Genomic DNA, 115,343 nt, shown 5'->3' with positions numbered 1-115,343 from the left:
TTCGGAAGAACCGACGGTCTATCACATCGAGGGGGGCAGCTTTGCGAACTGACTACATCCGGTGATGTTCCAGCAGGAAGTCCACGAACAACCGCACCCGCGCCGGCATTGCCGAACCCCCTACGAACACCGCATGAATGGGTTCTCGGTCGCCTGGGTTCCAGGCTTCCAGCAGCGGTATCAAGTCACCGCGTTGCAGATCCTCGCTCACGGTGAATTCGCCGATACGCGCAATGCCGGCACCGACGCGCGCGAGTTGTGCCAATGCCTCACCACTGCTGCATTCGATGTTGCCGCTGACCTTCAGGGAAAACTCCCTGGCGTCGCGGATGAACGGCCAGTTGGGTTCGGCACGCCGGAAGTTGAAGCGTAGGCAGTTGTGCCGTAGCAGGTCTTCCGGTTCCTGGGGGATGCCGTGGCGCTGCAGATACTCCGGCGATGCCACCACGACCTGGCGGATGTCACCGAGCCGGCGTGCCGTCAGCGGGCTGTCGGGCAGATGGCCAAAGCGTACCGCCACGTCGGCCTGGCCGCCGAGAATGTCGACCACTTCGTCGCCGAGGGTGAGGTCGACGACGATGTTCGGGTAGCGGGCGCTGAATGCTGCCACCAAGGGAACGATGGCCTGCCGCCCATGGCCGAGGGCGGCGCTGACCCGCAAGCGGCCCCTGGGCACGCCCTGGTCGGCGATGGCTTCTTCGACCTCGTCCATGTCGGCCAGGATACGCCGGGCGCCGCGCAGGAAAGCCTCGCCCTCGGCGGTAAAGGTGATCGCTCGGGTGGTGCGCAACAACAGGCGAGTGCCAAGACGTTGTTCGGTACGCGCGATGATCCGACTGACCGCCGAGGGTGTCAGCCCCAATGCACGCGCGGCGGCTGACAGGCTGCCTGCCTGCGCCACGGTGGCGAACACACTCATTTCACCCGACCTGCCGTTGAAATCCATTTGTGCCTCTTACGCAAAGGTGATTGCCAAAAATACTATCTACCGCCTGAAAAGACCGGATCGTAGCATTGGCGGCATAGATAAGGAGCCTTCCATGCGTATCAATCCACCACTTGTCGCACTCGCCATAGGTGCCTTTGGCATCGGCGTTACCGAGTTCGCCCCCATGGGCATGTTGCCGGGCATCGCTGCGGATCTCGGCGTTTCCATCCCCGCCGCCGGTTTGTTGGTCAGTGCCTACGCCCTGGGCGTACTGCTCGGCGCGCCGCTGATGACCCTGACCACCGGCAGGATTCCCCGGCGCTATCTGCTGATCGGACTCATGGCGATTTTCACCCTGGGTAATCTGATGTCAGCCTTGGCCACCGATTACTACAGCCTCATGGTCGCCAGGGTGGTGACCTCGCTGAACCACGGTGCATTCTTTGGCGTCGGCTCCATCGTCGCCGCCAGCGTGGTCGCCCCAGAGAAGCGGGCCGGGGCGGTTGCAGCCATGTTCATGGGCCTGACCCTGGCGACCATCGGCGGTGTGCCGCTGGCCACCTGGTTTGGCGAACTGTTCGGCTGGCGCACGGCATTCTGGGGTATTACCGGCCTCGGCGTGGCGACCATGATTGCGTTGTGGTTCGCCCTGCCCAACCTGCAGGCGCCGAAAGGCGTCGGCGTACTGGCTGAAATTAGGGTGCTGGGTCGTGGACCGGTGCTGGGGGCATTGGCCCTGACCGTAGTCGGCTCGGGTGCAATGTTTACCGTCTTCACCTACATTGCGCCGATCCTCAGCAGCGAGACCCATGCGTCCACCGCCTACATTACCGCCATGCTGGTGCTGTTCGGTGTGGGGTTGACGCTGGGCAACATGTGGGGTGGCAAGGCCGCCGACCGCTCGATAGATCGCACCCTGATCGTTTCGCTGAGCGTGCTGATTCTCGTCTTGCTGGCGTTCACCGTACTGATGCGTTGGCCGCTGCCGGCCGCCGTTGCCATCCTGATATGGGGTATTGCCAGCTTCGCCCTGGTGCCGCCGCTACAGATGCGCGTCATGGAAGCTGCCAAGGACGCACCCAATCTGGCCTCGGCAGTGAACATCGGTGCCTTCAACCTCGGCAATGCCATTGGTGCGGCGCTGGGCGGAGCGGTGATCAATGCCGGGCTGGGTTATCCGGCGATTTCCCTGGCCGGAGCGGCAATGGCGGGTCTGGGGCTGCTGATGGTGCTGGCTTTTGCCTGGCGCTCCAGAACGATTGCAACTGCGGTGGTGTGACGATGAAGTGAGGGGGCTGTGAGTGACCATTGATCAGTGACGGCTAGCGCCCATCGCAGCCATCCGCGAATGCTCAACATGCTCCCCCAATCCGCTAAACGGCCAGAAGCAGGGGGCTGGCGCACAGAAAACAGGCTTGTCCTCCTTTGACTGCGGGCCCCTTTAGCTGAAAGCAACTGGCGCTTGACTTAGAGCGCGCTCTAACCAATAGCCTCCTTGTTGCACCGCCAGAACGGCCAGGTCCGTTGCGCGGCTTAAACAAGGAGACAGGTCATGACATTAAAAAAACTGAGCGCTGTAACCGGGCTCGTGCTTTCAGCAATCGCAATTCCGGCGTCGGCAGTTGAACCGGACAGTCGACGCGTGAAAGGGGTCGAGACCCTGGAAAAGATCACCGGGGCCACCGGCAACAGCGTGGTCAACTCGCTTAGCGATATCTCGCCCGAGCTGGGTGAATGGATAGTCGATTTCGCCTATGGTGATGTGTTTTCCAGGCCGGGTGTTGCCCTGGGCACACGCGAGCTGGCAACCATCGCGGCCCTCACCGCGTTGGGGAACGCCCAACCTCAACTCAAAGTGCATATAGAGGGGGCGCTGAATGTGGGTTGCAAACCTGAGGAAATCGTTGAAATCATCATCCAGATGGCGGTGTATGCTGGTTTTCCAAGCGCGTTGAATGGCATCAGCGCAGCGCGGGAAGTGTTTGCCAAACGAGGCATCAAAATGGTTGCCGCGCCTCCTGAGTGAACGGCACCTCTGCATTACCGAACACCGATGGTTAAGGATTGCGCCTATGAACGCCTACCAGACGATTGACCAGGTCGCCAAGCGCACTGGTCTCACGACCTATACTCTGCGCTACTACGAACGCATCGGCCTGTTGGCACCGGTCGCCCGTGCGGCCGGCGGGCAACGGCTTTATGCGCCGACTGATATGGCGTGGCTGGAGTTTCTGCTGCGTTTACGCACCACCCACATGACCATCGGCAAAATGCAAACATTCGCCAAGCTGCGCAGCGCTGGGGATTCAACGGTTACCGAACGCCGCCAGATGCTGGAGAGCCATTTACAGGATGTACAGGCCGAAGTTGCTGCCATGCAAAAGGCCGTTGCTGCGCTGCAAGTCAAGATTGACCATTACCGTGCGCTTGAGGCAGAGAACAGTTGAGCCAACACTATGGTGTGAGCGCAACGGGCATGTTGAGACTATGCTGAGAGCCACTTCATTAGCATTTGCGCGAGACACTCGATTGGGCCGCTGGAGGAAGCCTGACTACGATCTCCAATCTGCACGCCGGCTTCTGCAATCAGATAGAACAGTCGATTCAGGCTGTCGGCGGGGCAGGTGGATGACTTTTGGTACATCCCAAGGACGTGGAGAGCAGTATGAACACGAAACGGATCCACAAAGTCTTATGGTGCCTCGCCGGCTGCATGACCGGGCTGGCGGTGGTGGCTGCCAATCCAGCCCAAGCTGCCGACGACGGCATCGCCGGCGGCCCTACCTCAAGCTATAGCATTGCCTTCAGTAACTCCTACGCGGGCAGCGATTTTCGCAAGGTGATGGTGCGCAACTGGCAGGAGGTTGCGGCCCAAGCGCAAAAGGATGGCTTGATCCGCGAGGCTTCGGTGGTCAGCGCCAATAACTCGGCGGCGGAACAGGCGGCCCATATCCAGGACATGATCGTCAAGGGTGTGAACGCCATCGTCATTCTGGCGGCCTCCGACACGGCCCTCAACGGGGTGATCCGCGATGCGTGCAACGCCGGCATCGTGGTGGTGGTCATGGCCAGCCTGGTCACCGAACGTTGCGTCTATACCGTGGATTACGACTGGTCCGCCATGGGTCGTGTGGAAATGGATTACATCGCCGAGCGCCTTAAGGGGAACGGCACGCTGCTGGAGATCCGCGGCATTGCTGGTGATGCCACCGACAAGAACATCAGCGACGGCATTCGCAAGGCCGCCAGCGACTATCCGGGTCTGAAGTTCGCCAAGACCGTGTATGGGAGCTGGACAGCGTCCGTCGCACGCAAGGAGGTGGCGCTCGCGCTGCCGTCGCTGCCCAGCATTGATGCCGTCGCGACGCAAGGGGGCGACGGTTATGGCGCGGCCATGGCGTTCAAGGCGGCAGGGCGCCCTTTGCCGATCATTGTGATGGGGAACCGCCAAGACGAACTCGCGCTATGGAAACAGGAGCGCGATGCCAACGGCTACGAGACCGTCTCGGTCTCGGCCTCCCCAAGCGTCTCCCAAGTGGGCTTCTGGGTGGCCCAGCAGATTCTGGCCGGCAAGCAGGTGCCGAAGTTCGTCGAGGTGCCGCTGGTACGCATCGACGCGAAAGACCTGGACGCCTGGCTCGCCACCATGCCGGTGGGCGGCGCCGCCAATCCTTTCTACAGCCAGGCTTCCGTTGCGGCGATGATCGACGCGGCGATCAACCATACGGCGGCGCCGGCGCCTTTGCCGGAGGTGACGAAGCAGTAGTGGCGAGTGGGAAACTAGGAGGCGAGGCGCGATGCTGACATTCAGGCCCGCCACGGACAGGCCCATTGCCGTCAGGATTGGCCTGGCGGTCGCCGCACTGGTGTTCCTGATGCTGGCGGTATCGCTCGTGAACCTCTACGGCCTGCGAGGCATGGTTCGTGCGGTGGATTCCGCCAGCCATTCCGCGGAAATTCTGGCCTCGGTCAACGGGGCCACCGGGCGGGTAGAAAACTTCATCGCGACCCGCGACCAGGAAAGCCTGTCCCAGGCCGAAGGCATGGTGGCGACGGCTATCGCTGGCCTCACCGCCATTCCGGTGGCAGAGACGCAATCGCTCAAAGGCAGTCTGGAGAGGCTCGCCGCGGCGATCGCCGCCTTGCGGGCGGCAACCCTGACCATGGATGGCGAAACGCAGAACATGACCGCTCACTACGGCCGGATGCGCGAGGCGACCCTCCTTGTCGAACAGGGCATCGCCGATGGCCTGAAGGGGCTTGATACCCGCGCCGCTGATCACGAGGTGCGGGTGAGCAACAGCGAAACCGCCCATCGCATTCTGGATATCCTGCGCAACGGCGAACGGATCGTCACCGCCAATGTGGCCAAGGTACTGCTGACCGGCGATGGGGCGGCCGCCACTGCGGCGCGCAACGCCAGCGCGGCACTCGCGCCCGTGGTCGAGCAATTGCGTGAGGTGATGGGGGCGCCGCAGGAGAGAGAGACCCTGGACCAGTTGGCGATGACGGTCGCTGCGGCCAGCGTGACGTTGGAACACCTGGGCGAGGCGCCCAGGCTGCGGGGAGGCGAAGCGTTGCGGCATCTCGCCGCCGTCGGGGATGAGGTCGAGCACCTCGAGGCAATGTTGAGTGAGGTGGATGGGCTCGTGGCCCATGAAGCAAACGACATTCAGGCAGCCACCGGTTTGCTGAACAATGCTGCCGCGTTGTCCAAGCGTTTCGCCGAGCGCGTTGCCACCCTGGAAGCCCAGACCTTGGCGTTTCGTCTGTCGCCGTCGGCCGAGGTCGCCAGCGCTGTCGGCGTCATCCTGGATGAGCTCTCCCGTCTCGCTCGGGTTCTGCCTTCGTCCGTGGGGCTGCAAGCCAAGGCTACGCCGCTGACGGTCAGTGATCAGATTACCGGCTACCGGGCGGCATTCGCCAGGTTCCATCAGGCGAGCAACGCCTTGAGCGACGCGCGTGACCAGGTTCGCAACGAGGCACGCAGTGCCGGCCAGTTGGTTGCGCGCTTCGCGGGTCAAGCGCGTTCCGACGCCTTGGTCCACAATGATCGCAGCATGCTTGCGACGATAGTTGCCGGTACCATCGCCATCCTGCTAGCCGGCGCCATCGCCTGGAGCACGTCGCGATTTGTTGCGCGGCCCATCGTGGCCCTGGCCTCGGTCATGCGCCGGCTGGCGGCCGGCGACCTGAACGCCGAGATCGCCAGCGCCGGACGCGGTGACGAGATTGGAATCATGACCCGCGCCGTACGGGTGTTCCAGGAGAATGCCCTGCGTATCCGGGTGCTGGAGGCCGAGGCCGAAGCCGAACGACAGCAAGTCCAGGCCTCTTTGGAGAGAATGGTCGCCGAACGGACCGACACGCTGCACCAGCAGACCGAGGTGCTGGAGGCGCAGGCCGTCGAGCTCATTCTGGCGCGCAACCAGGCCGAGACGGCTAACCAGGCAAAGAGCGATTTCGTCGCCACGGTCAGCCACGAATTGCGCACCCCCCTGACCCTCATTCTCGCCCCCCTGGAGCAGCTCTCGGCGGCGACCATCCCGCCGGCGGACTGGCATGTGCAAATCGACCGCGCCCAACGCAACGCGCTGCGCTTGATGAACCGGGTGAACGACATCCTCGATTTCTCCAAGGCCGAAGCGGGCAAGTTCGAGTTGTGTGCCTCGCCAGTTGATTTGAACAAGATGGTGGGGGTGCTGGCCGAGGATGCCGCCATGGTGGCCGAGGGCAAAGGCTGCACCTTGACCAGCAGCATCGATCCTGCGCTCGGCACAGTGTTCCTGGACCCCCGACACTTCGAGAAGATTCTTCTCAACCTGGTGAGCAATGCCATCAAGTTCACGCCCGCTGGCGGCACCGTGCACTTGGCAGTGACGCCGATTGAGGGCGAGCGTTTTGAACTTGCGGTGCAAGACTCGGGGATTGGCATTGCGCCTGACAAACTGCCGTTGCTGTTCCAGCGTTTTTCCCAGATCGACAATTCCGCCACGCGTCACTACAGCGGCACAGGCATTGGTCTGGCCCTGGTCAAGGATCTGGCCGAACTGATGGGGGGCGAAGTCGGCGTCAACAGCGAGCCTGGACGGGGGTCGTGCTTCTTTGTGCGACTTCCGCTGGGGACTGAGCTAAACACCGTAGAGACCGACGCCAGCAATATGCAGGAGCGCTCATCATCGAGCACAACAAGCACTATTGAGCAGCGTCATCTGCGTTTCGACGACGGCCACCAAGGCAGTCGCGACGACCAAGTCGCGACGCAAGGCGCGGGCGACGAGCAGCACCCGGAACACGCCTTGCGATCCAGAGTGCTGGTGGTCGACGACAGCCCGGAAATGCTCAGCTATCTCAGAGAACTTTTGCAAAGCGATTACATCGTTGCCACCGCCGTTGATGGAGAGCAGGCCTGGGCACTGCTGCAGCGTCGACCCATCGATGTGGTCGTTTCGGATGTCATGATGCCGGAGCTCGACGGCTTTGGCCTGACAGCCAGAATCAAAGCCAGCGCCGGTTTTGCTCATTTACCGGTGATCCTGGTGACCGCCCGTGGCGGTAGCGAGGCCTGCGTCTCCGGGCTGGAGAGCGGCGCCGACGACTATATCGCCAAACCCTTCTCGCCGCTGGAGCTCAAGGCCCGTGTACGCGCGGCACTGCGCATGAGCCAAGTGCAGACCGAACTGCATGCCAAATCCCGTCAGGCGGGCATGGCCGAAATCGCCACTGCTGTGCTGCACAACGTCGGCAATGTCCTCAACAGCGTGAACGTCTCGGCAGAACTGGTGAGTAGCCTGATGCGCACCTCCAAAGTCCAGGGGCTGGGTAAGGTGGCTCAGATGATGAACGAGCACGGCCATGACTTGAGCGATTTTCTCACCACAGACCACAAAGGAAAGATGCTGCCCGGCTACCTGCTCAAGCTGGCGGAGGTGGTGGCGACAGAGCAACAGGGCATCATCGAAGAGCTCGGGCAACTCACCAAGGGCATTGACCACATCAAGACCATCGTCGCTGCCCAGCAGTCTTATGCCGTTGCCGTCAGTATCGTCGAGACAGTACCGGTCCCGGAGTTAATCGATGATGCCTGGCGCATGAGTGCCGGATCACTGGCACGCCTGGGGGTGACGATGGTCAAGGACATTGCTGACTTGCCCCTGCTGGCGCTGGACCGGCATCGGGTGCTATTGATTCTGGTGAACCTGATCAACAACGCCAGGCAGGCGTTGGTCGGCGTGGTCGATCGCAGCCCGTGCATCACGTTCGGCGCCTCTCTCGTGCAAGGGCCAGCGTTGCGTATCACGGTGGCCGACAACGGCAACGGGATTGCGCCCGAGCACCTGGCCCGTATCTTTTCCCACGGTTTCACGACTCGCCAAGACGGTCACGGTTTCGGCCTGCACAGTTGCGCGCTGGCCGCGCAGGAAATGGGGGGCAGCTTGACCGTGCACAGCGACGGGGTTGGACGGGGCGCAACCTTCATCCTCGATGTTCCCCTTGATGGTCCGCAGATTCAGTGATGAACACCGAACCGGCTCTCATCAGGGGCCGAGCGGCCGAGGTTGGCCAACGGCTTGCGTAAGACCTGGGTGACTGATGGCTTGAAGTCGCATGTTGTTCCAAGCCGTTAATATGAATGTCATGGCATTAAGCAACTATTGAATACCTGAATCACTGCCAAGGAGCCTTTCCATGACTACCGTCACGCCTTCAAGCGGCGCAACGCCTTCATCACAGAACAGTTCCGCCTCTGCATTCGATGCTAAATTGGACATCGCCAAATCCAGTCGGATTCTGGCCGATTACATGAAAGAAAAAGGTAAGGGCGCGATCAGCGGGAATGAACTCTCGTCGCTGGCCAACGCTTCGTCCAAGGAGGTGTCTGCCGAAGTGTCGGCAGCCGCAGAGTACATGACGCGCCATTCGGACGTCTTCACCGCCATCGAAACTCACGATGTGGCCGGTGCCGACAATTACAGCGGCGCGTGGAACTTCGAATGGGCAGCAGAGGGGGGCCTCAAGGGCACTGCCACCGAAGCGCTCGCCAATATGAGCGATGTGTTCGATTCCGCCATTACCAAGTCTGCTCAAATCACTGAGTTGACCACCGTTGCCAAGACCGTGCTGGACTCGTCCAAACAGCGTCCTCAGAACTGATCCCTTCTCCCCATCAGCCTGCGGCCACCAGGCTGATCCCTCCGTATATCCGCCTGACTCTTGGACTGTGCATTCGGCCCTGATGAACGGGTGATTGGCGCATACGTTAGGTTGTAACACTCCGCGGCGATACTCATTTTTCACCCTGTTGGCGCATGTAGATTCGATCATCCGGTTAAGACCCTGCTGATGGCAGGTTTAGGCGTATTCACGCTGGCTGATCTGTCGCAAATGGTGCCTCCCGTACGGGCTCGCACCGGCGTTGCACTCATTTATGCTCTAGAAAAAGGAGTCATCAATGTCCGTTCAAGATGTCAGTTTTGTAGGCGTAACGTCCAAGCCACAAGACCCCAAGCTCGCCGAAGCCTGGGACCAGGCGATCAAGCAGGCCAAGGAGGCGGGCATTGAATGGGAGCGGCCAGAAGGCGACAACCGTTCGGCCCAGGACATCATTGACGACACGCCGGTACTCAAGAACCTGGGCAACCAGAGCGATGTGAAGGATAACCTCAAGGACCGTGTCGGCGATTTCGAGACTGACCCCGATGCGGCCTACCGCGCCAAGCAGGTGCTTGAGCACGTGGAAAAATATGATGAGGGTGGTGAACGGATCGCCAGCAAGGACATCGACAATGGCCGGGTCGATGGTTTCACAAAGGGCGGTGATGCCAGGCATGGCACCGAAGCGGGTCGCCTGCAGGACTTTGGCCGGCAAGGGTTCTCGCACCTTAAAGGCGAGCTCAAGGACCTGTCCAAGCCCGGCGATGATCCCCAGGCACGTGAACAGGCCGAGGCTCTGGGTATCAAGTGGGAGCGCCCTGAAGGGGATGATCGCTCCGCGCAGGACATTATCGATGACAATGCCTTGCTCAAGAATCTGGGCAACCAGAGCAGCGTCAGGGACATGCTCAAGGAGCGGGTCGGCGATTTCGAAAATGACCCGGACGCCGCCTATCGTGCGACCCAGGTGCTTGAGCACATCGAGACCCTCAATGGCGAGGGCGACAAGATTGCCGGCAAAGACGTCGGTAACGGCAGGGTCGATGGTTTCACCAAAAGCGGCGAAGCGAAAAATGGCACCGAAGCCGGTCGCCTGCAGGACTTCGGCAAGCAGGGTTTCTCTGCCCTCAAGGGTGAGATCCAGCACGCTTCGTCGGCGGGCGACAACAAGGAAGCCCGCGAGCAGGCCGAAAAGGTCGGCATCGTATGGAATCGCCCGGAAGAGGACAAGCGTTCGGCCCAAGACATCATCGAAGACAACCCGCTGCTCAAGCACCTGGGCAACCAGAGTGGCGTCAAGGACATGCTCAAGGACCAGGTCGGCGATTACGAGAGCGACGCTGACGCCGCCTACCGGGCCGCGCAGGTCATGGACCGCATCACGATGTTCGATGACAAGGGCAATGCCCAGTCCGGTGGGGATGTGTTCAACAGCAGTGTGGACGGTTTCACCAAGAGCGGCGAGGCCAAGCACGGCACTGAGGCCGGGCGCCTGCAGGACTTCGGCAAGGAGGGCTTTTCGGCCCTGCCCGAGCTCAAGAAAACCGATGATATCGCCAGCTACAAGGATTACCTCAAGACCAACCCGGATGCTGATCCAGCATCGCAGCAGATCGCCAAGTACGCAGCGATCCTCGATGAGAACTTCGAGGCGATCAAGGGCAAGACCGGGGCGGGCAAGTACCTGACGGCCGACGACATCAAGGAGTACAAGAATCAGAATTCACAGCTGAGCGAAGAGACCAAGCAGGCACTGGATTTCTGGTCTCAGCCAGGTGCTTTCAAGATTATCGACAACGCCAAGAACCCACTGGACAAGAATCCTGATGGCGAACTGAGCAGGGGCGATGTCCAGAGCTGGCTCAAGAGCACCAACGTACCCAAGGATGCGACCTCCGTTACCATGCTGCTCTCGGGGATTGCCGGCAACAATGCCTTGGCCAGGGTCGATACCGCAGGCTTGAACAAGGACGTGTTCGATAACCCGGACAAATATTCGCCAGAGGAAAAAGCCGCGGTCTTGCAGGATCTCCAGGCTGCCCAGCAACTGATCATCCAGGGCAGCGCCGCCGGTATGTGGAAGGACGACAAGTCGCAGGTCACGATTGCCAACAAGGTGCGCAGCCATCCCGATGCCCAGAAGCTGCTTGACGATGTCAACACACACATCGAGATCCTGCAGAGCGACCCCGAGGTCAGTAAGTACATGAGCGAGCACGGCTCCAGCGAGTTGACCAAGCTGGTGGAAGACAACAAGGGGCTCAAGGAGTCCCTGCAAAAAACCTACGACGACGAAATCAAGTCCGGCAAGTCACTCGATACACTGTGGGAAGCCAAGTCCAAGGATGGCAAGACTACCCACACGGAAATTCTTGCCGAGTTCTTTGGTACGGCGCAGATCCTCCAGGGCGCGCTGGGCATCAATAATGCCGGAGAGATCCAGGCCGCAGTCAAAGGCTCCAAGGCCAATGCCGAGTTGGAAAGCTATTACGAGAAGTCACTGGTTTCAGGTGATCGCTTGAATGAACTGCTCAAGGACCATACCCCTGACGAAGCCATGAGTTCCTTCAGCCTCGAAGTCGCGCTGTACAACTCGGCGCTGGACCCCGAGTTCACCGGCAAGCTCGACACAAAGCTCAACGATAACTTCACCAGCATCGCCAAGGACAACGTCTTCAAGGATGCGTCCTTCGACGATATGAAGGCGGCCTTCGGCGTCGATGGCGGCAATGAGCTGGATGAGGAGAAGGTCAAGAAAATCATCGAACAGATCAGCGAGGAAAACCCGCAGATGCTCGTCAATGCCGACGGCACCGTCGCGACACCAGACCAGATCCTGGCTAACTTCAGGGGCGACTGGGACCTGCTTCGCCAGGGCACCAAGACCCTGGATGCGCTGGATGTCTTCAGTAAGGATTCGTCGATCAAGGATGCTTCCAACAAAGGCGTCCTGCATGGTGTGAGCGGGCTGTTCATGGCTGGCGTGACCATCGCCAAAGGCGCCAACAACGCCGGTAAGCTGACTGAGCGGCAGATCGTCGACATCGCCACCGGTTCGGTGCAGGCCGCCACGCTTCTGGCTGAAGGGGGTCTGAAAAACTATCAGGACTACCTCAAGGATGTGAAAGGCAAGCTGACCGGTGACCGGCTTGGCGACCTGGGTAAAAAGATGGACGATCCGCTCAAAAGCGTGACCGCCAACCTCAAAGGTATGGAAAACGCGGCGAAGGGGATCGGAGGCATCGCGGCCATTACGGCTGGCGCCTACGGCATTTTCGATGGCGTCAAGGCGCTCAGGAAAGGGGATACGGTCGCCGGTGGCATGAACATCACGGCCGGTTCGCTGGGTATCATGGCGGGCTTGGCTTCGGTGGCTGAAGTGGGCGCCAGCGCGATGAGCGTCTCGGCGGTTGCCGCCTCGCGGATCGCGATGGTGGCGGGTGGCCTGGGCTTCGCGGCGGCGGGGGTGGCTGCGCTGGCATTGCTGGTCCCTGGCCTGATCGAGGAAGTCAAGCAGGAGAAGCGGGTGGGTAAGTTCGCGGATGCCCTGAGCGATTACCTGACCCAGTACGAGATCGACGGTGTACCGCATGGCGACATCTGGGATATCCCTTACGAGGAGTGGCCGGGTGAAGAGAGCACCATCGCTTCCTGAGTCTGACACGCGCAGATAGCGAGCTTGCAAAAACGGGCGTAACTGTTTCAGTTATGCCCGTTTATTGCAGGTGGAATCCAATAAGCCTAGGTAGAGTTGATTGTAACTGGCCATCAGTTTTTAGTTGATGAGAAATGGATGCTCTATCCAGAAAAGATCCACAGGGGTTTATAGGTTATTTGTTCTTTCTATTTGTCACTTGCCTGTGGGAAATAGTTGGTCCGACACACTGATTTCAGCTGCAAAGCATCTTGGTGGCCGGTGTTTAGGGGGCTGGTAGGATCAAGATAATAGTTGGCTTTGAGAATTAAAACACTTGTTAGATGTTGAACTGTAATGTTCGATCCCTATTCTTCGAATGGCAACATTAGTGGGCCGCTTGGCGGCGCAAGTATCTCTCATCGATTAGGAGAATCACCATGAGCACGACTCCCCCAGTAAGTTCCGGCAACGCTGATTCGGCTATCGCTAAAATGGAAGCCACTTTCAACATGGCGATCGAAAAGTCGGCCAAGATCACCGAGCTGTCCACCGCTAAGAAAGCTGAGCTTGACGCTACCAAACAACGGCCTCAGAACTGATGTCGTCATGCAGGCAGCCTCATGGCTGCCTGCATGTCTGTTCGTTGCCGCTGACAGCGTTATCTGCGCCTCATAGGTATTTGTCCGCAGGTCTTATTCCGGTAATACAACCATGACGGCCTTGACTTTCTTCGCCGCGGTCCCAGTCGTAGCCGCTACGGGCAAAGGGCTGCCGGTGCTTGGTATCACCCACGGTCTGCATCAGGGGGTTTGCCTGCCCTTGGACAAGCCCGTCTACATTCTTGGCTGTGCCGCAAGTGCTGATCTGTTGCTCAGCGACGCAGGCATTGCCGAACGTCATATGGCGCTGCGTTTCAGCGCTGGCCAGGTGGCCGTCGAAGCGATTGGTGGCGACGTGTTTGTGTGCGCCCCCCATGCCCGGGAAATGCTGATTCCTTCCGGCAAGGGGCATCGTGCGCCTTTGCCCGTGGATATTCGCATCGGCGAAGCCCGCCTGACCCTCAGTCGCGACACCGCATGCCTGGCGCCGATAGCGGCTCCAGCTGTAACACCTGCCTGGCAGCGCAAGCCGCAGTGGATCATTGCCTTGCTGCTGATGTTCTTGTGTGTGGGCGCCTTTGCCTTCCGGGGCGAGCCGGTCTCGCCGCAGGCATTGAACAGCGCTGACGAGGCCGCTGCGCTGGCCGTGCTCGATGAACCGACGCAGACCACCGCGCAGGCCAGGGCTTGGCTCGAACAGCAGCTTGCCAGGTCAGGCCTGCACCAGATCAAGGTCAGTGAAGTCGATGACCAGCTCAGTGCCCAGGGGACTTATGGCCCCACCCAGAAAAGCCAGTGGCTTGACGTGCAGCAAGCTTTTGATAGCCACTTCGGCCAACAGGTGATGTTGCTCCCCGGCGTGGTGGCCCGCAACGAAATCGCCAAGCCCCGTGTGCGTTTTCAGGCGGTTTGGTTTGGCGATAACCCGTATGTGATCAACAACGACGGCGAACGCCTGTTTCCAGGGGCTGCGCTGGCCGATAACTGGATACTCGAACGCATCGAGAACCATCAGGTGATTCTCGCCCGTGGTGAAGAACGGTTCACGCTCACCTTATGAGAATTGATTCGGGGGCGCCCTTACCGACAACCGCCGAAAGAACCCCGGCGGTAGACAGCGTCCAGCCGGCCAAGGCGCGCCAAGGTGGACGCTTCGAGGCGGTGCTGGGCCAGCGCGCGGTGTTGGCACGCCGTTCGTTGCGTGCCGAGATTGAGCAGTCGGGCATCGTTGAGGGCATGACGGCCGAGCTGTTCGGCAGTCGCCGCTCGATGGAGATTCTCGAATACGTCTTGGACAACGTGATTCCCACCCTGGATGCCGAGCCCGACATCAAGGTGTTGGCCCATGAACTGATCAGCGAAGAAATCGCCTTGCGCCGCTTGCTCGAAGAGCAACGCGCCGAGGTGATCGAGTCATGAATCGTCAAGAACAGGACTGCGTCGATCTGCTCAAGGGCATGGGCGAGTTGTATCGCCGTAGCGGCCAGTCGCAGCGTGCCTTGGTGCTGCTGTTGATCGCCGTGCAGATGGCGCCCGGCGACACTGCGTTGCTGCGCAATCTGGTCATGGCCTTTACCGACAGCGGCCAGGCCGAGCGCGCCCTGACGGCGCTAGACCGCCTGGTCGAACTGGACGGCGAGTCCTCTGGTCTCTGGCTGTTGCGCAGCCGTGCGTTGTGGAGCGGCGGGCGCAAGGATGAGGCGCGCCAGTGCTTCAAACGTTATCTGACCGCTCGCAGAGCTGCGCAATAATGTTCCTCGACCGCCTCAACGCATTGGCTCGCATCGCCGCCCAGCGCAGCGACGTGATCGTCGTCGCCTTCATGCTGATGGCTATCGTGATGATGATTATTCCGCTGCCAACCTGGCTGGTGGATACGTTAATCGGCCTGAACATCTCGCTGAGCATCCTGATCCTTATCGTCGCCTTCTACATCAAACACTCGGTGGAGTTCTCGGCACTGCCGCCGCTGATCCTGTTAAGCACGCTGTTTCGTCTGTCCCTGTCGATCACCACCACGCGTCTGATCCTGCTCGACGGCAACGCCGGGCACATCGTCAAGGCGTTTGGCGATTTTGTCATCGCAGGCCAGGTGGTGGTGGGGTTGGTGGTATTCCTGATCATCACCGTGGCCCAGTTCGTGGTGATCACCAAAGGTGCCGAGCGCGTGGCCGAAGTGGCGGCGCGCTTCACCTTGGATGCCATGCCAGGCAAGCAGATGAGCATCGACAACGACTTGCGCAACGGCGATATCGATCAGCATGAAGCGCGCCGTCGACGCTCGCGCCTGGAGCGTGAAAGCCAGATGTTCGGTGCGATGGATGGCGCCATGAAGTTCGTCAAGGGCGATGCAATTGCCAGCCTGGTGATCCTGGCGGTCAACCTGCTGGGCGGCATGATGATCGGCATGGTCGAACGGAATATGTCGTTCGCCGATGCGGCGCACACCTATTCGCTGCTGACCGTCGGCGACGGCCTGATCGCCCAGATCCCGGCGCTGTTGATCTCGGTCGCGGCCGGCATGGTGGTGACCCGGGTCAACAGTGGCACTGCCGAAGGCAACCTGGGCAGCGAGATCCTTCACCAGTTGGGTTACAGCGCCCAGGCCCTGGGCTTGACTGCTTTGATCCTGCTGGGCGTGGCGTTGCTGCCGGGTTTTCCCGCCCTGGTATTTATCGGCTTGTCGGCGTTGCTGGGGGCTGCTGCATTCACGATCTACCGCCGCGACAAAGCGCCCCAGCCCGAGATTGCCGAAGGGGCCAGCGACGTCGCAGTGTTTGCAGAAGAACCGATCGAGCCGTACGCGCCCCTGGCCAAGCCATTGGACTGTCGGGTGCTGCTGAGCATCGGCCTGGAAGTGGCGCAGGTGGCGCCCGAACTGCCGCTGCGCCAGCGTATCGAAGCCTTGTGTCATGAGCTTCGCGGCGACCTGGGTATCGAGGTGCCGGTGCCGGACCTCTACATCGATCGCAATCTGCGCGCCAATGGCTTCGTGGTCGAGCTCGAGGGCGTGCCGATCAGCGAGGGTGAGATACCGGTCGGCTGCTTGCTGCTCAAGGACGACCTGGTGCACGTACAACTGCTGGAAATCCAAGCGTTGGAGGCACCGTCGCCGTTGCACAGTCGCCCGGCGCAATGGATCGAGCGCGCTCATCAGGGGCTACTGGAGGAGGCCGGTATCGGTTTTCTCAGTGTCGCTGAAGTCCTGCGAGCCATCCTCGAGCGCAGCCTGCGCCGTAATGCCGCGAACTTCCTGGGCATTCAGGAAACCCGCAGGATTCTGGAGCGCATGGAAGCCAGCTATGACGAGTTGATCAAGGAAGTATTGCGCAATGTGCCCTTGCAGCGCCTGGCGGAAACCCTGCGTCTGTTGATCGCCGAGGGTGTGTCGATCCGCAACCAGCGCGCCTTGCTCGAAGCCATGGTCGAGTGGGGCGCCCGCGAGCCGGATGCCGCGCGCCTGGCCGATCACCTGCGCGCCAGTCTGGCGCGGCAGATCAGCCATCAGTACGCCGATCGTAACCGTGTCATCACCGCCTTTGTGCTGACCCCCGCGGTTGAAGAGCAGTTGCGTGCTTATCTGCGTCGAGCCGACAACCCGCGCGAGTTGCTCAACGAGCATGCCAGCCGTTCATTGCTGACCCAATTGCGCACCGTTTGCGGGCAACTGGCCGAGGGTGATCGCAGCGTCCTGTTGGTCCACCCCGATTTGCGTCGCAGCCTGCGTCGGCTGGTGGTACGTGGCGAGCTGGAGTTGGCGGTGCTGTCGTTCCGCGAGCTGGCCGGTGAATACAACCTGCAGGCCATCGGCTCCATCAGCTTGACTGAAATTACCGATCGCCGGACAGCCGGTGGTGCTTCCCTTACTTCAATGGCGACTGCTTAATGATGTGTTTTGCGCTGTTGCGTATGCCTGTGTATTTCGGTTTCTGGATCGCTGTCGCGTCAGTCGTACTGCTGCCGCAACTGGCGCGGGCGCAAGCCATCGCCTCGGGCAGCAGGGCCACCCTGGATCTGGCTCAGGGTGAAGGTCGCATCCTGCATTTCCAGGATCCGGTCGAGTCGGTGCTGGTTGCAGAACCTGGCATTGCTGATCTGCAGGTGGTTTCGCCTGGTGTGATCTATGTGTTTGGCAAGACGCCTGGGCAAACCAGCCTGATTGCCCTGGGCGCCGAGGGTGAAGAGCTGACCAGCCTCAGTCTGGCGGTCAACCGTGGCACCCAGGCAGTGACTCGGCCGTTGCGGGACCTGCACCCCGGGAGCAATGTCCAGGTGAGCGCCGTCGGCAATCGCATGGTGACCCGCGGCATGGTCAACAGCGTCGGCGAAGCAACCGACCTCAACAGCCTGCTCGACACTGAAGGCCAGGACGTTGGCTCAACCCTCAACACGACCTCCTACTCAGGCTCGGCCCAGGTCAACCTGCGGGTGCGCTTCGCCGAAGTCTCGCGCTCGGAATTGCTGCGCTACGGTGTGAATTGGAATGCCTTGTTCGACAACGGCACCTTTTCCTTTGGCCTGTTGACGGGCGGTGCCCTCGCGTCCGGCGCGGCTGCTGGGGCCTCCAATGTGGTCAGCGCCGGGTTGGCTTCGGGCAACGTCAATATCGATGCGATGCTCGAAGCGTTGCAAAGCAATGGCATCCTGGAAATCCTCGCCGAACCCAACATCACCGCCATGACCGGCCAGACCGCCAGCTTCCTGGCCGGAGGCGAGGTCGCGGTGCCGGTGCCGGTCAACCGCGACACGGTAGGGATCGAATACAAGCCCTACGGTGTTTCACTGATGTTCAACCCGACCCTGCTGCCCAACGGTCGCATCGCCCTGCAAGTGCGCCCGGAAGTCAGCAGCCTGATGGGCTCCAGCAGCGTGTCTGTCGGCGGCTATCAGGTCCCGTCGTTCCGGGTGCGGCGTGCCGATACCCGTGTCGAGGTTGGCAGCGGCCAGACCTTCGCGATTGCCGGATTGTTCCAGCGCGAGAGCACCCAGGACATCGAGAAAGTGCCGATGCTGGGCGAGATGCCGATCCTCGGCAATCTATTCCGCTCCAAGCGCTTTCAGCGCAACGAAACCGAATTGGTGATCCTGATCACTCCGTACTTGGTAGAGCCGGTCCGCACACGCGCCCTGGCCACGCCCCTTGATGGCCAGCTCACGGGCGCGAGCCACACGTCTGGCGGACCGCGCAGCAGCGACATGTTTGGTTTCTACATCAATTGAGCCAGGAGCGAGCATGAACCCTCAATCGTCTCACCTGTCCTTGGCCGCTCTGCTGTTCGGCGTGCTCTGGCTACTGACTGCCTGCAAAACCCAGCTTGATCCGGTGAGCTATTCGCCGGACTACCAGGCCTTCATCCGTGCCGATGGCCGCATTGAGCGGGTGCCGGTGGCGTGCCTCGAACCACCGGTCGAAGACAGTTTCTATACCGATGCTGGGACCTACTCGCGCCTGCTGCCGCCGGGTTGTGCGAATAACCTGATGCTGTTGCAGATGGTCGAGCAGCCTTCGGATCTGATCGAGGGCCGGGCGACTGGCCCCACCATGGCCGCGCCGGTTGGCCGGGCAGCCCAGGTCTACATCGAAGGCTACGATCGGGAGGAACTGCGTCGGCGGTTGGCCGAGCAACAGGCCAAAGCCGACAAGCAGGAGGGTCAATGAAGCATTCTGGCTCAGCGGCTGCCGACCAGTCCCAACTCACGGGCCTGGATCACCGGGTCTTGGATGGCTTTGAGGCGCCGGGCCTCGGTCAGCAACCGGGTGTATTGCTGGGGCGTGATGTCTTCCAGATCCTGGGTCTTGAGGTCCTTTTCGCGGCCGCTCAACACCATGACCAGCAGGGCGTTGCGTTGGTGGCTGGGCTGGGCGCGGGGCGACTCGTGTACCGCCTTGATGGTTTGCAGCGCCCGCTGCGGCTGGCCGCCCAAGGCGTAGGCGAGGGCCAGGTTGCATTGGGTATCCAGGTTGGCGGGGGCCAGGGCCAGGCTTTGGGCGAACGCCACCTGGGCCGCCGCTGGCTGGCCACGCAGCATCTGCGCCACGCCCTGGCGGTTGAGTGCTTCGGGGGAAGCGTTGCCCGCGCTGGCCTGGGTCAGGGAGGTGATTGCCCGCTCCAGTTTGCCTTGGTGCAGTTGGGCAGTGCCGATGCCGAGCAGTGCCGCGGCGCTCTCGGGGTCGCGTTCCAGCGCTTGCTGGTAGGCGCGCTCGGCGGCACGTGCATCGCCGTTGGCCAGGCGCGCCTCGCCCAGCTTCAACCAGGCCTCTATCTGGGCGTCCGGTTCCTGGCTGGCTTTTTCGTACAAGGCCGCGGCAGATCCTGCATCACCACGTTGTTGCAAGTCGCCGGCCAGTTGCATGTAGCGCTGGTAGCTACCATCGGAGTTCGGCTGGTTGGCGCAGGAAGCAAGAATGACGCTGGCAAGCAACAACGATGTGTAGGCAAAACGATTTGGCATGAACAGAGCTCTTTCGGCGGATTTTGCAGGGGCCAAAACCAAGGAGTGTTGACCTCTCAGAACCGACAGGTTGCCCGACGTTTAAGTCATCTTCTTGACATGATCCGTAAACATGCACGTTTTTCTGTTGGTTCGTGCCATCCGGCCGGTCGCGGGGAGCCATTGCATGGGTAACCTGAAACGGGCTGCTATCGGTCTGGCGCTGGTGCTGGCGGCGCTTAACTCGCTGGCCGCCAGTCCAACTGACGCGGATCCCGCCGGCCAGCAGCCAAGTTGGTTCACTCGGCCCTATGCGTATGTGCTGGTCGCGCAGGACGTGCGCGACGCGCTGGAAGAGTTCGGCCACAACATGGGCCTGACCGTGGTCATGTCGGACAAGGTGCGCGGCCAGTCGCGTAGCCGGATACGTGCTGAGACTGCCGGGGATTTTCTCACGGCGCTGTGCGACTTCAATGGCCTGGCCTGGTACTTCGACGGCAATGTGCTTTATCTCTCCTCCGACGCCGAAACCGATACGCGAATATTCAAGGTACAGGGTCGGCAACTGGAGCAATTACAGGATTACGTCGCCAGCCGGGATGTTTATGGCAAGCCTATGTCAGTGCGTGTCGGGCCCGATGGCGATGAGTTGTTCATCTCCGGACCGCCGGCCTGGCTGGCGATGATCGGGCAGTACCACGACCAGCAGCTGACCTCGACGCCGATGGCGGCGACCCGTGAGCGCGGCGTGCGTGTATTCAGGGGCGGTGCAGTGACACAAGAATGAAAGCACGCGCCTATAGGCTCAATTATCCGTTCGATGTTTCATCAGCCCAGTAAAGGAGAGTCACCATGTCAGTCACCCCCATCAGCGACAACAACGCTGTTACTGCCCCCTCCGAAGCGCGGTTCAATGCCGCTGTGGACAACGCCAAGAGCGAACTGAGCGATGCAGAACTCACCGAGGCCCTGATCACTCAGGCCGTCACTATCGGGGGTCAGTTCATCATCATGCCGCGTGCCCAGGAAATCCTCAACGAAGCCCAGTCGGACGACGACGAATAGGCCCACGCCATGACTGTAAGTCTCGCAGCAACAGCCACGGCGGCCCAGCCGCCGTCGGGGGGGCAGGTCGATCTGCAGGCCTCCCAGAATCTGTTCGAACACATGACTGACAGCGCCAAAGGCATGCCTGCCGGGGCCGGCCCACAGCAAATCGGCGAAGGCCTGATGGAGCGCCTGAACGGCTTCATTGACCGCTCGCAGAACTTCGCCAAGCGTGCCGATGCGCTGACGAATGGGCCGATGGCGGGCAGCGCCGTGACGCCTGCCGGCGGCCAACAACTGGCTTCGCTACCCACGGGTGCCGGCGCGGGCGAGCCGGCAAAAAAGGTCGGAGATCAACAGATCGACCACATCGTCCAGTCATTGGGCCGCATGTTCGATTACTCCATTGAAACTCAGATGGTCGTTCGTGGCGCGACGCAGATTTCCGGCGCAGCCAACACGCTCTTGAAAGGTCAATAAAGCCATGTTCCGCCGTTGCCATGCCGTGCGCCTGATGATTGTCCTGACCTTTGCCAGCTTGCTGCAGGGCTGCGATATCGACCTGTACACCAACCTCAGCGAACGCGAGGCCAACGCCATGGTTGCAGTGCTGCTGCGCGATGGTGTGCCGGCCTCACGCAAGGTCCAGGAAAATGGCCAGCTCACCGTGGTGGTGGACGAGAAGCGCTTTGCCGAAGCCATGAGCCTGCTCGAGGAAGCGGGCTTGCCGGGCCAGACCTTTTCTAACATGGGGGCGGTGTTCAAGAATAATGGCCTGGTATCTTCCCCGGTGCAGGAAAGGGCGCAGATGGTCTATGCGCTCAGTGAAGAACTCTCGCACAGCGTTTCGCTGATCGACGGTGTGGTCTCTGCCCGGGTGCATGTGGTGTTGCCCGACAATGACCTGCTCAAACGGGTGATTTCCCCGTCGTCGGCTTCAGTGCTGGTGCGCTACGACCCCAATACCGACATCAACCCGTTGATCCCGCAGATCAAAACCCTGGTGGCCAACGGCATTTCCGGTTTGAGTTACGAAGGTGTCTCGGTCACTGTGATCAAAGCCGCGTCCGTCAGCGGTCGCGCCGATGCACAGCCGCGCCTGGCCAGCTTCCTGGGTATATGGATCCTCGAAGACAACCTGACCCGCGCATGGATGCTGTTCGGGGTGCTGTTGCTGGCCGTGCTGTCGATGGCCGGCGTATTGGGCTGGCAATACTGGCAGCGTCGTTCCTCCCAAGCCTTGTATACGCTGGAGGAGGTTAAATGAGTGAGGCCGTGTTGCAGCAATGGCGGGAGCTGATTGAGCAACCACTGGATTTCGTCGGCACACACGCTCTTGGGGCGTGCTTTGCGGATACCCTCGGCAGCGCGCAACTGGATGCGTTGCGCACACAGCCGCGTTTCCAGGCGCGTTTGCTGCGTTTGCTGCTCAGCAGTCATGAACTGCAAGCCCCCGATCGCCTACCACTGCCCGATGCCGTCGATCTGCCGGTCCTGCTGCTGTCTCCCGAAGTCTTCAAGCGTTTGCCGCGCCTGTGTGGCGCGATCCTGCATGGCACTACCCTGAGCCGCGAAATCCGTGGCGATGCAGTCAACCAACTGCGCGATTTGCTGGGCAGCGATGTGTTTGCCTTGGCGTTGGCAAACCGCGCCCTGGGCAGCGGTGCCGACTTACTGCGCCAGCCGGCCGAACTGCTTGAAACCATCGACCGCGATGGCGCCCGATGTATAGCCGCCTGGCTGCAGGCGCAGCCCGCCAGTCTGCGACCTTGGCTGTGCCTGCGTTTTGCTGAGCTGCAAGCCGAGGGCGAGCCGGTGACTCGCGCACCTGCGGCGAATGCCCTGGCCATCGTGCGCAGCGCCGCTTCGAATCTCCAACAGCTTGAAGAGCAGGGCACCCGATGAGCGAACTCCCAACCCGTCCTGCCGTCCGTATCCTGCGCGCCGACCAGGCTGACCTGTGGATCGACGGTTACGCCTTTCTGCAGGCCGCCCGTGACCAGGCCGAGGCCATCCGGCAAGACAGCGAGCGTTGGTTGCAACAAGCCCATGCCGAAGGGTTTGAAAGCGGTCGCCAGGAGGGTGCCGAACAGGTCAGCGCGCTGCTGGGCGAAACCTCGCTGAAGATCGATGCCTGGCTGGCAGGGCTGGAAACGTCCCTGGCTGACCTGGCGCTGGGCATTGTGCGCGAAATACTCGATGACATGAACGATGCCGAACGTGTGGTGCGCTGTACCCGCAAGGCGTTGGGGGCGTTCCGCCAGGACCAGGCCTTGACCCTGTTTGTCTCGCGCCAGGACGCCGAAGCCGTACGCCAGCAGCTCAAGTTGCAAGAGCGTGACCTGTCGGCGATTGCCGTGGAGCCGGACGATCGCTTGCAAGCTGGCCAGGCACGCTTGAGCAGCCCGGTAGGTTCGGTAGAGCTGGGGCTCGAAGCCCAGTTGCTCAATCTGCGCCGCAACCTGCTGCCGTTTGCCGACGAGGCACAGCCGTGATCGTCATCCCCCATGATCTGCTGCCGCGCCTGGCCGAACGCTTGGTCAATGCCCGGCCGCGCCCCATGAAAGGCACCATCCGCAGTATCCGTGGAGTGCTGCTGCGCGCCAGCGTCGCCGGTGTGCACATTGGGGAGCTGTGCCAACTGCGTGAACCCGGCAGCGGCCGCAGCCTGGCTGCCGAAGTCATCGGTTTCGAGGATGACGAGGCGATCCTTTCGCCCATCGGTTCGATGGACGGGTTGTCGACCCGTACCGAAATCATCGCCACCGGCGAGACCCTTGGGGTGAGCGTCGGCGATGCGCAGTTGGGTCGGGTGATCAGCCCCATGGGTGAGTTTCTCGACGGCAGCCCGCCGCTGGGTGGGTTGTTACGTTATCCCTTGCATGCCGAGCCTCCCGCGCCGTTCAGCCGTCAACTGATCGCCCACCCGATGTCCCTGGGGGTGCGCAGCATCGACGGCATGCTGACCTTGGCCCAGGGCCAGCGCATGGGCATCTTCGGTGAGCCGGGGGTGGGCAAGTCGTCGCTGCTGGCCAGCATCGTGCGCAATACCAATGCCGACGTGATCATCATCGCCCTGATCGGTGAGCGAGGCCGTGAAGTGCGTGAATTGCTCGATGTGCAGATGGGCGCCGAGGCCCGGCGGCGTACCGTTGCCGTGGTCGCCACCTCCGACCGCCCGGCCGCCGAGCGGGTGCGTGCGGCCTTCGTTGCCACCGCGTTGGCCGAATATCACCGTGACCAGGGCCGCAACGTGCTGTTGCTGATGGATAGCCTGACCCGCTTTGCCCGGGCCCAGCGCGAAATCGGTCTGGCGGTAGGCGAGCCGCCGACCCGTCGCGGTTACCCGCCATCCTTCTTCTCGGCCTTACCGCGCTTGCTTGAGCGCGCCGGTCCCGGCGAGACCGGCAGCATCACCGGGTTGTATACCGTGCTTACCGAAGGCGACGCTTCGATGGACCCGGTGGCCGAGGAAACCCGCTCAATCCTCGACGGACACATCGTGCTCAGCGCCGACCTGGCGCAACGCAACTTTTTCCCAGCGGTGGATGTGCTGCAAAGCCGTAGCCGATTGATGGACCAGGTGTGTGGCGACGAGCAGCGCCACCTGGCCATGCGTATGCGCGAGTTGATGGCGCGGCGTAACGAGATCGAAATGCTGATCCGCGTCGGCGAATACGCGGCCGGGAGCGACCCGCTGGCCGACGAGGCGATTGCGCGGCATGCCGCTATCGAAGCGTTCTTGCGCCAAGGCGCCAACGAGCCAAGCAGCCCCGATGAAACCCTGAAGCACATGCGCAGGGTCATGGCATGACAACCCTGGAGGCCCGATGAAAACCAATGACATGCGCAACCTTCAAGCCTTGCGCCAGTTACGTGAACAACGTGCGTCCAGCCAACTGGCCGCTCAACAGCAGCGCTGTCGGGAAACCCACGTCGCCCTGGACGATGCCAAGGAAAAGCTGCGCCTGCATCGTGAGGCCCTGGCCCGCGAAGCCGAGCGCATCTACGGGTTGATCGGAGCGGGGGTGTCGATCAGCAACTGGCACGCGGCCCAGGAGCATTTAGAGGTGTTGTACGAGGGGGGGCAACGGCAGTTGGAAGTCAGCGTCAGCGAAATGGCCCGCACCCTGGCAGTCCACGAGCAAACGCGCGAAGTGTTCCGGGTTGCCCACGTGGCCCGACAGCGTCAGGCGCAAGCCTGCGACACCTTGCTCGACGACCGCGAGCGCTTGGAGCGCCGTGTCGACGAACACCGGCTGGAGGCCGACGAAATTCCTCGTGTGGCCACTGGAGGGCGTACGTGAACGGTCGCCATGACCCCGCCTGGGCGCCCTTTGTCGAGCAATCGAGATCGTTCGACCTCCGATGGGTAGACCTGCACAACCGCCTGCATCGCAACCGCGAAACCTGGAATGGTGAATATGCGGGCCAGGCCATTAGCGTGAACTGGGGTTGCATTGTCGAGCTTGACGCTACGGCGATTGAGCTGTTGCTGGGGCTTGGCGAGCAAGACGATGCGTCGGCCATCAGACTGCACTTGCCGACGCAAGCGCTGCACGTCCTGGGCCTGCCCGTTGCTCTGGACCTGCACACCTTGCCTGGCGCGATGCTGCTGGAGCTGGCCTTGCTGAGCCTGATCGAGCCCCTGGAACGCGTGACCGGGCAATCGATCCGCTGCATTGACCACGCCGACCCGACCCATGCCGGCCTGGCCGCACAAGCCTGCCCGCTGCACCTGACAACCCAGGTCCAGTTTGACGGTTCGCTCATGCCCGTGGCGCTGCACCTGAGCGCCAAGGCCGGCGAACAGATCGCGCAATGGCTCGACCAGCATGCATCGCCGGCTCCCCATGCACTGACAGACCTGCGTCTGTGGCTGGCGGTCGAGGCCGGCGAAGCCGAACTGAGCGTCGGCGAGCTGTACAGCCTCAACCCTGGTGACGTGGTGATGCTCGATCCTTGGCCCACGGCCCAGGTGCGGCTGGCGGTGAACCAGCGTCTGTACGCCCGGGCGGGTCAGGACGGCACCACGCTGAAACTGCTTGAAACACCGATGCGCGTCAACTTTCCCAAGGAATTCCCTGTGAGCGAAGCACCCACCATGAATGAAGCACCGGACGGGCAAAGCCTGGATACGCGCCTGGACGACCTGCCGTTGAAAATGGTCTGTCAGGCCGGCAGCATCGAGTTGACCCTGGCGCAACTGCGTGAACTGGGGGAGGGCAGCCTGCTGTCGTTCACCGAACAACGCCAGGACAGCGTGGACCTGATGGTCAACGGGCGGCGCGTCGGGCTGGGGCAACTGGTCAGGATCGGTCCGGGCCTGGGCGTGCGCGTGTTGAGTATCGCCACATCATGAATGGCTACCAGCCCAACCTGATTGAAATCATCGTTGTCGTCGCCACCATTGGCTTGATCCCGTTGGCGGTAGTGACCCTGACCGGTTTCATGAAAATCTCCGTGGTGCTGTTCCTGATCCGCAACGCTCTGGGCGTGCAACAGACACCGCCCAACATGGTGCTGTACGGCATCGCGTTGATCCTGTCGGTCTACGTCACCACGCCATTGATCGGTGACATGTACCGACAGGTGCAGGGGCGCGATCTCAACATCGAAAGTATCGAGCAGCTCACCGCCTTCGGTGATGCCCTGAGGCCGCCATTACAGGCGCACCTTTCGCGTTTCGCCAACGAAAATGAACGCGGTTTTTTCATCCAGGCCACTGAGACCATCTGGTCTCCCGAAGCCCGGGCCGACCTGCGCGACGATGACCTTGTGGTGCTGGTGCCGGCGTTCGTCAGCTCCGAGCTGACCCGTGCTTTCGAAATCGGTTTTCTGTTGTACGTCCCGTTTCTGGTGGTGGATCTGCTGGTGGCCAACGTGTTGATGGCCATGGGGATGTCCATGGTTTCACCGACGCTGATTTCGATACCGCTGAAGCTCTTTCTTTTCGTTGCCTTGAGCGGCTGGTCGCGCTTGATGCATGGCCTGATTCTGAGCTACGGGGTGACGTAATGGGCCAGGACGTATTTCTTTCGTTGATGAATCAGGCGCTGATGACGGTGTTGCTTTTATCCGCTCCGGCGCTGGTTGTCGCGATCATCGTTGGCCTGGGGGTGGGCTTGTTGCAGGCCCTGACCCAGATCCAGGACCAGACCCTGCCACAGGCGGTCAAGCTGGTGGCAGTGCTGCTGACGATCGTGTTCGTGGGGCCGCTACTGGCCAGCCAGGTGCTTGAACTGGGAAACCAGGTGCTGGACAACTTCCCGTTGTGGACGCGCTGAGTGGCATGAATATCGAGCTTGCCAACCAGTTCATCGAAGTCGCCTACCCGGTGATCAGCTCGGCGGCGCTGTCCGCCAGTCGCGCCATGGGCGTGGTGGTGATCACCCCGGCATTCAACCGCCTGGGCCTGACCGGCATGATTCGCAGCTGCGTGGCGGTGTCCATTGCCATCCCCATGTTTGTGCCGGTGTACGGCGCTTTCACGGCACTGCCAGAGCATGGCGGTTTTTTCCTGGCCGGCTTATTGATCAAGGAATTTTTGATCGGCATCCTCATCGGCCTGTTGTTCGGTATCCCGTTCTGGGCCGCGGAAGTGGCCGGCGAGTTGGTCGACCTGCAACGTGGCTCGACCATGGCTCAGTTGGTGGACCCTTTGTCATCGGGTGAATCCAGTGTCATGGCCACCTTGCTGACGGTGATGCTGATCGCTCTGTTCTTCATGTCCAGTGGCTTCATCATGTTGGTCGACGGCTATTACCACAGCTACCTGTTATGGCCCGCGACTGCCTTCACGCCTTTGTTCGCCAGCTCGGCGTTGCTGGCGGTGCTACAAATCCTCGACCAGGTGACTCGTATCGGCGTGATCATGGTCGGGCCGCTGATCATCTGCATGCTGGTCACCGACCTGATGCTTGCCTACCTGTCGCGCATGGCCCCCAACCTGCACATTTTCGACCTGTCGTTGCCGGTGAAAAATCTGTTTTTCACTATCTTGATGGTGGTCTACATCGGCTTCCTGGTCCCGGTGATGATCGAGCAGCTCGGCGAATTCCGTGGCGTCGTGGAGTTACTCAAGACCCTGACAGACTCGGCAGGAGCTCCCTTTACCATGGGAAGCACCGATGAGCGATAGCAGCGAAGAAAAATCACAACCGGCCACGGACAAAAAGCTTCGCGAAGCGCGCAAGAAAGGCCAGGTATCGAAGAGTCAGGACCTGGTCTCGGGCATGGTCATCCTGTTCTGCACACTGTGCATCTCGATCATGGTGCCCAAGGCCCAGGCACAGATCACCGCGTTGCTGGACCTGATCGCGCTGATCTACATCGAACCCTTTCACAGCGTCTGGCCACGCGTGCTGGACACCGCCGAGCAATTGCTGATCAACCTCACCCTGCCGGTGGTGGCCGTGACCGTGGGGACGGTGATCCTGACCAACATCATCACCATGCGTGGCGTGGTGTTCTCGGTCGAACCGATCAAGCCAGACATCAAGCGCATCAACCCGTCCGAAGGTTTCAAACGCATTTTTTCGATGCGCAGCTTCGTTGAGTTCCTGAAGGGCGTGGTCAAGGTCGTGCTCCTGGGCCTGGCCTTCTACGTGGTCGGGCGCATGGCGTTACAGGCGCTGATGGAGTCATCGCGCTGCGGTGCTGGCTGCATCGAATCGACCTTCTACCTGGTGCTTAAGCCGCTGGTATTCACGGTGCTGGCCGCCTTCTTGCTGGTCGGCGCGGCAGACGTGCTGATGCAACGCTGGTTGTTCGGTCGCGACATGAAAATGACCCTCAGCGAACAGAAGCGCGAACGCAAGGACAGCGACGGCGATCCGATGATCAAGCAGGAACGCCAGCGCCAACGCCGCGAAATGCAAGCCCTGGCCACCAAGCTGGGGGTGAGCCGTGCGTCGTTGATGGTCGGCTCCGCGAGTGGCTGGGTGGTGGGCATCCGTTACGTGCGCGGTGAAACCCCGGTGCCGGTAGTGGTATGCAAGGCCGAGTTCGAGGAGGCGGCGCAGATGCTCGCGCAGGCCTCGGGCCTGGGGATCGCCCATAGCCTTGATAGCGTCCTGGCCAATGAAATCGCCCGACGGGCTGTGCCGGGGGACCCGGTGCCGGACAATACCTTCCAGGCCGTGGCGGATATCCTGGTGGCCGCACGCTTGATTTGAGGGTGGCTGCGGGTGGGGCGGTACAAACGTGGCAAGTGTTACGAAATGGAGAGCAAGCGCTGCGTTAGAGCGGCTGCAGCGCCGGCTCCCTCCCTGCGTCCACCTCTGTGTCGTAGCCGCCCAGCCAAGTCATCCCCCTGTCATGTGCAACGGTAATAGTTGATTCCCCTAGCGCTATCGGCTCTATGATCAGGAGAACGTCCCCTTGCGAATCGACAGCAATGTCCGCCCCGTAGATAACCAGTTCCCTGATTCTGAAGTGGGTCAGCGCTTTGAGAAAATACTTGGCACGGCCCGCAAGCACGTCAGCGATAAAAAGTCTGACCTGGGCGGTGCGGTAGGCGTGGCGGTGCGAGAAACGCTTGGCACCTTGATCGAAGCGCTGAAGCAGCAACACGGACGTACGCTGCGCAACGACGAAACCGTACCGCTCCAGGATCTCGAGAACCTCACGGCATGGCTGGTAAATGACGAGGTGGTGGCCTACACAGCCCGGGACAAAGAGGGCAATGAAATCACTATCAGCAAGGAAGCGACGCCTGATTACTTCGACCAGGTTGATGCGTTGCAAAAGGGCAACGACGAAGGCTTTGCATTGCGCGGCGATGGCGCGCTTCTATCAGCAGAAGAACTGGCGAGCGCAGACATCCTGCCCCCGGATGAACACACTGGCTTTATCCGCCTGACTATCAATGGCGAAAAGATCAATGTCTCGAAGGATGTGACGCCCGACCTCTACAACCAGCTGGTTTGGAAACAGGAAGGCTACCAGAGCACGTTTTACGAGCAGAACAGCGAGATCATCGAAACGGTCCGTGATCGATGGGACGACTGGAATGGCTCCGACAGTATTGTCAGTGATAAGGATTTGAGGAAGTTCGCTGTCGATGAAAATCGAAGCGCGCAAGAGCGCGAGGCGGCCCAGTTTCTGCTCGATAACAAAGGATTTTTTGACCTGCTTGATACCAAGGCACACAACAACAAGGCCGACGGCAAAATCAGCAGCAACGATCTGAATGCGTGGCTACGCCCTGTTGCTGTCAAAGCCGACGACATCGGCGCCTATAACGACTTTCTGAACGCTTCCCCGAATGCTGACGCAACCTCCCTGGAGCTTGCGAAGCATTCGGCGCTGCTGCTGGAGAACTTTGACGAGATCAGCGATCGGACCGATAGCGGTAAACATCTGTCGCGCGAGGCCTTGCACAAATACCTGGATGAAAACCCGAACATCAGCGATGACTTGAAGCAAGCCCTGACTTTTTGGTCGCAGACGGGGGCGTTCGAAATGCTCGAAACCGCTGGGAAACCATTGGAGAGCAGACCTGATGGAAAGCTCGGCAAGAACGATATCCAAAACTGGCTGAAGAACACCAGCCCCAAGACCTCTGGGGACGCACTGCTATTCCTTAATCAGGTAGCGAATACCCACTCGGTCTCCGGCATCGATACCAGTGACCTGGGCAGGGACGTCTTCGAAAACCCAGGCAACTATTCCGTCGAACAGCGGGCCGCGGTGTTACAGGATCTGCTCAAGGCGCAACAGTTGATCATCGACGGTGCGGCTGCAGGTATGTGGAGTGACGACTACGGTAAGGTGTCCATCGCCAACGCTGTTCGCAGCCATCCAGATCCCAACAAGCTGCTTGCCGATGTCAACAGCCACATTGAGCAGCTACAAAGTGATCCCGAGGTGGTCAAGTTTCTTAATGAAACCACCTCGACGCAGATGGCCAATCTATTTGAGGCAGTTCCTGGGTTAAAGGACTCGGTGCAAAAAAACTACGATGACATCAAGTCCGGTGCAGCTCTTGATGCGCTGTGGGAAAAGCATACGAAAGACGGCAGCACCGACCAACAGGCGGTGCTGGCCGAATACTTCTCGACGGCAACGCTTTATCAGGAAGCGCTCGGCATCAATGATCGGGCAGAAATTCAGAAGGGGCTCGCTGCCTCTCAGCATGCCCAGGCGTTCCAGGATTATTACGAGCAGTCGCTTGCTTCCGGGACGCGACTGGAAGAACTGATGAAAACGGGCACCTTCGAAGAAGCGGTCGGCACCTTCTCCGCGGAGGTCGCGCTCTACAACGCGGCGCTGGATCCCAGCGTCACCGCAGGTTTAGACCCACAGTTGAACGACAATTTCAGCCGGATCGGGCGCGACAACGCCATGAAAGACGGCACCTTCGAGGATGTCAAGCAAGCCCTGGGTATCAATGGCGGTGACGAGCTTGACGAGGCAAAAGTCAGGACGATGGCCGAGACGCTTATCCAGTCCAATCCAGAACTGGTGACCAATCCGGATGGCACCGTCGCAACGGCCGATCAGATCGTCGCGGGTATCCGTTCGAATTGGGACATTCTGCGCCAAGGCACCAAGTCGCTGGCGGAATTGAAGTCGTCCTGGCTCAACCCCGACCTCAAGAACTTGTCTGACAAAGGGGTACTGCATGGCGTTAGCGGCATCTTCATGGCTGGCGTGACGATCGCCAAAGGCGCTCAGAATGGCTCAAACCTGACCGAACGAAACATCATAGACATCACCACCGGATCGGTCATGACGACGACCCTGCTCACCGAGGGTGGTGCCAAGAACCTGAAAAGCTACCTGAAAAACAAAGGAAACACTGATCTTGATCCGAAAATCAGAGCCTTTTTCGACGACCCCATAAAATCTCTCACTGGCACTGCCGACAAGTTTGAAAGCGGTGCCAAGGGTATCGGCGGTTTGGCCGGCATCGTTGCGGGTGCGTACGGAATCTTTGATGGGGTTCAGTCGATTCGCAAGGGCGACCTCGTCAGTGGTGGTATCAGCATCACGTCAGGCGCACTGGCGTCGTTGGCGGGCCTGGCATCAGCGATCGAGGGCGGCGCAGGCCTTTTAGGTCATCTGGCAGTCAGGGCGGCGATGGCCCCGCTGGCTGGAGTCCTAGGCACCGTGGCTGCGGGCGTCGGCGCGGTTGCGCTCTTGCTTCCGGGCCTTATTGCGGAGGGCAAGCGACAGACGCAGCAGGACCACTTCGGCGACCTGCTCGGCGACTATCTGACACAGTACGAAATCGATGGCGTGGAGGGCGGTGATATCTACGACGTTCCCGACGAGGATTGGCCGCAAACTGACTGAGGCCTGTCCCAAGCTTGCCAGATGTGCTCTTGCCCTCCACCGGAATCCGTACCCGGATGGAGGAGGTCGATCAATCCCTGCTCGTTCAGCTTAATGTGCAGCCCCTGCCGTCGATGGGCGCGAACTCTACCGAAATATCAGTGTTCAGGTGCGGTGGCGACGGTTTCATAATATCGTCGGTTTGTGACTTTATTACAGTTAAGTCACACGTTGTCATCCACCTCCGAGGTCAGTAAGCTGATTGCATGAACCAGCCAATCTCCCCCAGCGTCCGCGGCCCAGTCGACCATGACATCCGAGACCAAATTGTCGCGGCGGCCAACGAACATTTCAGTCAATACGGTTACGGCAAGACCACGGTGTCCGACCTGGCCAAGGCCATTGGGTTTTCCAAGGCGTACATCTACAAGTTTTTTGATTCCAAGCAGGCCATCGGCGAAGCCATCTGCAAAAATCGTCTGGCGCAAATCGTTGCCGCCGTGGAGGAGGCCATCAAGGTGGAAGGCCTCTCAGCCACGGAGCGCTTTAGACGCATGGTCAAAACACTGATGGTCACGGGCGCAGACCTGTTCTTCAACGACCGCAAGCTTTACGACATCGCCGCGTTCTCGGCCTCGGAGCGTTGGCCAAGCTCGCAGGTTTATAATGCCCAGATCAAAGACTTTGTTCTGCAGATCGTACGGGAGGGTCGAGAACTCGGTGAGTTCGAGCGCAGGACGCCACTGGACGAGACGGTAGACGCGATACATCTGGCGCTCCAGCCTTTCGTCAATCCCTTGCTGTTGCAGTACAACCTCGATCGCATCGAGGATGCCCCAACGCTCACCTCCAATCTCATCCTGCGTAGCCTCATGCCCTGAGCTTCGGCTGCGTGCCATGCCAATGTGGCGAAGCTTTGCCCCCTACGATTTCACTTCTTGAATGAAGGTATTCATTTATCTGGATTGTGACTATTTTTGCATATAGTCACTTGAATGACGATGGTGCATCAGTTCTCAACCACGTCACTTGGTTACGTCATCGAGTTGCCACAGGCTCGGCGTGGGAAGGCTGCCAGCCACCGCCCAGTGCCCTGAACGCCGCAACCGCTGCTCGTGCTGATTCGGTTCGTGCTTGCGCTCGAGCATCGCTAGCCTGCAGCAGTGTTTCGTCGGCTTGCAGGACGTCGATGAGGCTAGCGGTGCCTTTCTCATAGGCAATGAATGAAGATTGACGTGCCTGAGTCAGGGCCGTCTCTGCTGCGGTGAGGGTGGTCGCCTGGGCTTCGCGATTGACCAACGAGGAGAACGCGTTCTCGACATCCTCGCTGGCACGCAGCGCGGACTGGCGATAAGCGGCCAGGGCCTCGGCTTCCTGTCCCTTGGCTTGATCGATTTGCGCGTTGATACGGCCAAAGTCGAAGAGCCTCCAGCGCAGTCCCAATACCCCCGCCGACTGGCTGGCGCCACCGGTGAAAAGGTTGCCGGCGGATACGGCGGTGGCGCTACCGAGCAACGCGCTGAGGGAGAATTTTGGATAGTACTCAGCAACGGCCTCTGCGATGCGTGCATTGGAGGCCGCTAGACGGCGCTCGGCCACGATAAGATCGGGCCGGCGGCGCAGCAGATCGGCAGGGGTTCCCATCGCGGTTATCTGGGGTGCCAGAGGAATGCTCCGCGCCTTTGCCAGTTGTGTGCGATGCGTGCCGGGCGGCGTGCCGAGCATGATATCCAGTGCGTTCATCGCAGCATCCAGGCCAATTTGCAGAACCGGCACTGTCGCTTGGACCTGTGCCAAGGCGCCTTCGGTCTGGCGAACCTGATAACTGGCGGCGAGGCCCTTGCTGTAGAGCAGTTGGACCTTCTCCAGCAGTGCCTGCTGCGTTTTGACCTGTTGGTTGGCAATGCCCAAACGGGTCTGTAATCCGCGAACAGTGATGTAGATGTCGGCGGTCTGCGCAGCGACGGCCAGGCGGATGGCCGTGGCGCCCGCTGCGGATGCCTGGTATTCGGCCAGGGCGGCTTCGCGTGACCGTCGCAGGCTGCCAAACAAATCGACCTCCCAACTGGCCCCGAGGTTGAGTTCGTAAGCGCTTCCATACCGATCGTAGCCAGGCGTTGAATTCAGCACTTGGCCGAGCGGAGTTTCGACTGATTGATAGGCGCGCGCAGCCTGGCCACTGATATTGCCCGAGGGCAGCAGAGCGGCATTGGCCGCACCCAGGCCGGCTCGCGCCTGCGCGACGCGCGCCGAGGCCTGCGCCAGGTCCAGGTTCTGCTCAAGTGCCTTGGCGACGAATTCGGTCAGCGTTGGGTCATCAAAGCCTTCCCACCACGCTGCGAGGCTGGCCGGCATTGTCGCGGGCCGCTGTTCGACAGGCAGCTGACCGAGGAAACGGTCCGATAGCGCGGTGTCCGGACGGCGATAGTCCGGCCCCACCGCGCAGCCTGCCATCAAGCTGGCACTCAGTATCAGAGCAGCGGGGTGGAGTGGCGACATGGAAATTCCTGAAGTGGAGATTGATTTGTGACCATATTATATATTGGTCACTTTATGTCAATGCACGCCTCGTGGGTGGTGCTATCCGTGGGGATAATGTCTCAGTATGTGCTGGGAGAAGCTGCGATATAGACTCTGATCACAATGGTTGTGACCATTGACAGTATTGGTCACACGCCAGAGAATGTGACACCTGTTTCTATTTTTCAAGTAGGGAATCTATGCGCCGGCTTCGACCTGTCACCCTTGCCGCTTGCTTGTTGCCTCTCGTCCTGACGGCGTGTGGCGACTCTTCCACCGCCAAAGATCCGCGCACGCTCGCCCCTTTGGTGAGGGTCGCTGAGGTTCAGGATTCGTCCGGCCTCTGGCGTTCTTTCACCGGAGTCGTGGCGGCCCGCGTCCAGAGTGACCTGGGTTTCCGAGTGTCGGGCAAGGTACTTGAGCGTCTGGTCGACACCGGTCAGACCGTTAAGCGGGGTCAGCCGCTCATGCGTCTGGACCCCATCGACTTAGGCTTGCAAGCACGCGCCCAGCAAGAAGCGGTCACTGCCGCCAAAGCCCGAGCCAAACAGACCGCCGATGACGAGGCCCGTTATCGCGAACTGGTCGCCGCGGGTGCCATTTCCGCGTCCGGCTACGACCAGATCAAAGCCGCCGCCGATACCGCGAAGGCGCAACTCAGCGCCGCGCAAGCTCAGGCTGACGTGGCCCGGAATGCGTCGGGCTATGCTGTACTGCTGGCGGACGCCGATGGCGTTGTCATGGAGACACTCGTCGAACCCGGGCAGGTGGTCAGCCCTGGGCAGCCGGTGGTTCGGCTGGCACGGGCCGGTCAGCGCGAAGCCATTGTGCAATTGCCTGAGACATTGCGTCCGGCCATAGGGTCCACCGCGCAGGCGACGCTTTATGGCAACACCTCGGCTGTTGTCACTGCCAAGCTGAGGCTGCTGTCGGATTCGGCTGACCCTGTGACGCGCACCTTTGAAGCGCGGTATGTATTGGCGGGCGGGCTGGCCAATGCGCCGCTGGGTTCGACCGTCACCCTTCGGATCGCCGAAGACGCCGCGCAAGGGCCGGTCCTGCAAGTTCCGATCGCAGCCCTTTATGACCCGGGCAAGGGAACCGGTGTGTGGGTCATTGCTGGCGAACCGGCGAAAGTCAGCTGGCGACCTGTTCAGGTCCTGGGCTTGAGCGACGACGCTGCCCGAGTTGCAGGTGAGCTCAAGGTTGGCGAGCGCATTGTCGCCTTGGGCGCCCATCTACTGCGCGATGGGGAGGAAGTGCGGCTGAGCCAACAGGATGACGTGAAGGTTGCCGGGGGCCGTCAATGAGCCTCAATTTATCGGCACTCGCCGTTCGCGAGCGCTCCATTACCGTGTTCCTGATCTTCCTGATTGCCGTCGCGGGTACCTTGGCGTTCTTCCAGTTGGGGCGTGCCGAGGACCCGCCGTTTACGGTCAAGCAGTTGACCGTCATCACTGCCTGGCCAGGCGCAACCGCCCAGGAGATGCAGGACCAAGTCGCCGAGCCGCTGGAAAAGCGCCTGCAAGAACTGAAATGGTACGACCGCTCGGAAACCTACACCCGTCCAGGTCTGGCGTTCACCATGGTCTCACTGGTTGATCGCACGCCACCCTCGCAAGTGCAAGAGGAGTTCTATCAGGCACGCAAGAAACTAAACGATGAGGCCACCCGACTGCCGGCGGGTGTCATCGGGCCGTTGGTCAACGACGAGTATTCGGACGTTACCTTCGCGCTGTTCGCCCTGAAGGCCAAAGGCGAGCCGCAGCGCCTGCTGGTGCGAGATGCCGAAGTGTTGCGCCAGCGCCTGTTGCACGTCGCGGGCGTGAAGAAGGTCAACATCATCGGTGAGCAGCCCGAGCGAATCTTTGTGTCGTTCTCCCATGATCGACTCGCCACCTTGGGCGTCTCGCCCCAGGATATCTTCGCCGCGCTGAACAGCCAGAATCTGCTCACGCCTGCTGGCTCTATCGAAACCCAAGGGCCGCAAGTCGTCCTGCGGTTGGACGGCGCCTTCGATAAATTGGCGAACATTCGCGATACACCGCTTGCGATCCAGGGGCGCACGCTGAAGCTCTCGGACGTCGCGACAGTCGAGCGTGGATATGAAGATCCGGCCACTTTCCTGGTTCGCAATAACGGCGAAGAGGCGCTGCTGCTGGGGATCATCATGCGCGAGGGCTGGAACGGCCTCGACCTGGGCAAGGCGCTGGACGCCGAGACGACCAAGATCAATGAAGGCATGCCGTTGGGCATGACGCTGACCAAGGTCACCGATCAAGCCGTGAACATTGACTCGGCCGTCGGTGAGTTCATGGTCAAATTTTTTGTCGCGCTGCTGGTGGTCATGCTCGTTTGCTTTCTCAGCATGGGCTGGCGTGTAGGCGTTGTGGTCGCAGCCGCCGTACCGTTGACACTGGCGATCGTGTTTGTGGTGATGGCGGCCACCGGCAAGAACTTCGACCGGATCACCCTGGGTTCGCTGATCCTGGCGCTCGGGCTGTTGGTGGACGACGCGATCATCGCGATCGAAATGATGGTGGTGAAAATGGAGGAGGGCTACGACCGGATCAAAGCGTCCGCGTATGCCTGGAGCCACACCGCTGCGCCGATGCTGTCCGGTACGCTGGTGACGGCGATTGGCTTCATGCCCAACGGCTTTGCGCAATCGACCGCCGGCGAGTACACCAGCAACATGTTCTGGATCGTGGGCATCGCCCTGATCGCCTCCTGGGTCGTCGCGGTGGCTTTTACCCCTTACCTTGGGGTGAAGCTCTTGCCGGACATCAAGCCGGTCGAGGGCGGCCACGCGGCGATCTACAACACGCGTCATTACAATCGTTTTCGCCAGGTCCTGACTCGCGTCATCGTGCGCAAATGGTGGGTGGCCGGCACTGTGGTCGCGACATTTGTCGTGGCGATTCTCGGCATGGGTCTGGTCAAGAAGCAATTCTTCCCGACCTCAGACCGTCCCGAGGTGATGGTCGAGGTGCAGATGCCCTATGGAACCTCCATCGAGCAGACCAGCGCCGCCACGGCCAAGGTCGAGGCCTGGTTGCAAAAGCAGGATGAGGCGAAAATCATCACCGCCTATATCGGTCAAGGTGCGCCGCGCTTCTACCTGGCGATGGCGCCGGAGCTCCCTGACCCATCCTTCGCCAAGATTGTGGTGCTGACGAGCAGCCAGGAGGCCCGTGAAACCCTCAAGTTCCGTCTTCGCGAAGCGGTCGCCGAAGGGCTCGCCCCGCAAGCGCGGGTGCGGGTGACTCAACTGGTGTTTGGTCCGTATTCGCCATTCCCCGTGGCCTACCGGGTCATGGGCCCTGATCCGTCAACGTTGCGCGAGATCGCCGGCCGGGTACAGGACGTCATGCAGGCGAGCCCGATGATGCGGACCGTCAATACCGACTGGGGACCACTGACGCCGACGCTCCATTTCAGCCTGGATCAAGATCGCTTGCAGGCGGTGGGTCTGACCTCGAATGCCGTCGCCCAGCAGTTGCAGTTCCTGCTCACGGGGGTGCCGATTACGGCGGTTCGCGAGGACATCCGTTCGGTGCAAGTTGTCGGTCGCGCCGCGGGTGATATTCGACTCGATCCCGCCAAGATAGAAGGTTTTACCCTGGTGGGCGCGGCGGGACAGCGTATCCCGCTGTCCCAGGTTGGCGAGGTGGATGTGCGCATGGAGGACCCGATCCTGCGGCGGCGTGATCGCACACCGACCATTACCGTACGCGGCGACATTGCCGAAGGCTTGCAGCCACCGGACGTATCGAGCGCAATCATCAAACAACTGCAGCCGCTCATGGACACCCTTCCTGACGGGTACCGGATCGAGCAGGCGGGAGCCATCGAGGAGTCGGGCAAGGCCGGCCAGGCGATCATTCCGCTGCTGCCGATCATGATTGCCTTGACGTTGCTGATCATCATCCTCCAGGTACGCTCGGTCTCGGCGATGGTCATGGTGTTCTTCACCGCGCCGCTGGGATTGATTGGCGTGGTGCCGACCTTGCTGATCTTCCAGCAGCCGTTTGGTATCAACGCCCTGGTCGGCCTGATCGCACTGTCGGGCATTTTGATGCGCAATACGCTGATTTTGATTGGTCAAATCCACCACAACGCGCAAGAAGGGCTGGACCCGTTCCACGCGGTGATCGAGGCCACCGTGCAACGGGCCCGGCCGGTGCTGCTGACGGCGCTGGCGGCCATCCTGGCATTCATCCCCCTGACGCATTCCGTCTTCTGGGGGACGCTGGCCTACACGCTGATCGGAGGGACCTTCGTCGGCACCATCATGACGCTGGTGTTTCTGCCGGCGATGTATTCCATCTGGTTCAAGATCCATCCTGACAAACAGGTCCAAACTGAAACAGTGAGGCTGGCGTAAGCCAGCAAACGCCTGCTGTTGTCAGTGGATGTCGACTGAGAAATGAAGAGGTTTTTATGATGACTGCCGAAGGTCAAAAGCGAATCGTCGTCACAGGCATGGGCATTGTCAGCCCCTTGGGTTGTGCAGTGGAAGAAGTCTGGCAGAGGTTGCTGGCAGGACGTTCCGGTATTCGTAACCTGTCTGGCGATATCACCGAAGGTACCGGCGTTGCGGTGGGCGGTCAGGTGCCGTCTCTGCAAGAGGATGCCGTTGCGGGGTATGACCCCGAGCGCTTTATCTCGGTCAAGGATCGCAAGAAGATGGACCGTTTCATCGAGTTCGCCCTGGTCGCTGCCGATGAAGCCCTGGCGCAGGCAGGCTGGCATCCGACGCAAGCCTCAGACCAGGAACGCACTGCGACGATCATTTCATCGGGCGTCGGTGGCTTTGGCGCAATCGCCGACGCTGTACGCACTACCGATGCACGTGGGCCGCGCCGCTTGTCGCCATTCACCGCGCCGGCCTTTCTTGCCAACATGGCGGCCGGACACGTTTCCATCCGGCATGCGCTCAAGGGGCCTCTCGGTGCGCCTGTAACGGCTTGTGCCGCTGGGGTGCAAGCCATTGGCGATGCGGCGAGGCTCATCAGAAGCGGTGAGGCGGATATCGCCATATGTGGCGGTACCGAAGCGGCGATAGACCGTGTGATCCTGGGCTGTTTTGCCGCCGCTCGCGCGCTGTCCACGGGCTTTGCCGAACGCCCTCAGGAGGCCTCGCGTCCCTTTGATCGTGACCGCGACGGTTTCGTCATGGCCGAAGGGGCCGGGCTGTTGGTGATCGAGTCGCTGGAACATGCCTTGGCTCGAGGTGCCAAGCCCCTGGCCGAACTGGTCGGCTATGGCACCAGCGCCGATGCCTATCACCTGACCGCAGGCCCGGAAGACGGCAGCGGCGCACGGCGTGCCATGCAGCAGGCTCTGCGCCAGGCGGGGGTCAGCCCCACCGACGTGCAGCATATCAATGCCCACGCGACCTCCACACAGGTGGGCGACAACGGGGAGTTGGCCGCGATTCGCTCGGTGTTCGGAGCGGGCGCCGGCGTGGCGATTACCTCGACCAAGTCCGCCACCGGGCACCTTCTGGGGGCGGCGGGGGGCATTGAAGCGATCTTCACAGTGCTCGCGCTGCGTGATCAGGTCGTACCGCCGACACTGAACCTGCTGCATCCCGACGAGGCCGCAGAGGGGCTCGATCTGGTCGCCCTGAATGCTCGGAAAATGCCGATTACCCACGCGCTTTCCAATGGGTTCGGGTTCGGTGGCGTCAATGCCAGCGTGCTGTTCCGCCGCTGGGAGGCTAAGCACTGAGTATCCAGTCACTGAGAAACACCCGGCCAATAAAGAGCCGGGCTTCTCTGTCACTTGCGATAGAGCACCATCCCAGCGTGGTAGAGGACGCCGTCGCGAAACGTTCCATCGGCAGTGAAGCCCGTGTCGTCCCAGTAGCGGATGTAATCGCCTTCCACCTCGTAACGCCCCTGATAAGCACTTTCGCGATTTCCGCGAGCCTCGTCGTAGCGCCCATTTGGCAACAGCTCATGGCGAATATTCCCATCAGCGGTGATCCACATGCCGGTGTAGGGGTGACTGGCGGTAGTCGGTTGAGTACGTTGCATGTTCCATTCTCCTTCTGCGGTTCGATCAGATGAGGCGACTAATTGCGGTGCGGTCCGAACCACCCTCGGCAATACAGAGCCTGGTGTGCGGTTCGAACCTTCCTTGGCCATCAGAAAGCCTGGGATGCGCTCAGCCCCATTTTCGGCAAATGACAGGCCTGCCGGTAAAAGGCTGGTGGCCGAGACGATAACGGCGCTCAAAGCGGTACCGATCAACGGTTTGCTAATGCTTTTCATGTGATGCCCCACATCTGAATAGCGAGTTCGGATGGCCCTGTCCGGGCCGTCTGGTGTCATCCGTTTCGTGAGTCCAGATTAGGGAGTGGCTCCGCTTGGCCGTTATGTCAAAAATGTCGCGGGTTTGCCTGATCCTGTATGGCGTGGCCGACACCGAACCGGCTGATCGATCCAGGGTTCGATCAGCCCGCGGTCACCGTCATGCCGCCATCGGCCATGACCACCGAGCCGACCATGAAGCTCGCACGGTCGGAGGCGAGGAAGGCGACGATTTCGGCAATTTCCTCTGGCTGCGCAGCGCGGCCGATGGGGGCCGCTTCGCCGTGCTTGGCTAGAAAGCCAGGGCCGTCGTCGACCACGTCATTGAGGATGTTGGTCACCACATCGCCGACGCCGATGGCATTGACGCGGATGCCATGCCCGATCACTTCGAGCGCCAGCGTGCGGGTCAACTGGGCCAGCGCGCCCTTGGACGCGGTGTAGGCAGCGATGGTTGGAAAGGCGAAGTAGGATGCGTAGGAGGCGATGTTGACGATTGCCCCGGACCCGTTGGGCATCATCGCCTTTACCGCTTCGCGGCAATGCATGAAGGCCGCAGTGGCGTTGACTGCCTGAATGCGCTCCCAGTCTTCGCGGGTCATGTCGATGACAAGCTTGTTGATGATGATCCCGGCGTTGTTAACCAGGATGTCCAGCCGGCCGAATTGCTCGACGGCCAGGCCGACCGCGCGTTCGGCGGCGCCGTCTTCGCTGATGTCCGCCACCAACGGCACCAGCCCGGGACGGGCGAGCGCTTCGACGGCGGGGTTCAGGTCTTCCGCAACGACCTTGGCACCACGCGCGTGCAGCAACAGTGCGATGGCTTTGCCGATGCCACTGGCCGCGCCGGTGACCAGCGCGACTTTGCCTGCGACTTCGTGGGCAATGTTGTAGGTGATATCAGTCATGATGCTCTCCTGCGTTGCGAGCCGAGGAGACATTCGCCGGCTCCGCGCCCGTAAGGCGCTGTCGTTATCGACGGCTTCACTGTCTCTCAACGTACCTGTTCGAGCTTTCGCAGGTTTGCCTGGACTGTTGGGGTTTTGCTCCAGCATGCGGGGGGCGGCACATCGTATGGGCTGGCCGAAGCTGCCACGACCTGTTCCGCGACCTTGCTCATGGTCGTCGTGGCGTTATCCTATTGGCACCAGCCCTCGTCAGAGCGCGTTGTCGATGGAGCATCCTGTGCGCCAACCCGATCCGCAAACCCTCGCAGCCAGCGATGCTCAACGCATTACGGGCGAATCGATGCTGCACTATTTGCCGGGAACGCCGCAGACATTGCCGCCGCGTCCGCAGATGCAGGACGTGGTGATGTTGCGATTCAGCCATCAGAGCATCGTCGAGCCTATCCTGGTGCCCGCCGTGGTCGAGCCTCTTCTGGTGTGGGTGCTGGCGGGCGCGGCCCGGGTTGAGGAGCGCGCCCTGGGGGGGCAATGGGTAGCGTCCGAGGTCAAGACCGGCGATTTCTTTCTCACCAACACTGGCGAGCCCTACGAGATGCGCTGGCAGACGCACGGCTGCGACGCTTTCGAGGTGATGCACCTGTATCTTGGCCTGCCGTTGATTGATCAAGCTGCGCGCGAGGTACTGGGCGAGCATGCCGACCCGGTCACCTTCCTCGATGTTTCCGGTGCCCGGGATGAGCGAATCAGTTTCCTGTTGGAGCAACTGCGCCAGGAACTCATCGACGAGCGCCAGCCCAGCCCCTTGTTTGCCCACAGCCTCGCTCAGGCGCTGGCCGTGCATTTGGTGCGGCGCTACCTTGATCCAAACCGCGGTGCCCGGCGCAGCAACGCGTTGCAGGCCTACAAACTGCGCCGTGTCATCGAGGCAATGACCGAGGGGCTTGCCGCCGATTTCAGCCTCGCCAATCTTGCGCGGGTTGCGCAACTGAGCGAGTACCACTTCAGCCGCATGTTTAAGCGCGCCACCGGGCTTTCGCCCTCGCAGTACTTCATCCGCCTGCGCATGAGCCGCGCCCGGCATCTGCTGTTGGAGAGCGACCGAAGTATCATCGATGTCGGATTGGAGGTCGGCTACTCGAGCCCCAGCCATTTTTCCCAGGTGTTTCGCCGCGAAGTGGGTGTCACGCCCAGCGCCTATCGCCGGGCGTGACGGCTGTTTCAGCGTTTCTGCGGTTGGCCGTGTTCGTTCGGATCGTGCACACGACGGGTCGAAAAAATAATTGCGTCAGGCTGTCGATTTCCACCACTGCCATTCGATTAGTCCGCAGAGCCACCACAAGGCCGGCTCAAGCCATCCACTCTCAGGAGATAAGCGCATGCGATTTATGGTGATCGTCAAAGCCAGTCCGGAATCGGAAGCCGGACAGATGCCCAGCGAAGAATTGCTGGCTGCCATGGGCGCCTACAATGAAGAACTGCTCAAGGCCGGGGTGATGCTTGCCGGCGAGGGCCTGCATCCGAGCGCCAGGGGCGTGCGCGTGCAGTTTTCCGGCAAGAACCGGACTGTCATCGAAGGGCCGTTTGCGCAAACCGGGGAATTGATCGCCGGCTTCTGGATTTTCCAGGTCCAGTCGCTGCAGGAAGCCATCGACTGGGTCAAGCGCTGCCCGAACCCGATGGTCAGCGACAGTGAAATCGAGATCCGCCAGATATTCGAAGCCGAGGATTTTGGCGAAACCTTGACCCCCGAGTTGCGCGAGCAGGAAGAGCGCTTGCGGGCGCAGTTGTCCAATCAATCGTGACGCCGACTACAGGAGATCCGAGCATGAGAATCATCCCTTACCTGACCTTCAACGGCCGCTGCAAGGAAGCCTTTGCGTTGTACCAGGACGTACTGGGTGGCGAGCTGTTTTCCATGTCGTTTGCCGAGGCGCCCGAGGACGTCGGCATGCCCAAGGACGCTGATCTGATCATGCACGCCTGCCTGACGGTCGGCGGTTTCAGTCTGATGGCTTCCGACTGCCCGCCAGGACAGCCGTTTCATAAGCCGCAAGGCGTATCGGTTTCCCTCAACGTCGACAGCGTGGAGGAGGCCGAGCGGCTGTTCAATGGCTTGAGTGCGGGGGGCAACGTGCAGATGCCCTTGGCGAAGACCTTTTGGGCGGAACGCTTTGCCATGTTCGAAGACCGTTTCGGGATCGCCTGGATGGTCAATTGTGAGGGGGGGAAATAAGCCAAAGCTGAACGCCACATCGATCATGCAACACGACCGCCGAGTACTTCAGCAACCCAGTCGGCGATGTACTGACCGGCATTGATGCTGTTATCGAAGCTTGAGTGCTGGACGCCGCCTTCACGTGCAGTGAATATTTTCAGCTCGCGTTTAGGGCTATTGACCCACTGCTCGTAGGTGCGGTGCGCCCACGGAGCACAATCTTCTTGCTTGGGCCGGGGAGATAAATCCCGTGAAGTGGCCATGTGAATGCAATGGCGTCGAACAATCGACGCCATTGCACGAGATTCAGCGCTCACCCAATTGCCTCATTGCACCTGCAGCTTGCGCAACTCACCCCCCTCTTGCTTCAAGCGCTCCAGATACGAGGTGGCGTCCAGCAGTTGATAAGGAAAGTAGAGACCTGGCGGTGTGGGTGGTTGGCCGTCCAGCCCGAGCAGCCGTTCAAGGACCATGGAGACGCTGAGGCCGGTCAGTGATGCAGCGCCAGCCGGGTGGACGACGGCATGACGTGTGCGCAGCGGTTCGCCCTTCAGGTCCTCGCCCATGAGCTCGATGATGATCTCGGTTGACATTGGCTTGCCCTGGCGCCGGGTCGAACTCACCCCGATGGCCATGTTGAACTGGACATTGGGTGCACCCGTTGCGGCCGCCAGGCCGACGACGTCAATGGACGAGAAGCCGGAAGCTTTGATTGGCGTGCCATCCAGCGCGCGGAAGCTGGCCTTGGAATCCTCGCCTTCGCGCCAGACGAACACACCCTCGCGCCGTGTCAGCGCGGCGGGGAGCATTCTGTTCAGGTGTTCGAAGTCGGTGGCGACGGTAGGACCTCCGGTGTCCTGTTCATCGACCAACGCGTTGATGTTGATATCATCGATCCGGCCGTATGCCTGGGCAATGTCCAGCGTCGTTACAGTCGTCGCGCCGACCATCCATTCATAACCCAGGACGATGGCCGAGGCCCCCGGAGAATGCATGAAGGTCGCGATTTCCGGCGCAATCTCGAAGACCCCAGAAGAGATGCTCAAGTGCGGTACACGGTGTTTTTGAGCGTAGCGTAGCCCGGCAAGGGCATGGTCCATGTAGAAGACCACCACACCGCTGACCGAACGATTTCCAAGGCCCAGGTCAGTTGCCGTGGGATCGATCACCACGCCCTGCGCACCGCCGATTTGCTCGGCGGCACGCTGAGCCTTGCCGAGGTCGCGTCCGCCGATCAATAGCGGCACGTCGGGATGGGCAGCGCGCAGCGCCCGGGCTGTGTGGTGGCCGATTGAGCCAGATCCGCCCATTAAAAGGATAGGATTGAGTGACATCGTTGGTTCTCCTTCTTTTTTGGGATTAACCTACTATTGGTAGGTACACTAGCACGACTTCACGACCTTCAACCTACCATTGGTAGGTTTTATTATCCGGAACGACAAAGTGCAAAAAGACGCTGTCCCTCATTCAGCCGTGCGCCGGCTTTCAAAAGCCGAACGGCGACGACAATTGCTGGATACAGCGTTACTGATCGTGCGCGAGGAAAACGCCGATCGGCTGACGTTGGGTCATTTGGCGGTTCGTGCCGGGGTATCCAAACCGGTTGTCTACGATCATTTCGGCACCCGGTCGGGCCTGTTGATCGAACTCTACAAGTGGATCGATACCGAGCGAGTCAATGCTTTCCGCGATGCGATGACCACGGCTGTGCGGAGTGTGGAGGAGACGGCCCAGGTCCTGGCCAGTGCCTACATCCAATGTGCGGCAGACAACACCGACGAGTTCCATGCGGTGGGCGCGGCCCTGGCAGGCAGCGACGAGAAGGCGGCGGTTTTCCAGGAGCTCCTGGATAATTGCGTGCAAATGTTCGTGGCTGTGCTCGAGCCTCACGCGACCTGCTCAGGGGAGGCGCTCGAGCGATCCTGTACTGGCCTGGTCGGCGCGGGGGAAGCGCTTGCGGGCGCGTTGGTACGGGGGCGTTATGGTGTGGATGAGGTCACTGAAGCGTTCGCATCGCTGATCCGGGGCGCGCTACAGGACGCACCCACTGAGGCGGGTGCGCGATGAGGGGACAGGGCGAGATATTGGCTGTTAGTCCAGCACGCCCAAGAGAGTAACGCCCGGCGGTGATGTCCGGGCCCCTTGGAGATAACTTGATCCGTCAGTGGGAATGCCGCGGCTCACCACTACGAGCGATCACGCGCAGATGCAAGGTGGCAGGCTCCAGGCACCCCCCCGTGGAAAGCTGTCCTACCAGTTGCCGATACAGCTCCTGCCAAGGCGTTTGCGACGGCGGAATGTTGGGGGTCCATTCAAGCCGGCGCCGGGTCATCTCGGCCTCGTCGATCAGCAGGTTCACGGTTCGTGTGTTCAGATCCACTTTCAGGCGGTCGTTGGTTTTCAACAAGGCCAGACCGCCTCCCACCGCCGCCTCAGGGGACATGTTGAGGATTGACGGGCTCGCCGATGTGCCGCTCTGGCGACCGTCGCCGAGGCAGGGCAGGGAGTCGATGCCTTGTTTGATCAGCGCGGCCGGCGGGGCCATGTTCACCACTTCGGCACTGCCGGGGTAGCCCACGGTGCCCACGCCGCGGATGACCAGGATGCAGCGCTCGTCGATGTCCAGCGCCGGGTCGTCGATCCGGGCGTGGTAGTCCTCCGGTCCTTCAAACACGATGGCGCGGGCTTCGAAGCTGTCCTCGGCACCGGGTTCGGACAGGTAGGTCTTGCGGAACGCTTCACCCACCACCGACATCTTCATGATTGCACTGTCGAAGAAATTGCCGCTGAGCACGATGAACCCGGCACGGTGTTTGAGCGGGGTGTCGAAGGGATAAATTACATCGGCGTTACTGGTCAGGCTGCTGCGCACGATGTCGCCGATGGTCTTGCCGCTGACCGTGGCGCAGTCTTCGTGCAGACGCCCGGCTTTTTGCAGTTCATGCATGACCGCTGGGACGCCGCCGGCCCGGTGGAAGCCTTCACCCAGGTACTTGCCCGCCGGCATGCAATTGACCAGCAATGGCACGTCCTCGCCGATCCGTTGCCAATCGTCCAGGCTCAGTTCGACGCCCATGTGCCGCGCGATGGCGATTAGATGCGGTGGACAGTTGCTCGAAGCTCCCAGTGCCGAGGCGACGGCAATGGCGTTCTCGAAGGCCTCACGGGTCATGATCTGTGAGGGGCGTACGTCCTGCAGTACCAGCTCGCAGATGCGTTTGCCGGTGGCATAGGCCATTTGCCCGCGCTCGCGATAGGGCGCCGGAATGCTCGCACAACCGGGCAGCGACATACCCAGGGCTTCGGCCAAGGCATTCATCGACAGGGCAGTGCCCATGGTGTTGCAGTGACCCACCGACGGCGATGCGGCGGTGGTCATTTCCATGAAACCTTCATAATCGATGTCCCCGGCGGCCATCAGGTTGCGCGCATGCCAGAGCACGGTGCCGGAGCCGATCAACTCGCCTTTGTGGTGACCGTCGAGCATCGGGCCGCCGGACAGGACAATGGCCGGCAGGTCGGTGGTTGCCGCGGCCATCAGGCAGGCTGGGGTGGTCTTGTCGCAACCAGTGGTGAGCACCACGCCGTCCAATGGGTAGCCGTGGAGGATCTCCACCAGCCCCAGGTAGGCCAGGTTCCGGTCCAGCGCCGCAGTGGGACGGCGCGACTGCTCGGCGATCGGATGCACCGGGAACTCCATGGGAATGCCGCCGGCATCACGGATACCGGCTTTGACCCGTTGCGCCAGCTCCAGGTGATGACGGTTGCAGGGCGTCAGGTCGCTGCCGGTCTGGGCGATGCCGATGATCGGGCGTCCCGATTGCAGCTCTTGGCGGGTCATCCCGTAGTTCATGTAGCGTTCGACATACAGGGCGGTCATGTCGGCGTGGGCAGGGTCATTGAACCATTGCTCGCTGCGCAGTCGGCGTTTTGGCGTGTCGGTCATGATTCATTTCTCTCTTGTCATTAGGCGAATCGGCAAGCGGTTCTGCGTCAGCGGGCGAGCAACCCCCGGGAGGCGAGATTGCGCAGCAGAGCGCTCACGCCAAAGGTCCAGGGAGTGGCGTCAGAGCTGTGGGTCACCTGGTTATGGAGGCTGCCAAGCAACGGGCTGCTGATACTGACCCGGTCACCCAGTTTGTGGGTAAACCCGCCGCCGACCTGATCACGGTCTTCTGTGGGGGCGAACAGGGTCCCGAGAAACAGCAGAAAACCGTCCGGGTATTGGTGATTGGCGTTGAGCGTCTGGCCCGCCAGGTCCTGCGGGTCGCGGCTGATCTGGCTCATGGAGCTCGATCCCTGCATGCGGTAACCGTCTTCGCCTTGTACCTGCAGATCGACCACGCAGGCCCGCACATCATCCAGGCTGAAGTGCTCGTCGAACAGGCGAATGAACGGCCCAATGGCGCAGGACGCATTGTTGTCCTTGGCCTTGCTCAGCAACAGCGCGCTACGGCCTTCGAAGTCCCGCAGATTGACATCGTTGCCCAAAGTGGCGCCGTGGATCTGACCACGGCTGTTCACCGCCAGCACCACTTCCGGTTCCGGATTGTTCCATTGGGAGCCGGGATGAATGCCGATGCGGCTGCCGCTGCCGACGGCGGCGAGAACCGGTGCCTTGGTGAAGATCTCCGCATCCGGGCCGATGCCGACTTCCAGATACTGCGACCACATGCCCTGTTCGATGAGCAAGGCTTTCAGGCGCATGGCCTGCTCAGAGCCGGGCACGATCGAACGCAAGTTGTCGCCGATAACGCTTTGCACGGTGGCGCGTACGGCTTGGGCTTTCGCTGAGTCGCCGCCAGCCTGTTCCTCGATCACCCGCTCGATCATGCTGGCGGCGAAGGTCACGCCGGCGGCCTTGATGACTTGCAAATCCACGGGCGGCAACAGCGACGGTTTGGACGGGTCGGCGTCAGGGCCTGTGTTGGCCAGCAGGGCTTCGACACTGGCGATGAAGGTGCCAGGTGTCTGCCTCACGGCGGCCAGTGGCGATTCGATTTCCAGTAAGTCACTCAACGTCGCAAAATGATCCGACAGGTCGAACACGCCGTCGCTGCGCAGCACGATTGGCGAAGGCCCGGCGATCCGGCCCGGCACCCAGGCGCGGCCAATCAGGGTACCGGCCACCCCATCGACCGGCAGGGTGTTCTCGGGAGTAAGCAATGGCGACATGGAGAGGCTTCCTGATTTTTGTAGTGCTTTCACGCTAGGGTGGGCGGTCGATAAACTCCAATGAGATATATTCAGTATTCGATAACGCCAGGTTATTGCTGATCAGAGAGGAATGCCCATGTCAGATCTGTCGTTTTCCAGCTTCTGCGGCTGGCTCAAATTTCGGCATCTGCTGCTGATCGATACCTTGGGACGCACCCGCAATATGCATGTGGCGGCGCAGCAGATGAACCTCAGCCAGCCGGCCGTCAGCAAGATGCTCAAGGAAATCGAAAGCCTGCTCGGCTTTACGTTGTTCGAGCGGCTGCCGCGAAGCATGACGCCCACGGCGTTGGGCGAGCATGTATTGCGTTATGCGCAAATCGCTTTGAATGACGCGCGTGCGTTCGTCGAGCAAATCAGCAGCCTGCGCGAGGGCGGTCACGGTTATCTCAAAGTCGGCGGTATTTTCGCCGCCGCGGCGGTGGCCCTGCCCGAGGCGATCCTGCAAATCAAACAGCGTTGGCCGTTGTTGTCGATTGAAGTCGTGGAGCAGACCAGTAATCACCTGATGGAGATGCTCGAGGAGAAGAAGCTCGATCTGGCGGTGGCCCGTTTTACCGATCAAAGCCAGCAGCAGCGCTATGACTTCCAGCCCCTGGCGCCGGAACCGTTCTGTATTGTGGTCAACAGTCGTCATCCGCTGGCAAACGCCGGGCCCACCTCCTTGCAGCAACTGGTGGACTTGCCGTGGATTCTCTATCCGGTCGGTACGCCCATTCGTGCTCGCATGGAACTGGCCTTTGCCGAGGCTGGGGTGGGGATGCCACGCAACACCATCGATACCATTTCCATGCAGACTTTCCTCCAGGTCCTGCAACGTGGGCCGATGATCGGGATGCTGCCGGACGCCATGGTTCATCCGCTGCTTGAAAGCGGCCAGTTGAAAACCCTCGACACCCCGTTGCACCTGGTGCCGCAAGACTACGGCATCCTCACGCGCAAGGATGAGCAACTGGTGGGGGCGGCCCTGGAGTTTGCGGAAATCCTCAAGGAAAACGCACGCCGCAATGAGCCATCCAATCCAGCTGTTTGATAACCCGAAGTTATCAGTTAATCCAAAAATGCCATTGGGAAAGAATCAGATCACGCCAGTAGAGTGACCCACTCAATAAAAACAATCAGGCATGCCCACATGCCCAGGGGTGACCTCATGCAAACCGTCTCCGAGCATTTACCCGCGCAGTCGCAAGCCAGTGAACTTGATTTTGAAGACCGAACCTATCGCAAAGTCATCTGGCGCATCCTGCCAGTTCTGCTGCTGTGTTACATGGCGGCGTACCTGGATCGGGTGAACATCGGGTTCGCCAAGCTCGACATGCTCAACGAGCTGCAATTCAGCAACACCGTGTATGCCTTGGGCGCCAGTATGTTTTTCTGGGGCTATTTCCTCTTCGAAGTCCCCAGCAACCTGTTGCTGCATCGCTTTGGCGCACGGTTCTGGATCGCCCGTATCATGCTCAGTTGGGCGGTGATCTCCATGGCCGTGGCCTACACCGTGCCGCTGGCGGCCTTCTTCCATCTCGAATCGAGCACGATGTTCTACGTGCTGCGTTTCCTGTTGGGCATCTGCGAAGCGGGCTTTTTCCCTGGCGTGATTCTCTACCTCAATTACTGGTTTCCGACCCATCGGCAGAGCCGCGTGATGTCCGGGTTCCTGCTGGCGTTGCCGGTCAGCCTGACCTTGGGCGGCATCCTCTCCGGCTGGCTGATGAACAGCATGCAAGGGGTGCAAGGTCTGTCCGGCTGGCAATGGATGCTGCTCATTGAAGGCATCCCTTCGATCATCATGGCGTTTGTGGTGATCGTCTGCCTGGCCGACAACATCGATAAAGCCAAATGGCTGTCCGCAGCGGAAAAAACCCTGCTCAAGGCCAATCTGCAAACCGACAACCAGGGCAAGGCCACACGGCTGAGCGAAGTGTTTTTCAACCCTCGGGTGTGGTTGCTGGTGCTGATTCTGCTGACCTTCAATACCGGCTTCTACGGCCTGGCGTTCTGGATGCCCTCGATCATCAAGAGCACGGGGATCACCAACAGCCTGCACATTGGTTTGCTCACCGCCATTCCTTACTCGGTGGCTATCGTGGCGATGCTGCTCAACGCCCGCCACTCCAATCGCACCGGGGAGCGGCGCCTGCACGCGGCCATTCCGGCCTTCATCGGTGGCGTCGGTCTGATTCTCAGCGCCTTCTTCGCTGACAACCTGGTGTTGTCCGTGCTCTTCCTGAGCGTCTCCGCTTCGGGGATTCTCAGCCTGATGCCGATTTTCTGGACCCTGCCTGGCACGGTGCTGTCGGGGGTCGCCGCGGCGGCCGGTATCGGCATGATCAATGCCATCGGTAACCTGTCGGGTTTCACCGGTTCGATGATCACCGCCGTAGCGGAAACCCTCACGGGCAACATCAACAACGGCACCTATGTGCTGGCCTTGTGTCTGCTGGTCAGTGGTGGGCTGATCCTGGCCATTCCCGCGTCGATGCTCGGCAGGACGCCGAAAGACGCATCCATGGCGGCGAAGCTGGAAACCGCATGAGCATGCAGCACAAACGGGTACTGGTCACGGCGGCGGGGCAGGGTATCCGGCCCCCGTGGACCGTGGTTGCTCACCCACGATGAAGTCGGTGATCCCCATGACCTGGATTTTGGCAGGAGTAGGCACGCAGCGATTCCCCAACAGACGGCCAGCAGGAAGGAACCCGGCAGCGAGGCAAGCTGTCTCGTTGTAGGGGAGTATCCTCAATGTCTGATGCGCTCTCGAGCATCATGGATGTCAGTTATGTTGGGGCTGTGCTCTCGCCGAGGCCGATGTGGATCAAAACCGTCGTAACGACCTTTCCCTGGATGGTGTGAATTTTTTCCTCGCCGATGTGCGCGACGGGCTGGGCCCATACCTGGCGATCTATTTGCTGGCGGTGCACCGTTGGGAGCCGGCCAGCATTGGTGTGGTAATGACGGTGGCGGCGATCTTCGGGCTCGTTGCCCAGGCGCCCGCAGGCGCATTGATCGACCGGGTTCGCAGCAAGCGCACCGTGGTGGCCGCTGCGGCGTTGCTGGTAACGCTGGCTTGCCTGGTGCTGCCATTCACCTCTTCGTTCGGCCTGGTGGCATTGACCCAGGCGGTCAGCGCCGTGGCGGCTTCGGTATTCGCCCCGGCCATTGCCGCGATCTCCCTGGGTATCACCGGTGCAAGGGCTTTTACTCGACGCACCGGGCGCAACGAGACCTTCAATCATGCAGGTAACGCCTGTGCCGCGTTGCTGGCCGGCGGGTTCGCCTGGTTGTTCGGGCCTATCGCGGTGTTCTATCTGATGGCGGCGATGGCCTTGGCCAGCATCGTGGCGGTCAGTTGCGTGTCGGCCGAGGCCATCGACCATGACGTGGCAAGGGGGCTCCAGGCCGGTCAGTTGACCCAGGGGCCGATGCCCTCGACGTTGCGCGTGCTGCTGGATAACCGCACGCTATTGCTGTTCGCCATGTGCTGCGGGTTGTTCCACCTGGCGAACGCGGCAATGCTGCCCTTGGTCAGCCAGAAACTCGCCCTGGCCAATGCGCACTTGGCCACGCCGCTGACCTCGGCCTGTATCGTCGCGGCTCAATTAGTGATGGTGCCTATGGCCTGGCTGGTCGGTGTCAAGGCCGATGCCTGGGGACGCAAACCGCTGCTTCTGGCGGGCTTTTTGATCCTGCCGATTCGAGGCGTACTGTACGTGCTCTCGGACGACCCTTACTGGCTGGTGGCCGTGCAACTGCTGGACGGTATCGGCGCCGGGCTATTTGGCGCGCTGTTCCCCTTGGTGGTCAAGGACCTGACCCAGGGCACTGGGCACTTCAATGTCAGCCTCGGTGTGCTGTCGACCGTGTTCGGGCTCGGTGCCGCGTTGAGCAACAGCCTGGCCGGTTTCGTGGTGCAAGGGGCGGGCTACAGCGCTGCGTTCCTGACGCTGGCGGCGATTGCGACATTGGCATTTGGACTGCTGCTGGTCATGCCAGAGACCTTCATGCCTGAGCGTGCTCCTCAGCCCAGCTCCGTTCCCGTACCGGAGAGTGGCGTCGCCTGAATTCATAAATCGCTTATTGGCGGCGCGTTTGCGCATCACGGCGCCATTGCGGTTCCGCTCATTGGGGCGCCAGGCGGTGTGAAACGCCAGTAACCTGCATCACGCGCAGAAAATGCTCCGTGTCGAATGATCCGGAGCATTTTCGTCTTCCACATCCTTACGGTGTTACCTGGCTACCGCCTTGCACATGAATGGGCAGGGCGTGAGCCGTTTGGTAGCACTTTTGTGCGCTTTTCGTCCGTTTCCACCGACGGCCCGAAACCGGGTTCGTCGAGGATGCCTCCTGAATCAATCGCTTGCGCTTTGTCGGGTGCTGTTGGCACGCATCCTGCTATTTTGAATTTATGGATAATTGGATACAAAAATTCAAAAGGTGCCACCATGCAATTCGTTCCGACTTTTGCTGAACGCCCGCCGATGACGGCCGAGGAGGAGGCTTACAACTTCCTGCTGGACGCCATTTGCGGCGGACGATTGCGCAAGGGGGACCGGCTGATCGCCGAGGACATCGCCAGCGAGATCGGTATGAGCCGGATGCCCGTGCGCGAGGCGTTTCGTCGCTTGGACGCCCAAGGCCTGGTGACTCTCAGGCCCAATCGCGGGGCCATTGTCAGTGGTCTGGATATCGATGAACTGCACGAAGTCTTCGAGATGCGCAGCGTCCTCGAAGGGCTGGCGATCCGTGTCGCGGTCGCCAGGATAGGCGAGCGCCAATTGGCTGCCTTGGAGCGTCTGCTGGACGAGATGGACGATTACCGCGAGGAAAGCGCCGAGTGGGTCAGCCGGCATCGCGCCTTTCATGAATACCTGTGCAGCCTCAGCGGTCGTCCCCGGTTGCTGAAGCAGATCAGTGCCCTCTATTCCCTGATCGAGGCGCCCATGCGCCTATGGCTTGAGCACGTGGAAAAACCCCTGAGTGCGCGCCAGGAACATGCGGTGATCCTCGAGGCGATTCGTACTGGCGACGCCGATAAGGCCGAGGCCGTGGTGCGCGCGCACATCGAAGGCACCGTTCCTGAGTTGATCCAGTTTCTGCAATCGAAAAATTAACCAGAGCGGGCCCCGAGCCTGCCGTTGTTTTGACTTTGAGTACTGCCCGTTACTAACTGAACTGGAGTGTCTGGTCATGCATAAGCCTCGCCTGTTGGTTGCCGCCCTATCCTTGGGATTCTGTGCTCAGTGGGCGGTTGCCGCGCCCGTTGTTCCGGAGCGCTTGCTCAAGGTCGAAAAACTCGTCTATTGCTCAGGCATGGATTCGCCACCCCTGGTGTCCTTCGATGAAGCGCAGAAACCCAGGGGCTTGACCGTTGACCTGGGCCTGGAAATCGCCGAGCGCCTGGGCGGCAAGAAAGTCGAGTGGCGGGTGATTCCCTTTTCCGGACTGCTCCCGGCGTTGCTCGCCAAGCAGTGCGACATGATCGTCGACCAGTTGTTCGACAAACCCGAGCGCCGCGAGGTGATCGACATCGTCAACTACATGTATTCCAGCCAGGCGGTGGTCGTGCCCAAGGGCAATCCGAAGGGCCTCAAGACGCTGCCGGACCTCTCCGGACACAAGGTCGCGGTGCTCAACGGTTCCACCATCAAGACCCTGCTCGACGCCGAGAACGAAACCCTGGCCAAGGCCGGCAAGCCGGCGATGAAGCTGGTGGTCTACAACACCGACACCGATGCTTTCCAGGCCTTGCGCATCAGCCAGGTCGACGCCTACGGCACCACGGTGGAAACCGCCGGTTATTACGCCGCCATGGCCCCCGATCTGTTCGAGGAAGGGGTGCCCGCCTTCAGCCGGATTCTCACCGGCCTCGGCATCCGCAAGGACGATGCGCAACTGACCGCCGCAGTGCAGCAGGTGATCAACGACATGCGCAGTGATGGCAGCTACAGCCAGCTACTGAGCAAATGGCATGTCGCCAGTGACACGCTTGATTGAGGTGAGCGTTGATGAATTTCAATTGGGATGTGTTTTGGCAGTACCTGTTACAGCCCAGTGATGTTTACCTCACCGGGCTCTGGCTGACCTGCGTGATCAGCGTGTTGGCGATGCTGCTGGGTTGCTTCCTGGGGCTGGCTGCAGCGTTGCTGCGGTTGTCGAGCAACCCGTTGCTGCATTTGCCGGTGCGTTTTTATGTGTGGCTGATGCGCGGCACGCCGCTGCTGGTGCAGATTGTCTTTCTCTATACAGCCCTGGCGGCAGGGGGGATTTTCCGCTTCGAAGACATCGATCTGTTCGGCCTGGTGATTCCCGGCAATATCCAGGCGGCGATCATTGCTCTGGGGCTCAACGAAGGTGCTTATATGGCCGAGATCATCCGGGCCGGCATCGGCGCGGTGGACAAGGGCCAGTACGAAGCCGGACGTTCCTTGGGCATGACATTCGCCAAGCTGATGCGCCGCATTGTCTTGCCCCAGGCGTTCCGGGTCATCGTCCCGCCACTGGGCAACGAGTTCAACGTGATGCTCAAGAACACCACGTTGGTCAGTGTGATCGGCGTACAGGAACTGTTGCTCAGTACCCAGATGGTCACGTCGGCGACGTTCCGGGTGTTCGAGTTGTACCTGGTGGTGGCGATCTATTTCCTCTTGCTGACCACTTTGTGGGGCTTTTTCCAACGTTGGCTGGAGGCTCGTTTCGGCCAATCGGACCGGCCCTCGTCACCGCCGCCGGCGTCGACGCGGATGTTCGGACGCAGCACCCTGAACCTGCTGAGGGCACGTTAACCATGGCGCACCAAAGTGAAGAGCTGATCATCGAGGCGCTGGATGTGCACAAGTCTTTTGGCAACCTGCAGATCCTCAAAGGTATTTCCCTGCAAGTGCGGCGCGGCGAAGTGGTGGTGCTGATCGGTGCCTCCGGCTCGGGCAAGACCACCTTTATCCGCTGCATCAATCTGCTGGAAGACATCCAGGGCGGGCGCATCCGCGTCAATGGCCGGGCCATGGGCTATCGCGAGCGGGCGGACGGCAGCCTGGTGCGTGATTCGGAGCGCAACATCGCCCGCCAGCGCCGGGACATCGGCATGGTGTTTCAGCGCTTCAACCTGTTCCCCCACATGACGGCCCTGGAGAACATCATCGAGGCGCCGATCCAGGTGCTCGGAATACCTCGCACCGCGGCGCTGGAACAGGCCCGCAACCTGCTGGAGCGGGTCGGCCTGGCGGACAAGGCCAACCACTACCCGTCGATGCTTTCTGGCGGGCAACAGCAACGGGTGGCGATTGCCCGTGCCCTGGCGATGAAACCCCAGGCCATGCTGTTCGACGAACCCACCAGCGCCCTCGACCCGGAAACCGTTGGCGAGGTGCTGCAAGTGATGAAAGCGCTGGCAGAGGAGGGCATGACCATGGTGGTGGTCACCCATGAAATGGGCTTTGCCCGGGAAGTGGCTGACCGTGTGGTGGTGTTGGACCAAGGTGAGCTCATCGAACAAGGCCCGCCGGAGCAGATCTTCAGTCACCCCACGCACCCTCGAACCCGGGCTTTTCTCAGTCGCGTGTTATGAACGTTCCAGGGGTGTTCGCCCTGAGCCCCGTCAATTGAGTTGAAGAGTCTTTGCCATGCTGAAATTTTCTGCTCACGAGTACCCTTATCCATCACAACGCCAGAGCGTTTTTGCCCGCCGGGGCATGGTCGCCGCTTCCCAGCCTTTGGCTGCCCAAGCGGGCATCGAGATCATGCAAAAGGGTGGCAATGCCATTGATGCCGCCATCGCCACCGCGGCGGCGCTGACGGTGGTCGAGCCCACGGGTTGCGGCATCGGTGGCGATGCTTTTGCCTTGGTCTGGTGCAAGGGCCAGTTACATGGCCTTAACGGCAACGGCCATGCACCGGCGTCCCTGAGCATCGAGGCAGTCAAGGCGGCGGGCCATGAACAGATGCCGCTCTATGGCTGGACGCCGGTGACCGTCCCGGGTTGCCCGTCGGCCTGGGCCGAGTTGTCGCAACGCTTCGGCAAGCTGCCCTTTGCCGTGTTGCTGCAGCCAGCGATCAGCCTGGCGCGGGACGGTTTTGCGCTGTCGCCGGTGGTTGCCCATCAATGGCAGATCGCTTTGAACGAATTCACGCCTCATCGTGATCAGGTCCTGGATGCCTGGTTCCAGACCTTTCTGATTGACGGTCGCGCGCCACGGGCCGGGGAGATTTTCCGCAACCCGGCCCAGGCCCGCACCCTTGAAGAGCTGGCCGCCACCCGCTGCGAAAGCCTGTATCGCGGCGCCTTGGCCGAACGCCTGGATGCCCACTCCCGGACCAGCGGCGGCTACCTTCGTGCCACGGACCTGCAGGACTATCGCGCCCAATGGGTGGCACCGATCCATGTCAACTATCGAGGGGTCGATGTCTGGGAAATCCCGCCGAGCGGCCAGGGCCTGGTGGCCTTGATGGCGCTGAAGATACTCGAAGGTTTCAGCTTCGATCACCGCGACAGCCAACAGACCTGGCATCGCCAGTTGGAAGCGATGAAGCTGGCCTACAGCGATGGCTTGCACTACATCACCGATCCGGCGCATATGCGTGTGGCGGTGGCTGATCTGCTCAGCGATGACTACAGCTCCCGTCGTCGCGCCCAGATCGGCGAACAGGCTCAACCTCCCGCGCCCGGCGACCCTCACGCCAGCGGCACGGTGTACCTGGCGACCGCTGACGGGGAAGGCAACATGGTCTCGTTCATCCAGAGCAACTACCACGGATTTGGCTCCGGCGTGGTGCTGCCTGACAGCGGGATTGCCTTGCAGAATCGCGGACAGGAATTCAGCCTGGATCCGAGCCACGCCAATTGCCTGGTCCCGGGCAAGAAGACTTTTCACACCATCATCCCTGGATTTCTCACCCAGAATGGTCACGCCCTTGGCCCTTTCGGCGTGATGGGCGGCTACATGCAGCCCCAGGGCCATGTGCAGATGGTGATGAACCTGGTGGACTTCGGCCTGAACCCACAAGCGGCGCTGGACGCTCCGCGCTGGCAGTGGCTGGGTGAGATGAAGGTGGGCATCGAGCAGGGTGCCTCCGGCGACTTGGCCAATGCCCTGGCGCGGCGCGGTCATGAAGTGCAGATCGCCAGTGACCTGACTGATTACGGACGAGGCCAGATCATCCTCCGCGACCCGGTCAGCGGTGTCCTGTGTGGCGGCACCGAGCCGAGGGCGGATTCTCATATTGCGGTGTGGTAGGCACGATTGCGCAATACAGAACCCCCTCATGAACGGGCCGCGCTTGCAGGGACGCCCGGTGGCAGACGGCGGGGAAACCGGGATGACGAGCGCCGCGGCAGGCAACATTCACCGACCGATGAATACACATTGCGTCGTGATAGCACTCAAGTGAATAAAACGATTGAAAAAACCCTCTGGACGCTATACACCGAAGGTTCACTGGCATATTGCCCGGCAATCAGTCATTCAATCTCGCCATTGCGGCGCAGGGAGCGCTGATGAGTTTTCGCCCATTGAGCGATTCCCCGCAGCAATCGAACAACGACGGTGTGGCAACTCACCTGGAAGAACACCCGGATGCGGCCGACATGGCATACGTTGGCAACGAAGACACGATCGAACAATTGCTGGAGTCAGCGCGCACCTGGGCCCACACCACCCAGTGGGTGGTGTATCGCGCCGGTGAGCAACTGCATCGGGTGGGGCAGGGCGACCCACGGGTGCCGTGGCCGGCCAGCGTTGCGAACGAAGCGTTCGAGCGCTTTTGCCGGACCCAACGATTGTGCCGCTGGCCGACCGGCAGGGGCGAAAATGTGCTGGGTTGGCTACTGGCGCCCGTCAGCGCTGCCCAGGAGCCAGCCCTCGCCGAGTTTGCCCTGCGTTTGGGTATCCAGATACAGACCAATACCCTGGCCCGTGCCCAGATTACTCAGCGTGTGCTGTATGAAATTACTTACCTGGCCAGTTCCACCCGCGACCGCTCCGTGTTCCTGGTGGGGGTTCACCGGCTGCTCGCCAGCCTGATCGATGCCGAGAACTTTTATCTCGCGTTGTATGACCCGCACAGCGGAAAGATCGACTACCCGTATTACGTCGACATCATCGATGTCGATGCCGTGGAGTCCCAACACTACGAATACCTTGATCCTTCGCATCTGTCGTTGACCGGCCAGGTGTTGAGCACCGGCCAGCCGTTACTGATCGACGCCGCAGGTATTTGTGCCGCCCAGGCCGAGGGCCGTTTCTACTGCGTGGGTGATCGTCCCGAATTCTGGATGGGCGCTCCGCTGAAAAACGCCACCGATGAAGTGTTTGGCATGCTGGCCATGCAGGTCTACGACGTTGCGCGCATCTACAGTGCCGAAGACCGCGCGCTGTTTCTAGTGGTGGCCCGGCACGTGGCTATGGCGCTGGATCGGATTCTGCACCGTGAGGGCATGGAAGAGACGGTGAGGCGTCGCACGCTGGAGCTGTCGGCAGTCAACGACGCGCTGAGACAGGAAGTGGCCGACCGCGAGCGCGCCGAGCACCTGCAGAGCGCGCTATTCCAGATTGCAGAACTGTCGAGCCAGCCTGGGGACATGGCGGAGCTGTTCCAAACCTTGCATGGCATTGTCGGTGATTTGCTGTCCGCGCAGAACTTCTACATCGCGCTGTTCGACGACGCGATCGATGAAGTGACCTTTCCGTATTATGTCGATGAGCGCAGAACCACCCTGCCGGAGGCTCGACGTGGGTGCCGGGGCCTGACCGAGTACGTTATCCGCCAGCGCCGTCCTTGCCTGATTGACCCTTTCGACGCGGATCGGTTGTCTGCGCAAGGTGAACTCGAAGTGGCCTACGAGTCGGTCCGATTCCATTCCTGGTTGGGCATTCCGTTGTTCGATGGCGATGTGGTACGGGGGGTGCTGGCGGTGCAAAGCTATACCGCCCAAGTGCGCTACACCCTGCGCGACCAGGAACTGCTGACGTTCGTGTCACGGCACATTGATACGGCATTGTCGCGCCGTACCGCCGCGGAAGCGATCCATGCCGCCAACCTCAGGCTCGAAGCCAGGGTACAGGACCGCACCCGCGAGCTCGATCACGCCAACGCCAAGCTGCAACACGAAAACGCCCACGATGCGCTCACTGGGCTGCCGAATCGCACCTACCTGCAGCAGCGCCTCAATCTGGCCTGGTCACGGTTCGAGAGCGACGGCGGGCAATTGTCGGTGATGTTCATCGACCTCGACCGTTTCAAGATGGTCAATGACAGTTTCGGTCACCATTTTGGCGACCTGCTGTTGATGCAAGCCGCTCACCGTTTGCGCAGTTGCCTGCGAGACACCGACATGCTGGCGCGCCTGGGGGGCGATGAGTTTGCAGTGCTGGCGCCGGAGGCGCCGCTGGCGGTGGTGATCGAAATCGCCGAGCGGATTCTGTCGGTGTTCGACCTGCCGTTTTTCATCAATGATCACGAAGTTTTTTCGTCCTGCAGCATCGGTATTGTCAGCGCCGACAGTCAGTTCCATCACGAACCCGCTGACTTGCTGCGCGATGCCGATGCAGCGATGTACCGAGTCAAGAGTGCCGGGCGCGACAGTTACGCCGTGTTCAACCAGGAAGTGCGTCGCGAGGTCTCGGACCAGGTCGAGCGCGAAGCGGCCCTGCGCAATGCGCTCAAGCGTACTGACGAACTGCTGCCGTATTTCCAGCCGATTGTCAGCGTCGAAAGCGGCGAGCTGGTGGCCCTTGAAGCGCTGATCCGCTGGCATCAACCGGGCGGCCGGATCATCGCGCCGGGCGAGTTTCTGCCCGATGTCGAGGGGTTGCGTCTGATCGGTCGACTGGATCTGTACATGCTCACCAGCATCGTAGCGATCCTCGCACAACCGCAACACGCCAATTGGCCACCGGTGCATGTCAATTGCTCCAGCTACAGCATGACGCGCCCGGACTTTGCCGATGATGTGCTGGCACTGTTGGCCCGCTACAACGTCGCGCCCTCGCGGATTTGCCTGGAGTTGACCGAAGGTGCGCTGGTGGCCGAGCCCGCCATTGCCCGACTGACCATGCAGCAATTGGCCGACAACGGCATGTCGGTGGTGCTCGATGACTTTGGCGCAGGATTTTCCTCCCTGAGCTATGTGCATCAATACCGTTTCAGCGGTTTGAAGATCGACAAGTCGTTCATTTTCGAGCTGACCAGCAGCCCTCGCAGTCGGGCGATCGTCCGGGCGATCGTGCGTATGGCCGAATCACTGGACCTCAGCGTGGTGGCCGAAGGCGTCGAAGATGAAGAGACCCTGCTTTTGCTGCGGGAGATGGGGGCAGGGCAGGCCCAAGGTTATTATTTTGCCAAGCCGATGGGGCTGCAGGCATTGCTGGCGACTTCGCTGGTCGGGGCCTAGGTGCCTAGTGGACAGTTCGTTCTACCTTCAGTGGCTGTCGTGCGGTGGGCTCGAAGGGTATCACCCTGATGGGCTCACGAGCATTTTCATGGGGGCGCTGCACCCACTGGAACGTCTGCTACCACGCGGCCTCTGAGGTAATGCAGGGCGAACATCCGCCGCTCATTCAGTCTTGGAGGATAGGTTTACATGAACATTCTAATGGTCCTGACATCCCACGATCAGTTGGGTGACACCGGTAAGAAAACGGGGTTTTGGCTGGAAGAATTCGCCGCGCCCTATTATGTGTTTGTCGACGCCAAAGTGACGGTTACGCTCGCCTCTCCAAAGGGGGGACAACCGCCGCTGGACCCCAAGAGCGACGAGGAACAGGCCCAGACGGACGCCACTCGCCGCTTCAGCGCCGATACCAAGGCCCAGGCAGCGTTGGCCGACACAGTGCCGCTGGGTGAAGTTGACCCCTACGACTTCGATGCCGTGTTCTACCCCGGAGGCCATGGGCCGCTGTGGGATCTGGCCGAGGACACGGATTCCAAGACCCTTCTCGAAGCTTTTTACGCCGCGAATAAACCCATCGCGGCCGTCTGTCACGCGCCTGGGGTGCTCAAGAACGTCAACGCGCCGGACGGCCATCCGGTGGTCAAGGGCAAGAAAGTGACCGGGTTCACCAACTCTGAAGAAGAGGCCGTGGGATTGACCCAGTTGGTGCCGTTTCTGGTGGAGGACATGCTCAAAGCCAGAGGTGGCGAGTATTCAAAGGCTGCGGACTGGGCGAGTTACGTGGTCGAGGATGGCCATCTGATCACCGGCCAGAACCCGGCTTCTTCCGAAGCCGCCGCCAACGCGCTGCTCAAGCGCGTGCAGCAAGAGCAGAAGGCCTGAGTCAGCTCAAACAAGGGCCGGATCGCAACCGTCGCGCGTTCACCTCGCAAGCGCGCATGCCGTTATGTGCGGATGCACAGTTGTGGACAATCAATGAGACTCGCGCAAGACCTCGATGAAGGCCTGCAAACCTGATGGGATATAGCGGTGCCCCGGATAATACAGATAGAGCCCAGGAATCCTGGGGCACCAATCCGCCAGGACCTCAACAAGACGAGCGTCTGCCAAAGGTTGCGATACCGCCTGCTCTGGCACGTAAGCGATGCCGAGCCCGGACATGGCTGCATCGACCATGATTTCGGCATTATCGAGGGTTAGCTGCCCTTTGGGCTCGATGACCAAGGATTGTCCGTTCTTGGAGAATTCCCATCTATAAGGTTTACCACTGGGCATCCGGATGCAGATGCATTGATGTCCTGGCAGATCATCCGGCGTAAGAGGGGCAGGATGAGTCGTCAGGTATTGGGGGGACGCCACGGTAATAAATCGCGTATCGGTTCCTATCGGTACCGCGATCATGTCTTGGGGGATCGATTCACCTAAACGGATACCGGCGTCGAAGCCCTCGGCCACGATATCGATCAGACGGCCCTCGGTCACGAGATCAACCGACATCTGGGGGAAGCGTTCCAGGAATATCGGGAGGGCAGCCTTCATCAAAACGCGCGCGGCCTGTTCGCTGGCATTGATCCGTAACGTGCCGCTGGGAAGATCCCGGTATTCATTGACTTCCTCAATCGCCAGCTCGAATTCGCGCAACACAGGCGCCAGTCGTCTTAGCAGACGCTCTCCCGCAGCCGTCGGTGAAACGCTGCGCGTGGTGCGGTGCAGCAAACGCACCCCAAGACCGGCCTCCAGCGTTTTCATCATATGACTCAGGGTTGAGGCTGACAGGCCCAACTCATCGGCCGCTTTACGAAAGCTGCGATGAGCAACGATCCGGGTCAGTGCACGTAAATCGGCAAGCGAAAGGGGTAAATGATTCATGGCTATATTTCATTAGCTCATCCGAATTCTGCCCCATAGTAGCAGCAGTCCGGCTGACGTAGTTTGGTCTCTCATCGATGGCAACTCACCCTTCATTCGGAGATCAAACACATGAGCAAAACCTGGTTAGTGACTGGAAGTTCCTCCGGCATCGGTCTGGCGGTGGTCGAACAATTGCTGGCGCGGGGGGACCGTGTGGCGGCCACTTTGCGTAAGCCTCAGGCCTTGAGTCACTTGAAGACACGCTACGGCGAGCAACTGTGGACAGCGATGCTCGATGTAAACGATGCAGCGGCGATCCGCGCTGTGGTTCATCAGGCTTTCACCGAGCTAGGACGTATTGACGTGGTGGTGAGCAGCGCGGGCTACGCGTTGTTTGGTGCGGCGGAGGAAGTCAGCGATGAACAAATCGACCAGCAGTTGCAAACGAATCTGCTCGGTTCTATTCAACTCATCCGTGCCTGCCTACCGTTTCTGCGCAAACAGGGGGGTGGTCGAATTCTTCAAGTGTCCTCGGAGGGCGGGCAGCTCGCTTACCCGAACTTCAGCCTTTACCACGCAAGCAAATGGGCCATTGAGGGATTCGTTGAATCGGTCGCTCTGGAAGTCGCGCCTTTTGGGATCGAGTTCACCCTGGTCGAACCGGGCCCGACACGGACTAATTTCGGCGCCGCGCTGGTTCGCCCGCCCGCGATGGCTGAGTACGAGCAAACGCCTGCCGGGGAAGTGCGTAAAGCAATCGCCGAAGGTACGTTCCCGCTTACCGGAGATCCGCAAAAAATGGCCAGGGTCATGCTGGAAATTGTCGACGTCGATCCCGCGCCAAGACGTCTACTGCTAGGCAGGGGGGCATACGAGCGTGTTCGCAATGCCCTGGTCCAACGGCTGGCTGAGCTGGAGCAATATCAAGCGCTTGCAATGAGCACGGAGGTTGACTGAGATCGGCCCGTTTCTCATCCAGTTCTGATCATGGACACCGAAAAATCAGTGTTCCCATTGCTCAAGCAATATCGAGACAAATTTTTCCGCTGCCGGGGAGAGCGATGCGCCCCTTCGATAGACCAGGCCCAGCGATCGGTTTACCACCGGATCAATCAACGGCACGCTGACCAATGTCGGGTGATCCTCGGCTGGCATTGCCAGGCTGGGCATGGCCGACACCCCGAGACCGGCCTCGACCAACCCCAACGACGTAGACAAGTGCTGCACTTCGTAGAACCACTGCGGACGCCAGCTCAAACCCGATAGAGCATGGTCAAGCAGCATTCGATTGCCGCTCAGGCGACCGACACCGATCAGTCGATAATCGCTGAGCTCAGACCAGCTTACCGAGCTGCGTCCGGCCAGTTCATGGTCGCGTCGACAGGCTAAAACGAAAGGTTCGTTGACCAATGGCACGAACTCGATGTCCGGGTGCTGGCCACTCATCATATTGATACCGAAGTCGGCTTCGCCACGTAGCACCGCCTCGAGCCCTTCGTTTGCGCTGAGGTCGAGCAGGCGGATGCGGATTTTGGGGTAGCGCTCGTTATAAAGGCGGATCACTGAAGGCAGGAAATAGAAGGCCGCGGTGGGGATGCAGGCCAACGTCACGCGGCCGATCTGGCGCTCCGCCAGTTCGCGAATGTTGAGAATCGAGTCGTCGAAATCATCCAGCAACCGCCGCGCCTTGGGCAGGAAATCGCGCCCGACGCTGGTCAGGCTGACCTTTCGGGTGGTGCGATCAAGCAAGGCGGTCCCCAGGCCTTCCTCCAGTTTTTTCATGCGCCGGCTCAGGGCCGGTTGAGAGAGATGCAGCGCATCGGCGGCTTCGTGGAAACTGCCTAGTTCAGCGATTTTCACGAAAGATCGTATGTCCTGAAGCTCGTATTCCATGTTTTTTCTCCCTGGGGCAAGAGCAATGCGCTGGGAAATCATCGTAAATTAATTAATTCGTGAAACGCAATAATTGCTCTGATCTTTGCATTGGAAACACTTTTAAAACCCTGACACTCTTGTTTCCAGAACATCAATTATCCAGATTGATCAACAAGAGTTAGTGTTCATGCAGCGAATTCCTTGTGTGCTGATGCGCGGTGGTACTTCCAAAGGACCCGTCTTTCTTGCCTGGGATCTGCCCAGTGCCATCGCCGAACGTGATGAGCTGCTGCTCAACCTGATGGGGTCCGGCCATGAGTTGGAAATCGATGGCATCGGTGGCGGCAGCCCGCAGACCAGCAAAGTGGCAATCGTCAGCCCCTCGTTGCACCCGGACGCGGATGTCGACTATCTGTTCGTCCAGGTCATGGTTTCCCAGCGCCGGGTCGATACCGCACCCAACTGCGGCAATATGCTGTGCGCCGTCGGTCCGTTCGCCATTGAGCAAGGGCTGGTCAAGGCTGGCGGCGATCTGACCCGCGTGCGTATTCGCAACCTCAATACCGGGACCTTCGTAAACTCAGAGGTGCAAACCCCTGGGGGCAAAGTCAGCTATGAAGGGGACACCGCCATCGACGGCGTGCCTGGCACGGCCGCTCCGGTGCAACTGACCTTTCTGGATGCGGCGGGTAGCAAGACCGGCAAGCTCTTCCCGACGGGGCAATCTCTGGACCTGATCGATGGCATCCCGGTGACCTGTATCGACATGGCAATGCCGATGCTGATCGTCGAGGCCCGTCAGCTTGGCAAGCGCGGCGATGAAAGCCCCGCCGAGTTGGACGCCGATAAGGCGTTCCTGCAACGCCTGGAGTCCCTGCGACTTAAAGCCGGCCTGGCCATGGGCCTGGGTGACGTCAGTGACAAGGTCATCCCCAAGCCAGTGCTGGTGTCGCCTGCCCAGTCGGGCGGGACGGTCCAGGTGCGCTACTTCATGCCGCACAACTGTCACCGCGCCCTGGCCATCACTGGCTCCATCGGTCTGGCCACCGCTTGTGTGACGCAAGGCAGCGTCGTGGCGCAGTTGCTCGGCGGCATCAGCGAGCCACGTCTGCAGCAGGTTCGCATCGAACACCCCAGCGGCGGTATCGATGTCGTGCTGTCCTATACCGGCGAAAAGGGTGAGACCATTCGTGCCTCGGTGGTGCGCACCGCCCGCCGGCTTTTCTCAGGTTACGTCTACGCCACGGTTTCCCAGCGCCTGGCAGGATAGCCCAGGCAGACCTCGTCATTGCATCAGCGACTCAATAACAACAAGAGATCTGACATATGCTCGCTTTACTTGGCTTGGCCATGGTGGTGGTCTTCACCTTCCTGATAATGACCAAACGGTTGTCACCGATCGTCGCCTTGACGGTGGTGCCCATCGTCTTCGCCGTGATCGGCGGTTTTGGCGGTACCACCGGCAAGATGATGCTGGACGGCCTGAAAATGGTCGCGCCGTCGGCGGCGCTGCTGCTGTTCGCCATCCTGTTTTTCGGCCTGATGATCGACGCCGGTCTGTTCGACCCGCTGATCCGCAAGATCCTCAAGCGGGTCAACGGTGACCCGATGAAAATCGCAATCGGCACGGCGCTGCTGTCGCTGTTGGTGGCGCTGGACGGTGACGGCACGACCACGTACATGATCACCTGTGCAGCGATGTTGCCGCTGTACAAACGCATCGGCATGAACCCGATGATCCTGGCGACCATTTCCATGCTCTCGTTGAGCATCATGAGTGGCATGACGCCCTGGGGCGGCCCGGCGACCCGTGCGATCGCAGCGCTGGGCCTGGATGCCGGTGAGTATTTCGTACCGCTGCTGCCGACCATGATCGGCGGTGCGATGTGGGTGGTGTTCACGGCGTTCCTGCTGGGGCGTGCCGAACGCAAGCGCATCGGCAACGTCCATCTGCAAAGCGGTGGGGGCAATTGCTACATCAAGGCGATTATTGAAGACACGCCGCACAAGCGCCCGAAACTGGCCTACGTCAACCTGCTGCTGGTGACCGCGGTGATGGTTGCGCTGGTGATGGGGCTCATGCACTCGGCGATCCTGTTCCTGATCGGTTTTGTCCTGGCGTTGATGATCAACTATCCGCAACTGGATGTGCAGAAAGAGCGAATCCTCGCTCATTCGGGCAACGCCATGACCGTGGTTCTGCTGGTGTTCGCCGCGGGGATCTTCGCCGGGATCTTCTCCGGGACAAAAATGGTCGATGCGCTGGCGCAAACCCTGGTCGACTGGATTCCGCCATCCTGGGGCCATCTGTTCCCGCTGGTGGTTGCGATTACCAGCATGCCGCTGACGTTCGTATTGTCCAACGATGCCTACTACTTCGGTGTCGTGCCGATCCTGGCCAACGCCGCAGCGGCCTATGGCATTGATCCGGTCGAGATTGCACGGGCCTCCATTCTCGGCCAACCGGTGCACCTGATGAGTCCGCTGGTGGCCTCGACCCTATTGCTGGTCGGCATGGTGGACCGTGATCTGGGTGACTTCCAGAAAGCCACCGTCAAATGGGCGGTGCTCACTTCCCTGGTCGTGACTGCGTTGGCATTGCTGACGGGGGCAATAAGTCTGTTCTCCTGATCCCCAACGTCTTTTTTAACGACCTGACGTCCCACGCCAGTGGGGCGGACGGTTAGCTGCATCCCAAATAACAACAATGAGTAGTTTTAAATGACCTCTGTTTATACCTGTGGAGCTTTATTGACGCTTCTGGCGTTGTTGCCGCTGGCCAATGCCAATGCACAAGGTTTTATCGACGACAGCAAACTCAAGCTGCAATTGCGCAATGTTTACATCAATGAAAATTTCCGCGATGAACATGGCATGAGTGCGCGAGCGGCCAATACCGCCAAGAGCGAGCGAACCGAATGGGGCCAAGGCTTTTTGCTTGATTATCAGTCGGGATTCACGTCTGGCAGCCTCGGCCTGGGTATTGATGCTTTGGGCCTGCTGGGGGTCAGGCTCGACTCTGGCCGCGGTCGTAGTGGCACCGGCTTGCTGCCTTTGCATGATGACGGCCGTGCCGCCGATGAGTTTGCGAGCTTCGGCATGACCGCCAAGGCTCGATTCGCCAAGACCACCGTCAAATACGGTACGTTGCTCCCTAAAACGCCGGTGCTCATTTACAACGATTCCCGACTGCTGCCTCAGACCTACCAGGGCGGCCAGTTCACGAGCACCGACATTGACAACCTTAGCCTGACGGGCGGCTATCTTGATCGTTTCAAGTTGCGAGATTCGAGCAACAGCATGCCCATCGTGCCAGACGGCTACAGTGGCGATAAATCAGGGGACTTCAGTTACCTCGGGGCCGATTACAAGTGGGGCAAGACGATTCGCCTCAGTTACTTCCATGGTGAACTGGAGAACTTCTATCGGCAGAACTTCGCGGGTATCCAGCATGATCTGCCGCTCGGCTCAGGCGTGCTGACCAGTGATCTGCGCTACTTCCGCAGTGTTGATAGCGGTTCTGCCTATGGCGGTAAAATCGACAACCATATGCTCAGCGGCCAACTGTCTTACGCTGTCGCAGGCCATACCGTAGGCGGCGGCTATCAAACACTCAAGGGCGACGCCGGGCTGCCCTACATCAGCGGGGCGTCCGTTTATTCTTTCAGCAACGCCGGCATAGGCAAGTTCATAGAGGAAGACGAGAAGACATGGATGCTCAACTACGGCTACAACTTCGCCGCCTTGGGCGTGCCCGGCCTGACGTTCTCCACTCGTTACCTGAGCGGCGACGATGGAGAGTCCAACTCCACAATCAAAGAGTGGGAGCGCGATGCTGAGCTGGCTTATGTGGTGCAGCAGGGCACTTTCAAAGGGGTGGGCGTGAAGCTGCGCAATTACGTCTACCGCTCTGAATTCTCGAGGGGCCGGGACAGTAACCGGCTTTACCTGACCTACGATATTGCCCTTTGGTGATCGTCCGTCGCCCGCCGTATGAGGGGGATGCGCCAGTTCCTCGGCAGCCAAATGCGCTGCCTGTGCGCAATGCGCCGAGCAAGTTCCATTGCACTTTTTTGGCCCCAATGCGAGCAAACTTTCATGAAATTATCTTAATCAAGAATGCTGCCATAACGCCAGAAGTGTCATGGAACAGAAATATTTGAAGAATTAAATCGTCACTTCTCAGATAGGTGGGTACTTCCACTCACCCCCTTCAATTGAGGTGCTTTCGTGACGTTGCTGATAAAAAAGAGCCTTTCTGTCCTGCTCGCTTCTCTGTGCATGAGCGGTCTTGCGCATGCAACCGATGTAACAGGTGCAGGTTCCAGTTTCGTATATCCGGTCTTGTCAAAGTGGTCACAGGACTACAGCAAAAGTTCCAAAAACCGAATCAACTATCAATCTATTGGCTCGGGCGGCGGTATCGCTCAGATCAAGGCTGCAACGGTGGATTTTGGTGCGTCGGACGCGCCGTTGTCTGCTGAGGATCTTAAAGCCGGTGGGCTGGGCCAGTTTCCAAGTGTGATTGGCGGGATCGTGCCAGTGATGAACATCGAGGGTATTTCGCCGGGCCAACTGAAGCTCGATGGTGAAACCCTGGCGAAGATTTACCTGGGTGAAATCACCGTCTGGAACGATCCGGCACTGGTTGCCCTGAACCCCGGCATGAAACTGCCCGACAGTAAGATCACCGTCGTTCACCGCTCGGACGGTTCTGGCACCTCCTATAACTTCACCAACTATCTCGCAAAAGTGAGTGATGGCTGGAAATCAAAAATCGGTTTCGGCACCACCGTGCCTTGGCCGGTCGGGGTAGGTGGCAAAGGCAACGAAGGCGTCAGCGCTTATGTCAAGCAGATCAAAAACTCAATCGGCTATGTTGAGTACGCCTACGCGCTGCAAAACAAGATGACTCACGCGCAGTTGAAAAACGCTTCCGGGAAGTTCATTCAGCCTAACGCCAAAGCGTTCCAAGCGGCAGCCGACACGGCGGACTGGGCTCACGCCAAGGACTTCAACCTGATCATGACCAATGCACCTGGCGATAACGCGTGGCCGATCACAGCGACCACGTGGATCATTATGTACAAACAGCCAAAAAACGCGGAGCAAAGCCAAGCCGCCTTCAACTTCTTCAAATGGTCGCTAGAGAACGGTCAGCCACAAGCTGCGGCACTGGACTATGTCGCCTTGCCTGATTCCTTGGTCAAGCGGATTGAAGGTTACTGGAAGTCTGATTTCACCCATTGATTCAGCACCCTCTCTACCACCCCTTCGTCAGGCACGTTTTGCCTGACGAAGGGGTTTGTTTGTGAGCAGACGTATGATGAACGACACAGTCCAACCGCTGGCCATGAGCCTGTGCACCCGCGATGTTGCGAGTGACAGGCGTGCGCATCTCGACCAGCGTCATGATCTCTGGTTCAAGCGTTCGATGCTGGCCGCCGCGATGCTGGTGTTGGTGCTGCTGGTGAGTATTGCCGCTTCGACTCTATGGGGCGGCAGTCTTGCGCTCAAGACGTTTGGCCTCGACTTTTTGACAAGCACGGATTGGGATGCGGTTAATAACCGCTTTGGCGCTTTGGTGCCTATTTACGGCACACTCGTGACATCTTTTTTGGCATTGCTGATCGCAGTCCCCATCAGCTTTGGCATCGCGATATTCCTTACGGAGTTAGCGCCGCCTTGGCTGCGCATGCCCGTCGCTTCGGCCGTTGAATTGCTCGCGGGAATCCCATCGATTATTTATGGCATGTGGGGGTTGTTCATTTTTGGCCCGTTCATGGCCGCGCATCTATCGCCCTGGATCAATGATTATCTGGGTGAACTTCCTTTGATCGGTTCGTTGTTTCAGGGCCCTCCATTGGGTATCGGCATGCTGACCGCCGGCATCGTGCTGGCAATCATGATCATGCCTTTCATCACCTCCGTCATGCACGAGGTGTTCCGTAGCGTTCCCACGACCCTCAAAGAGTCTGCTTACGCGCTTGGCAGTACCACTTGGGAAGTGGTTTGGGACATCGTGCTGCCCTACACACGGTCTGCGGTGGTCGGCGGGATTTTTTTGGGGCTTGGGCGCGCATTGGGCGAGACCATGGCGGTAACGTTCGTATTGGGCAACGCTCAACAGTTCTCCGCTTCATTGCTGATGCCCAGCAGCTCCATCGCGTCGGTCATCGCCAACGAGTTCAGCGAAGCCTATACCGACCTGCATCGGTCCGCGCTCATCGCGCTGGGTTTCTTGTTGTTTGTCGTCACTTTTATCGTATTGGCGTTAGCGCGACTCCTGCTTATGCGGCTTTCACGCAAGGAGGGTCTATGACGGGTCGTGAACGGCTCTATCGGATGCGCGCTTTCAAGAATCGCGTCGCCATGCTGCTCAGTTGTGGCGCCACGGCTTTTGGCCTCATCTGGCTGATCTGGATTCTGATGACCACGGTGGTCAACGGGTTTCAGGCGCTGAATCTGCATCTCTTTACTCAGATGACGCCGCCACCTGGCACGCAAGGCGGTTTGGCCAATGCATTCTATGGCAGTGCGCTGATGTCCGCGATTGCCCTCCTGATCGGGACACCCATTGGGTTGATGGCAGGCATCTGGCTCGCGGAATTCGCCCGGCACTCGCGCCTGGGGACCACGGTCCGTTTCATTAACGACATCTTACTTTCAGCCCCCTCCATTGTTCTGGGGCTGTTCATTTACACCGGCGTAGTCCTGCCGTTGAACGTGCTGACTGGCCATCAGGTCGGTTTTTCCGCCATCGCCGGTGCTCTGGCATTGGCGTTGTTGGTGATTCCAGTCGTCGTGCGGACAACTGATGAAATGCTTCAACTGCAACCTTCGACGATGCGCGAAGCGGCGCTGGCGTTGGGCGTGCCGCAATGGAAGTTGACCCTGCAGATTGTGTTGCGATCAGCCAAGGCCGGTGTGGTGACCGGGATTCTGTTGGCCCTGGCCAGAATCACCGGTGAAACAGCGCCGCTACTGTTTACCGCCTTCGGCAACCAGTTCTGGAGCAGCGATCTGCTTAAGCCGATTGCCAGTGTTCCTGTGGTGATTTTCCAGTACGCGATGAGCCCGTTCGATGACTGGCACGCTCTGGCATGGGCCGGAGCATTGGTGCTGACACTCTTTGTGTTGGTACTCAGCTTGCTGTCCCGTTTGATCCTTTTGCGCAATAGGTTGACCTGATGAATAGCCGTGACGTTGCCAACCAGAACACTAAAATTCGCGTGCGCGACTTGGAGTTTTTTTACAACAACCAACGTTCGCTCAAGTCCATCGATATGGATATTCCAGACAAACGCATCACCGCAATCATTGGGCCCTCGGGGTGTGGGAAGTCAACGCTGTTACGGGTATTCAACCGTATTTACGCCATGTACCCAAAGCAGGAGGCGCGCGGCGAGGTGTTGCTCAACGGCGAGAACATTCTCGCCCCCGGTTACTCCATGAATCGCCTGCGTAGCCATGTCGGAATGGTGTTTCAGAAGCCGGTGCCTTTTCCGATGTCCATTTACGACAACGTCGCCTACGCCGTGCGCCACCACGAACAACTCTCCCGCCGAGAGATGGACGAGCGTGTGGAACAAGCCTTGAACGGAGCAGCGTTGTGGGACGAGGTGAAGGATAAGCTCAAGCAGAGCGCACAGAGCCTGTCGGGTGGTCAGCAGCAGCGCCTGTGTATAGCGCGCACTATCGCTTTGCGACCACAAGTCTTACTTCTGGATGAACCTACCTCCGCGCTTGATCCGATTTCCACCGGACGTATTGAGCAGTTGATCACCGAACTGAAGGAGCACTACACCGTTATCATCGTGACCCATAACATGCAGCAAGCGGCACGCGTTTCGGACTACACGGCTTTTATGTTTATGGGCGAACTGATTGAGCATGATGTCACCGACGCCATCTTCACCACGCCACACATGAAACAGACCGAGGACTACATCACCGGTCGTTTTGGCTAGCCAAGCCGGGACCCTGCGTGGTCCCCACTGGGTTGGCCCTTGTTCTCGCTGTTAGCCGCGTTGAGCTCAGCGCAACTGCACCGGACTCACCCCAAGCCGTTGCTTGAACGTGGTTGCCATGTGCGCCTGGGAATTGAACCCGCAGGCGAGGGCGATTTCCGACAGCCTGGCTGTGGAGTCACGCATCAGTGCGCGGGCCTTGGCCAGGCGCCGGTCGATCAGGTAGCTGTGTGGGCTTTTACCCGTGGCGAGCTTGAAGGCGCGCATGAAATATCCCTCGGACAACCCCAGCAAACCGGCCATCGCCGACACGCCTAGCGGCTCGTCAAGACTCGCCTCGATAAACTCATCCAGCTGGCGCATGCGCCGGGGGGTGATCGCACCTCGGCAGGGTGTCGACAACGCCGCGTCACCCGTCGCCCGTTGCGCCAGCGCCAATGCCCAGGTTTCCCAGTCGTCTTCCACGCCGGCACGTAACAGCGCGCCGCGCATTCGCAGGGCCAGATGAATGGCCTGCTGGTCGATGCGATTGTTGAATGCCCGATCCCCGGTCAAGAGGGCGCCGTCGGTACGCATCACCCGCAGGTACTCGCCACCTTTGCGTGATTCGGAGAACACGTCGCACCCGGCCGGGACGAATGCCAGGCCGTTGGGCATCGCCTCGAAGGGAAGCACCCGGTCGCTGCCGAGGGCGTGCACGCCGCGCTGGCTGTCGAAGGCAAAACCAATCGACGCCTGGGTTGCCACATAGCGGGTCGAGTAAGCCGCGCTGGGCAGCAATTCGATCACCCAGGACCCGGTCTCGACACGGCGGACCGGTTCGGACAAGGGCGAGGGTGATCGGCGATTTTGATGGCTCATGAGCGCCATAGTAGTCAAGACAGGGCGCAAAAGTCAGGTCGGTTTTTTGAAAGCCGACCCACGGCGGCGATGTCTAGACTGGCTAGCCACTCAGGGAGATAAGCTCATGCACCGACTGACTCGTGATGATATTGAACAGGCTGCTCGCCTTGTTTACCAAGTGATGCCCGCCACCGCCCAGTATTCCTGGCCCTTGCTGGCCCAGCGGCTGGGCTGCACGGTGTGGGTCAAGCACGAGAACCACACCCCCACCGGCGCTTTCAAGATACGTGGCGGCATCACCTTCATGCATTGGCTCAAGCGCGAACATCCAGAAGTAAAAGGCATCGTCACCGCCACCCGTGGCAACCATGGCCAGAGCCTGGCGCTGGCGGCCCGTGCCCTGGGTTTGAAGGCGTTGATTGTCGTGCCCCAGGGCAATTCGCTGGAAAAGAACAATGCCATGCGCGGCTTTGGCGGTGAGGTCATTGAGTGTGGCCGGGATTTTGATGAAGCCCGTGAAGAGGCCGCCCGCTTGGCGCACGTGCATGGGCTGTTCCTGGTGCCACCGTTTCACCTGGAGCTGGTCAAAGGCGTGGCCACGTACGCCCTGGAACTGTTCACCGCCGCGCCGCAGCTCGATACCGTCTATGTGCCGATTGGCTGTGGGTCGGGCATCTGTGGCGTGATCGCCGCTCGCGACGCCCTGGGCCTGAAAACCCGGGTGGTGGGCGTGGTGTCCACTGAGGCGATGGCGGCAAAGTTATCGTTTGAGACCGGCGAAATACGCGAAACCGCCTCGGCAGATACCTTTGCTGATGGCCTTGCCGTGCGCAAACCGATTCCCGAGGCGTTCGCCCTCTACACAGCGGGGGCCGCACGGATCGTAGCGGTCAGTGAGGCGGAAATTGCCGAGGCCATGCGCGTCTACTACACCGACACCCATAACCTCGCCGAAGGGGCCGGCGCCGCGGCCTTGGCGGCACTTATTCAGGAGCGTGAAGCCAGGAAGGGGGAAACAGTGGGGGTGATTCTGTCGGGTGGGAATGTCGATCAAGCAGTGTATGCGCGGGTGATCGAGGGAAAATAAAGCCTCGACACCCAGCGCAGTCCCATGGCCCGGTCGGCACCCCTGGTGCCGACCGAGCCAATGCTTACCACCGGAAGTTAACGGACGTCACCAGCTCGCGCTCGTCGCCATAACGGCAGATGGCAAACTCACAGTAGGTGTACTTTTTGTTCGTCACGTTGTTCGCGTTGAGAGTAACGTCCCAGTTCTTGTCGATCTGGTAGCTGGCCATGGCATCGAACAAGGTATAGGCGGGCATCTGCGAATCGATCCCCGAGGCCTGGGTCGTTCCCTTATAGCGAGCACCGGCACCGACCTTCAACTGCGGCAAACCGAACAGGGCGAAGTTGTAGTCAGCCCATACAGCGGCCTGATGGTAGGGCGTATCTTCGCTGCGCTGGCCCACTTCGCTCTGGGTCGAGCTTTTGGTAATGCGCGCATCGGTGTAGGCGTAGGTAGCGATGAGGTTCAGTTGAGGCGTCACCTCTGTTTTGGCTTCCAGTTCCAGGCCACGGGAGCGCTGTTCGCCAATCTGCCGGGGATTTTGGCCAGACAGGTCGCGCGTCACTACGTTTTCTTGCGTCAGCTCATAAACCGCTGCGCTCAACAGGGTGTTGCTGCCAGGGGGCTGGTAGCGAATACCGATTTCGTACTGTTTACCTTCGGTAGGATCAAACGTCTGGCCGGGCGCTTCGGCCACCGCGACCGGGAAGAAAGACTCGCTGTAACTGATGTACGGCGCCAGACCGTTATCCGCCTCGTACACAAGGCCCGCGCGCCAGGTGGTGGCTTCGTTGCTCTGGTCGAGCTTCTGGCCAGTGGCAAAACCTTGCTGATCCTGATCGGCCCAGTCGTGCCGGCCGCCGAGCAGCAGCAGCCAGTGGTCGTCGAACTTGATCTGGTCTTGCAGGTAGATGCCTGTTTGAAAGGTATCGATCTGCGAGCCACGATCACGCCGTGGGTCCTTGTCCACCACCACCGGTTGCCCGTAGTTGTAGTCACCGATAGTGATAGAGGGAGCCGCGGCCCGGAAGTTGTGGGAATCGTACGAGGCGTCGTAGGTGTCCACGCCCACCAGGAAAGTGTTCTCCACACCACCGATGTTCCAGCGGGTTTCGACGTTGGTGTCGCTGGCCAGGGCCCTGGAGCGTTCATGCCGGTCGCTGTACTGACGGCGCAGGATGCCCGTGGTGGCTGCGGCGTTGATGGCTGCGGCACCTGTCTGGGCCTGCAGGTATTTCCATTTCACATCCGCTTCGTAGTAACGCAGTTTATTGCTGATGCGGGTGTGTTCGTCGAAACGGTGTTCGAACTCGTAGCCGATGGCGGACATTTCGCCATTCATGTCGTCGTAGTCAGGCTCGCCGATAAAATCGTGGCGGCCAATGGTGAACGGCCCGTCGCCGACACCCTTGACGAGTTGATAGGGCAGAGGGGCGGAGAAGCGTGTATCACTTTTTTGGTAGAAGGACAGCAAGGTCAGCGACGTGTCATCGTTGGGGCGCCAGGTCAGGGCCGGGGCGATGTAGATCTTGTCGTCGTTGATGTAGTCCTGTTGGGTGTCGCTGTCGCGCTGAAGCAGGGTCAGGCGATAGCTGAGGGTCTCGCTGTCGCCCAGGGGGCCGCTGAAGTCCGCTGTCACTTGCTTGCGATCATGGTTGCCATATTGCAGGCCCAACTCATGCAGCGGTGTTTCGGTGGGGCGCTTGCTGACGCCGTTGACGAATCCACCCGGCGACAGTTGCCCGTAGAGCACCGAGGCCGCGCCACGGATCACTTCCACGCGCTCCAGGCCGTAGGGGTCCTGAACCCCGTCGTAGGAGTTGTTTTGCAGGCGCATGCCGTCGCGTAGCGAGCCGCCGGTGGCTGATTCCACGTCGAAACCACGAATGCGGAACCGGTCGGAGGTGCGGTTGAAGCTGCTTGGCTGGCTGGTGAAACCGGGGGTATAGCTCAGGGCGTCAGCCATGGTGTCCGTTTTGCGATCGCGCATTTCATCAGCGGTCACCACGGACAACGATTGCGGCGTTTCAGTAATGGCCGCGTTGGTCTTGGTGGCGCTGGCGTTGCGCAAGGCAACTTTGCCGTTGAGCGGGGCTGTCGGGTTTTCAACGGCGGCGGCATTGATGTTGATTTCGCCCAGTTGCACCGCTGTGCCCGTGTCGGACGCCCCATCCTGTGCGGCGATCGCCTGTCCTGAGAAGAAGCTTCCCAAAGCCAGGGCAAGGGCGCTCAGTTGAAACGCCGGATGACGCATGACGTAACGTTTTTCGGTGCCAACTGTTGTTTTTGTTCCGAGCATCGAGGGAGTCCTTGAGTTTACATTTTGGCTTTGAGGGCTTTATGTCCTGATTTTGTTCCATCAGGCAGACCATTCGAATAGGTGTCTACTGGCCATATGTTAGCTGTGAATGATAAGGGTTTGCATTAGTATTGTCAGGCTTGTAGGCAATTATTTTATTTTCGACATATCCTGTCGCCCACTTATGGCCCCCCGGCTGATTGCCAATGGTGTTACAGGACGTAAAACGCCGTGGGGGCATTGCTCGATGAACAATTCGATCAGGCCCTTTTGGGGTGTGGAGGGACGGTCATGCTGAAAGCCACTGACGTGCGGCTGAGCTATGGCGAACAGCAGATTCTCAACGGTGTCAGCCTGGATATTCCCGAAGGCTGTTTCACGGCGTTGATCGGGGCTAACGGCTGCGGCAAGACCACATTGCTGAATGTGCTTGCACACATGCTGCGGCCGAGCGCGGGCACGGTGCAGTTGTCGGGGAAGCTGTTGGGGCAGCATTCGCGTCGGGCGTTGGCGCAACAAATGGCGTTGTTACCCCAGCGCACCACGTCGCCAGCCGGCATGAGCGTGCGTGAACTGGTGATGCAGGGACGCTTCCCCTGGCAGAGCTGGTGGCGTCAATGGTCTGAACAGGATCAACAGGCGATTGACCACGCCATTGAGCTGGCCGGCATCAGACCTTTGCTCGATCGTTCATTGGCGACCCTGTCGGGTGGGCAGTTGCAGCGCTGCTGGATCGCCATGACCCTGGCTCAGGACACGCCGGTGATTCTGCTGGATGAGCCCACGACCTTTCTCGACATCGCGCATCAGATCACGCTGCTTGAATTGCTGGTGGATCTGCGAGACCAGGGTAAAACCATCGTGGCTGTCCTTCACGACCTGAATCAGGCCGCGCGTTATGCCGATCACCTGGTGATGATGCGCGAAGGACGTTTGCTCGCCCAAGGTTCGCCTGCCGAGGTGTTCACGCGGGAGAATCTCAAGGCGGTATTCGATCTGGACGCGCACATTATCACCGACCCTTATTCCGGTGATCCGTTGTGCGTGCCGCAGACCAGCCGAAGCCGGCCCCAGCCATTGGCTGTGCGGGAGGCGATGTGAGTCACGGTTTACGCTTGCCGGTCTGGTTGGGTTTGTTGGCGGCGATTGCCCTGACCGCGCTGGTGCATCTGGCCGTCGGCGCAAAGGACATCCCCTGGCATGAAGCCTGGCAGGCCCTGGTGGCCTATGTGCCAGGCAATCCCGACCAGAGTGTCATCCGTGGCAGCCGTTTGCCGCGCCTGCTGGTTGCGATGCTGGTGGGGGCCAGCCTGGGACTGGCTGGCGCAATCATGCAAGCGGTGGGGGATAACCCGCTGGCCGACCCGGGCATTCTCGGCATCAATAGCGGCGCCGCGTTATTCGTCGTGTTCGGCTTGCTGGTGGTGCCGGGCAACAATATGTCGATGATTCCCTTGTTTGCGTTTGCGGGCGCCTTGGTGGCTTCCATCGGCGTGCTGATGTTGGCGGGCCGCGGGCACAATCCGATTCGACTGACCTTGTCCGGGACGATGATCGCGGCGCTGTTCAGCGCGATCACTTCGATCCTGCTGCTGCTCGATCAGCAGGGGCTCGACAGCCTGCGTCGCTGGCTGACCGGCTCCATCGGTGTGACCGGTGGCTCGATGCAGGCCTGGGTCTGGCCTTATGTCTTGCTGGGCATGTGCCTGTGCCTGGTGAACGTCCGTGCGTTGAATGCCCATCGTCTTGGCCCGCAGGCTGCAGCCGGCATGGGCGTCAACCTGTTGAAAATGCGTGTGCTCGGCCTGGCATCGGTGGTGCTGTTATCCGGGGGCGCCGTGGCCTTGGCGGGCCCCATCGGTTTTGTCGGTCTGGTGGTGCCTCATGCGGCGCGGTTGCTGTTTGGTGATGACTACCGTCGACTGTTACTGGCCGCCCCCTTGCTCGGGGCGTTGCTGCTGATTCTGGCGGATATCGCCGCAAGAACCGTGGTGCGTCCGTTTGAGCTCAACACCGGCATCGTGACAGCCCTTATCGGCGGTCCCATCTTTGTCGTGCTGGTATTGAGGAAGGTTCGATGATGCGAGCTGGATGGACCTTGCCCCGAACCTATCCGTGGCTGCCCTGGGTGGCCCGACCGATCGACTTGATTTGCGTGCTGTTGCTGGCGGCTGCCGTGGTTGCAGTGTCGCTGTACGCATTGACCGTCGGCAGTTACTCGCTGGATGTTGCCCAGGTGTGGCAAGCCTTGCTGACGCCTGAGCAAGTCAATTCGACAATGCGCAATCTGCTCTGGGAGCTGCGGCTGCCCCGTGTCTTGCTGGCAATCCTGGCGGGCAGCGCAATGTCCCTGGCCGGTCTGTTGATGCAGTCGTTGACGCGTAACCCCCTGGCCGCGCCGGGCCTGGTGGGCGTGGAGTCGGGCGCCAGCGTCACCATGTTGCTGATCATCGTGCTCTGGCCGACGCTGCTCCCCCTGGAGTTCTACCCATTGGCGGCGCTGGCCGGTGGGTTGGCGGTGGCGTTCTTCGTCGCGCTGCTGTCCTGGCGCCAGGGTATCTCGCCGTTGCGCTTGATCCTGGTCGGCGTGGGGCTTACCGCCATGCTGAGCGCCGTGGCCGACCTGCTCATCACCTACGGCAACATTGATCAGGTGGAGTCGGCCCTGATGTGGCTTGGCGGCAGTTTGCACCGGGCGGGTTGGGCTCAGGTTCATAGCCTTGGCATCTGGTTGCTGCTGGCGGGCGTGCCGTTGCTGTTCTGCCATCGCCAGTTGAATCTGTTGCAGTTGGGTGAAAAGGTCGCGCTCAGCCGCGGCCTGAATGTCACATGGGTCATGGTTTCCTTGTTGCTGTGCAGCGTCATGTTAACGGCGGCAGCGGTGGCGAATGTTGGCACCATGACGTTTGTCGGGCTGGTGGCGCCGCACCTGGCGCGGCAAATGGCCGGTGACCGTCATGGCGCGTTGATCCCTTTGTCGGCATTGGTCGGTGCATTGTTGGTGCTGGCCGGTGACACCTTGGGGAGGGGGATTTTTCCACCTTTGCAGTTACCGGCGGGGCTGGTTGTCGCCATCATCGGCGCGCCGTATCTGATTGTCTTGCTGGCGCGTCAGCGCAGTCGCTGAAACACAGCGATGCTCATTTGAATTGTCTGGAGGTAAACACGTGCGGGAACGGTTGAAAGGTTTTTTTCGAGGTGTGGTCGGCATGCTGTGTGTGCCGTTGGCATTGCTGGCTGCCCAGGCCAATGCCGCAGAAACCAAAGTGTTCGAGAACAGTTTTGGCCGAGTGGAGGTGCCCGTGGCGCCCCATTGCATTGTGTCTTTACATGACTTCAGCCTGACAGCTCAACTGCTGGAGCTGGGGGTCAAGCCCTGTGGTTCGACGGGGCGAAAAAAGCTGTTTTCGGATGTGTTGTTTCGCGGCACACAGGAGCGCTTCGATGTAACGGGCATCCAGTACATCGGCTCGCACCAGTCGCCCGATCTGGAGGCTATCGCAGCCTTGAAGCCTGACTTGATCGTGGGGTTGTCGTATCACGCCGACATCAAGGAAAAGCTCAGCAAGATCGCGCCGGTCGTGCTGTTGCCTGCCCGGGAAACCAACATCAAGACCTACGCCAAAGAGCTTGCCGAGCTGGTCGGCAAGCAGCAGCGCTATGCAGAAATGCTCAGCGAATACCAATGGATCGTCAGCGAGTTCAAGAAACGCGTGAAAGATCCTTCACGCATTACCGTGACGACGCTGGAGGTCTACAGCGATGGGTTCCAGTTGATCGGCCGCGGCGGCATGGACGACGTCATCGCCGATTTTGGCCTGGGGCGGGTCGCCGCCTACCGTGAGGCGCGCCAGAACGTGCCTTACAGCCTGGAACGAATCGGCGACTTCAACAGTGATTTCATCATCGACACTTATGAAGAGCTGCTCGACTCGGAAGCCAGCACAGCGGCATTTCGCCAGTCCCCCCCGTGGCAGAATCTGTTTGCGGTGAAGAATCGCCAGTTCCTGTACCTCAATCGCAGTCGCTATGCCGATACGATGCAGGGGCTGGTGGGTTCTGCCTATTTGCTGATGTCGCATATCGCCGAGCGCGAGAGCGTATTGCAGGCAAAATGACATGTGTCGTCGACGACACATTTGTCATGAATGACAATGATTCTCTATTGCAGCTGTTACTCGTTTGTATTAGTTTGTGCTCTCGAAAAATACGCTGATCGGAATGGCGGGGGGGCTTAACAATGGAAAGCGGTTTGGTGCGTGCACAGGTTCAAACCATGGATGTTGTACCGGGTAGCGAGCAGACCCTGCCGTTCATAGTCCAGGCCCCGCTTGCCGGAGCTGCCTGGCAGGCCAGTCGAGCGCAGATCCTGCAGGCGGTGGACACTGAGTTGCTTCGTGCGGGTGGTGTTTTGTTTCGCGGTTTTGCCTTCAAGGGGGAAGCGGACTTCGAGGAGTTCGCCCGCAGCTTCGGTCATGAGCTACTGACCTACGACTATGCTTCCACCCCGCGCACCAAGCTCAACAACCGGGTATACACCTCCACCGAATACCCGGCCCATCAGGTTATCCCGCTGCACAATGAACAGTCCTATTCGCTGAACTGGCCGATGAAGATCTGGTTCCATTGTGTGCAGCCTTCACAGGTCGGCGGTGAAACCCCCATTGCCGACAGCCGCCTTGTCTACCGCCAACTCGACCCCGCTATCCGCCAGCGTTTTGCCGAGAAGCGCCTGATGTACGTGCGCAATTACGGCAATGGGCTGGACTTGCCCTGGCAACAGGCTTTCAGCACTGAGGACCGTTCGCAGGTCGAGCGTTTCTGTCGTGCCAGCAACATTCAATTCCAGTGGAAGGACGACGGTGAGCTTGCCACTCGCCAGGTCTGTCAGGCCGTTGCCCAGCATCCGGTTACCGGGGAGTGGGTGTGGTTCAATCAAGCGCATCTGTTTCATATCTCCAACCTTGCAGCGCCGGTGCGCGAGACATTGATCTCTATCGTCGGGGAGCAGGGTGTGCCGCGTAACGTGTTTTATGGCGACGGCTCGCCGATTGAACTGGAGGCGCTGGAGCACATCCGCGAGGTCCTGCAGCGCTGTCAGGTGAGTTTCCCTTGGCAGGCGGGGGATGTGCTGATGCTCGACAACATGCTGGTTGCTCACGGGCGCTCGACCTTCCAGGGGGCGCGCAAGGTCGTGGTCGCGATGGCAGAGCCGGCCCCGGCAAGCTGATCGCCTCTGACTTTCAGAAGGCCGTCGCAATGGGCGGCCTGTTTCGAACAAGCACAATGAAGGACATCAAATGCTCGATCGCCTGATGCATCGCTGCTGGCTGCGTGGAATTCGCCTATCGGTAGCCGAAGGTCAATTGATCGTTACGCACGGATCGCCCGATGCGCTGGATGAGGCGCTCAATGCCCAGCTCCACGCACGCGACGCCGAAATCCTGCAATGGCTGCAACGCCACCCCGACTACTTCGAGGCCCGGCCGCTGACCGATAATGAACAGGCGCTCTGGTTTCTGCAGCGCCTGGAGCCTGACAACTGCGCCTATAACATCGCCTATGCCGGGCGGATCAAGCCGCAGTTCGTAACCCCGGACTTGCCGCAACGGCTGCAGGACGCCTGGGCAACGGTGCAACAGCGCTATCCGATGTTGTGCACGCCCTATGCCGAGCGCAACGGCGAGTTGCTGCAGTGGAGCCATCGTGAACGGGTCCGGCCGTTGCAATGTGTGGCTTTGCACGATGCGGACGCCGCGACGCTGCAACAACATATCACTGAGTCGGCTGATCTTGCCTTCAAGCTCGAAGACGGCGACGTCAGCCGGGTAGTCCTTTTGAGCAACGCGCGCGACGGTCATACCGAGTACACCGTGTTGCTGGTGATTCATCACATCGCCGCGGATCTGGCCACGTTCTACATTGTGCTCAATGAGTTGTTCACGTTGATCAATGGTCAGCCGCTGCCGGCCGTGAACCCCGATGCCTATCGCAACTATTGCAATGATCTGCATATCCGCAGCGAAGCGGCCGAGCCCGTGGAGCTGGCTTGGTGGCAGGCGCAGTTGGCCGAAGCCCCGGCGCTGGAGTTGCCGACGGATTTCCCGTATGGCAGCAACCAGACATTCAAGGGCGGGGAGTTGTCGGTCCGCTTCGATCCGGTAACCACGGCTCGGTTTCGCGCCGTAGCCCGATCGCTGGGGGTGACGCCGTATGTGTTCTGGTTCTCGCTGTTCCAGCAATTTCTGGGCGTACTGTCGGGCCAGGACGATTTTGTCCTGGGAACCCCCACTGGCTGGCGCCTGCGGCGCGAGCACGCCAACCTGCCAGGGTATCTGGTCAATCCGCTGCCGATCCGCTGCCGTCTGCGTCGGGATCTGTCCAGCGGCGAGTGGGCCAGGCAGGTAGACGCCACCGTCAAAGACGCCCTGCGGCACCGCCACTATCCGTTCTCACGTCTGGTCAAACAGTTGGATCTGCCGCGCCAGGCCGGCAGGGCGCCGCTGTTCCAGCATATGTTCACGCTGAACAAGGAGCGCATTGCGCCTTTCGAGCAGTACATGGACCGTTTGCTGTCGGAACAGCGGGGCGCGGCCCACGAACTGAACATGGTGATCATCGACGAAGAAGAGGGTTTTCTTTGCCGTTGGCGTTACAGCAAGGCGCTGTATCGCCATGAAACCATCGAACGCTATCGGGATCAGTTCGTCGCCCTGGCGCTGGCGGCGATCGAACGGCCTCAGGTGCCGTTTGCCGAGCTCAATTGGCTGGTACCCGAGCAGCAGTCGTCCCTCAGCGGGGAAGACGTGCCGGTTGCCGTCAGCAACGCCTGGCAGGCTTTCACTGAGCAGTGCGAACTCAGGCCCCAGTCGATTGCCCTCGAAGATGAGCAGGGTACGCTCAGCTATGCCGAACTGGGCCGTGCGGTCGTCGGCCGTGCCGAGCGTTTGCACAAGGACTCGAGTCTTGCTGGTGAGCGCATCGCTTTGTGCCTGCCGCGCAGTCGTGAGTTGGTGATGCACATGCTCGCAACATGGCAGTGCGGCGCGACCTACCTGGCCCTTGATCCGCAGTGGCCGCCGTCACGTTTGCAAGGTATCTGTCAGGATGCCATGCCCCAGGTGTGGATCAGCGAGGGCGTGCGACCCGAATGGTTGCCCGAGCAGATTCGGTGGTTGGCGTTGCCCTCTGCGCCGTTGGTCAGTGAGGCGCCTTTGCGGGCGGCCCTGCCTGCCGATCTCACGGCGTACGTGGTGTACACCTCGGGCTCCAGTGGCCGACCCAAGGGCGTGAAGGTCAGCCAGGGCAATCTGATTCATTATGTGAGCGGATGCCTTGAGCGCTTGAGTCTGCCGGCTGATGCGAGTCTGGCCAGCCTGGCCAGTTGCGCCACCGACCTGGGTCACACGGCGTTGTTCGGCGCGCTGTTGAGCGGCCGCTGTCTGCGCCTGCTGGCCGAGGACCTGGCCTTCGACGCCGAGGAATTGGCTGCCGTGCTTGCGCGCCGGCCTGTTGATCTGTTGAAAATCGTGCCATCGCACCTCAACGCCTTGTTGGTTGCCACGGACCCGCAGCGGCTATTGCCGCGGCGTTGCCTGGTTGTCGGTGGCGAAGCCTTGAGCCAGGACCTGGTGACGCGCTTGCGCGCATTGAACGCGGATTTGCGCATCCTCAACCACTATGGCCCCAGCGAAACCACGGTCGGGGTGTTGACTCATGAGGTCGGCGCCAGTGGCGCTGCGCCGTTGGGACGGCCACTGGCCAATGTCCAGGTCAGCGTGCGTGCTCCTGACGGCACCTTGTTGCCGATCGGCGTCAGCGGCGAGTTGTACGTTCAGGGCGCGACGGTGGCGCAGGGCTATCTCAGTGCCAGCGATGCCGATCACGCACGCTTTGGCGAGCATGGTTACCGCACGGGTGACCGGGTGAGGATCAATCATCAGAGGCAGGCTGAGTTTCTCGGTCGCCTCGATGAGCAGGTCAAGATCCGCGGTTATCGAGTCGAGCCGGCAGAGGTCGCGGCGCAGTTGCGCGCCTTGCCGCAGGTCAGCGACGTGCGAGTGTTGAACAGCCCCACGCCGTTGTCGGGTCATCGGCTGGTGGCCTTTCTGGTCGCGCCGTCCACGGCACTGGTGGAAATCCAGACGGCCCTGCAACGGCAATTGCCGGACTACATGCAACCGGCCCAGTGGCATTGTCTCGACCGTTTTACCTTGCTGCCCAATGGCAAGGTCGATCGTCAGGCGTTGTTGCGCCTGGCTGAGCAAACGACGGTGGCGGCCCAGGGGTCGGAGCGGCCGAATGATCAGCCCCTGAGCCCTGTGGAAACCGCGTTACTGGACATCTGGCGGACCATGCTCGGCAACCCCGAGGTGGGGCCCGATGACAACTTCTTCGCCCTGGGTGGCGATTCCATCCTGGGCCTGCAAATCATCGCCCTGGCGCGTCAGCAACAGATCCTGATGACGCCCAAGCAATTGTTTGCCGAGCCAAGCGTTCGCGCCTTGGCCCGAGTGGTGCAGACCCCACAGCGCACCCTCGAACTGCGTCTGCTGGAAATCGCCCGGGAGATTCTCAACAACCCGGAGCTGCGCCTGGACGACAATTTCTTCTCGGTCGGTGGCGATTCGATTCTGAGCTTGCAGATCATCGCCCGGGCCAAGCAACAGGGCCTGCAGCTCAAGCCCAAACAGATCTTCGAATATCCCACCGTGCGGGGCTGGGCCGAGCAGGTGGTGGACCTTGGCGCGATGACTGCGCGGCCCACCGGTGATGTGCCTGAGCCGACCACGGCATTCGCCTTGACGCCTATCCAGGATTGGTTTTTTGCCCAGCAGCAGGATCTGTCCGAGCATTGGAATCAGTCGCTGTTGCTGGCCCTGGACGAACCCCTGGATCAGCAGCGGTTTACCGACGCCCTGGGCGTGTTGCTTAAGCGCCACGCCAGCTTGCGCCTGACCTTTGAAGCCACCCCCGAGGGTTGGCAGCAACGCTATCAAGGTTTCACCCCGGACCAGGTCAACGCGCTGTGGCGAGTGGAGGAGGAGCCCTTGAGCGAAGCCCTGCTGATGCGCTCGCAGCAGGGCTGGGACCTGGCCCAGGCCCCCCTGATTCGCTGGGTGTACTTCGCCCGAAGCCGGGAGTTGCTCTGCACGGCCCATCACCTGTTGGTCGATGCCGTCTCTTGGCAGGTTCTGCTGCACGAGCTGGAAAGCCTGTACTTGCAGCCGGACATGGTGCTGCCCGCCGTCACCGCAGGTTTTCATGTGTGGAGCGAAGCTTTACAGCGCCACCGCAGTGAGTCCGAGGTGTCGGCCCAGGTGGATTTCTGGCATGAGCAACTGGCCGCTGAGGGCACCGTGCCTGAACAGCGCAGTGTGTACGGTGAGAGCCGCACGCTGGATGCACAGCTGTCGGTTGAGCAAACGCGCTGGTTGTTGGGCGATTGTCATGGGGCGTATGGCACGCAGGTCCAGGATCTGCTGGTAGCCGCCCTGGCCGGCACCATCGGCCAGTGGCTGGGACGCGAGCGAGTCACCCTGGAACTGGAAAGCCACGGGCGCAGCGGCTGGGAGCAGGGCCCTGATCTGTCCCGCTCGATCGGTTGGCACACCAGTCGCTATCCGTTGGCCGTCGACACCTCGTGGGATCCTGAGCGCGCGATCATCGCCGCCAAGGAAGCCCTGCGCCGCGTGCCTGAACAGGGCATGGGTTACGGACTGCTGCGCCTCGATCCGGCCCACGGCCTGGGAGCGGCCTCGCTGCTGACCTTCAACTACCTGGGGCGGGTTGACCAATGGCTCGAGGCGTCCCGTCTTTGGCGACTGGCCCGGCCGATCTGTCCCGGCATGCGCGCCGACGGCACTCGCCGCACGCACCTGCTGGATGTCACCGCGCTGGTGAACGAGGGCCGGCTGCATATCGAATGGCGTTATGACCCGCAGGTCCATGAGCCAGCATTGGTTCGCGAGTTGGCCGGGCAATTCCAGCAGCGCGTTGGCGCCTTGCTCGAACACTGCCTGGCGCCCACGGTGGGTCGCGCCACGGCTTCGGACTTCGCTGATTCCGGCTTGTCCGACGATGAATTCCTGGGGCTGCTCGAACAACTCGAGCAGTGATTACTCCTGAGTCCCCCAACATTACAGGTTCGGATACCGTCAGCATGAACGACAAGGTCAAAGCACTTTCGCGCAACATCGAAGCGATTTATCCGCTGGCTCCCATGCAGCAAGGCCTGCTGTTCCACAGTCTGCTGCACCCCGGCAAGGGGATGTACCTGCTGCAGTACCGTCATGTCATGGTCATGCCGAATCTCGATCTGGCGGCGTTCCGTCAGGCCTGGGCGCAGGTGGTGGAGCGCCATGAGCTGCTGCGCACCTCCTTTGTCTGGAAGCAGCAAAAGCGTCCGATGCAAGTCGTTCACAAGCAGGTCGAATTGCCGATCACCTATGAGGACTGGTCGCATTTGAGCGAAGGCGAGCAACAGGATCGCCTGGAGCAGTTGCTCAGTGAGGAACGAACTCAGGGACTGGACTTTACCAAGGCGCCGCTGATGCGCGTCAGGCTGTACAAGCTGGCGCCCGATACCTACCAGTTCGTGCGCAGCTATCACCACATCCTGATGGACGCCTGGTGCTTCTCGATCATCATGATGGACTTCCTCAACGGCTACCGCGCCGCCCAGGAAGGCCGTCGCCTGGAGCTGCCGGCGCCGCGTCCGTATCGCGATTTCATTCGCTGGCTGGAAACCCAGAAGCCCGAGGACCATCAGGCCTTCTGGCAACAGCGCCTGGCGGGCTTCGACACGCCTAACGAGTTTGGTTTTGGCCATGTCGGCCGCATTCAGGGCGCTGCCGAGCCTGTTGAAGACTGTGTCGAACAGCTGACGCTTGAGCAGACCCAGGCATTGCAAAGCGCGGCGGCCCAACAGGGCATCACGCTGAACACTCTGGTGCAAGGGGCCTGGGCGTTGCTGCTGGCGCGTTACAGCGGGGATCGCGACCTGGTGTTCGGTATCACGGTCGCCGGGCGTCCGGTTCACCTGCAAGGCATGGAAAGCATTGTCGGCCTGTTCATCAACAGCCTGCCGCTGCGCTGGCGGTGGCGTCCCGATGATGCGCTCGGCCCATGGCTGAAGGCCTTGCAGACCGAGAACCTGAGCCTGCGCGAACACGAAAGCGTGTCCCTGGCCGAAATCCAGCGCTGGAGCGAAGTGCAGCGCCAGGACCTGTTCCAGAGCCTGTTCGTGTTCGAGAACGCGCCCATTGCCGCTGACCTGCGTCAGGGGCAACTGGACTACCTGATCAGCGACATGGCCAACCGCACCCACACCAACTATCCCATCACGGTGGTGATCGTTCCGGGTGAACGCCTGCATCTGCAACTGACCTACCAGACCGACTGGTTCCTGCGCGAAGAAATCGAGCAGATGCTGCGCCACTTCCGAACGTTGCTGCTGAACATCGGTGATGCCCTCTGCACGAACGCACAGACACCCTTGCATCACCTGGCAATGCTCGATGAGCGTGAAATTGCCCTCCAGCATCAGGTCTGGGCCAGCGGCGGTCTGGCGGCCGACGAGCCGTTGCTGCAACCCTTGTACATCGAGCGATTGCAGCAACAGGTGCGCCAGACGCCCGAACGCATTGCCATGGTTCATGGCGAGCGGAGCCTGACCTTCGACCAGTTGAATCGCGCGGCCAACCGTCTGGCCCGGCACTTGCGCGCGCAGGGGGTCAACGCCGACGACCTGGTCGCGGTATTCGACGAGCGTGGCCTGGACCTGGTGGTGATGATTGTCGCCACCCTCAAGGCCGGTGCCGGTTGGCTGCCACTGGACCCGCGCAACCCGCCTCAGCGGTTGGCCCAGGTACTGCGCCAGAGCCGCACACCGTTGCTGATTCACAGCGCAGGGCAGGGCGAGCTGGCGATGGAGGCCTTGGATTTACTCCAGCAGCGGCCCCAATCCGTGCTCTACGATCCTGCGGTATTGAGCACCTACAGCGATGACGACCTGAACGTCCCGGTTCATGACTGTTCGTTGGCCTATTGCATCTTCACGTCCGGCTCCACCGGTACGCCCAAAGGGGCCATGGTGGCGCACGCCGGCATGCTCAACAACATCCTCGGCAAGCTGCCGGGCCTGGGGCTCGAGGCGACCGATGTGATTGCCCAGACCGCGCCGCAATGCTTCGATATTTCCGTCTGGCAAACCCTTGCCGGTCTGGTGCTGGGGGCGCGCACCGTGATCCTCGGCGATTGCGTTGTGCAAGACCCCGAGGCGCTGGCGTCGGCCATTGAACGGCACGGCATCAGTATCCTCGAAGCCGTGCCGTCACTGATGCAGAGCCTGCTTGACGCCGGCCTCGAACGTTCGCACCTGCGCTGGGTCCTGGCCACTGGCGAAGCTCTGCCGCCGGCATTGGCCCGTCGCTGGTTCGAACGTTATCCCGCGATCCCGTTGATGAACGCGTACGGGCCGGCCGAATGCTCCGACGATGTGGCCTTCCATCCGTTGCTCGAACGTTTGCCGGAACAACGCATCAATGTGCCCATCGGTCGCGCCACGCTGAACAACCGCTTGTACCTGCTCAATGCCGACCTGCAGCCAGTCCCGGCCGGTGCGGTGGGGGAAATTTTTGTCGCCGGTGTCGGCGTCGGTCGCGGCTACATGGCAGACCCTGCGCGCACGGCGGCGGTGTTCCTGCCGGACCCGATCGCCAACGATGGCTCGCGTCTGTATCGCACCGGCGATCTGGCGCGCTTCCTGCCCAATGGTGATCTTGAATACGTCGGCCGTACCGACCATCAGGTCAAGATCCGCGGGCACCGCATTGAACTGGACGAGATCGAAGCCTGCCTGACCCGTTACCCTGGCGTTCGGGAGGCGGTGGTCGTGGCCCGTGACGACCAGCAACGTTCCAAGGTGCTGGTGGCCTACGTGGTGGGCGATGCTCAGCTCAGCATCGAAGCCTTGCGCGAGCATGTCCTGGGCAACCTTCCGCCGTACATGACGCCAGGCGCCTTTGTGTTTCTGCAGCGGTTTCCACTCAATGGCAACGGCAAGATCGACCGAAAATCCTTGCCCGCGCCGGATTTCGCTGCGCAAAGTCAGGCCCGCTACGTTGCACCCTGCAGCGCGCTGCAAGGCCAGATGGTCGAGGCGTGGCAAAGCGTGCTGGGGCTCCCTCAGGTCGGCGTGGAGGACAACTTCTTCGAGCTGGGCGGTCACTCGCTGCTGGCCACTCAACTGATTGGCCTGATCGGCAAACTCAGTGGCAAGGACCTGCCTCTGCGCGTGGTGTTCGAGCGCCCGACCATTGCCGCCATGGCCGATTGGCTGGAAAACCAGACCGGCAGCGTGAAGTCATCGCCAATGCTGTTGCCGCGTCCTGAAAGGTTGCCGCTCTCGTTTGCCCAGCAACGCCTTTGGTTCCTGCAACAACTCGATCCTCACAGCCCGGCCTACAACCTGGCCGGCGCCGTCCGCTTGACCGGCGAGTTGCATGTCGCCGACCTGCACGCCGCGCTGCAGGCCGTGGTCGACCGGCACGAAGTACTGCGCACCGGGTTTGTCAACGAAGCCCAAGGGCCGAGCCAGGTGATCCTGGCGCGCACCGAGCTTGAGTTGCCCTTGATCGAAGTGCCGAGCGAAGAGGCCTTGCACGCTCTGCTGCGCCAGGATGCGATGACACCTTTCTCGCTGCAAACCGCTCCGTTGCTGCGCGCGCGACTCTATCGCCTGGCCTCGGATGTGTGCGTCCTGTCATTGAACTGTCATCACATCGTGGCCGATGGCTGGTCCCTGCAATTGATCATCGATGGTGTGTGCGAGCAGTACCGCAATCGACGTCAGGGCCTGACAACGGCGCCGACAGAGCCGTCAATGCAGTACGCCGACTACGCGCTCTGGCAACACCAATGGATGAACAGCAAGGCCTGCGAGCAGGAACTGGGCTTCTGGCGTGAGCAGTTGGCCGGTGAGCTGCCGGTGCTGGAGCTGGCGGCCGATTTCCCCCGTCCTGCCCAGGCCAGTCAGGCGGGCGGGCGGGTTGAGTTGCGCGTGCCCGAGGCCCTGGCGGCACGTTTGCGCGCTTTCAGTGGCCGCCACGGCTGGAGCAACTTCATCCCGATGCTGACCGCGTTCCAGTTGCTGCTGCGCAGTCGCAGCGGCACAGACGACATTCTGGTCGGGGTTCCCGTGGCCAACCGGCACCATGGGGTGTTGCAACCCTTGGTCGGTTGCTTCGTCAACACCCTGGTGTATCGCAAAAAGCTTTGCGGCGAACGCAGCCTGCTGCAGCTGATGAGTGAGCTGCAAGCGTTGTCTGTATCGGTTCAGTCCCACCAGGACTTGCCCTTCGATTACCTGATCGAGCAGCTCGGCGTGGTTCGGCAGGTCAGTTACAACCCATTGTTCCAGGCCATGTTCAACTACTTCCCGGGCAATGCCCTGGAGCGTTTTGACTTGACCGATGTGATCGCCGAGCCGCTGGACAACCGCCCGGACAGCGCCCTGTGTGATCTGCACCTGGACGTGCGGGACAGCGCGCATGGCATCAGCCTGAGCCTTCAATACAGCAGCGACCTGTTCCGCGAGCAGACGGCGCAAGCGATGGCCGAGCAGTACCTGGCATTGCTCGATGCGTTGCTCGAGCAGCCAGGGCAGGCCCTGGGTGAGCTGGCCTGGCAATCGGTCGAAAACCCTCTTGCCCGGATCGAGGGGCGTGCCGTCACCGGTCATCAGGACATTCTCCAGGCCTTTGCGCTTCAGGTGGCCCGCCAACCGGAGGCGATAGCCGTACTGGCCGGTGATGAGCGTCTGAGCTACGCCCAGTTGGACCGGGCTGCCGAGCGATTGGCGGCGGCCCTGCAAGCCCATGGCATTGGCATCGAAGATCGCGTGGCCCTGAGTCTGCCCCGTGACGCCCGTCTGCCCATGGCGATGTTGGCGATCCTCAAGACCGGAGCCGCTTACGTGCCATTGGCCGAGGATACGCCGCCGGAGCGTGGCCGTTACATTCTTGAGGCGGCGCAACCGAAACTGTGCCTGGGCACTGTTGCGAGCCTGGCGGTGTTGGCAGAGTGGAACAGCGGTGTGCCGTTGCTGGACATTGAGGCCCCGAGCGCGGCCGACCGCTTCAAGGCTGCGCCAGCGACAGCCGATCAACTGGCCTACGTGTTGTATACCTCGGGCTCCACGGGCCAGCCCAAAGGCGTGGCCATCAGCCGTGGCAACCTGATGAACCTGATGCTGGCGGTGGAGCAGGTCTTGCCCATGACTGCCCGGGACCGGGTGCTGGCCCTGACCACCGCGACCTTTGATATCGCCATTGTCGAATTGCTGCTGCCTCTGGCACACGGCGCCAGCATCCTGCTGGCCGATCGCGAACAGGCGCGCGACCCGCAAGCGATCGATCAACTGTTGATGGCCGGGCAGCCGACGATCATGCAGGCCACGCCAGCGACCTGGCGAATGCTGGTGGCGCACACCTCGCGCAGTTGGCAAGGCGTACGTGCCGTTTCCGGCGGTGAGGCGCTGCCGTGTGCGTTGGCCGAAGCCATGGAGGGCAGAGGTGCCAGGGTGATCAACGGTTATGGGCCGACAGAAGCGACGGTCTACAGCACTTTTGAGGTGCGCAACGGCACTGAAGAGGGGGTGGAGGTGCCGATCGGGCAGCCGGTGGTCAACACGGCCGCGTATGTCCTCGATGCCGATTTGCAGCCAGTGGCCGCCGGGGTGCCCGGTGAACTGTACCTGGCCGGGGCCAACCTTGGCCGGGGTTATTTCGCGGCGGCGCAACTGACCGCGGCGGCTTTCCTGCCCGATCCTTTCGTGCCCGGCGCCCGCATGTACCGCACCGGTGACCGGGTCCGGCGCAACCGCAGTGGCAGTCTGGATTACCTGGGACGTCTGGATTTCCAGGTCAAACTGCGCGGCTTCCGGATCGAGTTGGGTGAAATCGAAGCGCTGCTGGCGCGTATTCCAGGGGTGCGCGAAGCGGCTGTCGTGCTGCTGGGCAGCGGTGAAACTGCGAGCCTGGTGGGTTACTACGCAGGCGACGTACTGGATGAAGTGCTGCTGCGCGAGACACTCGGCACGCAATTGCCGGCCTACATGTTGCCAAGCCAGTTTGTCCGCCTGGACTCCCTGCCTTTGAGCCCGAGCGGCAAGGTTGACCGCAAGGCGTTGCCGGCGCCGCAGCAACGCGACGGCCAGCGCGGCACGCTGTCGAGCGAGTGGGAGCAAGAGATGGCCCGGCTCTGGGAGGAACTGCTGGGATGCACCGACATTGGTGCGCACGACAACTTCTTCGCCCTGGGTGGTCACTCGTTGCTGGCGGCGCGTCTGGTGGCGCGAATTGCCGAGCAGCATGGCCGGCGCCTGCCCTTGCGCACGTTGTTCGAGCAACCGGTCCTGCGCGATTTTGCGGCGCAGGTGGCGCTCAAGCGTATTGAAACCGAAGGCATCCTGCGGCCTTTCAACGAGTCCCTGGCACCGCTGCATTTCACTCAGCAGCGCTTGTGGTTCCTCGATCGCTTGCAGGGCGATACCCAGGCCTACCATTTGTCTTTGGCCTTGCGTCTGGAAGGGCTCCTGCAACCTGTGTTGCTGGAGCAGGCCCTCAAACAACTGATCGACCGCCAACACAGCCTGCGCACGGTGTTCAGTGAAACGTCCGACGGCGCGCGCCAGTGTGTCGAGGATCACTTGAAGGTGCCGTTGAGCTTCGAGCCGTTGGCGCGCGACGAGCATTCGCCGGCCTTTGCGCTGGAACTGAGTCAGGAGGCACAACGGCCCTTTGACCTGTCGGCGCCACCGCTGTGGCGGGTCCGTGTGTACCAGGGTCAGAACCGGAGTGTGCTGCAGGTCACCTTGCACCACATCATCGCCGATGCCCGCTCCTTGGAAATTTTCTTCAATGAACTGCAACTGATCTACCAGGCCCTGCTGCAAGAACGCAGCGCTGGCCTGCCGCCATTGCCGCTGCAGTTCTCTGACGTCGCGGCCAGTTGGCAGAGTCCGGCAGGGCAAGCGTGTATCGAATCGCAGCTGGAGTACTGGCGGCGAACCCTGGGAGGGGAGCCGCCGGTGCTGAACCTGCCCACCGACATGCCCCGCCCCGCGGAGCAGGGCTACAACGGGCAACGGCTGCGCTTCAGCCTGCCGGCAACACTGGTCACACATTTGCGCGAGACCGCGCAACGCCACGGGCTGACCGCGTTCGCACCGTTGTTGGCCGCCTGGAGCGTTCTCCTGGCCCGGCATTCGGGCCAGCGGGAGATCTGGGTTGGCCTGCCGGTCGCCCATCGCCACCAGGCCCACACCGATAACCTGATCGGCTACTTCGCTACCACCCAAGTGCTGCGCAGTCACGTGGATGCCCGGCAACCGGTCGAACAGTTCTGGCAGCAATTGCAAGCCACTCACCTGGCCGGGCAGCAGCATGGGGACGTTCCTTTCGAACGACTGGTGGAGGCGTTGCAAGTGCGTCGCGACCTCAGCCACACACCGCTGTTCCAGGCGTTGTTCAACCTCATCCAGCGTGAGGCAGCCAAGGGTGAAGACAGTTTCGCCGGCTTGCCAGCGCAGCGAATGGATGTGGAAAGCGACAGCGCCCTGGTGGATATCGGCCTGCACATCGAGCAGTACGGTGACGATTGGCAATGCGTTCTGGAATACAACACTGACCTGTTTCTGCCCCGGACGGCCCAACGCTATGCAGACGAATACCTGCATCTGCTTGCCGGGATGCTGGACAATCCCCACGCACGGCTCTGGGATATCGACCTGGCCAATGCCGATCATGCCTTGGCCCTGCGCCCCTGGAACCAGACAGTCGAGGCGTTGCCCCGCGATGCCGATCTGATTGACCGTTTCGAGCGTCAAGTGGCACTGACACCCCAGGCGCTGGCGGTCGATTGTCAGGATCAGCAACTGAGCTATGCCCAGCTCAACACCCTCAGCAATCGCCTGGCCCATTGGTTGCGTACACAGGGTGTCGGCACCGATGACCTGATTGCCGTGTGCCTGACTCGAGGGCCATGGTTGCTGCCGACCCTGCTGGGTATTCACAAAGTCGGCGCGGCCTACCTGCCACTGGATCCGCAACAGCCGGCGGATCGCCTGCGCTTGATCATCGAGCACGCGCGTCCGGCCCTGGTGCTCAGTGAAAGCCTGTGTGGCGATGCCCTGGCCGGGGTCGACAGCGTCTGGCTCGATCAGTTATCGCTGCAGGCGTACAGCGCCGACAACCTGGAGCGGGCAATCAACCCACAGCAACGCGCCTATGTGATCTACACCTCGGGCTCGACCGGTACACCTAAAGGCGTGCAGGTCACACGCCAGAACCTGAGCAACCTGTTGGCCGGTCTCGATCGGCAGTTGCCGCTCAGCGCGATGGACGTCTGGTTGGCCAGCACCACTTACGCCTTCGATATGTGCAAGCCGGAGCTGTTTCTGCCGCTGGTCAATGGCGCGTCCATACTGCTGGCCCGGCGCGAGCAGGTCGTCGATGGCCATCAACTGTTTGCCTTGCTGCGCCGCGCCACGGTGTTCCAGGCAACACCCGCTGGCTGGCAGATCCTCCTGGAGACCGGGCAGGCCGACTGGCCGTCAGTGCGCGGGCTGATCGGCGGTGAAGCGGTTCCCGGTGAACTGGTGACCGAGTTGCGCCGCCGGGGTGTGGTACTGATCAATGCCTATGGCCCGACCGAAACCACCGTCTGGTCCACCACTCAGGCGTTGCAGGAGGTGCCGTCCGGCGTGGCCGATATTGGCTCGCCGTTGCTCAATACGCGCTGCTACGTGCTCGATGAAATGCTGCGTCCGGTTCCGTTGGGCACCACCGGTGAGCTGTATATCGCGGGCGCCGGGGTGACCCGGGGGTATCAGCATGCCGCTGGCATAACGGCTGCCGCCTATCTGCCCGACCCCTATGCCAGTGAACCTGGCAGCCGCATGTATCGCACCGGCGACCTGGTGCGGCGGCGCGATGACGGTCGCCTGGCCTATGTCGGTCGCAGCGATTTCCAGATCAAGGTGCGCGGCTTCCGCATCGAACCTGGCGAGATCGAATCGCTGCTGCGTCGTTACCCCGGCGTAGAGGAGGCGGTGGTGATGATCGATCCGCGCAGCCAACACCTGTTCGCCTGGCTGCAAGCGCCGAGCCCGGTTGACCCGGCGCAACTGCGCCGGCATCTGGAGGCGCTGTTGCCAGGCTACATGATCCCGGCGGGCTTCATCACGCAGCAACGTCTTGCCCTCAACGCCAACGGCAAAATCGACCGCAAGGCCCTGCCGGCGCCGCAGCCGGTCACGGTACAGGGCGTGGCGCCGCGCACCGAGCTTGAGCAGCAACTGGCCGACATCTGGCAGGACCTGCTGGCGTTGCCGCACGTCGGGGTGCTCGACAGTTTCTTCGAGCTGGGCGGGCATTCGTTGTTGGCGATGCGTTTGATGACCCAGGTCGAAAGCCGCTTTGGGGTCAGGATCGAGCTGCGCAGCCTGTTCCATAACCCGACGATTGCCGCACTTGCCGAGCAGATCGAACAACCCCAAGGGCCTTCGACCGACGAAGCCCTGGACGAAATGCAGCGTCTGTTATCAGAGATGGAAGAGTAAGGATGAGTGCGATGACGCAACAAGCTTTCCTGGAGATTGCGCAGCGGCTGGCTTCCTTGCCCGCGGACAAGAAAAAAGTCTTTCGTCAGCGCCTGGCCGAGAAGGGCATCGATAGCTGGCGCCTGCCGATTGTCCCTGCCGTCCTAGGCGAAGGCGAACGCATCCCGTTGGCCCAGGCGCAGCGGCGTTTTCTGTCGGCGGAGGCCCTGAGCAGTCGCGCTCTTTACAATCTGTGTTCGGTCCTGCGTTTTGACGGCCGCCTCGAGGGCGAGCGTTTGCAGCAAGCCATGCAGCAGTTGAGCGACCGCCACCAGATCCTGCGCACCCGCTACACGACCGATGCGCAAGGCCAGTTGCAGCCTCATTGCGAGCCGCAACGCGTCGCCCGGCCAAGCGTCGAACCGTTGACCCTGGCGCCTGGCGAGTACGAGCAGTGGTGCGCCGATGAGTACGCCCGGCAACTGGCCGAGCCTTTTGACCTCAGCCAGTCAGTGCCATGGCGCTGGCGAGCCTTCAGCGATGCGCAGGAGCAGTCGACCTGGCTGTTTTTCACCATTCACCATGTGGCCTACGACGCCTGGTCGGCCCAGCAACTGACCCTTGAACTGGCCGAGGCTTATCGGGCACTGGCCTTGGGTGAACCCGCCCGACAACCGGAACTGAGCATCCAGTACGCCGACTACGCCGCGTGGGAACACGAGTGGCTGGACAGCGAAAGCTGTCGGCAGCACATCGATTTCTGGCAAGCACAACTGGCCGATGCCCCCGCTGCATTGGCGTTGCCTCTGGATCGGCCACGTCCAGCCCCCGCTCAGCGCCGCCATAGCGGCGCGGTGCTCGCCCGGGCGCTGTCGCCGCAACTGACCACCGCGGTCGAGGCGGCTATCCGCAAGCATGGGGTGACGCTGTACATCTACGGCCTGACAGCTTTCAGCTGGCTGCTGTCGCGCTACAGCGGCGAGCATGACCTGTGCTTGGGCACTTCGGCCGCGCAACGTGATCGCCCGGAACTGGTGCCCCTGATCGGCCCTTTGCTCAATACCCTGGTGATTCGTCAGCGCCTGCACGACAACCCGGACTTCGCCACGGCGCTGTTGCGCACCCGTGACACCGTCGCGGCCGCCTTCGATCATCAGTTGTTGCCTTTCGAAAATGTGCTTGAAAACCTTGAACGGCCACGTTCGAGCCCGCTGTTTCAGGTCATGTTCGTCCAGGTGGACTTGCCTGAAAGCCGCACCCTGACATTGCCCGGTGTCGCGGTTGAAGTACTCGACCCGCCGCAGCGCCATGCACGCTTCGACCTCACGCTGCGCCTGGTGCGTACCGCTGACGCCAGCCTGTGCTGCGAGTTGGAATACAGCGATGAATTGTTCGATGCGGCAACCGTCGAACAGATGCTGGATGACTTGCTGGCGATTCTCGAGGAGACGTCGAACCATCCCCAGCGGCGCCTGGCCGAGCTTCAGCTGGTTTCACCGCCCAGTGAAGTGTGTGGCCCCGTGTTGGGCGAGATGCCCTTGCCGCTGGATCAGCAGGTGCTTCATTGGGCAACGCACACGCCCACCGCCGTCGCCTTATGCAGCGTCGGGCAAACGCTCGACTATGCCACCCTCGGTGCCGCGAGCCACGCGCTGGCCATGCGATTGGCCGGGCAGGGCATAGGTCCGGGGCAGGTGATTGCGCTGTGCATGCCGCGTTGCGCGGAGCAATTGCTGGCAACGCTGGCTTGTTGGCAACGCGGTGCGGTGTGTCTGTTTCTCGACCCGGCACAGCCGCCCCAGCGCCTGGCGCAACTGTTGCACGACAGTGGCGCGAGCCTGTGGGTAACGCTGGCCGAGGCTCCTGAAACGGGCGTGGACATGGCGCGCCTGGTACTCAGTGCCGCTGATTTGACTGCGGTGGCCAGCGGGACGCTGGGCGAGAGTCTCAGCCAGCCACACCTGCCTGCTTACCTCATCTATACCTCGGGTTCGACCGGCCAGCCCAAAGGTGTACTGGTCACCCATGGCAACCTGGCGCATTACGCAGCCGCCGTCGGTCAACGCTTGCAAGCGACGCCGGGGAGCCACTGGGCGACCTTGGCCACCGTGGCCGCGGATCTGGGGCTGACGTGTGTGTTCGCCGCGCTGAATGCCGGCGATCCGCTGATCCTGCCACCGGCATCGCTGACCTTCGATCCGCCCGGTTGGGCGGACTTTCTTGAGGCACACCCCGTGGATTGCCTGAAGATCGCGCCTTCGCACCTGCGCGGCCTGTTGGCGTTGGACGATGCCCGACGCGTCTTGCCCAGGGAGGTGTTGATCCTCGGTGGTGAAGGTTTCGATCACGCCCTGTACGCACAAGTGCGCGAACTGGCGCCGCAACTGCGTATCTTCAATCATTATGGCCCGTCGGAAACCACGGTGGGTGTGATATGCGGAGAAATCCAGGCACTGGACTCACTTGATTCGGGTCGGTATCTGCCCTTGGGCCAGCCGTTAGCGGGCTGCCAGTTGCGCATCGTTGACGGCAATGATCTGTCGGTGCCGCGGGGGGTGGCCGGCGAGTTGCTGATCGGTGGCCCTCAGGTTGCCCAAGGTTACCTCGGCCAACCTGAGTTGACCGCCCAGATATTTGGCACCACCGCCCAGGGGCAGCGCTTTTATCGCAGCGGCGACAGGGTGCGCCTGGACCGCAGCGGGCGCCTGGTGTTTCTGGGGCGTCAGGACGATCAGGTCAAGATCCGCGGTTTTCGTGTTGAACCGGGCGAAGTCAGCGCCTGGCTCAATGCCCAGCCGCAGGTTCGCGAAGGGGCGGTGCTGGCCTGTGAAGTGAAGGGGCGTACGCAACTGGTGGCGTATCTCAGTCCCTCGCTGGCAAACGACGCGTTGGCGAACCTGCAAGCCGAGGCCAGGCGTCAATTGCCGGAGCACATGGTGCCCGGTCATTGGGTGGCGCTGGAGGCGCTGCCGTTGACGGCCAATGGCAAGCTGGATCGACGTGCGCTGCCTGACCCGGCTGAGGGCGGGTCGGTCGATACCGCCGCCCGACCGCCGCGTGGCGCCACCGAACAGCGTCTGGCGCAGCTGTGGTGTCAGATCCTCGGCTGCGCGCACGTGGGGCGCGAGGATGACTTTTTCGCCCTGGGCGGCGACTCGATCCTCAGTCTGCAACTGATCGGCCTGGCTTCACGCGAAGGGCTGAAGTTGCAGCCGCGTGATGTCCTGCAACATTCCTCTCTGGCGGCCATGGCCCTGTGCATCGATGGCCGGTTGGACCCGGTGCTGCTGACCGTGCTCACGGCCTTTCGCGAGTTGCTTGAACAGCCGGGCCTGGGGCCGGACGCGGACTTTTTTGCCGAGGGTGGTGATTCGATCCTCAGCCTGCAATTGATCGCCCGGCTGCGGCAGGCCGAACTGCGCCTGATGCCCCGGCAATTGCTGGAAAACCCCAGCGCCCGGCAATTGGCCGGTGTACTGAGCGCCGCAGTGCCGCCGGTCGTTGCGCCGCCCTCGGCAACCGAGGTGCTGGAGCCGCCCCGCGCACTGTCCCACGCCCAGCAACGGGTGTGGTTCATGCAGCAGCTCGATCCGGCTGCAACGGCTTACAACGTGACGCAGTTGCTGGCCTTGCGCGGTGAGCTGGATGTGCCTCGATTGCAACGCGCTTGCCAGACCCTGGTCTCGCGCCATGACGCCTTGCGCTGCAGGTTCTTTGAAGAGCAAGGGCAGGTCTGGCAGCGCCTGGATGAGGCGGCTGCGGCGATCTTCAATGTGCATGACCTCCGTGGCCTGGATGAAGCGCAGCAGGCAGCGGTCATTGCCGATGCCGCCCAGCGGGTGTTCGACTTGGTGCAGGGCCCGTTACTGGCCATCGATGTATTTTGCGTGGCGCCGGGTGATTACCGGTTGCTGTTCAATGTGCACCACATTGCCGTGGATGGCTGGTCCATGGGCTTGTTGGTCCAGGACTTTGCGCTGATCTACCAGGACCGGGCCATGCCCGCGACCACGGGGTTGTTGCCGCTGATTGAAGCGCAGCGACGGGACCTGGAAGCAGAGCAAGGCCGCACGTTGCTGGCGTATTGGCAGCAGCGCTTGCAGGGTCTGAGCAACGAACCGCTGGAGTTGCCCGACCACTGCGCGCGGCCGGTACAGCAAGCGTACGCTGGCGCCCGCATCGAGCATGGCCTTCCCGCCTCGTTGAGCGCGGCTGTCGACGCCCGGGCCAGGGCCCTGGGGGTGACGCCCTTCGTGCTGTATTTCGCGGCCTACCAACTTCTGCTCTGGCGCCATGGCGGGCGCAATGATTTCGCCATTGGTGTGCCGGTGGCGGGGCGCGAATCGGCCGAGAGCCAGGCCTTGGTCGGCTTGTTCGTCAACACGCTGGCGCATCGGGTGCAGATTGATGCCCGGCAAAGTCTGCAATCGTTTATCCGTGACCTGAACGGGCGGTTGGCCGATGATCTGGCCCACCAGGCGCTGCCGTTCGAGCAACTGCTGGACATGCTGGAGGTCGAGCGCAGCCTGGATCGCACCCCGGTGTTCCAGGCAATGTTCAACTATCAGGCTGATCACCGCGACGCGCGCAGCCTCAGCCTGCCCGGCATCAGCGTGGAATCACTGGCGCTGCCGGACGGTGTGGTGAGTGCCAAGTTCGACCTGACCTTCAATCTGTTCACCCAAGGCCGCGCAAGCGATGCACGCACCGGCTTGATTGTCGAATACGCGACCGCACTGTTGCGAGCTGACACCTGCCAGCGGCTGGTGGAGGACTATCAAGGATTGCTCGCCAGTCTGGCCAGTGCCGATCTTCAGCAGCGCTTGCTGGAAGTCCCGCTGGATTCGGTCGCGACCTTGGCCACCGCGGGCATGTCCTCGCGCCTGCACGGCGAGGCGGATTTCGTCACGCGCTTTGAAGTGCAGGCCGCCGTTCACCCTGATCGCATCGCGGTGTGCTGCGCCGATCGCCGCATGAGCTACGCCGAGCTGGATGCCCAAGCCAATCGCCTGGCCCATTGGCTGCGGGCGCAGGGCATCGGGCAGGAATCAACGATCGCCTTCTGCCTACCTCGCGACGAAAGACTGCTGGTGTGTCTATTGGGGATTCAGAAGGCCGGCGCGTGCTACCTGCCGCTTGACCCCGCCCATCCGCCGGCACGCCAGGCACAGATTCTCACCCGGGCGCGGCCGCAGTTGTTGCTCTGCGATTCGCTGCTGGCAGACTTGCCCGGGCACCTGCCTTGCAGCTTGTGGGCGGACCTGCCGTTGTCGCAGTTCCCGGCACAAAGCCCGGCATTGGCGACGACGCTCGAGCAACTGGCTTATACGCTCTACACCTCGGGGTCGACCGGGCAACCCAAAGGCGTGCAGATCAGTCGAGGCAGTTTCGCTAATTTCCTGCTGGCCATGGAACAGGCCCTGCCACTGGAAAATGTGCAGCGTTACCTGGCCCTGACCACTGTGACCTTCGACATTTGCGGCCTGGAGCTGTGCCTGCCGCTGGTACGCGGCGGCACCGTGGTGCTGGCCGATGATGAAGAGCGACAGGACCCCCTGTTGCTTGCGCAACTGATTCAGCGCCAGGCCGTAGATCTCATTCAGGCCACACCGGCCACCTGGGCGCTGTTGTTGCAGGGCGATCGTCAGGTGCTGGCCGGCCGTGTAGCCCTGGCCGGTGGTGAGGCACTGGCGGCGGAAATGGCGAGCGAGCTCAGGCCATGCGTGGCTCACCTGATCAACGTTTATGGGCCGACGGAAACCACGGTGTGGTCCACCCAGACGCCCATCGACGCCCTGCAATTGCCCGTCGCCCCCATTGGCCGGCCATTGCTCAACACCCGTTGTCACGTCCTCGATGAGCATTTGTGCGAAGTGCCGCCCGGCCGTGTGGGCGAGCTATACATCGCCGGTGATGGCCTGGCCCGCGGTTATGCCGGGCAGCCGGGGTTGACCGCCGAACGCTTCATTGCCGATCCGTTCAGCCACAACGGCGGGCGTTTGTACCGCACCGGTGACTTGGCCCGCTGGCAGCCCGACGGGCAGCTGTATTACCTCGGCCGCACCGATGACCAGATCAAATTGCGCGGTTATCGCATCGAACTGGGGGAGATCGAAGCCGTGCTGCTCAGCCATCCCGAATTGGTGCAGGCGGTCGTGGCCGTGCAGGGCGAGCATCTGGCCGCCTTCTGGGTCACCCATTGCGATAATCCACCGGACGAGGCTTCGGTCCGCAATTACTTGCAAGAGCGCTTGCCGGCCTACATGGTGCCGACGCATTTGCAGGCGCTGGAACAACTGCCGCTCAATACCAACGGCAAAGTGGATCGCAAACAGCTGCCTCGGGTGCAGTTGGAAACTTGCGCTACGGGCCTCGTTCAGCGTGCGCTGACGGCCAGCGAAACGTTGCTGGCCGAGGTCTGGAGCGCGGTGTTGAACCTGCCACAGATCCCTGCCGATGCTCATTTCTTCCAGTTGGGTGGGCATTCGCTGATGGCCGCCCAGGTGCGTGCGCGTCTGCGTGAACAGGGCATTGAAATGCCTTTGCGCTGGCTGTTCGAAACGCCGGTACTGGCGGACCTGGCGCAGCGCATCGAGGGCCTGGCGCGTCATCTGGATCTGGCTTCGTTGCAGATTCCTCAAGTCGATCGGCAACTTGATCAGCCGTTGTCTTCGGCGCAGCAGCGGGTCTGGTTAATGCAACAGCTGGATCTGGCGGACAGCAGCTTCAACATGAGCAGCAACGTACGCCTGCGCGGACAGTTGGACAGTCATGCCCTGGAGCGTGCCTTGCAGCGGCTGGTGGATCGCCATGCCATTTTGCGTACCACCTATCACCAGCGCGGCGGCGAGTTGTTCCAGCGGATTCACCGACAGTTGTCGGTGCCGTTGCCAGTGAGCGTGTCGAGCGCGGCGCAGTGGCCGGTCGATGCCCGGGCCATTGCGCTGCGACCGTTCGATCTTGCCAGCGAGGCGCCGCTGCGGGCGGTCCTGTATCGCCTGGGTGAGCAGGATCATGTGCTGCAACTGGTCATGCACCACATTGCCTCCGACGGCTGGTCCGGCGCGGTGCTGGTCGACGAGCTGATCCAGGGCTACGAAGCCTACAGCGCGGGCACGCTGCCAGCGCAGAGCGAGCTGGCGATCCAGTACGTGGATTACGCCGTATGGCAAGGCTCGGCGGCGGTACAACGGCGTCAGCGTGAAGGCCTGGATTTCTGGCGGCAAGCCCTGGCCGGCATTCCCGCGCAAGTGCCACTGCCGTTCGATTTTCCGCGTCCCGAGCGCGACAGCGGCGCCGGTGCGGCCCTGGACTTCCAGTTGTCGGCGGCCACGGTGGGCCGGCTGAAGGCTTTCGCCCAGGACAGCGCAACGTCGCCATTCATGTTGTTGCTGACCTGTTACGCCGCGGTGCTGCAGCGTGAAACCCAGGGACGCGATCTGGTCATCGGTACGGACGTGGCCAACCGCGACCACCCGGCGACTGAGTCGCTGATCGGCTTCTTCGTCAATCTGCTGGCCTTGCGTATCCGCCTGCAACCGGAGTTGAGTTTCCGTGAGCAAGCGCTGCAGGTCCGGGAGACCTGCCTGCAAGCGTTCGCCTGGCAGGACACGCCATTCGAGCGTGTCGTCGAATGCCTGGCGCTGCCCCGCGTGGCGAATGTCCACCCGTTGTTGCAGACGTTGTTTGTGCTCGACAACACGCCGCGCCAGCAACGCCAACTCGGCAATTTGCAGGTCGAGCCACTGGCGGGCGAGCAGCACCATTCCAAATTCGACATGGCCTTGTTTGCCAGCGAAGACGGTGACGGGATCAGCCTGCGCTGGGTGTATCGCACCAGCCTGTTTCGCCCGGCCACGGTTGAACGCTTGCGTAATACCTTCGAATCGCTGCTGGACCTGGCCCTCGGCGCGCCAGACCAGTCAATCGATACCCTGATTTCGCCTCCAGGAGGAGCTGCTGCAATGTCCACGGACAATCCGCTGCAACGCAAAATGAGCAAGCTGGGCAAGATGCGCCAGAGCGGGTCGCCTGTGACCCGCGAGCCCTTCGAAGCCCGACCGTTACGCGAAGGCTCGACGTTTCCCTTGTCGATTCAACTGCGTGACCGCGAGCTGGCGCCGGCCATCTGGGCTGAAGCGAACCGTGAAAAGGTCGAAGACTGGCTGCTCAAGCACGGGGGCATTGTTTTCCGTGGCTTTGACTTGCCGACCCCGGCGGCGTTCGAGGCTTTTTGCCAGGCGTTGTGCCCGCAATTGTATGGTCAGTACGGTGATCTGCCGAAGGAAGAGGGCGGCAAGAATATCTACAAGTCCACGCCTTACCCCAAGGATCGGATGATCCTGTTTCATAACGAGAGTGCTCATCAGCATCGCTGGCCGCGTCGGCAATGGTTCTACTGCCAGACGCCCGCCAGCTCCGGTGGCGCGACCCCGATTGTCGACAGCCGTCAGGTCTACCGTGAACTGCCGGCCTGGCTGCAAGCGAACCTGCGCCGCAAGCAGCTGATGTACGTGCGTAATTTCAGTGCCAGCCTGGACGTCAGTTGGCAGCACTTCTTCCAGACCCAGGAGCGCGCCGACGTCGAGCGCATCTGCCGTGAGAGCAATATCGAATTCCAGTGGCGCGGTGCCAATGATCTGCACACTCGCCAGATTTGTCCTGCGGTCATCCTGCACCCGTTGACGGGAGAGGAGAGCTTCTTCAATCAGATCCAGCTGTATCATCCGGCCTTTCTGGATGCCGATGTGCGCGAGCAGTTTTTGCGCGATGGTGAGGCGACGATGCCCCGGCAAGTGTTCTATGGCGACGGTTCCGAGCTGGAACCGGAGGCCATCGAGGCCATCAACGCGGCCTACGAGCGTTGTGCCGTGCGCTTCGATTGGCAGCAGGGCGATGTGGTCATGCTCGATAACATGATGGCGGCACACGCCCGGGACCCGTTCGAGGGCGAGCGCAAGATTGTGGTGGCCATGGGCGAAATCTATGGCCGTGATCAGGTGCTGGCTGCGCCGGCGCAGACCGAAGAGACATACGCAGAGTTGAAACCATGATGGACCTTGGACTAACGCTTTCACCTCAGCAAAAACAACTGGCCCAGGCCAGTCCGCAAGCCTGGTGCTGGGTGCGCATGCAGCTGTCGGGCGTGCCCGAAGGGGGGCTTGAACAGCGCCTGCGTGATTGTTTGCAGCAGCACCAGGCACTGCGCCTGCGCTACCTGCGCCCGGTCGGTGCCACGGGCTTGCGCCAGCGGGTGGTCGAGCCCTGCGAACTGCGCCTGGACTGGCGCCAGGGCCGCTCGAGTGAAGGGCAGGATGAGCACGCATGGCTGCACGAAGCCCAGCAGCATTGCCTGGCCGAACAACCCGATGTGTTGGCCTGGCTACTGGACGATTGGCTGCTGTTGGCGGTCCCGGTGTATTCGCTGGACGTGCGCAGCCTGATCCAGTTGCAGGCGCAGCTGTTGGGACGCGCCGCACCGTTTGCAGCCGAGCCTATGCAGTACAGCGAATACGTTGAGTGGATCAATGGCCTGCAACTGGACGAAGACGCCGAACAGGGCGCGCAGTTCTGGCGCAACCTGGCTTTGCAAGAGGTGCCGGGCATGCGCCTGATCGAGCGCTATGGCATCGCCAGTGGCAGCCATGCCGTGGTTCGGCTCACGCTGGCGCAGACACTGCCAGCAGCGTTGACGGCCCTGGCCGAGGGTGAAGGCATGGCCGTGGAGCCTCTGGCCCTGGCCGCCTGGGGTTCATTGCTGGGCCGGCTCAACGGGCAGCAGCACGGGCAGTTGGGTGTGCAGCACGATCCGCGCGATGACTATGAGGAGCTATCAGGGGCTTGCGGGTTGTTCGAGCAAACCCTGCCGATGGTGGTGCAGATGTCCGAGCACAGCACCTGGATCAACCTGGCGCGGCCATTGGCACGGCAACTGGAAAACGCCGTGGCCTGGCAGGAATACGTGGGCCAGGCTCAGCTGTTGCCGCAGTGGCGTGACAGTTTTCAGACCGGACTACGTGTCGTGTATGCACCGCAGCTGCATGGCTTGCAGGTCCTGTCTTTCGATACCCCGGTGGAGCTGCAATTGCAGCTGACGCTCGATGCCCACGGCCGCGGGGAACTGCTGCTGGCTTATGATTGTGGTCTGTACCGTGAACAACAGATGCAGGTGTTGCTCCAGCGCTTCGCCCATTGGCTGGCGCAATTGGTGCAGTCGCCCAACGGCCTGATCAGTGGTGTAGATCCGCACTTGCCCGGGGAGTTGCCTACGTTGCCGACGCATTCCGTCCAGGCGCCGGATCTGGATATCGTCGCCACCCTGCGCGAGCATGCCCGCACACAACCGGACCGGCCGGCGCTGCGCTATGGGGAGCAAATGTTCTCGTACGCCGAACTCGATGCCCTGAGCGACCGTGTAGCCGGCAGCCTGCATCAGGCCGGTGTCGAGCGTGAACAGGTGATCGGCCTGTACTTGCCGCGTGGGGCGCAGATGCTGATCGCGATGCTGGCCTGCTTCAAGGTCGGGGCGGCCTATCTGCCCCTGGATCCGCAGCAACCCCCGCTGCGTCTGGCCGGCATTATCGATGATGCGCAACCGACCCTGCTGCTGTACGTAGAGGGTCTGCAACCCGACATCGCGGTCGACACCCTGTGCTGGACGCAGGCGTGCACCGGGCCGGTGTTCGACTCGCCGGTGCAGGGCTCGGCGCAAGACCTGGCCTACGTGCTCTATACCTCGGGCACCAGTGGCAAGCCCAAAGGTGTACAGATCGAACAAGGTCAATTGCGTCATTACGTTACGCAAGTGACCCGTGCGCTGCAGTTGCCCGAGGCCGGGCACTATGGCCTGGTGTCCTCGCTGCTCGCGGACCTGGGTAACACCGTGCTGTTTCCGGCCTGGCTGCAAGGCGGTTGCGTGCATGTGCTGGAGCAGTCCACCGTGACCGATGCCAGGGCGTTCGCCGAAGAACTTCAGCGCTACCCGCTGGACGTGCTCAAAATCGTTCCATCGCATCTTGAAGCGCTGATGGGCGAACAGGTTACCCGCGATATTCTCCCGCGCCGGGTGCTGGTACTGGGTGGAGAACCGGTCAGTGAGCCTTTACTGCGCCGTTTGGCCCAAGCGAAACCAACCTGTCGCCTGTACAACCATTACGGTCCGACAGAGACCACGGTGGGGGTGTTGTGGCGGGCGATCGATATCGACCAGGGCGTGAGTGGTTGCGCCTTGAATCAGGTAGTGGGGGATAACCGCATTCTCTTGCTCGATGACCAGCAACGGCCGGTGCCGCCAGGCCAGGCAGGGGAGTTGTGCATCAGTGGCGCCAGTGTCGGGCGCGGTTATGTGGGCGGAGTCGGTGGCAGTGCCTTTGGTGTCGATCCGCTCAGCGGCAAGCGCCTGTATCGCACCGGCGATCTGGCCTTGCGCCAGGCCGATGGCGCACTGCGCATTCTTGGCCGCAATGATCAGCAGGTGAAGATTCGCGGGTTTCGCCTGGAGCTGGCGGAAGTGGAACAGGCTTTATTGGCCCAGCCGGGCGTACTGCAGGCGGCTGTCTTGTTGGACGGCGAAGGCGACCACGGGCGGCTGCTGGCTTTTATCGTGAAGGACGATGCCCGGTTACCGACGACCGAGCATCTGTGCGCGGCTCTGGCTCGCCAACTGCCGGACTACATGTTGCCCAGCGGTATCCTTGCACTCAAGACCTTGCCCTTGAACAGCAATGGCAAGCTCGACCGCAACAACTTGCTTGAGCGTGCCCGGCAACGCTTGCAGAACACCCGCGTGGCACCTGTCGGCGAGCTGGAAACCGCCATTCTGGCCATCTGGTGCGAGGTGCTTGGTGTCGATGACCTGGGAGTGACCGACCACTTCTTCAACGTCGGCGGGCACTCGCTGGCGGCGATCAAAGTGGTGTCGCTGATTCGCGAGCGCCTGTCGCTGGAGTTGCCGACCCATCTGCTGTTCGAACGGCATACCGTGCGTGATCTGGTCCGTGGCCTGGGCAATCACGAAAGCGCCGGCCCATGGAAAGTCCTGAGTGCTGCCGATGAACAGTCCCCGGCCTTGCTGCTGGTGCACGGGGCACAAGGGCATCTGCAGGCGTATCAGCCGCTGGTGGACAATCTCAACGGTAAAATCGCGGTGTTTGGCCTGGCTGCCCTGGAAAACGTCTGGGGCGAGGGCGATATGGACGCGCTGCTGCAACAATACGTGGCGAGCATTCCTGTCCACTTGAAACAGCGTCCGCTGGTGCTGCTGGGGTGGAGCCTGGCGTCGCGACTGGCCTTGTTGCTGGTGCCTCATCTGCAAGCCAACGGCTTTACTGTCGAAGGTCTGGTGGTGCTCGATCACGATGCACAACGCAGCCTGGCGGGCGAGGGCGATGAAGCCGGTCAGTTGATTGCAGATTTTGCTTTCTACTGCCGCAGCCATGCCCAGCCCATCGGTGAGTCACTGCGCGAGCGTTTGACCCGCCTGCTTGCCGGCCATGACTACGCCGAGGGCGTGGCCCGGTTGCTCAGCGATAGCCAGGTGCGTGCGCATCTGCAGTGGGAAGCTGCCGATGCTGATTTACTCTCGCTATTGGCGCAATATCGCGCGATCAAGACGCGCTTGTATGAGCAGTCCTTGCCCACCGTCGACGTGCCGCTGTGGCTCTGGCGCGGCAATGCCCACGGCGACTTGCGTGCTCAGTGGCAAGCGCATACCCGGCACGCTGTTCGCCAGTGGACACTGGACGTGGGCCATCACGCGATACTCGCGGAGCCGCGATTGGTCGAAAACCTGTTGCCTTTACTGTTGCAAACCTCTGCCAAGGTGGTGTCTGCCTCATGATCCTATTGAAAGAACTGCTGCACGACGCTCGATGGCGCATTCTGCTGGCGATTCTGAGCAGCGCCTTGAGTGCGGCAACCAGTATCGGCCTGATCGGCTACATCAACCGCAGCCTGGAGCACGGTCTCGATGATATTGGCCGCGGCTTGCTGTTGTTCGGTGGCCTGCTGCTTCTGTTGTTCATCACTGGTGTGACGTCGCAATGGTTACTGGTGCAGATCGGGCATCGTCTGGTTTACCAATTGCGCCTGCGGCTGGTGGGCAAGGTGTTGGGCACGGCACTCGAGCGCATCGAACGGCTCGGTAGCCCGCGTATCTACAACGCGCTGACCAAGGACGTGACCACCGTCGCCACAGCGTTCAAGCAACTGCCGATCTCCTTGTACAACGGCTTGCTGCTCCTGGCAGGGCTCGCTTACATGGCCTGGCTCAGCGTGCCGTTCTTTTTCCTGACCCTGGGGGTGATTGCCCTGGGGGTGGGGCTGGATGTGTTGCTCGGGCGCAAGGTCAAGACCTTGATGCAGGCCGTCCGCCGACAAGACGACCAGTTGACCGAGCAATTCGAGGCGGCGATCCAGGGCCGTTGCGAGTTGGGCCTGAGCCGGGAACGCCGGCATCTGCTTTATGAACACAAGCTTGAACCCATCGCTCGGGCCTCGCTGGATGCGTCGGTGCGCGCCGACACCCTGTGGGCGGTGAACCTGAACTGGACGACACTGCTGGTGTTCGTGCTGATCGGAACGCTGTTCTTTCTCGGCCAGGGGCTGGGCATGCTCAGTCAGCAGGTGGTGGTGGGTTACGTGCTGGCGATCATGTTTCTGCGCACGCCGATCTCGATGATTCTGGATGCCATTCCGGCGGTCATTCGCGGCCATGTCGCCTTGCAGGCCATCGATGCCCTGGCACTGGGTGAGACGGTGCAGTTCAAGACACCTGCGCAAGCGGCACAGGCCTTCGGCGAGCTGCGCCTGTCAAACGTACGCTATCGCTATCCAGGGCAGAGTGACGAGTTCGCGTTCGAGCTGGGGCCGATCGACCTGTCGATTCGTCGCGGTGAGTTGATTTTCATAGTCGGTGGCAATGGCAGCGGTAAATCGACCCTGGCCAAGCTCTTGACGGGACTCTACGTGCCCACTTGCGGGCAGGTTTCGCTTAACGGCGTGGTGCTCGATGCCAGCACCAGTGAATGGCATCGTGAGCATTTCGCGGCCATTTTTGCTGACTTCTATCTGTTTGCCGATGTGCTGGGCGAGGCGGGCAATCACGACGGGCTCGAGGCTCGGGTGGATCATTATCTGGACCGCCTGGGGCTGGCCCACAAAGTCCAATTCGCCGCCGGCCGTCTGTCCACCACCGCGTTATCCCAGGGCCAGCGCAAGCGCCTGGCCCTGTTGCTGCTGATGATGGAAGGTCGGGAAGTGTTCCTGCTGGATGAGTGGGCAGCGGATCAGGATCCGGTGTTCCGCCATGTGTTCTATAACGAGTTGCTGCCCGAGTTGAAGGCCGCCGGCAAGACGGTGATCGCCATCACCCATGACGACCGTTATTTCGATGTCGCCGACCGGGTCTATCGGCTCGACTATGGCCACCTCGTGGACTACGACCGCACAACAGAAAACCCTTTTCAACTGGCGAAGTAGCGGCTGTTACACGGTCTGCTCCTGCTGTTTGCACTCATCGAGAGGGCAACTGCTGCAATAGCCGACGCCGGGAAGGCGGTAGCGAATGCAGCAGATGCGCCTCAGGCGCTGCGGCTCGTCTTCGCCGATATCCTGGTAATGCACGGGGGCGAACAAGGGATTGCGTCGGCCGTTGGGGCGCAGGCGGCTGTTCAGGATTTCTCTGGCCGGTGCGGTGCTGTGCGCGTTGGCCAGCAGATGCAGGTCGATACGGCTGGTCACGAACTCGAAGGTATTACCGGCATTGCTCCAGAACAACCGTGGCGATGCCCGGGAGACGCTGACCAGGGTTTCGATGACGGGTTCCAGGTGTTCCTCGATCAGGCTCTGAAACCGTTCGAAGGCCGTGCAGGCGGGCAAGGGGTGCCCGGCATGGGCCAAGTGCAATGCCTGCGGCCTGGCGTCATTGCCCAGTTGTATCCCGGTGTCGGCCAGGGCCAGTGGCAGATCACACTGCTGGAGGAGGTTGGCGGCCATCACCGGGGCCAGGAACGTGCTGAAGTACCATTTGGACCACAGCGATACCAGGGCCAGGCGCTCATCGGTTTTGTACCGTGCCTGCAGGTCGTCGACGAATGCGCTGAAACACTCGTGGCGGAAAAACCTGTCTCCCGGCACGTCTGTACGTGGATGGCTGCGCAGTTGCAGCTTTTCACCATGGTCGGCAAGCGGACCGGTGAACAGCGGGGCAAGGCTGGGAATCATCGACTCATCCGTGGACCGGTAATTGAGAGAGGTTATCGTTCAGAAGGGCTCGAAGTATAAACAGGCCGTTGCCGTCTTGCGACAGTTCATCGTGGATAAGGAAATTTGAGAATCTTGCATGAATTTTAGAAGATTAATGAGAATCGCTACCATTAGTATTGTATCGTAGAGACCTTCCCATTCTAACCCCCAAGGAGCAAGCAATGAGTTTGGACAGCCCGGATACGCGCTTTCTGGTTGTGGTCAATGACCAGGAACAGTACTCAATCTGGCCGGATTATCGAAGCGTGCCCAACGGCTGGCGCACGCTCGACGTGAAAGGCAGCAAGCAAGAGTGTCTGGACTATATCGAAAAGGTCTGGACCGATATGCGCCCGCTCAGCCTGCGCCAGGCCATGCAGGTACAAGGACAGGGCTGATCGCCCGCGACAGCGTCTTCACAACAGGGATTCAATATGGAAAGCGTCCAGCCCCGTCTCTCATCCAGCGCCACCTTTACGCTGGAGCAGTTTCGTCAACAAGCCCCGCGTGAACTGAACACCAACCCGTATCTACAGCGCCAGGCGGCCCGTGAATCGAATGCCCGGTCTTATCCACGGCGGATTCCGTTGGCGTTGCAAGAGGCTCATGGCCTCTATGTTCGCGATACCCAAGGTCAACTGTTCATGGATTGTCTGGCGGGGGCGGGGACCTTGGCGCTGGGGCATAACCATCCGGTCGCCATTGCGGCCATGCGCCAGACGCTCGACTCCGGTTTGCCCTTGCACACCCTGGACCTGACGACGCCGGTCAAGGATCGTTTCGTCGAAGACCTGTTCAACGCGTTGCCGGAAAATTTTGCCCGTCACGCGCGAATCCAGTTCTGTGGTCCGACCGGTGCCGATGGCATAGAAGCGGCATTGAAACTGGCCAGGACGGCGACCGGACGTAAACCGATTCTCTCGTTCTCTGGCGGTTACCACGGCATGACGCTGGGAACATTGAGCCTGATGGGCAACCTGGGACCGAAACAGGCGCTGGGCTCACTGATGGCCGATGTGCAGTTCCTGCCGTATCCCTATGACTACCGTTGTCCATTCGGCATCGGCGGCGAAGCCGGTATCGACGCCGGGCTGCATTTTATCGAGCAGTTACTCAGCGACCCGGAGTCGGGGGTGTTGCCACCCGCGGCGGTGGTGGTCGAAATCGTGCAGGGCGAGGGCGGGGTGATTCCGGCGCCGATCCGCTGGCTCCAGGGCCTGCGTCAATTGACCCGCAAGTTCGGCGTGGCGCTGATCATTGATGAAGTACAGACCGGCCTGGGTCGTACCGGCAAGCTGTTTGCTTTCGAACACGCCGATATCGAGCCTGACATCCTCGTACTCTCCAAGGCCATCGGCGGTGGCCTGCCGTTAGCCGTGATGGTGTACCGCGAAGAACTGGATACCTGGAAACCGGGCGCCCATGCCGGCACATTCCGCGGCAACCAGATGGCGATGGCGGCAGGGGCCGCGACCCTGCGCCATATCATCAGCGAAGACTTGCCGGGGCATGCCGAGGTCATGGGGCAACGCCTGATGGGGCATCTGTGTCGGTTGCAAAGCGATTACGCGTGCCTGGGCCAGGTCCGTGGTCGAGGCCTGATGGTCGGAGTGGAAGTCGTCAGCGATACGCCGAGCGACCATCGTGTGCCCGCGGCGGATACCGTCCTGGCCCAGGCCATTCAGCGTCAATGCCTGCGCCTGGGGGTCATCCTGGAGCTTGGCGGGCGCCATGGTGCCGTCGTGCGATTCCTGCCGCCGTTGATCATCCAGCCTGAAGAGGTCGATTTGCTGGTCGAACTGTTCCAGGTTGCCTTGGCGAATGCCCTGGTGGAGGTCAAGGGCAGGGCGTTGCACATCGCCTGAATGCCATAGAAACGAGTCATGACGGGGAGGTGGCCTAACCCTTGCCACCTCCCTTCAACCGACCTTCCAGTGCCTCGATCATTCGGCTAACGACCATCGGCCACCGTGCGTTCTATCTCGGCTATTTTTTGCCTCAGTGCCTCAGCTTCTTCCTCCTCGGTTTGAGCTGGAGTTGAGCCGTCCGCAACATCGCTTTCAACCTGTACGCCGGATGTATCGGTGGACGGGTTGTGCGACGTTTTTTCCTGGTCGTCATCGTCATCGTTGTTCATATCGCTTACCTCTGTTGGCCTACACATTGGATGCAGCGGTATGGCGTGAGTTCGAGTTTTTTGCCGGCGCTCAGGACAGAACCGCGCTCAACAACCCTCCCGTGATGCCGCTTGCGATCACCACCAGCCACGGCGGCAACTTCCAGAACATCAGGGCGACCAGCGCCACCAGGGCGAGTCCAAAATCCTGGGGTGCGTGAATTGCGCTGGTCCAGACAGGGTTGTAGAGGGCTGCCAGCAACAGGCCAACCACCGCCGCATTGACGCCCAACAGTGCGGCTTGGGTGCGCACGTTACGGCGCAGGCGCTCCCAGAAGGGCAATGCGCCGACGACCAGCAGAAAGGAGGGGGCGAAGATCGCCAAGAGGCAGATCAGGCCGCCCAACCAGCCGGACGGGGCATTGTTCATCGAGGCGCCAAGAAACGCCGAAAAGGTAAACAAGGGGCCAGGGACAGCCTGCGCCGCGCCATAGCCGGCCAAAAAGGCGTCATTGCTGACCCACCCGGAGGGCACGACCTCGGCTTGCAGCAGCGGCAACACGACATGCCCGCCACCGAACACCAGTGCCCCGGCACGGTAGAAAGCGTCCACCATCGACAGCGTCTGATTCGGGAGCATGGCCGACAGCAGCGGTAATCCCATCAGCAAGGCAAAGAACAGCGTCAACCAGAGCAGGCCAACTCGACGCCTGACCGTTATTGCCAGGGGATCATGGGTTGAATCGTGCTGAGGCTTGAACAGCACGAGGCCGATGATCGCTGCGATGGCAATGACCGTTACCTGTCCCCATGCCGTCGGCATCAGGAGGACGAA

At 61.0% G+C, this 115,343-nt stretch carries 83 protein-coding genes and 3 pseudogenes (1 of these 86 running past the window's edge); 70 read left to right on the top strand and 16 right to left on the bottom strand.

Features of this window, described 5'->3' with window-relative positions; all coding sequences use genetic code 11:
* Positions 1–52, top strand: partial view of an antibiotic biosynthesis monooxygenase family protein gene (locus tag AAIS01_RS17105; protein ID WP_092396253.1) — the final stretch only. It extends 245 nt beyond the left edge of the window; only the last 52 of its 297 coding nucleotides appear in the window; its start codon lies beyond the left edge, outside the window; its stop codon occupies positions 50–52.
* On the opposite strand, the gene AAIS01_RS17100 is transcribed toward AAIS01_RS17105, so the two are convergent.
* A complete protein-coding gene (locus AAIS01_RS17100) occupies positions 53–946 on the bottom strand; it encodes a LysR family transcriptional regulator (RefSeq protein WP_343469888.1) in 894 nt (297 codons plus the stop codon).
* 94 nt (positions 947–1,040) lie between these two features.
* Between AAIS01_RS17100 and AAIS01_RS17095 the strand changes: the two genes are divergently transcribed.
* The 16 genes and pseudogenes from AAIS01_RS17095 (at position 1,041) to AAIS01_RS17030 (ending at position 18,977) form a co-directional block, all read left to right on the top strand.
* Positions 1,041–2,207 carry an MFS transporter gene (locus tag AAIS01_RS17095; RefSeq protein WP_092396257.1) on the top strand — a complete coding sequence of 389 codons (1,167 nt, stop codon included), beginning with the start codon at positions 1,041–1,043 and terminating at the stop codon, positions 2,205–2,207.
* A 273-nt stretch (positions 2,208–2,480) separates the two neighbouring features.
* Positions 2,481–2,954, top strand: coding sequence for a carboxymuconolactone decarboxylase family protein (locus AAIS01_RS17090; protein WP_343469887.1), 474 nt, complete (start codon positions 2,481–2,483; stop codon positions 2,952–2,954).
* 46 nt (positions 2,955–3,000) lie between these two features.
* Entirely contained in the window at positions 3,001–3,375 is a 375-nt protein-coding gene (locus tag AAIS01_RS17085; RefSeq protein WP_343469886.1) for a MerR family transcriptional regulator, read from the top strand.
* A 218-nt stretch (positions 3,376–3,593) separates the two neighbouring features.
* Positions 3,594–4,694, top strand: coding sequence for an ABC transporter substrate-binding protein (locus AAIS01_RS17080; RefSeq protein ID WP_343469885.1), 1,101 nt, complete (start codon positions 3,594–3,596; stop codon positions 4,692–4,694).
* 31 nt (positions 4,695–4,725) lie between these two features.
* Positions 4,726–7,041, top strand: a pseudogene (locus tag AAIS01_RS25720) (sensor histidine kinase); the annotation flags it as partial.
* A gap of 48 nt (positions 7,042–7,089) precedes the next feature.
* A pseudogene (locus AAIS01_RS25715) lies at positions 7,090–7,587 on the top strand (response regulator transcription factor); the annotation flags it as partial.
* A complete protein-coding gene (locus AAIS01_RS25710) occupies positions 7,588–8,445 on the top strand; it encodes a sensor histidine kinase (protein ID WP_431191931.1) in 858 nt (285 codons plus the stop codon).
* A gap of 172 nt (positions 8,446–8,617) precedes the next feature.
* Positions 8,618–9,082 carry a hypothetical protein gene (locus AAIS01_RS17070; protein WP_186653829.1) on the top strand — a complete coding sequence of 155 codons (465 nt, stop codon included), beginning with the start codon at positions 8,618–8,620 and terminating at the stop codon, positions 9,080–9,082.
* A 298-nt stretch (positions 9,083–9,380) separates the two neighbouring features.
* A complete protein-coding gene (locus tag AAIS01_RS17065; protein ID WP_343469883.1) occupies positions 9,381–12,737 on the top strand; it encodes a type III effector HrpK domain-containing protein in 3,357 nt (1,118 codons plus the stop codon).
* A 419-nt stretch (positions 12,738–13,156) separates the two neighbouring features.
* A complete protein-coding gene (locus tag AAIS01_RS17060) occupies positions 13,157–13,318 on the top strand; it encodes a hypothetical protein (RefSeq protein WP_163006721.1) in 162 nt (53 codons plus the stop codon).
* 112 nt (positions 13,319–13,430) lie between these two features.
* Positions 13,431–14,378, top strand: a complete 948-nt coding sequence (locus AAIS01_RS17055; RefSeq protein ID WP_343469882.1) for a SctD/MshK family protein — start codon at positions 13,431–13,433, stop codon at positions 14,376–14,378.
* Positions 14,375–14,737, top strand: coding sequence for a hypothetical protein (locus tag AAIS01_RS17050; RefSeq protein ID WP_343469881.1), 363 nt, complete (start codon positions 14,375–14,377; stop codon positions 14,735–14,737). The genes AAIS01_RS17055 and AAIS01_RS17050 overlap by 4 nt, the downstream gene beginning before the upstream one ends.
* Complete coding sequence (gene sctY / locus AAIS01_RS17045; protein WP_186653834.1) at positions 14,734–15,069, top strand: type III secretion apparatus assembly chaperone SctY; 336 nt, start codon at positions 14,734–14,736, stop codon at positions 15,067–15,069. The genes AAIS01_RS17050 and sctY overlap by 4 nt, the downstream gene beginning before the upstream one ends.
* A complete protein-coding gene (sctV, locus tag AAIS01_RS17040; RefSeq protein ID WP_431191930.1) occupies positions 15,066–17,204 on the top strand; it encodes a type III secretion system export apparatus subunit SctV in 2,139 nt (712 codons plus the stop codon). Before sctY ends, sctV begins: the two co-directional genes overlap by 4 nt.
* Positions 17,204–18,538: a type II and III secretion system protein family protein gene (locus AAIS01_RS17035; protein WP_431191927.1), complete on the top strand. Its 1,335-nt coding sequence runs from the start codon at positions 17,204–17,206 to the stop codon at positions 18,536–18,538. The genes sctV and AAIS01_RS17035 overlap by 1 nt, the downstream gene beginning before the upstream one ends.
* A gap of 13 nt (positions 18,539–18,551) precedes the next feature.
* Positions 18,552–18,977: a hypothetical protein gene (locus AAIS01_RS17030; protein ID WP_186653838.1), complete on the top strand. Its 426-nt coding sequence runs from the start codon at positions 18,552–18,554 to the stop codon at positions 18,975–18,977.
* Positions 18,978–18,988: 11 nt separating this feature from the next.
* On the opposite strand, the gene AAIS01_RS17025 is transcribed toward AAIS01_RS17030, so the two are convergent.
* Positions 18,989–19,771 carry a tetratricopeptide repeat protein gene (locus tag AAIS01_RS17025; RefSeq protein ID WP_343469879.1) on the bottom strand — a complete coding sequence of 261 codons (783 nt, stop codon included), beginning with the start codon at positions 19,769–19,771 and terminating at the stop codon, positions 18,989–18,991.
* A 166-nt stretch (positions 19,772–19,937) separates the two neighbouring features.
* On the opposite strand from AAIS01_RS17025, the gene AAIS01_RS17020 reads away from it, so the two are divergent.
* The 15 genes from AAIS01_RS17020 to AAIS01_RS16950 all read left to right on the top strand — a co-directional run bounded on the left by AAIS01_RS17020 (position 19,938) and on the right by AAIS01_RS16950 (position 32,958).
* Complete coding sequence (locus AAIS01_RS17020) at positions 19,938–20,537, top strand: type III secretion protein (RefSeq protein ID WP_343469878.1); 600 nt, start codon at positions 19,938–19,940, stop codon at positions 20,535–20,537.
* A 65-nt stretch (positions 20,538–20,602) separates the two neighbouring features.
* Positions 20,603–20,815, top strand: a complete 213-nt coding sequence (locus AAIS01_RS17015) for a hypothetical protein (RefSeq protein ID WP_186653841.1) — start codon at positions 20,603–20,605, stop codon at positions 20,813–20,815.
* Positions 20,816–20,824: 9 nt separating this feature from the next.
* Entirely contained in the window at positions 20,825–21,277 is a 453-nt protein-coding gene (locus tag AAIS01_RS17010; protein WP_343469877.1) for a hypothetical protein, read from the top strand.
* 4 nt (positions 21,278–21,281) lie between these two features.
* Positions 21,282–22,064 (top strand): type III secretion system inner membrane ring lipoprotein SctJ, encoded by a 783-nt coding sequence (gene sctJ / locus AAIS01_RS17005; RefSeq protein ID WP_343469876.1) that lies wholly within the window; start codon positions 21,282–21,284, stop codon positions 22,062–22,064.
* Positions 22,061–22,702 (top strand): type III secretion protein, encoded by a 642-nt coding sequence (locus tag AAIS01_RS17000; protein ID WP_343469875.1) that lies wholly within the window; start codon positions 22,061–22,063, stop codon positions 22,700–22,702. The genes sctJ and AAIS01_RS17000 overlap by 4 nt, the downstream gene beginning before the upstream one ends.
* Entirely contained in the window at positions 22,699–23,292 is a 594-nt protein-coding gene (gene sctL, locus AAIS01_RS16995; RefSeq protein ID WP_343469874.1) for a type III secretion system stator protein SctL, read from the top strand. Before AAIS01_RS17000 ends, sctL begins: the two co-directional genes overlap by 4 nt.
* Positions 23,293–23,297: 5 nt before the next feature.
* Positions 23,298–24,611, top strand: coding sequence for a FliI/YscN family ATPase (locus AAIS01_RS16990; RefSeq protein ID WP_431191929.1), 1,314 nt, complete (start codon positions 23,298–23,300; stop codon positions 24,609–24,611).
* Between the two features lie 16 nt (positions 24,612–24,627).
* Positions 24,628–25,104: a hypothetical protein gene (locus tag AAIS01_RS16985; protein WP_343469873.1), complete on the top strand. Its 477-nt coding sequence runs from the start codon at positions 24,628–24,630 to the stop codon at positions 25,102–25,104.
* Complete coding sequence (gene sctQ / locus AAIS01_RS16980; RefSeq protein WP_343469872.1) at positions 25,101–26,159, top strand: type III secretion system cytoplasmic ring protein SctQ; 1,059 nt, start codon at positions 25,101–25,103, stop codon at positions 26,157–26,159. Before AAIS01_RS16985 ends, sctQ begins: the two co-directional genes overlap by 4 nt.
* On the top strand, positions 26,156–26,815 hold the full coding sequence (sctR, locus tag AAIS01_RS16975; protein ID WP_186654473.1) for a type III secretion system export apparatus subunit SctR: 660 nt from the start codon (positions 26,156–26,158) through the stop codon (positions 26,813–26,815). The genes sctQ and sctR overlap by 4 nt, the downstream gene beginning before the upstream one ends.
* Positions 26,815–27,084 carry a type III secretion system export apparatus subunit SctS gene (gene sctS, locus AAIS01_RS16970; RefSeq protein WP_186654472.1) on the top strand — a complete coding sequence of 90 codons (270 nt, stop codon included), beginning with the start codon at positions 26,815–26,817 and terminating at the stop codon, positions 27,082–27,084. Before sctR ends, sctS begins: the two co-directional genes overlap by 1 nt.
* A gap of 5 nt (positions 27,085–27,089) precedes the next feature.
* Positions 27,090–27,938, top strand: coding sequence for a type III secretion system export apparatus subunit SctT (sctT, locus tag AAIS01_RS16965; protein ID WP_186654470.1), 849 nt, complete (start codon positions 27,090–27,092; stop codon positions 27,936–27,938).
* On the top strand, positions 27,928–28,974 hold the full coding sequence (locus tag AAIS01_RS16960) for an EscU/YscU/HrcU family type III secretion system export apparatus switch protein (protein WP_343469871.1): 1,047 nt from the start codon (positions 27,928–27,930) through the stop codon (positions 28,972–28,974). Before sctT ends, AAIS01_RS16960 begins: the two co-directional genes overlap by 11 nt.
* A 205-nt stretch (positions 28,975–29,179) precedes the next feature.
* The gene (locus AAIS01_RS16955) at positions 29,180–32,098 is read left to right on the top strand and encodes a type III effector HrpK domain-containing protein (protein WP_343469870.1); all 2,919 of its coding nucleotides are present in this window, start codon (positions 29,180–29,182) and stop codon (positions 32,096–32,098) included.
* A gap of 245 nt (positions 32,099–32,343) precedes the next feature.
* Positions 32,344–32,958 (top strand): TetR/AcrR family transcriptional regulator, encoded by a 615-nt coding sequence (locus AAIS01_RS16950; RefSeq protein ID WP_343469869.1) that lies wholly within the window; start codon positions 32,344–32,346, stop codon positions 32,956–32,958.
* 157 nt (positions 32,959–33,115) lie between these two features.
* Here AAIS01_RS16950 and AAIS01_RS16945 read toward each other — a convergent pair whose 3' ends face one another.
* The gene (locus tag AAIS01_RS16945) at positions 33,116–34,576 is read right to left on the bottom strand and encodes an efflux transporter outer membrane subunit (protein ID WP_343469868.1); all 1,461 of its coding nucleotides are present in this window, start codon (positions 34,574–34,576) and stop codon (positions 33,116–33,118) included.
* 221 nt (positions 34,577–34,797) lie between these two features.
* Between AAIS01_RS16945 and AAIS01_RS16940 the strand changes: the two genes are divergently transcribed.
* Genes AAIS01_RS16940 through fabF form a run of 3 tightly spaced genes read left to right on the top strand, consistent with a single transcriptional unit; the run spans position 34,798 to position 40,333 of the window.
* Positions 34,798–35,907, top strand: a complete 1,110-nt coding sequence (locus tag AAIS01_RS16940) for an efflux RND transporter periplasmic adaptor subunit (protein WP_343469867.1) — start codon at positions 34,798–34,800, stop codon at positions 35,905–35,907.
* Positions 35,904–38,984 (top strand): efflux RND transporter permease subunit, encoded by a 3,081-nt coding sequence (locus AAIS01_RS16935; RefSeq protein ID WP_343469866.1) that lies wholly within the window; start codon positions 35,904–35,906, stop codon positions 38,982–38,984. Before AAIS01_RS16940 ends, AAIS01_RS16935 begins: the two co-directional genes overlap by 4 nt.
* Before the next feature lie 56 nt (positions 38,985–39,040).
* The gene (fabF, locus tag AAIS01_RS16930) at positions 39,041–40,333 is read left to right on the top strand and encodes a beta-ketoacyl-ACP synthase II (RefSeq protein WP_343469865.1); all 1,293 of its coding nucleotides are present in this window, start codon (positions 39,041–39,043) and stop codon (positions 40,331–40,333) included.
* 50 nt (positions 40,334–40,383) lie between these two features.
* Here the strand turns inward: fabF and AAIS01_RS16925 are convergent, their stop codons facing one another.
* A complete protein-coding gene (locus tag AAIS01_RS16925; RefSeq protein WP_343469864.1) occupies positions 40,384–40,641 on the bottom strand; it encodes an Atu4866 domain-containing protein in 258 nt (85 codons plus the stop codon).
* A gap of 419 nt (positions 40,642–41,060) precedes the next feature.
* Positions 41,061–41,825, bottom strand: coding sequence for an SDR family NAD(P)-dependent oxidoreductase (locus AAIS01_RS16920; protein ID WP_186654413.1), 765 nt, complete (start codon positions 41,823–41,825; stop codon positions 41,061–41,063).
* Positions 41,826–42,090: 265 nt separating this feature from the next.
* Here AAIS01_RS16920 and AAIS01_RS16915 point away from each other — a divergent pair, with 265 nt between their 5' ends.
* From AAIS01_RS16915 to AAIS01_RS16905, 3 genes are all read left to right on the top strand, one after another.
* On the top strand, positions 42,091–43,035 hold the full coding sequence (locus tag AAIS01_RS16915) for a helix-turn-helix domain-containing protein (RefSeq protein WP_431191926.1): 945 nt from the start codon (positions 42,091–42,093) through the stop codon (positions 43,033–43,035).
* 166 nt (positions 43,036–43,201) lie between these two features.
* Positions 43,202–43,627, top strand: a complete 426-nt coding sequence (locus AAIS01_RS16910) for a YciI family protein (protein ID WP_343469863.1) — start codon at positions 43,202–43,204, stop codon at positions 43,625–43,627.
* A gap of 23 nt (positions 43,628–43,650) precedes the next feature.
* Positions 43,651–44,058: a VOC family protein gene (locus AAIS01_RS16905; protein ID WP_343469862.1), complete on the top strand. Its 408-nt coding sequence runs from the start codon at positions 43,651–43,653 to the stop codon at positions 44,056–44,058.
* 23 nt (positions 44,059–44,081) lie between these two features.
* On the opposite strand, the pseudogene AAIS01_RS16900 reads toward AAIS01_RS16905, so the two are convergent.
* Together AAIS01_RS16900 and AAIS01_RS16895 are read right to left on the bottom strand one after the other, a co-directional pair.
* A pseudogene (locus AAIS01_RS16900) lies at positions 44,082–44,249 on the bottom strand (alpha/beta hydrolase); the annotation flags it as partial.
* A gap of 117 nt (positions 44,250–44,366) precedes the next feature.
* Positions 44,367–45,374 carry an NAD(P)-dependent oxidoreductase gene (locus AAIS01_RS16895; RefSeq protein ID WP_343469861.1) on the bottom strand — a complete coding sequence of 336 codons (1,008 nt, stop codon included), beginning with the start codon at positions 45,372–45,374 and terminating at the stop codon, positions 44,367–44,369.
* A 109-nt stretch (positions 45,375–45,483) separates the two neighbouring features.
* Here AAIS01_RS16895 and AAIS01_RS16890 point away from each other — a divergent pair, with 109 nt between their 5' ends.
* Positions 45,484–46,107 carry a TetR/AcrR family transcriptional regulator gene (locus tag AAIS01_RS16890; RefSeq protein WP_343469860.1) on the top strand — a complete coding sequence of 208 codons (624 nt, stop codon included), beginning with the start codon at positions 45,484–45,486 and terminating at the stop codon, positions 46,105–46,107.
* A 94-nt stretch (positions 46,108–46,201) separates the two neighbouring features.
* Here AAIS01_RS16890 and AAIS01_RS16885 read toward each other — a convergent pair whose 3' ends face one another.
* Together AAIS01_RS16885 and AAIS01_RS16880 are read right to left on the bottom strand one after the other, a co-directional pair.
* Positions 46,202–47,986, bottom strand: coding sequence for an IlvD/Edd family dehydratase (locus tag AAIS01_RS16885; RefSeq protein ID WP_343469859.1), 1,785 nt, complete (start codon positions 47,984–47,986; stop codon positions 46,202–46,204).
* A gap of 47 nt (positions 47,987–48,033) precedes the next feature.
* On the bottom strand, positions 48,034–49,215 hold the full coding sequence (locus AAIS01_RS16880; protein WP_343469858.1) for a fumarylacetoacetate hydrolase family protein: 1,182 nt from the start codon (positions 49,213–49,215) through the stop codon (positions 48,034–48,036).
* A gap of 118 nt (positions 49,216–49,333) precedes the next feature.
* Between AAIS01_RS16880 and AAIS01_RS16875 the strand changes: the two genes are divergently transcribed.
* The 10 genes from AAIS01_RS16875 to AAIS01_RS16830 all read left to right on the top strand — a co-directional run bounded on the left by AAIS01_RS16875 (position 49,334) and on the right by AAIS01_RS16830 (position 62,521).
* Entirely contained in the window at positions 49,334–50,290 is a 957-nt protein-coding gene (locus AAIS01_RS16875) for a LysR family transcriptional regulator (RefSeq protein ID WP_343469857.1), read from the top strand.
* A gap of 117 nt (positions 50,291–50,407) precedes the next feature.
* Complete coding sequence (locus AAIS01_RS16870; RefSeq protein ID WP_343469856.1) at positions 50,408–51,790, top strand: MFS transporter; 1,383 nt, start codon at positions 50,408–50,410, stop codon at positions 51,788–51,790.
* 274 nt (positions 51,791–52,064) lie between these two features.
* Positions 52,065–53,315, top strand: a complete 1,251-nt coding sequence (locus AAIS01_RS16865) for an MFS transporter (RefSeq protein WP_343469855.1) — start codon at positions 52,065–52,067, stop codon at positions 53,313–53,315.
* A gap of 381 nt (positions 53,316–53,696) precedes the next feature.
* Positions 53,697–54,365: a GntR family transcriptional regulator gene (locus AAIS01_RS16860; protein WP_343469854.1), complete on the top strand. Its 669-nt coding sequence runs from the start codon at positions 53,697–53,699 to the stop codon at positions 54,363–54,365.
* Positions 54,366–54,441: 76 nt separating this feature from the next.
* Positions 54,442–55,248, top strand: a complete 807-nt coding sequence (locus AAIS01_RS16855; protein ID WP_343469853.1) for an ABC transporter substrate-binding protein — start codon at positions 54,442–54,444, stop codon at positions 55,246–55,248.
* Positions 55,249–55,259: 11 nt separating this feature from the next.
* A complete protein-coding gene (locus AAIS01_RS16850; RefSeq protein ID WP_047225541.1) occupies positions 55,260–56,036 on the top strand; it encodes an amino acid ABC transporter permease in 777 nt (258 codons plus the stop codon).
* A 2-nt stretch (positions 56,037–56,038) separates the two neighbouring features.
* The gene (locus AAIS01_RS16845; protein WP_343469852.1) at positions 56,039–56,818 is read left to right on the top strand and encodes an amino acid ABC transporter ATP-binding protein; all 780 of its coding nucleotides are present in this window, start codon (positions 56,039–56,041) and stop codon (positions 56,816–56,818) included.
* Between the two features lie 55 nt (positions 56,819–56,873).
* Entirely contained in the window at positions 56,874–58,484 is a 1,611-nt protein-coding gene (locus tag AAIS01_RS16840; protein WP_343469851.1) for a gamma-glutamyltransferase family protein, read from the top strand.
* Between the two features lie 260 nt (positions 58,485–58,744).
* Complete coding sequence (locus AAIS01_RS16835) at positions 58,745–61,639, top strand: sensor domain-containing phosphodiesterase (RefSeq protein WP_343469850.1); 2,895 nt, start codon at positions 58,745–58,747, stop codon at positions 61,637–61,639.
* Positions 61,640–61,828: 189 nt separating this feature from the next.
* Positions 61,829–62,521, top strand: a complete 693-nt coding sequence (locus AAIS01_RS16830; RefSeq protein WP_343469849.1) for a type 1 glutamine amidotransferase domain-containing protein — start codon at positions 61,829–61,831, stop codon at positions 62,519–62,521.
* 90 nt (positions 62,522–62,611) lie between these two features.
* Here the strand turns inward: AAIS01_RS16830 and AAIS01_RS16825 are convergent, their stop codons facing one another.
* Positions 62,612–63,508 (bottom strand): LysR family transcriptional regulator, encoded by an 897-nt coding sequence (locus AAIS01_RS16825; RefSeq protein ID WP_343469848.1) that lies wholly within the window; start codon positions 63,506–63,508, stop codon positions 62,612–62,614.
* A gap of 111 nt (positions 63,509–63,619) precedes the next feature.
* Between AAIS01_RS16825 and AAIS01_RS16820 the strand changes: the two genes are divergently transcribed.
* Complete coding sequence (locus AAIS01_RS16820) at positions 63,620–64,447, top strand: SDR family oxidoreductase (protein ID WP_343469847.1); 828 nt, start codon at positions 63,620–63,622, stop codon at positions 64,445–64,447.
* Between the two features lie 45 nt (positions 64,448–64,492).
* Here the strand turns inward: AAIS01_RS16820 and AAIS01_RS16815 are convergent, their stop codons facing one another.
* Entirely contained in the window at positions 64,493–65,383 is an 891-nt protein-coding gene (locus tag AAIS01_RS16815) for a LysR family transcriptional regulator (RefSeq protein WP_092396467.1), read from the bottom strand.
* Positions 65,384–65,552: 169 nt separating this feature from the next.
* Between AAIS01_RS16815 and AAIS01_RS16810 the strand changes: the two genes are divergently transcribed.
* From AAIS01_RS16810 to pstB, 7 genes are all read left to right on the top strand, one after another.
* Positions 65,553–66,635 carry a 4-oxalomesaconate tautomerase gene (locus AAIS01_RS16810; RefSeq protein WP_343469846.1) on the top strand — a complete coding sequence of 361 codons (1,083 nt, stop codon included), beginning with the start codon at positions 65,553–65,555 and terminating at the stop codon, positions 66,633–66,635.
* A gap of 56 nt (positions 66,636–66,691) precedes the next feature.
* Positions 66,692–67,996 (top strand): CitMHS family transporter, encoded by a 1,305-nt coding sequence (locus AAIS01_RS16805; protein ID WP_186653081.1) that lies wholly within the window; start codon positions 66,692–66,694, stop codon positions 67,994–67,996.
* 90 nt (positions 67,997–68,086) lie between these two features.
* Positions 68,087–69,340 (top strand): OprD family porin, encoded by a 1,254-nt coding sequence (locus AAIS01_RS16800; protein WP_343469845.1) that lies wholly within the window; start codon positions 68,087–68,089, stop codon positions 69,338–69,340.
* 255 nt (positions 69,341–69,595) lie between these two features.
* Complete coding sequence (pstS, locus tag AAIS01_RS16795; protein WP_343469844.1) at positions 69,596–70,615, top strand: phosphate ABC transporter substrate-binding protein PstS; 1,020 nt, start codon at positions 69,596–69,598, stop codon at positions 70,613–70,615.
* A 103-nt stretch (positions 70,616–70,718) separates the two neighbouring features.
* Complete coding sequence (gene pstC, locus AAIS01_RS16790; RefSeq protein WP_431191928.1) at positions 70,719–71,687, top strand: phosphate ABC transporter permease subunit PstC; 969 nt, start codon at positions 70,719–70,721, stop codon at positions 71,685–71,687.
* Positions 71,684–72,556: a phosphate ABC transporter permease PstA gene (gene pstA / locus AAIS01_RS16785; protein WP_343469843.1), complete on the top strand. Its 873-nt coding sequence runs from the start codon at positions 71,684–71,686 to the stop codon at positions 72,554–72,556. The genes pstC and pstA overlap by 4 nt, the downstream gene beginning before the upstream one ends.
* On the top strand, positions 72,556–73,335 hold the full coding sequence (pstB, locus tag AAIS01_RS16780; RefSeq protein WP_343469842.1) for a phosphate ABC transporter ATP-binding protein PstB: 780 nt from the start codon (positions 72,556–72,558) through the stop codon (positions 73,333–73,335). Before pstA ends, pstB begins: the two co-directional genes overlap by 1 nt.
* Before the next feature lie 66 nt (positions 73,336–73,401).
* On the opposite strand, the gene AAIS01_RS16775 is transcribed toward pstB, so the two are convergent.
* Positions 73,402–74,205, bottom strand: a complete 804-nt coding sequence (locus AAIS01_RS16775; protein ID WP_343469841.1) for a helix-turn-helix transcriptional regulator — start codon at positions 74,203–74,205, stop codon at positions 73,402–73,404.
* A 97-nt stretch (positions 74,206–74,302) separates the two neighbouring features.
* On the opposite strand from AAIS01_RS16775, the gene AAIS01_RS16770 reads away from it, so the two are divergent.
* The gene (locus AAIS01_RS16770; protein ID WP_343469840.1) at positions 74,303–75,265 is read left to right on the top strand and encodes a threonine dehydratase; all 963 of its coding nucleotides are present in this window, start codon (positions 74,303–74,305) and stop codon (positions 75,263–75,265) included.
* A 64-nt stretch (positions 75,266–75,329) separates the two neighbouring features.
* Here AAIS01_RS16770 and AAIS01_RS16765 read toward each other — a convergent pair whose 3' ends face one another.
* The gene (locus tag AAIS01_RS16765) at positions 75,330–77,546 is read right to left on the bottom strand and encodes a TonB-dependent siderophore receptor (RefSeq protein ID WP_343469839.1); all 2,217 of its coding nucleotides are present in this window, start codon (positions 77,544–77,546) and stop codon (positions 75,330–75,332) included.
* Between the two features lie 291 nt (positions 77,547–77,837).
* Between AAIS01_RS16765 and AAIS01_RS16760 the strand changes: the two genes are divergently transcribed.
* From AAIS01_RS16760 to AAIS01_RS16715, 10 genes are all read left to right on the top strand, one after another.
* Positions 77,838–78,647, top strand: a complete 810-nt coding sequence (locus AAIS01_RS16760; RefSeq protein ID WP_343469838.1) for an ABC transporter ATP-binding protein — start codon at positions 77,838–77,840, stop codon at positions 78,645–78,647.
* Positions 78,644–79,627 carry a FecCD family ABC transporter permease gene (locus tag AAIS01_RS16755; RefSeq protein ID WP_343469837.1) on the top strand — a complete coding sequence of 328 codons (984 nt, stop codon included), beginning with the start codon at positions 78,644–78,646 and terminating at the stop codon, positions 79,625–79,627. The genes AAIS01_RS16760 and AAIS01_RS16755 overlap by 4 nt, the downstream gene beginning before the upstream one ends.
* A complete protein-coding gene (locus AAIS01_RS16750; protein WP_343469836.1) occupies positions 79,624–80,673 on the top strand; it encodes a FecCD family ABC transporter permease in 1,050 nt (349 codons plus the stop codon). The genes AAIS01_RS16755 and AAIS01_RS16750 overlap by 4 nt, the downstream gene beginning before the upstream one ends.
* 40 nt (positions 80,674–80,713) lie before the next feature.
* A complete protein-coding gene (locus tag AAIS01_RS16745; RefSeq protein ID WP_343469835.1) occupies positions 80,714–81,664 on the top strand; it encodes an ABC transporter substrate-binding protein in 951 nt (316 codons plus the stop codon).
* Between the two features lie 158 nt (positions 81,665–81,822).
* Positions 81,823–82,776, top strand: coding sequence for a TauD/TfdA family dioxygenase (locus AAIS01_RS16740; RefSeq protein WP_343469834.1), 954 nt, complete (start codon positions 81,823–81,825; stop codon positions 82,774–82,776).
* 70 nt (positions 82,777–82,846) lie between these two features.
* Positions 82,847–87,664: a non-ribosomal peptide synthetase gene (locus AAIS01_RS16735; protein ID WP_343469833.1), complete on the top strand. Its 4,818-nt coding sequence runs from the start codon at positions 82,847–82,849 to the stop codon at positions 87,662–87,664.
* Between the two features lie 44 nt (positions 87,665–87,708).
* Positions 87,709–97,170 (top strand): amino acid adenylation domain-containing protein, encoded by a 9,462-nt coding sequence (locus AAIS01_RS16730; protein WP_343469832.1) that lies wholly within the window; start codon positions 87,709–87,711, stop codon positions 97,168–97,170.
* An 11-nt stretch (positions 97,171–97,181) separates the two neighbouring features.
* Entirely contained in the window at positions 97,182–106,202 is a 9,021-nt protein-coding gene (locus AAIS01_RS16725) for a non-ribosomal peptide synthetase (RefSeq protein WP_343469831.1), read from the top strand.
* Positions 106,199–109,987, top strand: a complete 3,789-nt coding sequence (locus tag AAIS01_RS16720; protein WP_343469830.1) for a non-ribosomal peptide synthetase — start codon at positions 106,199–106,201, stop codon at positions 109,985–109,987. Before AAIS01_RS16725 ends, AAIS01_RS16720 begins: the two co-directional genes overlap by 4 nt.
* Positions 109,984–111,627, top strand: a complete 1,644-nt coding sequence (locus AAIS01_RS16715) for a cyclic peptide export ABC transporter (RefSeq protein ID WP_343469829.1) — start codon at positions 109,984–109,986, stop codon at positions 111,625–111,627. The genes AAIS01_RS16720 and AAIS01_RS16715 overlap by 4 nt, the downstream gene beginning before the upstream one ends.
* Before the next feature lie 6 nt (positions 111,628–111,633).
* Here the strand turns inward: AAIS01_RS16715 and fhuF are convergent, their stop codons facing one another.
* A complete protein-coding gene (gene fhuF / locus AAIS01_RS16710; protein ID WP_343469828.1) occupies positions 111,634–112,371 on the bottom strand; it encodes a siderophore-iron reductase FhuF in 738 nt (245 codons plus the stop codon).
* A gap of 203 nt (positions 112,372–112,574) precedes the next feature.
* Between fhuF and AAIS01_RS16705 the strand changes: the two genes are divergently transcribed.
* Positions 112,575–112,790 (top strand): MbtH family protein, encoded by a 216-nt coding sequence (locus tag AAIS01_RS16705; protein WP_343469827.1) that lies wholly within the window; start codon positions 112,575–112,577, stop codon positions 112,788–112,790.
* Positions 112,791–112,826: 36 nt separating this feature from the next.
* Positions 112,827–114,257 (top strand): diaminobutyrate--2-oxoglutarate transaminase, encoded by a 1,431-nt coding sequence (locus AAIS01_RS16700; protein WP_343469826.1) that lies wholly within the window; start codon positions 112,827–112,829, stop codon positions 114,255–114,257.
* A gap of 86 nt (positions 114,258–114,343) precedes the next feature.
* Here AAIS01_RS16700 and AAIS01_RS16695 read toward each other — a convergent pair whose 3' ends face one another.
* Positions 114,344–114,529: a hypothetical protein gene (locus AAIS01_RS16695; RefSeq protein WP_343469825.1), complete on the bottom strand. Its 186-nt coding sequence runs from the start codon at positions 114,527–114,529 to the stop codon at positions 114,344–114,346.
* 70 nt (positions 114,530–114,599) lie between these two features.
* Positions 114,600–115,343, bottom strand: a 744-nt coding sequence (gene chrA / locus AAIS01_RS16690; protein ID WP_343469824.1) for a chromate efflux transporter, incomplete at its 5' end; no start/stop codon positions are given.

This window comes from Pseudomonas halotolerans, assembly GCF_039581215.1.
In the GTDB taxonomy this organism is placed as follows: Bacteria; Pseudomonadota; Gammaproteobacteria; order Pseudomonadales; family Pseudomonadaceae; genus Aquipseudomonas; species Aquipseudomonas tehranensis.
This window is presented reverse-complemented; position numbering and strand designations above follow the sequence as displayed.

Coding starts and splice junctions, on each gene's coding strand:
- AAIS01_RS25710 (WP_431191931.1), top strand. CDS start 7,588: ATGAGCCAAGTGCAGACCGAACTGCATGCCAAATCCCGTCAGGCGGGC.
- AAIS01_RS16860 (WP_343469854.1), top strand. CDS start 53,697: ATGCAATTCGTTCCGACTTTTGCTGAACGCCCGCCGATGACGGCCGAG.
- AAIS01_RS16820 (WP_343469847.1), top strand. CDS start 63,620: ATGAGCAAAACCTGGTTAGTGACTGGAAGTTCCTCCGGCATCGGTCTG.
- AAIS01_RS16750 (WP_343469836.1), top strand. CDS start 79,624: ATGATGCGAGCTGGATGGACCTTGCCCCGAACCTATCCGTGGCTGCCC.
- AAIS01_RS16920 (WP_186654413.1), bottom strand. CDS start 41,825: ATGACTGATATCACCTACAACATTGCCCACGAAGTCGCAGGCAAAGTC.
- sctR (WP_186654473.1), top strand. CDS start 26,156: ATGAATGGCTACCAGCCCAACCTGATTGAAATCATCGTTGTCGTCGCC.
- AAIS01_RS17100 (WP_343469888.1), bottom strand. CDS start 946: ATGGATTTCAACGGCAGGTCGGGTGAAATGAGTGTGTTCGCCACCGTG.
- AAIS01_RS16715 (WP_343469829.1), top strand. CDS start 109,984: ATGATCCTATTGAAAGAACTGCTGCACGACGCTCGATGGCGCATTCTG.
- AAIS01_RS16770 (WP_343469840.1), top strand. CDS start 74,303: ATGCACCGACTGACTCGTGATGATATTGAACAGGCTGCTCGCCTTGTT.
- AAIS01_RS17090 (WP_343469887.1), top strand. CDS start 2,481: ATGACATTAAAAAAACTGAGCGCTGTAACCGGGCTCGTGCTTTCAGCA.
- AAIS01_RS16810 (WP_343469846.1), top strand. CDS start 65,553: ATGCAGCGAATTCCTTGTGTGCTGATGCGCGGTGGTACTTCCAAAGGA.
- AAIS01_RS16705 (WP_343469827.1), top strand. CDS start 112,575: ATGAGTTTGGACAGCCCGGATACGCGCTTTCTGGTTGTGGTCAATGAC.
- AAIS01_RS16805 (WP_186653081.1), top strand. CDS start 66,692: ATGCTCGCTTTACTTGGCTTGGCCATGGTGGTGGTCTTCACCTTCCTG.
- AAIS01_RS16845 (WP_343469852.1), top strand. CDS start 56,039: ATGGCGCACCAAAGTGAAGAGCTGATCATCGAGGCGCTGGATGTGCAC.
- AAIS01_RS17020 (WP_343469878.1), top strand. CDS start 19,938: ATGGGTAACCTGAAACGGGCTGCTATCGGTCTGGCGCTGGTGCTGGCG.
- AAIS01_RS16735 (WP_343469833.1), top strand. CDS start 82,847: ATGCTCGATCGCCTGATGCATCGCTGCTGGCTGCGTGGAATTCGCCTA.
- AAIS01_RS16700 (WP_343469826.1), top strand. CDS start 112,827: ATGGAAAGCGTCCAGCCCCGTCTCTCATCCAGCGCCACCTTTACGCTG.
- AAIS01_RS17070 (WP_186653829.1), top strand. CDS start 8,618: ATGACTACCGTCACGCCTTCAAGCGGCGCAACGCCTTCATCACAGAAC.
- AAIS01_RS16730 (WP_343469832.1), top strand. CDS start 87,709: ATGAACGACAAGGTCAAAGCACTTTCGCGCAACATCGAAGCGATTTAT.
- AAIS01_RS16985 (WP_343469873.1), top strand. CDS start 24,628: ATGAAAACCAATGACATGCGCAACCTTCAAGCCTTGCGCCAGTTACGT.
- AAIS01_RS17050 (WP_343469881.1), top strand. CDS start 14,375: ATGAGAATTGATTCGGGGGCGCCCTTACCGACAACCGCCGAAAGAACC.
- AAIS01_RS17035 (WP_431191927.1), top strand. CDS start 17,204: ATGATGTGTTTTGCGCTGTTGCGTATGCCTGTGTATTTCGGTTTCTGG.
- AAIS01_RS16825 (WP_343469848.1), bottom strand. CDS start 63,508: ATGAATCATTTACCCCTTTCGCTTGCCGATTTACGTGCACTGACCCGG.
- AAIS01_RS16765 (WP_343469839.1), bottom strand. CDS start 77,546: ATGCTCGGAACAAAAACAACAGTTGGCACCGAAAAACGTTACGTCATG.
- AAIS01_RS16895 (WP_343469861.1), bottom strand. CDS start 45,374: ATGTCACTCAATCCTATCCTTTTAATGGGCGGATCTGGCTCAATCGGC.
- AAIS01_RS17055 (WP_343469882.1), top strand. CDS start 13,431: ATGACGGCCTTGACTTTCTTCGCCGCGGTCCCAGTCGTAGCCGCTACG.
- AAIS01_RS17010 (WP_343469877.1), top strand. CDS start 20,825: ATGACTGTAAGTCTCGCAGCAACAGCCACGGCGGCCCAGCCGCCGTCG.
- AAIS01_RS16760 (WP_343469838.1), top strand. CDS start 77,838: ATGCTGAAAGCCACTGACGTGCGGCTGAGCTATGGCGAACAGCAGATT.
- AAIS01_RS16915 (WP_431191926.1), top strand. CDS start 42,091: ATGGAGCATCCTGTGCGCCAACCCGATCCGCAAACCCTCGCAGCCAGC.
- AAIS01_RS16855 (WP_343469853.1), top strand. CDS start 54,442: ATGCATAAGCCTCGCCTGTTGGTTGCCGCCCTATCCTTGGGATTCTGT.
- AAIS01_RS16925 (WP_343469864.1), bottom strand. CDS start 40,641: ATGCAACGTACTCAACCGACTACCGCCAGTCACCCCTACACCGGCATG.
- AAIS01_RS17085 (WP_343469886.1), top strand. CDS start 3,001: ATGAACGCCTACCAGACGATTGACCAGGTCGCCAAGCGCACTGGTCTC.
- AAIS01_RS16850 (WP_047225541.1), top strand. CDS start 55,260: ATGAATTTCAATTGGGATGTGTTTTGGCAGTACCTGTTACAGCCCAGT.
- AAIS01_RS16960 (WP_343469871.1), top strand. CDS start 27,928: ATGAGCGATAGCAGCGAAGAAAAATCACAACCGGCCACGGACAAAAAG.
- fhuF (WP_343469828.1), bottom strand. CDS start 112,371: ATGATTCCCAGCCTTGCCCCGCTGTTCACCGGTCCGCTTGCCGACCAT.
- sctT (WP_186654470.1), top strand. CDS start 27,090: ATGAATATCGAGCTTGCCAACCAGTTCATCGAAGTCGCCTACCCGGTG.
- AAIS01_RS17060 (WP_163006721.1), top strand. CDS start 13,157: ATGAGCACGACTCCCCCAGTAAGTTCCGGCAACGCTGATTCGGCTATC.
- AAIS01_RS16910 (WP_343469863.1), top strand. CDS start 43,202: ATGCGATTTATGGTGATCGTCAAAGCCAGTCCGGAATCGGAAGCCGGA.
- sctJ (WP_343469876.1), top strand. CDS start 21,282: ATGTTCCGCCGTTGCCATGCCGTGCGCCTGATGATTGTCCTGACCTTT.
- sctL (WP_343469874.1), top strand. CDS start 22,699: ATGAGCGAACTCCCAACCCGTCCTGCCGTCCGTATCCTGCGCGCCGAC.
- fabF (WP_343469865.1), top strand. CDS start 39,041: ATGATGACTGCCGAAGGTCAAAAGCGAATCGTCGTCACAGGCATGGGC.
- AAIS01_RS16945 (WP_343469868.1), bottom strand. CDS start 34,576: ATGTCGCCACTCCACCCCGCTGCTCTGATACTGAGTGCCAGCTTGATG.
- pstC (WP_431191928.1), top strand. CDS start 70,719: ATGAGCCTGTGCACCCGCGATGTTGCGAGTGACAGGCGTGCGCATCTC.
- AAIS01_RS17030 (WP_186653838.1), top strand. CDS start 18,552: ATGAACCCTCAATCGTCTCACCTGTCCTTGGCCGCTCTGCTGTTCGGC.
- AAIS01_RS17080 (WP_343469885.1), top strand. CDS start 3,594: ATGAACACGAAACGGATCCACAAAGTCTTATGGTGCCTCGCCGGCTGC.
- AAIS01_RS16775 (WP_343469841.1), bottom strand. CDS start 74,205: ATGGCGCTCATGAGCCATCAAAATCGCCGATCACCCTCGCCCTTGTCC.
- AAIS01_RS17015 (WP_186653841.1), top strand. CDS start 20,603: ATGTCAGTCACCCCCATCAGCGACAACAACGCTGTTACTGCCCCCTCC.
- AAIS01_RS16835 (WP_343469850.1), top strand. CDS start 58,745: ATGAGTTTTCGCCCATTGAGCGATTCCCCGCAGCAATCGAACAACGAC.
- AAIS01_RS16940 (WP_343469867.1), top strand. CDS start 34,798: ATGCGCCGGCTTCGACCTGTCACCCTTGCCGCTTGCTTGTTGCCTCTC.
- AAIS01_RS16815 (WP_092396467.1), bottom strand. CDS start 65,383: ATGGAATACGAGCTTCAGGACATACGATCTTTCGTGAAAATCGCTGAA.
- AAIS01_RS16885 (WP_343469859.1), bottom strand. CDS start 47,986: ATGACCGACACGCCAAAACGCCGACTGCGCAGCGAGCAATGGTTCAAT.
- AAIS01_RS16875 (WP_343469857.1), top strand. CDS start 49,334: ATGTCAGATCTGTCGTTTTCCAGCTTCTGCGGCTGGCTCAAATTTCGG.
- AAIS01_RS16905 (WP_343469862.1), top strand. CDS start 43,651: ATGAGAATCATCCCTTACCTGACCTTCAACGGCCGCTGCAAGGAAGCC.
- AAIS01_RS16950 (WP_343469869.1), top strand. CDS start 32,344: ATGAACCAGCCAATCTCCCCCAGCGTCCGCGGCCCAGTCGACCATGAC.
- sctS (WP_186654472.1), top strand. CDS start 26,815: ATGGGCCAGGACGTATTTCTTTCGTTGATGAATCAGGCGCTGATGACG.
- AAIS01_RS16830 (WP_343469849.1), top strand. CDS start 61,829: ATGAACATTCTAATGGTCCTGACATCCCACGATCAGTTGGGTGACACC.
- pstA (WP_343469843.1), top strand. CDS start 71,684: ATGACGGGTCGTGAACGGCTCTATCGGATGCGCGCTTTCAAGAATCGC.
- AAIS01_RS16720 (WP_343469830.1), top strand. CDS start 106,199: ATGATGGACCTTGGACTAACGCTTTCACCTCAGCAAAAACAACTGGCC.
- AAIS01_RS16695 (WP_343469825.1), bottom strand. CDS start 114,529: ATGAACAACGATGACGATGACGACCAGGAAAAAACGTCGCACAACCCG.
- AAIS01_RS17065 (WP_343469883.1), top strand. CDS start 9,381: ATGTCCGTTCAAGATGTCAGTTTTGTAGGCGTAACGTCCAAGCCACAA.
- AAIS01_RS16800 (WP_343469845.1), top strand. CDS start 68,087: ATGACCTCTGTTTATACCTGTGGAGCTTTATTGACGCTTCTGGCGTTG.
- AAIS01_RS16935 (WP_343469866.1), top strand. CDS start 35,904: ATGAGCCTCAATTTATCGGCACTCGCCGTTCGCGAGCGCTCCATTACC.
- AAIS01_RS16840 (WP_343469851.1), top strand. CDS start 56,874: ATGCTGAAATTTTCTGCTCACGAGTACCCTTATCCATCACAACGCCAG.
- AAIS01_RS17000 (WP_343469875.1), top strand. CDS start 22,061: ATGAGTGAGGCCGTGTTGCAGCAATGGCGGGAGCTGATTGAGCAACCA.
- AAIS01_RS16880 (WP_343469858.1), bottom strand. CDS start 49,215: ATGTCGCCATTGCTTACTCCCGAGAACACCCTGCCGGTCGATGGGGTG.
- sctY (WP_186653834.1), top strand. CDS start 14,734: ATGAATCGTCAAGAACAGGACTGCGTCGATCTGCTCAAGGGCATGGGC.
- AAIS01_RS17025 (WP_343469879.1), bottom strand. CDS start 19,771: ATGCCAAATCGTTTTGCCTACACATCGTTGTTGCTTGCCAGCGTCATT.
- pstB (WP_343469842.1), top strand. CDS start 72,556: ATGAATAGCCGTGACGTTGCCAACCAGAACACTAAAATTCGCGTGCGC.
- AAIS01_RS16870 (WP_343469856.1), top strand. CDS start 50,408: ATGCAAACCGTCTCCGAGCATTTACCCGCGCAGTCGCAAGCCAGTGAA.
- AAIS01_RS16725 (WP_343469831.1), top strand. CDS start 97,182: ATGACGCAACAAGCTTTCCTGGAGATTGCGCAGCGGCTGGCTTCCTTG.
- AAIS01_RS17095 (WP_092396257.1), top strand. CDS start 1,041: ATGCGTATCAATCCACCACTTGTCGCACTCGCCATAGGTGCCTTTGGC.
- AAIS01_RS16740 (WP_343469834.1), top strand. CDS start 81,823: ATGGATGTTGTACCGGGTAGCGAGCAGACCCTGCCGTTCATAGTCCAG.